Here is a 115,343-nt window from a genome sequence, read left to right on the forward strand (position 1 = left end):
CAGCGCTTCCCCGCTGCACATGACGCGAACAACTTGCTGACAGCGAGCGGAAGCCCCCTCATACGCCAGGAAGCTTTGTAGCATGGAAGGAACGAAGTGCAATGTCGTGACGTTGTCACGAGAAATAACACGGCTGAGATAATCCGGATCCTTATGACCTTCAGGGCGTGCCATCACCAGACGGGCACCGTACATCAGCGGCCAGAAAAACTCCCAGACGGAAACGTCAAAGCCAAACGGCGTTTTCTGTAAAACAGTATCTTCAGCCGTCAGGCCGTAGGTGTCCTGCATCCAGATCAACCGGTTCACGATAGCCCGGTGTTCGTTCATCGCGCCTTTGGGTTTTCCGGTCGAGCCTGAGGTATAAATCACATAAGCCAGATGACTGGCCTGCGACTGAGGCAATGGATTCTGGTGACTGAGATCTGAAGGAAGTGCCTCATCCAGTGCCAGGACAGGCACGCTGTGCCCTCCAAGCGCCTGACGACCTGCGGCATCAGCCAGCAGCAGCACCGGATCGGAATCTTCCAGAATGTATTGCAGGCGCTCTCCCGGATAAGCGGGATCTAACGGCACATAAGCACCTCCGGCTTTCAGCGTCCCGTACAAAGCGACAACCATCGCCAGGCTTCGCTCAGCACAGATGGCGACCCGGCTGTCCGGGCCGACACCCCGCGCCATCAGCAGATGAGCCAGTTGGTTCGCCGCCGCGTTCAACTGCGCATAAGTGAGCTGCTCATCGTCACACACCAGTGCAATCGCCTCGGGTGAACGGGCCACCTGCGCTTCAAACAGCTGCTGCACCGTCACATCAACCGGATACTGACGTTCTGTTTGATTCAGACCCGCCAGTAACCACATCCGCTCAGTATCTGGCATCAGGTTGAGGCGGGAAGCCGGCTGCGCGGCATCTGACACCATCGCCTGAAGCACTTCACGCAAATAACCGCCAAAACGCTCAACAGTAGAGGCATCAAACAATGCGGTTGCGTAATTGAGCATCCCTTTGATCTGATCACCCTGCTCAGCCAGATCCAGAGTCAGTTCATACCGGGCAATCTCATGGGTCAGATCCGCTTCATTCACCTGAAGGCCGGGGATTCGGATATCCCGTACAGAACCATCCTGCCAGGCCAGCATCACCTGGAACAACGGCGTTCTGTCCAGCTGTCTTGCTGGATTGATTGCTTCCACAACCTGCTCAAACGGCAGATCACTGTTTTCACGCGCGGCCAGGACCACCGCTTTCACCCGGGCCAGTAAATCAGCCACCGTCGGGTCATCACGCAAATCCAGACGCAGGGCCAGCGTGCTGACAAAGAAGCCCACCAGCGGTTCAACTTCTAACTGACCACGATTCGCTTCAGGGATCCCGATCACCACTTCCGGTTGTCCGGCAAGCCGTGACAGCACAATGCCCCATGCGGACAGAACCGTCATAAACAGTGAGATGTTGTGCTGTTTGCTGAACTGACGCAGCAATTCCGTCAGCTCCGTATCGATCATCACAGGGATCTGCGCACCGGCAAAGGATTGAACCTGCGGATGCGGTTTGTCAGTCGGCAACGTCAGGTGCGTCGGTGCGCCGTCGAGCGTGTCGCGCCAGAACAGCACCTGTTGCGCCAGTTTGTCCTGATTGGAATGCGTCTGTTGCCAGCTCGCGTAATCTACATACTGCAAATTCAGCGGCGGCAAAGACGGCATCAAAGGATTGTCCTGCTGCTGGCTGAATGCCCCATACAGCACACTCAGATCATGCAGCATATTCTTGGTTGACCAGCCATCAGACACAATATGGTGGCAAAGTAACAGGAACAGATGCCGATCGTCCGCTACTTGCCACAGATGCGCGCACACCACCGGGCCGGTAGCCAAATCAAACGGCTGAGCAATCACTTGACGGGCTTGTGCCATCGCCTCAGATTCACCCATTTCTTCGGCGCGCAGGTCATGCCATGTCAGTGGCATCGGTGAAACCGGCAGAATCTTCACCTCTGGCTGACCGTCTACCGCCACAAAAACACTGCGTAAGGCTTCGTGACGGTCATACAAAGCATCCAAACTTTGGCTAAATGCGACTTTGTCCAGATCACCAGTCAGTTCCAGCAGCAGCGGAATATGATAGGTTTCGCTGCTGCCTTCCAATTGATCCAGGAACCACAAGCGCTGCTGCGCATACGATAAGGGCAGCTTGCTTTCTCTGGCAACGGGCACAATCGGCTGTACACTTGCATCGGGAAGACTTTCAAGTTGCTCGGCCAGTGCATGCAGCACAGGCTTGGCGAACAATGCAGTCAACGGCAGTTTCCACCCGGCCTGTGCCATCCGGTTTGCCAGTTGTACGGCAAGGAGCGAATGGCCACCCAACGCGAAGAAATTATCCTGACGACCCACGGTATCAATTTGCAGAATGTCTTCCCACAAACGGGCCAACAACTGCTCTTTGTCCCCTTTCGGCGCTTCATAGGCCTGACGGATTCCAACCGCACTGTCCGGAGCCGGTAATGCACGCTTATCCAGCTTGCCGTTATTGGTCAGCGGTAAAGTGTCGAGCAAGACATAAGATGCCGGAATCATGTAATCCGGCAAGCGATCGCCCAGAGCGTCACGGATCTGTGCAGCGAGCTGATCTTGATCGGCATTCTGATCCGGGACAATCCAGGCAACCAGACGCTTCTCACCATCCGACGACTGCCATGCATCAACAGCCACGCTGGTCACCTGTTCATGCGCCAGAATCGCGGCCTCCACTTCACCACATTCAATCCGGAAACCCCGGATTTTCACTTGCTGATCGTTTCGTCCCAGATATTCCAGCTCACCATTGGGTAAATAACGCGCCAAATCTCCGGAACGGTACAAGCGGCCACCCGGATGAAACGGATCATCCAGAAAACGCTCTGCATTGAGTTCAGGCCGATTCAGATAACCGCGGGCAACCCCTTTTCCTCCCACATACATTTCACCCACAGCACCTAATGGCACAGGCTGTCCGTAAGGGTCAAGCAGATACAAGCGGAGGTCAGAAATTCGATGACCGATTGGACTGCCACTGCTTTCAATATCCGCCGGGGACATGGCACGATAAGTCACATGCACCGTTGTTTCAGTAATCCCATACATGTTCACCAGTTGCGTCAGTTCAGTCGGATTACGGGCATACCAGGGCGCCAGATCAGCCGGATTCAGCATCTCACCACCAAAAATGATGGTTCTCAGTTGGTGGGGTGTTTCATCCTGCGCCTGAATCAATGCCTTGAAAGCACTGGGGGTCTGATTCAGCACCGTCACGCCTGTCTGACAGATCAACTGATAAAAATCTGTCGCCGAACGAGCGGTTGCCTGCGGCACAATCACCAGTCGTCCGCCATGACGTAATGCACCCCAGATTTCCCAGACAGAAAAGTCGAACGCATAGGAATGGAACAGACACCAGACATCCTCAGGACGGAAGTTAAACTCAGCCTCTGTCGCAAGGAACAGCCGATCGACCTGGCGATGTTCCACCATCACCCCTTTCGGCTTACCGGTTGAACCGGAGGTATAAATCACATAAGCCAGATGAGCTGGCATTAAACCCGCGACCTGAGGATTTTGACGATTCGATTCGCTCTGATGATTACGCTCAATTGGCTGATCCAGATCGAACACAGGCACCGCCTGTTCACCAACAGCCGTTTGCCCGGCCCGATCGGCCAGGATCAGGACTGGCGCTGCATCCTGAAGAATGTAATTCAGACGTTCACCGGAATAAGCAGGGTCTAAAGGCACATAAGCACCGCCTGCTTTGAGGATCGCAAGGATGGCAACCACGGTGTTCAGACTTCGCTCAGTGCACAATGCCACCAGACTGTCCGGGCCAACACCACGTGCAATCAGCGCATGAGCAAGCTGGTTCGCCTCAGCATTCAGTTGTTCATACGTCATGGTGTGTTCTTGGTACACCAGCGCAGCGGCCTTTGGTGTACGCGCCGCCTGTGCTTCAAACCGCTGGTGCAGACAGACTGGATGCTCATCTGTCTGCGCCGTGGCATTCCAGTGATTCACCAACAAATCAAATTCGTCATCGGGCAAAACCGACAACTCATAAGCCGGAAGATCCGGCGTATCTGCCAGTGCATTGACCAGTACAGTCAGTGCCTGTTGCATATAACGACAAACGCGTGATGCCTCAATGGGCTCAATGACTTGCGCAGTCAGTGATAATGAATCCATGCCGTCATCAACACAGAGGACAAACGGATAGTTCGTCCGCTCATTGGCAGTGACCAGCGTCACCCCATCCGGCAACGGCAGATTTTCACCTTCGTTATGGCGATAATTGAGCAACGCACTGAATAGAGGTGCGCCCGCAGTCACACCACTGCAACTCTGTGCCAGCGCCAGAGACGCATGTTCATGGGCAAGCAAACCACTCAGACGCTGATGTGCCTGACGGACGGCTTCCTCAATACTCCGGCTGTCCAAATCCATACGTAAAGGCAATGTATTGATAAACAAGCCCATCGCACTTTCCGCACCTTCCCCGGCCTGCATTCGCCCGAGTAAGACCGTCCCGAATACAACGCTGTCCTGCCCGCTGGTTCTTGCCAGAACCTGAGCCCACGCCAGATGACACAGACTGGCCAGACTAACTCCCAGTCGTTTCGCCTGAGAGCGCAGCGCCTGATTCAGTTCCGAAGATAATGCCAGTCGGGCTTCATTCGTTATCTGACCGTCGCCGTGGACATTGTTCAGACCGAAAGGCAGCACAGGTTCTGAAATATCAGCCAGCATGTTCCGGAAAAAAGTCTTGTGCTCATCATTGCTTACACCCAGCCTTGCCTGCGCAACCGCATTTCTGAACGGCTGTGCCCGCCCAAGTCTTTCCCCCTGACCGACCATCAGTGCCCGGACTTCATCGACCATAAAGGCCAGTGTCGAATGGTCACCAATCAGGTGATGCCACTGTTGCAACACACACCAGCTGCCATCCACATCTTCAGCAATCACGAAATGCAGCAAAGGCGCCTGCGTCAAATCCAGCCGGGTATGGTGTGGATCATAACGTGATTCCAGCTGTGTACTGATTGGCCCGTCAGCAGGATCTAACGTCAGCTCTGCAACCCGGAATTCAGCCTGACGCCAGACCACCTGAACAGGCGATGCTGAACCGGAACCCACAAATGCAGTACGCAAAATGTCGTGACGGTTGACAACTTGCTGCATAGCGTTCAACCAGTCATCCAGACGCGCACGGCTGTCGAAACGCAGCGTGGCAGACAACAAGTAAGGATCACCTTTTTGTGCCAGCAAATGGTGGAAAAAGATCCCTTCCTGTAAGGGCGACAAGTCGTACATGTCCTGCACGTTGGCCACACCGCCCGGGACCGTCTGCACAATGGCATCAATCGCTGCCTGACTCAGTTCCACCAGCGGTAACATAGCCGGCGTAATCTGCGTACTGTCTGGTTGAATCAAGTTTTCAGGGACGATGACATCACGCTGTATGCACAACCTCTGTGCCAGTGCCGACAGGGTTGGTGCCGCAAACAGAGCCGGTAAATCCGTTGTCAGACCGGCACTTCTCAGCTTCGCCATCAGTTTGACAACCAGCAGGGAATGGCCACCTAATTCAAAGAAATTATCCTGCCGCCCAATCTGTTCAACCCCCAGCAATTCCTGCCAGATGTTTGCCAGCAGTTGCTCTGTTTCACCCTGCGGTGCCACATAGTCAGCCCGGCCATTTGCAGCCAGTTCCGGAGCCGGCAGCGCACGGCGATCCAGCTTGCCATTCGGGGATAAAGGCAGCGCTTCTAAATGCACAAAAGCCGTCGGGATCATATATCCGGGCAAACGCTCTGCCAGAAAGTGGCCGAGTTCTGCGGATAAAACCGACCAATCACTGTTCACTTGCGAGTTCTCAGACGAGTTCTCGGATGAGTTCTCTTGCCCGTCCGCTTTCGAAACCACCCAGGCGACCAGTCGTTTTCCTCCGCTCTGATCATCCAGAGCATCCACAACCACATCGCCAACTGCAGGATGAGCACTCAGTTGTGCTTCAATTTCTCCCAGCTCAATGCGGAAGCCCCGTATTTTGACCTGATGATCATTGCGCCCAAGGTATTCCAGACTGCCATCGTCAAGATACCGAACCAGATCCCCCGTCCGGTACATCCGGCCCCCCGGATGAAACGGGTCATCCAGGAATCGCTCGGTAGTCAGCTCAGGTTGATTCAGATAGCCCCGCGCCACCTGAACACCACCGACATACAGTTCACCAATACCCCCCAATGGCACCGGTTGTCTGTATTCATCCAGCAGGTAAATTCGTGTATTTGAAATTGGGCGGCCAATCGAAGGAACCGTCGCTCCCGTTTCCGGATTTCCGGATGTCGCGACGACTGTGGTTTCCGTTGGACCATAGTTATTGAGCAGTGTCAGCCCATCCGGCAGTGCCAGCGGCCAGCGGCGAATACTGTCTCCACCAATCAGCAGCATCTTTAAGGCGGGTGGTAATTTCTCTTCAGCCAATGCGATTTCAGCAAGCGGTGTCACCATGAAAGAAATCTGCGCCTGACTGTTCTGCCACCAACGAAGTAAAGCATCGCTGTCTCCCGAAACCTGAGGTGGCGGCATCAGGAGCGTTGCCCCCAAGGATAATGCAGGCCAGATTTCCCAGACACAGGCATCAAAACCCAATCCTGCCATACAGGTTGTGTAATCGCCGGCTTTCAGCCCGGTTGCTTCACCATGCCAGCCAATCAGATTGCGTAACTGACCCTGTTCAACCATCACGCCTTTGGGTTGACCGGTGGAGCCCGAGGTATAAACCACATAAACCAGTTGATCTGATTTCACCTGTGTCAGAAGATTTTCAGAAGACAGTGTCTCAGCAAGTGGCGCTTCCAGATCCAGCACTGGCATTTCCTGTTCACCCAAGGCTGACCGACCCGTTGAATCTGCCAGCAAAAGGATGGGATCACAGTCGCGCAGAATGTAAGCCAGCCGTTCGCCGGGATAAGCCGGATCAAGGGGGACATATGCCCCACCCGCTTTCAGAACTGCCAGCAATGCAATCACCAGATCAGGTCCTCTTGCGGCGCAAACAGCAACTCGGGTTTCAGCCCCAACACCACGCGCCAGAAGCTCATTGGCAAGACGGTTGGCCTGTTGATTCAATTCAGCAAAACTCAGAGCGGCATCTTCGCAGCGCACTGCAATTGCATCCGGCGTTTGCCGGACCTGTGCTTCAAACAGGGTGTGGACGCCATCGGCCACAGGAAAGTCAACCTGGGTGTGATTCATCTGCGCCAACAAAACATCACGTTCTTCTGCATCGAGCACACTGACGGCACCAACAGGCAAATCCGGCTGGCGACCTGCCTGCTCCAGAAAATGACGTAAATGTTTACTGAAGGCATCAATTTGCTGCGGACACTGGACCGACTGATCGTAAACCCATCGGAATGTCTCACCGTTTTTATCAATCTGAAGCAGTGTACTGACATGATGTGCGTTATCCGACGCTGCAGAAATATCAGAAACCAATTCAACGGCAAATGGCCATTGTGTGGTCTGCGTGATGAGGGCATGCAATTCAGGATGGAATGGCAGATGCGCCATCACGCGTTCACATTCAACTTTCAGCAGTTGCTGCGTGTCGGTAAAATTCTGAGTCATATCCAGAGATACTTGCACTGGCAGTACTGCATCAGACAACAAACTGTTGGGTTTCCGTTGCAGCCAACCTATCTGAAAGTCGGTTTGTGCCCCCATGCGAGCCAGATAAACCGCCACAGCACTTAAAAAAGTAGACAACACCGTCTGGCCTGTTTGCATCCAGGAGGTTGTTTGCCAATTTGCTGTTGACTGAGCCGGTCGGTGTGTCGGAAATGCGCAAGGCATGGGATGTTTCAAACGTGAATGCCAAAAAGACGCATACCCCGCACCTTGGGCAAAGCATTCAGCGAAACGGGCAGCCTGCGCTTCACTCAGCACAGGAAAACGGTGACCAACCTGCAACTGAAGCTGATGGGCCAGTTGAATCCCTGACTGAATTGCTCCTGATGCACTGAACCAACCGCCAACTCGGACAATGCCCTGGGACGTCGCAATATCCCAGCCTTTGTCGTCGATATGCAGGATTGTCCCAGGCAACGCGTCATGCGTTTCTTCACTCACTGTCAGGCTGCCAATGCCAATCATGCGATCCGGTAATGCAAGTTTCAGCGGACAACCGCGAGAAGGATGAGCAATCGCGTAAAACAAACGTTCTAAATCCTGCGCGGGTTGATCCCACCGTAAGATTCCGCCTGCATCTGGCTGACGACGGTAAACATAGAAATTATCACTCAGATCAGTCGGATCTTCTTCACTGACCACATTCACCAATTCTTCAAGAGTCAGCTCTGGCTGGCGACATAACGTCTGAAGAATAAATTGAAAACGCTGCTGGAGATTTTCAAGCTGGGCCTGTGAGTGAATATGGGGGGCATCGACAAACATCACATCCAGTGCCTGAGCCTGACGATCTTCAAAAAACAGAATCTGCAAATCACTAACCGCGATATTCCCGCCATAATGCCAACGAGTTTTGCATTGCCAGAAGCTTTCTCCGTTATCAAAGGTCACGATATTGATCGCAGGGCCGAACCAGGACTGATCCGCCGTGTCTCTCTGACGGCGAATATCTTCACCGCGATACAGTTGACGGCGAACCACTTTCCCCATTTTAGCCGTGACCTGCTTGGTGAAGCGAGCCAGCGTCTCCTCAGGATTGATCTGTAGAATCAGTGGCACCACATTGGCAGTCATGCCGATGCTGTTTCTTTCTAACGTCCCTGTGACTGGCAAACTAAAATTCAGTGCAGTTTCGCCGGTCAGGCTATAAAAACAAGCTGCAACCGCGGTTGTGAGAATTTGAGCACGATGCACGCCAAGGGAGGATGCACAATCATCAATTTGTGCCAATGCTTCCCGACCAAGCACAAACTTGCTGGCATTCATTGTAGAGTACTGAACTGGCTTCTCTTTACGAGTCAGTGCATGCGGTGCTGAGGCAATGTAATTTTTCCAAAACTGACGGTCTTTACTGAGTCTTGTGGAAGACTGATATTTTTTATCGTTCTCAGATAAGCAGGTAAACCCACAGTTGTGAAACTCGGGTGTTGGTTCGTTGGCAGCAAGTGCGTTGTAGTACAGGACAATCCGACGAGAAAATTCGCCGCCACTCAAACCATCAATCAACATATGGTGAGTACAACGATAAAAAATGAACTTATCCGGCGCTAATATCAGCACGGCAAAATGAAATAAATCAGGGTCCAATGCAGAAACAATTTGGTCGGCATCATTTCGCATCCACGCGATTGCACTGTCTAGTGGGGTTGGGCTGGTACTGAAATCATACACTTTGAGATGATCAGAAGTAGACTTCATTCTGTATTGATAAAGTTCACCCTCTTTTTCAACAAAACGAGCTTCTATCGCTGGCGAGTCATAAATCATGGCCTGGACGGCTTCTCGCAATAACATGACATTCAAAGGTCCTTCAATGATGCCATAACCCCAAATATTAAAAGGTTGCTTTTCAGATATACGCTCACTTAACCAAAGCTCGTGCTGAGCTGTCGTCATGTCATGCAGTTCATATTGTTCTTCAATCGTTAAATGATGAGACTGAATTTCATTACCATTTGATTGTTCCTGACTGTTCATAATATTCCCTATCATATTGTCAATACGCAATAGAACTCACCGTCCGGTCTGCATACAAACAACAATGCGCCAACTGACAGACTAGTGAAAAAGAAGTATGGGAGGAGCTTTATCCCATGAATGGCAATCGTGACATCCACTATTATTTTCTGAGATTTCTCACGTCATACATAGCGTACTGAATTGTAGAAAACAGAATTTAAATTGTCTAAATAACGATAAGTGATAATAGGCATTTTTGCGTACGATAAGAGGGTGTGATGTAAAAACCTGTAATTGAGAAAGTAGACAATTTAAAAATCAATGAAATCAAGACAAAAGCGAGCCTTGATAATTTTTCACCTCTCAATAAGTATTGATAAAAAATAAATGAAACTGTAACAGGCGTTTAATTTTTATTGTCATTATCTTGACCTGAAAAACAAAGAGTAATGACTCCAAAACGACGTCCATTTAGTTTTATATCAATCATTTGGTAAGATTCGATTCAAATGCATCGCTTGATTCTTTCAAAACCGTTTTGCAGTGTAGTCGCGAAAGAAGATTGAGGTTTTATTTATCTTAATTTACAAAAAAAATAAATCTGGTTAAAAAACAGCCAAAATAAAAGTGGCGAGTTTGTCACTCGCCATCTATTTATTGATATGAAAGCCGCAATAAAGTTTATATGAAGAATGTCATCAGCATTCAGAAATAGCATTCCGGACCCGCTTATCCGAAACAGGATAAGGCGTCCCTAATTGCTGAGCAAAATAACTCACTCGCAATTCCTCGATCATCCAGCGAATCTCTTTCACCTTCTCTGGAATGGGCTGACCTTTCGGGATCTTATTCAGTAGCTCTTTATAATCGTTCGCCACTGATTCAATCTTTAATATATGCATTCTGTCTTTATTCGGATCGATAGGCAGTTTCTCCATTCTGCGCTCAATCGCCTTCATGTATCGAAGGATATCCGGTAAACGACGCCAGCCACACTCTGTCGCAAATCCCTTAAAGATTAAGCCTTCGATCTGTGCTTTGATGTCAGACAAAGCAAATGCCATGGTGAAATCGATCTTCCCTTTCAATTTCTTTTGAATATTGAAAGCTGTGGTCAGTATCGCTTCAACCTGCTTGGCAATATCAACAACTGTATCTCCCAGTTCGGCCCGGATATGCTCTTTCAACGCTTCAAACGCTTCAACGTCCCAGACCAGCCCCCCTTTCTCTTCAATCAGCTTATCCACCCCACAAGCGATACAGTCATCAATTAAATCCATGACCCGCCCATAAGGGTTGAAGTAAAGACCCAGTTTCGACTTGTTTGGCAGATTTTCGTGCAGATACTTAATGGGTGACGGCACATTCAACAGTATCAGACGTCGCTGTCCCTGCTGCATCGCGGTCCGCTGCTCTTCTTCCGTTTCAAACAGCTTGATACCGACAGAGTCCTTGTTATCAATAATAGCCGGATAAGCTTTGACTTCAAATCCGCCGCGCTTTTGTTGATACCGTTCGGGTAAGGCACCGAAACTCCAGGTCGTCAAACCATTCTGTTCAATATCATCATCAGCGACCTGAGACAGCGTTTCCTGAACCTTTTCTTTCAGGCTATCTTTGAGCGCAAACAGATCCTTGCTTTCACGCAACTTCCGGTTGCGGTGGTCCACAGCCCGGAAAGTGATCTTCAGATGCTCTGGCACTTGCTCCAGATTCCAGTCTTCACGCAACACGGTAACGCCGGTGATCCGTTTCAGCTCTTTTTCCAGTGCATCTAACAACGGTACCGACATGGACTGAACACGAGCCAAAACAGCATCGGCATAGTTTGGTGCCGGCACAAAGTTACGCCGTAATGTTTTCGACAATGACTTAATCAACGCAACCACCAGCTCATGACGAAGCCCCGGAATCTGCCAGTCGAAACCATCTGGCTCAACCTGATTCAGAACCGGTAATGGTAAATGCACGGTCACCCCATCGTTATTCTCGCCCGGTTCAAACTGATAACTCAGTTTCAGCTTTAAGCTACCCTGATGCCAGAAGTTCGGATAATCCAGCTCCGTCACGTGACTTGCATCGCCCCTGAACAGCATGTCGCGTTCAAAGTTCAACAGTTCCTTGTCTTGACGTGATGCTTCTTTCCACCAGGTATCAAAATGGCGTCCTGAAACCACTGTATGTTCAACACGCTGGTCATAAAATTCATACAGTGCGTCGTCATCAATCAAGATGTCGCGGCGACGGGACTTATGCTCCAGTTCTTCAACTTCACGAAGCAGTTGACGGTTCTGATGGAAGAACTTGTGCTTGGTCTCCCAATCCCCTTCAACCAATGCAGAACGGATGAAAATCTCGCGGCTGATCACCGGATCAATCTTGCCGTAATTCACCTTACGCTTCGGGACGATTGGAATACCGTACAGACTGACTTTCTCAAAGGCCTGAACGGAAGCCTGCTTTTTCTCCCAGTGCGGTTCACTGTAGCTGCGTTTGATCAGGTGCTGCGCCAGCGGCTCAATCCACTCCGGTTGAATTTTGGCTGCAATACGGCCCCAAAGTTTCGAGGTTTCAACCAGCTCAGCCACCATGACCCACTTCGGTTGTTTCTTAAAAATGCCGGAACCCGGGAAGATATTAAACCGAGCATTCCGCGCACCCTGATACTCATTCTTTTCCTGATCTTTCTGACCGATATGCGACAGCATCCCCGCCAGCAAGGCCGTATGAACGGCCGGATAGCTGGCTGGCTCGTCGTTATGACGCAATTTCAGTTCGCGCACCACCTGGTGCACCTGAAAGTAAATATCCTGCCATTCACGAACACGCAAATAGTTCAGATAATCCTTTTTACACTGTTTCCGGAACTGGTTACCCGACATCGCTTTCTGCTGTTCTTTGATGTAATCCCACAAGTTCACAAAGGTCAGAAAATCAGAATCTTTATCATAGAAACGGCGATGTTTTTCATCGGAAGCCTGTTGCTTCTCCAGAGGACGCTCCCGGGGATCCTGAATCGACAGCGCAGACGCAATGATCATTACTTCCTGTAAAGCACCCTGCTTCGGCGCTTCCAGAACCATCCTTGCCAGACGCGGGTCAATCGGCAGTTTCGCGAGCTGACGACCCACTTCCGTGAGACGCTTACGCGGATCTTTGGCGTTCGGGTTAATGGCGCCCAATTCTTCCAGCAGGCGAACGCCATCCTGAATATTGCGGTTATCTGGCGGCTCAACAAACGGGAAGGCCTGAATATCTCCCAGCCCGATTGCAGTCATTTGCAGAATAACGGATGCCAGATTGGTACGAAGAATTTCCGGATCGGTAAACTCCGGACGAGACACAAAATCATCTTCTGAGTACAGACGAATACAAACACCCGCCGCGACCCGGCCACATCGGCCTTTTCGCTGGTTCGCACTGGCCTGCGAGACCGGCTCAATCGGCAGACGCTGCACTTTTGTCCGGTAACTATACCGGCTGATCCGGGCTGTCCCCGGGTCAATCACATACTTGATCCCAGGCACGGTCAGCGACGTTTCAGCCACGTTGGTCGACAGCACGATCCGACGACCGCTATGGGACTGGAACACCCGATTTTGCTCGCTGGCTGACAGTCGTGCGTACAGCGGAACAATTTCTGTATGTTTCAGGTTGCGCTTACTCAGTGCATCCGCGGTATCACGAATTTCCCGCTCCCCGTTCATGAAGATCAGGATATCGCCCATCCCCTCATCACACAGCTCATCCACGGCATCAAAAATCGCCTGAAGTTGATCCCGTTCGCTGTCGTCACTGTCATCCATCATGGGACGGTAACGGACTTCAACCGGGTAGGTCCGGCCGGAAACTTCAACAATTGGTGCATTGTTGAAGTGCTTGGAAAATCGTTCAGGATCAATCGTAGCCGAGGTAATGATCACTTTCAGATCCGGGCGTTTCGGCAACAGATTTTTCAGATAACCCAGAATAAAATCGATGTTCAGGCTGCGTTCGTGGGCTTCATCGATGATGATAGTATCGTACTGATTCAGGTACTTATCATTCTGAATTTCAGCCAGCAAGATACCGTCGGTCATCAGTTTAACCTGAGTTTTCTCAGAAACCTGATCGTTAAATCGAACCTTATAACCAACGGTTGAGCCCATTTCACAGCCCAGTTCCTCAGCAATACGGTTCGCCACAGAGCGGGCCGCCAGACGTCTTGGCTGCGTATGACCGATGGTGCCTGTGGTTCCCAAACCTAATTCCAGACAGATTTTTGGGAGCTGAGTGGTTTTACCCGAACCCGTCTCACCGGCCACAATCACAACCTGATTCTCACGAATGGCGTTCGCGATATCGTCTTTTTTCTGGCTGACCGGTAACTGTTCCGGATAAGTAATCGTTGGACAACTGTTGCGACGGATCTCGACAGCCTGCATTGAGCGCGCAATGTCCATCGCAATTTCATCAAATACGGCGTGACGCGCCTGTTCGTTCTTAATTTTTGCCGCACCCTGCACGCGTTTGAGCAAGCGGAATCGATCCCGGATCAGGCAATCTCGAATAGCGGCTTTTAATGTTTTTTCACTGTTGCGAACCTCTGTTCGCTCAGATTGAGGCGTTGTAGACTGAGTCAAGTGAATTCCTGCTTGTATCAGTAGATCGTTCAGGCAAAGAAAACAAAAAGTAACCTGAACATGCTCTTCATAAAACTGGCGCGATTCTAACACATACTTCGGCGTTCATCAGGCCAGCTTAATGATGAAAACCAACAATCTCTTGCATTTTTTCTCTGGCAGCTGCAATGATAAAAGCATGAGTTGTTGAAAAGGTAATCCCTATGTTCCATCAGTTACGCGTTCTCTTTCGTCAGATCATGAATGATGGCAGTGATGATGGTGCTGTTGATACGCCTGCACTTCATCTTGCAATCGCATCGTTACTCTGTGAAGTTGCCAATGCGGACCACAGCCGAGATCCCAACGAAGAAACCGCAAAAGTCCACCTACTGATGAAATTGCTCGAAACCGATGATCTTCAGGCCAGGGCACTGCTCCATGAAGCTCAGATCCAGAGTGAACAATCGGTCTCTGTTTACGAATTCACCAGTAAGCTCCGCTCCTTATCGGCGGAAGACCGGTATCGTCTGATTGAAGCCATGTGGCAGGTTGCGTTTGCAGACGGCATTTTAGATCCGCTTGAAGAAGCGGTGATCCGGCAGGTGGCTGAGCTCATCTATGTTGACCACGCGACATTTATCAAAGCCAAATTATCGGCACAGGCTGGTGCTTCTGAATAACCGCTTAGAACATGACAGAAGATTGGCTGCGGCGCTCAGTCATCACAGAACATGTTTCTGATAACTTTACCAATAGCGTTCAGTAATGATCATAATTACCGATTACGCGGTAATAAACACCATAATTATCACTAATATTAAACTTTTATCCTGCATCATGGACTTTTTTGAGCTACGCCATGATTTGTTCAACAAAAGTTGAAAATGTTGATCATTTTAACAATATTTTTGAATATTCTCTTTGAATCTAGTGGTTGTTAAGACTACGATGTGCCCCTCAATAAAAAGAAATACCAAAATTTCAGCCGAAAACAGAGTCTATTACATGAAAGACGATAAAAGACCCCTTTATATCCCCTACGCCGGTCCGGCCCTGCTAGAAACTCCTCTCCTGAACAAAGGAAGTGCGTTCTCCGTCGAAGAAAGAATGTTCTTCAACCTGGAAGGCCTGCTGCCTGAAGCCATTGAAACGATTGAAGAACAGGCAGAGCGTGCCTACCAGCAATACCTGAAATTTGATAATGATATGGACAAACATATCTATCTGCGAAACATTCAGGATACCAATGAGACCCTGTTTTACCGCTTGGTTGAAAATCACATCACGGAGATGATGCCAATCATCTACACCCCAACCGTTGGCGCCGCTTGTGAGAATTTCTCCAACATTTATCGCCGTGGCCGTGGTCTGTTTATCTCTTACCCGAATCGTGACCGCATTGAAGATATGCTCAACAATGCCTCCCGACACAATGTGAAAGTGATCGTGGTCACTGATGGTGAACGCATTCTTGGTTTGGGTGATCAGGGCATTGGTGGCATGGGCATCCCAATCGGTAAACTGTCGCTGTATACCGCCTGTGGTGGGATCAGCCCGGCCTATACCCTGCCTGTGGTTCTGGATGTAGGAACAAACAACCCGCAGCGTCTGTCTGACCCGATGTACATGGGCTGGCGTCATACCCGAATTACCGGTAAAGAATACGAAGACTTTGTGGATGAATTCATTCAGGCAGTCAAACGCCGCTGGCCAGATGCACTGATCCAGTTTGAAGATTTCGCGCAAAAGAATGCCATGCCGCTGCTGGAGCGCTACAAAAACAAAGTCTGCTGCTTCAATGATGACATTCAAGGCACGGCTGCCGTCACTGTCGGCTCTCTGCTGGCGGCATGTAAAGCGGCTGGCAGCAAACTCTCTGAGCAACGTGTCACCTTCCTGGGTGCAGGCTCTGCTGGCTGCGGGATTGCAGAAGCCATCATTGCACAAATGGTGTCTGAAGGTATTTCTGAGACACAAGCGCGCAGCCAGGTCTTTATGGTGGATCGCTGGGGCCTGTTGCTGGACGACATGCCAAATCTGGTTAATTTCCAGAAGAAGCTGGTTCAGACCCGTCAGAGTGTGAGCGAGTGGGAAACCGACGACAACAACATTTCCCTGCTGGATGTCATGCGTAATGGCAAACCAAACATTCTGATTGGTGTGTCTGGCGTACCGGGCCTGTTCAGTGAAGACGTGATTCGTGAAATGCACAAACACTGTGAACGTCCGATCATTTTCCCACTGTCAAACCCAACCAGCCGTGTTGAAGCCATGCCTGCAGATATCATCCGCTGGACAGATGGTCAGGCGCTGGTGGCCACCGGTTCTCCGTTTGAGCCTGTCGTATATCACGGTAAAACCTACCCGATTGCTCAGTGTAATAACAGTTACATCTTCCCGGGGATCGGATTGGGTGTATTGGCCGTCGGCGCACGCCGTGTCACTGATGAAATGCTGATGGAAAGTAGCCGCGCGCTGGCTGAGTGCTCTCCGCTGGCCATTAACGGCACAGGTGCACTGCTTCCGCCGTTGGAAGACATTCAGAATGTCTCTCGCCATATTGCATTTGCCGTGGCGAAGAAAGCCGTTGCGCAAGGCAAGGCACCAAAGAACACAGATGAACGTATCAAGGAAAAGATTGAAACGAACTTCTGGGAATCTGGCTACCGCCGTTACAAACGCACATCATTCTGATGAATACACTGTATGCTTGATGAAAACCCGCCGTTGGCGGGTTTTTTTTGTTCATTCGCTCAACAATACAGTCAAAACAACCTCATCTATGACCAGATTTTTACACAACATTATCAACGGATTAAGGTACACTTAATCAAATCAATTGAGGTGATTTATGCATTGTAGACAACGATGAAGCTGCGTTCATTTCTGCGATATGCAGCTATTTTTCTGATCATTCTGTTCGGACTGTTTCTGATACTCGACCGATGGGTCGCAGCATCAACGGCTGATCGTATCTATACAGAGACAACGCAAGTGCCTGCCCGAACGGTCGGTCTGGTGCTGGGAACCAGTAAATACATTGCCCACAACCTCAACCCTTATTACAACTTCAGAATGGATGCCGCCGTCCGGCTGTATCGCGAGAAGAAAATCCAAATTTTGTTGCTCAGCGGCGATAATGCACACCGTTCTTACAATGAGCCCTGGACCATGAAACGTGATCTGCTCAAAGCCAGCATTCCCGATGAAGCGATCGTCCTCGATTACGCTGGTTTTCGGACGCTTGATTCCATTATGCGCGCCAAAGATGTGTTTGAAGCCAACAGTATTACCGTCATCACGCAGCAATTCCATTGTGAGCGTGCCCTCTTTATTGCTGCCCACAAGAACATCGATGCAATCTGTCTTGCTGTACCACAACCGCACGGACTGGCCGGTTTCAAAATCAGGTTAAGGGAAGTCTTTGCAAGAGTGAAAGCCTGGCTGGATTTATACATTCTGGACGAACGCCCACGCTTCCCCGGCCCGAAAGAGCCTATTTTCAGTCGGCCACCTTTTGCAGAGCCTCAGCAAGAACCGGCATCACCCGCCCCTGTCCTGCCTCCCCTTCGGTAAGAATGAATGCAAGATTGAACCCCATTTAGCCGCCACTCGTCAGCGGCTAGAAATGACACCCGCACCAAAACTTAAGACCCCTTTTCACATCATCTGACTCATCACAAGGTTTGTTTTGCTGACGCACACAGACCGGCGCTCATACCGATAACTTTACCAATAGTGGGTGGATTCCCACACATTCGTAAAACACCACCTCACAAAAGTTTCCTCTGCTGACTTCAGATGCCACAAACGCGTTAACAAGCGATAAAAAAAATGCAACATTTCACACCGACAACACAAAGTGATCACAAATTCGCTTCGTGAAAAGCCAATATATGATAACAACAGTCAATCTGAAGGAACCTCTATGACAGCCTTAGCACTCACACTGAAACAGTGGCTGTTTGATCGGAACAGCCTGATTCTGCTCGCAGACATCGCCCTCTTTTTTGTTCTGCTCAATACGCTCCCCGTTGATAAAAATGTTGCAGTAGGATTAAGTATTCTCGCTTTCGTCGCTGTTTTATGGCTGACAGAAGCGATTCATGTCAGTATCACAGCGCTGCTTGTTCCCCTGCTTGCCGTAGGTTTTGGAGTCTTTAACACACAAGTGGCTCTGGGGAACTTCGCCAACCCGATTATTTTCCTTTTCCTGGGTGGTTTTGCGCTGGCCGCAGCACTTCGTACACAAGAGCTGGATAAAGCCATCGCCGATAAAGTACTGCTCTTGGCAAAAGGTAAAATGTCCATCGCGGTGTTCATGCTGTTCGGTGTGACGGCTGGCCTGTCGATGTGGATCAGTAACACCGCCACTGCTGCCATGATGTTGCCACTGGTGCTGGGTGTACTGGCGAAGGTCGACGCCAAAAACCAGCGCAATACCTATGTCTTCGTCTTACTGGGTGTTGCTTACTGTGCCAGTATTGGTGGCATTGCAACACTGGTCGGTAGCCCGCCAAACGCAATTGCCGCAGCAGAAGTGGGTCTGAGCTTTACAGACTGGATGATGTTTGGTCTGCCTGTGACGATTGTCATGCTACCACTCGCGGTTGCTGCTCTTTACTTCCTGCTGAAGCCGGATTTGAACCATACCTTCGAACTGGATCACAAACCGGTTGAATGGACCAATGGTAAAAAAATCACCCTGGCGATTTTCGCGCTCACGGTCTGCCTGTGGATTTTCAGTAAACCAATCAACGCCATGCTGGGCGGACTGAGTAAGTTTGATACCCTGGTTGCACTGTTTGCCATTGCATTGCTGGGTGCGTCGCGGGTTGTGGAATGGAAGCAAATTGAGAAAACCACAGACTGGGGTGTATTGCTGCTGTTTGGTGGTGGTATCTGCCTGAGCAACGTCTTGAAACAAACAGGCACCAGTGTCTTCATGGCCAATAGCCTGAGCGGCTTCCTTGACCAGACCGGCATGCTGTTCACAATTCTGGTCATTGCTGCTTTCGTGGTCTTCCTGACTGAATTCGCCAGTAACACAGCCAGTGCGGCACTGCTGGTCCCTGTTTTCGCATCGGTTGCAGAAGCACTTGGGGTGTCACCGGTTCTGCTGGCTGTCTTGATTGGTGTCTCTGCGTCTTGTGCCTTCATGCTGCCAGTCGCCACACCGCCAAACGCCATTGTCTTTGGTTCAGGACATATCAAGCAAAAAGAAATGATGCGCGCAGGTATTTATCTGAACCTCGTCTCCATTGCATTCCTGACCGCTGTGGCTTACCTGTTCTGGTAAATCGATTTCCAGATAATAACAATCTACCCGAGGATGTTATCACCGGCACATCCGTGCCGGATCGTCAAAATATCCTACTCTTCAGAATATCAGTGCCAATCTCTTTTATCTCCGGTGGCCGGATGGCCACCTTTTTTTACCCGACAGCTATTCATCCGCAGGATAACGAACCCCAATCATTTCCCTGGCTTTGGTCATCACAGTATGGACAATACGGCTACGTTCCAACCCTGAATGATCATATGTTTTTTCTTCGATGAAACGAGCAAAGGCTGCGGCTTCATACTGCATCGTATTCTTTGCCTGAAATCGTGACAACGTCACCTCAGGTTCATCTTTACGATAGATCACCACCTTGTTGCATTCTGCGATCGCATCAATCACCAGCGTGCCCTGCTCGCCCTGAAGCTCGCTTGGTAGCTGACTGTCACTGACTTTCGAGTGACTGATCACCGCATCAAAATCGCCGTAATGCAAAACAAGTGTGCCGTGTCCATCAACGCCAGAATCCAACAGGGTTCCTTGCGCGGTAAAACTCATCGGCTCTCCGAACAGCGCAATGGCGACACTCAATGGGTATACCCCAATATCCATCAGTGATCCGTTCGAAAATTCAGGATTAAATGTGTTTGGATTTTCACCATTGAGATATTTGTCATAACGGGATGAATACTGACAAAAATTAAAATAGGCTTTACGCAAGCGGCCAATTTTATTCAGACTATTTCGAATCACGACAAAATTGGGGTGATAGGTTGTTTTCAGCGCTTCAAACAAGACAACATTGTGCGCCTTCGCTAATGCGATCAGTTTTTCGACTTCCTCAAGATTTGAGGCCATCGGCTTCTCGACAATGACATGCTTCCCAGCCCGGATAAACAGCTCCGCCTGAGCCGCATGCAGCGCATTCGGACTGGCAATATAGACTGCATCAATCAGATCGCTGTTTGCCATGTCGTCAAGCTGATCAAAGCAATGTTTGATGCCGTGTTTTCTGGCAAATTGCTCTGCCTGCTCCATCGTTCTTGAATAAACCGCTGCCGGATTCAATTTTCCGGTTTGCAGCACAGCCTCAATAAAGCTGTCCGTGATCCAGTTTGTGCCAATGGTTCCCACGCGTATCATGACTTCAGAATTCCTACTGATAATTTCATTCATTTCATTATGCATGACAGACAAAGCACGTAAATGCTATCGCTTTGATTACGAGCACAAATCTCTGGCCTGATTGCTTGGAGTCACCCAGTGCTTGGAGTAAGATAACAAACTGAATGTGGACTATTTCAACGATGTTCCTGCATTTTCGTGCAGAAAAGATACCCAACTTCATAATCAGGCTTACCAATTGCCTGAAAATATAACCAAAACAGAGAATCGCTATGTACCACGCTGAAATTACCGGTTGGGGCAAGTGCCTCCCTCCCGCTGTACTGACCAATGATGAACTCAGCCAGTTTGTCGAGACCAATGATGAATGGATTCAAACGCGTACCGGTATCCAGGAACGTCGTATCAGTCATGTCGATACCTCGAAAATGGCAGAAGTTGCAGGCGCACACGCGCTTGCGGCGGCAGGTCTGAATGCCAGTGACCTTGATTTGATCATTATTGCCACCTGTTCTCCAGACACCCTGCTGCCGAACATTGCTTCTAAAGTTGCCCGTGAACTGGGCGCACAACAGGCTGCCGCATTTGATATCAATGCGGCATGTACCGGCTTTCTGTATAGTCTGGAAACTGCAACGCGCCTGCTCCAGCTGGGGAATTACCGTCATGCACTGGTGATTGGTGCTGAGCGATTGTCCTGGCTGATTGACTGGAGCAAACGAGATACAGCAGTGCTCTTCGGCGATGGGGCCGGCGCTGTCGTCCTGAGCCGAACGGAAGAAAAAACCGGCCTTCAGGAGTCACAACTGGGCTGCGATTCTGAAGGCCGCGATGTGCTGGCGATTCCTGATTTCGGGACATCCATGGATCGTTTTAACCCGGATCCGGGCCACTTTACGTTCAATTTTGTTGGTCGCGAAATTTTCCGTCGCGCCGTTCGCGGCATGGGCTCTGCCGCCAGCACTGTGCTGGAGCGGACAGGACTAAGTAAAGAGGATATTGATGTTGTGATTCCTCATCAGGCCAACAAACGTATTATTGAAGCGCTCTGCGATCACACAGGAATTCCGTTAGAAAAAGCTTTTGTGAACATTCATCGTTATGGCAACACCTCTGCGGCCACCGTGCCAATTGCACTGTGTGAAGCTGTCGAGCAAGGGTTCATCAAACCAGGAAATACCATTCTGTCTGCCGCATTCGGGGCGGGCCTGACCTGGGGTGCCAGCATTATTCGATGGGGGCAACGTGTCACACCAATCGCCCAGTCTGATGCGGCACTGCCGCCTTGCGAGCAAAGCGCCAGAGAAATCATGCAAAATGCGATTGATCATTGTACCGGTGTGAAATAACGCTGTATCTACATCCAATTAACCCGCCGAGTGGCGGGTTTCATCATTTATCCGGGGTTACAAACCGATTATGCTTTAAAGCAAGGTAAGCCCTGTGATTGCCGCCATTGTTGAACAATTTCCGTGATCCGTTCTGGTGTGCCGTCAGCAGAACTTTCAGGGTAATCAATCAAGTCTGAACCATCCGGATGCTGTGCGATTTTTTCAAAATGATCCACGAATTTATTCAACTCTGCTTCGGTGCTGGCATCCGCCCTGCAAATCCGAGCCAGTAATTCTATGAAGTCTGACCGGGTATATTCTGAGAGGGTGTCTTTATCAAAATGCTTCAATATCTGCATTCTCCAGGTTGAAACTTTTCAGTACATGCAACACATGCTCACTCACCACTAAGCGAAAGTCTGCGGCAAGGCCAAAGTCATCATTGCCAGCGATCCCTGTTATTTTTAGCCAGACAAAATCCGGAAGCTTCATGCCGGGTTGTAACGCTTTAAACTCGTCCGAACTGGATACTGTGACGTGCTCAATGGTGAATCCACTGAATTCGTTCATGACCAACGTATCTGCCAAAGCGCACGTGGCGATGAAACAAGGGAATGCTTCTAAGAAAGCATCACCCAGCCACGACTCAAACCGATATGCGAATCGACTGACGACTGGAGGATGAACACTGGCGTCCATTGACGTCGCTGCCCCCAACTCACCCGCAACTTCGGGTTCGAGATAGAAAAAACTCATTGAAAATCAACAGATCACTTATGCATCATGGATAGCATACTCTATCAGGCTTTGAACCGATAAGCGCGGTGCATCTTCCATGAGTTCCTGAACAAGAAAAACTTCTAAAAAATATGTAAACTCAGGAGGAGCTTGACCATCTTCTGGTTCTGAACAAACAGTCGCTTGAGCATCGGGTCCCCAATTTCCCTGAACGTAAATGGTATGTTCTGGATCCAATTTCTGGATGTTGCGTAAAACGTCTTCTAAAGTCATCTGTTTCCAAAACTTCCATATCAGCTTTTGTTGTCGATTAAAATCTGAGATTAACTTTCACCGTTCCTAAACGTGGATCATCCATCGGCTCATCTTCTTCAACTGCTAAGGCTCTGAAAAAATCATCAATGTTCTCAAAGAGTTTGAACACAGGATCTTCGATACCATTTGTATAAAGATAAACACCGGGATACGCATTAGAAATACAAATGTGGTGACTGCCATAACACAGGCCAATTGAATACAGGTCTGGATCTGCGTCTAAACAGTTTAACGTCTCATTGGCTTGTTCAATATTGTCATCACCCGCTTCGATTCCCCATAAAGACTCAAGTGGGAGTGTTTGAGAATCGCCTTCCAATCCAGTGGCATATTGCGGCTTAAACTGTATGGATAAGTCAAAGTCGATCGATTTCTGATACTGTTTGACCACATTGTAAGCATTTTGAGGCATCGTCGGTTCGCTAAAATCAGGCTTTGATGGCCGCTCGATTTCAACACCCATTTTTTGCAAGTGTGCCAGGATATCAATCATTGTTGTTCTCACGTTTTGAGTCATTGCTCTGAGCGCTGAGGGAAAAGTCATGTTTTCAATTCACTGGCCGCCTGCTGTAGATTGAGTCATCATCAACACTCACAACGCCCCAGAACAAAATGCTTCAATCAATGCAAAAAGCCACTCAAATCGAGTGGCTTTCTTCTTTCAGGTTTCAGGTTGCAGGTTGCAGGTTTCAGGTTTCAGCGTCACCGAAGCTCTGCTTAACGTCTTGTTGAGCGCTTGCCCCGGCCCTGATGGACTTTGAGCTGCTTCTTCATGCGGCGTTTATCCGCCGAGCGTCCTTTCGGTGCATGTTCGGGGGGTGCAATCGATGGATCCGGTTCATAGCCGGCCAGCCATTCCTGAGGCAAGCGGGTATCCAGCAAATTTTCAATGGCTTTGAGCGCCCACTCTTCATCTAGACTTATCAGCGACACTGCCAGCCCTTCACTGCCTGCGCGTCCCGTCCGCCCAATGCGGTGCACGTAATCCTCGGCCTGAAATGGCAGATCGAAGTTCACCACATAAGACAACTGTTCAATATCCAGGCCACGTGCTGCAACATCAGTCGCAATTAACGCGCGGATCTGGCCTGACTTGAAATCATCTAAAGCCCGCTGTCTGGCACCCTGACTTTTATCCCCATTGATCGATGCCGCCTTGATACCATCCAGTTTCAATTCTTTGACCAATGCATCAGAACCTTGTTTGGTTTTGGTAAACACCAGCACCTGATCCCAGTTCCGGGAACCAATCAGATAAGCGAGCAACTCAGCTTTACGATGTTTATCAACCGGATAAACAATTTGTTTGACGGTTTCTGCGGTGGTGTTCGCTGGTGTGACTTCAATGACTTCAGGTTCTTTCATCATTCTGTAAGCCAGATCTTTCACGGCTTTCGAGAACGTCGCAGAAAACAGCAGCGTCTGACGCGGTGCTTTCATGCGTTTCAGAATCCGCTGAATCTCTTCCTTGAAGCCCATGTCCAGCATTCGATCGGCTTCATCAAACACCAGATAGCACACCTGGCTGAGATCAAGGTTGCCCACATGCGCATGATCCAGCAACCGTCCCGGCGTGGCAACCACGATGTCTGGTCTTGCTTTCAGGGCTTTGGTCTGCACACTCATACTGGTGCCGCCATAGACAGCCACTGACGTCAGCGATAGCCCATCTGCGTAAGCAGCCAGATTATCCTGCACCTGTTGTGCCAGTTCCCGGGTCGGCGTCAGAATTAAGGCGCGGACAGGTGCGGCATGGCTTTCCCCCTGAGATATCTCAGGTTGTTCCAGCATTTTTTGCAGCAGAGGCAAACCATAAGCAGCTGTTTTCCCTGTCCCGGTCTGCGCTGCTGCCAGCACATCCTTGCCGGCAAGGACTGCCGGAATCGCCCGTTGCTGCACCGGCGTCGGCTCAGTGAACCCTTGCTGAGTAATTGCAGATAAAATTTCGGCCTGAAGCCCTAACCCGGAAAACGCCATTTCGCCGCCCTGAATACGAAAAAGCAGGGATTTTATCCCTGCTTTGTTCAACTTGCCAATAAAAAAGCACCTGCCCGGGTGCTTTCAAACGATTCAGACAGAATCAGGCTGTTTCAATATTCAGGAAGGCTGCGCCGCGAACACCACCCGCATCGCCATGTTTGGCTTTGATGATTTTCGGTACACGTGCCACAGACAACAGATGTTTTGGCAAACGCTTCGGCAAGGCTTCATACAAGTAATCGAAATTCGACAAACCACCGCCCAGCACAACCACGTGCGGGTCAAGACCAGTCAGCAAGCCACCCAGACAAATCGCCAGCAGCTCAACAAACCGCTCCACGTGTTCAACGGCTTTCGCTTCTCCTTGGTGGAAATGCTGAATGATCTCAATTGCCGGCACTTTTTCGCCATAGTAATGGCTGTATAACTGCTCAAAGCCACGGCCTGACAGGTAGTTATCAATACAACCTTTGTTATCGCAACCACAGGTGAACAGCGGTGCTTTTTCGCCCAGATGGAACCAGGCATCGATTGGCAGACGAGTATGACCCAGTTCACCGGCCACATGGTTTTTCCCGGAGAATACTTTGCCGTTGAACACCAGACCACCGCCGAATCCTGTACCCAGAATCAGACCCAGTACGGATGGCTCATCACGTAACGCTTCATCCCAGGCTTCAGACAAAGCAAAGCAGTTGGCGTCGTTATCAATACTGACACTTCGGCCAAGACGGCTTTCCAAATCCCGACGCAGATGACGACCTTTGGCAGCAGGAATATTTGACGTCAGTACCGTACCATCTTCCGCATCTTCCATGCCGGGAATACCAATACCAACGTGTCCTTCACAACCAAAGGTTTGATCGGCTTTTTTAATCAGTGCCACCAGCGTATCAATTAACGCTTCGTAATCATCGCCGGGTGTCGCAACGCGTTCCGTTGCAACACGTTCCAATTGTTCGTTAAAAGCACCAAATTCAATTTTGGTTCCTCCAACATCGAAGCCGTAATACATCGTTGTCTCCATTATTTTACGCTGTGAAAATTATCCATACATCCGGGTCTACAGACTGTGATACAAGCCGTATTTAGTAACCTATCAATCATTGTCAGAGCACATTTAATGAAAGTAAGTGATGCAAGCAGAGACAAAAATGGCTACACCGCCACTTCCAGCTGAAATTCCTGCTGTAACCGCTGGATTGCTGAATTCTCGGGTAATGGGCGATTCAGCTTACCTGCCAGATAACTTTCCCGAAATACATCAAACCAGAGGTCCAGAATTCTGGCATTCTCCTGCTCACCCAAAACGTCCACGATGCGGGCAGCGACCTCGGCAGTCCCCAACTGATTGTCTTTCACCGCTTCCCGAACCTGATAGCGGGACCGAGACGCCGGCGTAATGGACAGCATAGGAAAATGATTGAGATACGGACTTTTTCGGAACATCTTCTTGGCTTCCGCCCAGCTCCCATCTAACAGAATGAACAAAGGACGTTTTCCTGGTGCCAGCGTCACTTTCTCAGCCACACGCTCAGGTTCACCATACTCTGCCGGAAAAATGACGTAAGGCTGCCATTGCGGATCAGCAAGAACCTCAAGCATGGCCGGATCAGGCTCAGTACGGGACCAGATATAGGCAAAAGTATCGGGAAACAAATCGGCAATCAAACGGCCTGTGTTACTGGGCTTGAGCACTTCATCATCATACATAATCAACATGAAGGCAGCTGCTGATTCAAGCTGTGGTTTGAGCTCGCAAATACAAAGATGCTCTCGAAGCATACAGAACTTACAGCGTGCGACCTTACCACCCCGGGCCAGAAACGGACGGGTCGAACGCGCGAGACGGGCGTCGTAAAGGCGATGAACAGCGTGTATACGCATAGCAGGATTATCCGGAATTAAAAAACGCCAGCATTCTACTGGCGTTGCTTATCCGGTGACAAGGCACTCAGGAAGGTTTCTACGATTGATTTTCCAGAACCTGATAACGCTTGAGCATTTGTCGTTGCTCACGGGCGATTTCGGCGACTTTTCCTGCTTCTTCAACCAGTGTCGATAATTGCTGGTTGTTCAGATTTGCCTGAGCCGCAACAGCCTCGACACTGCGGCCGACCTCAACAGAGGCATTTTCCTGTTGCTGCGTTGCTGCAGAAATGGTGATGACTTTATCCGTGATTCGGGCAATCGCCCCCTGAATACTGTGAATCGCAGACTCGACTTCCCCACTCAATGTAATTGACGCAGTCATTTCACTGCGGCTTTCCTGCATGGCTGTGTTCGCATCCCGGGCTGCCCGATGCAACTCTTCAATCGTCTGACGAATCGATTCAGTCTGCTGGCTCGTCTGGCTGGCCAGTTTGCGCACTTCATCAGCCACCACAGCAAAACCACGCCCCTGATCACCGGCTCTGGCCGCTTCAATTGCAGCATTCAACGCTAAAAGATTGGTGTTGTTTGCAATCGCACTAATCAATTCAACCACCTCCGTGATTTTATTGACGTGTTCATCCAGCGAGGTCATACAGGCTTCATTACGCGCAAACTGCGCATCCAGCGCCTGCAAACGGTCGGTACTCCGGCCGATAATCACCACACCTTCTTGTGCCAGCGAATTTGCCGCTTCCGCCTCTGCTTCCGACTCTGTCGTACTGAGCGCGATTTCCTTAATAGACGCTTCAAGTTCAGTGATAGCCGCAGCAATCGCACTCAACTGATCACTCTGTTGCGTCAGGGCCTGACGTGACTGAGCCGATGCAGTTTGGCTGCGTTCCGCCGCTTGCATCAGGGTCTGGCTGTTATTGTTTAACTGGGACATCGCGTGGCTGTTCGTCCGGTTTGACTGATTCAGCAAACAGGCTAATTCCGCAAATTCACGCGGGGCATTCTCATCCGCGATGGCTGTCAGATCTCCTTGGCTGTTCGCTTTCACCACATCATCCAACCGTTGCAATGAGCGATGCACGGTTTTACTGACCCAAACACCACTGGTGATGGCAATCAGCAAACCCGCAGCACTCAGGATCACAAAGATGAACTTAGCATTCTCTCCGGCGGTCAGAACGCCTTGCTCGCTTTGCTGCATCATCTGCCAGGCCCCATCTTCCAGCCTTTCAAGCTGTTGCATGATTCGGCTGACCTGAGCTTTCGCCTGACTGGCTTTTTGCGACTGTTCCTCAATGAGCATGAGCGTTTTCAGTTTCAGCGCAACTAGACCTTGCTCAGTACCTTGGCCTTGTTCAGAGAAGAGCCCCTGCACCATCTCAAATGGCACCGTTAAACTGGCATATTCTGCCAGCTCAGGATTCACATTGTTAAGCTCTTTCCACGCAAACTGCATACCGGACAAATTGGTTCGCTTCAGATCTTTCGCGAGGTTTTCCGCTTTCGTCAGATCATTCTCAAAAAGCAAGGCAACCATATTGGTTCCCATTTCCTGCGAATGATTAATGAAATTCGTCACATGGCCCATCGCCACGGGATCACTGGCATACAACCCAATACTAATCCGGCTCATTTCAGAGCGGACTGAAGTGATCGCGTAGTTCATGATGGCTTTGTCAGACTCTAATTTCGTCTGGTTGGTAAGAATTTGCTGCTGGGTCTGATAGACAACATCGATCGATTGATGAAATGTCGCCAGATCCTGTCTGAAATCTGTGACATTTTCTGACAACCACCCGATGTTATTTTCTGTTGCCAGTCTTTCCAGCTTGGCCACTGCGTCTTCAACCCCCTGCTCATGGGCCGTTAACGATGTCAGCGCGGTGTCCAGGTTTTCGATAGAAGAACTGTTGATCAATTCCGAAAAGCTTTGTGCTGAATTGAGCGAGCCTTTCACCATTTCTGCATTCAGTGTAACAACAGGTAACGCCTGCTGGCTGAGCAAGCCAAATTGTGATGAAACGCGATGAAGCCCCTGATTACCAAAAAATGACAGTAATCCGCCAATCGTCACCAAAAGCAGAAAAACTGACTGTATTAAAAACACCACAGACAGCCTTGTCTGATGGGAGCGCTTTTTTGTCATGATGAACCTTTGTCAACGTCAGAATTGCTGACCTTTCAGCCCCTGTGAAACGCACTGCGCGGGTCAGGCAATTGTGATCATATTCTCATTTATTCCCGCCGTTAAAATACGCAGGGAATATGACAAAATCATGTCAATTGACAAAAAAGTACAATAAGAACTGAGCGTTAGATCGTTGTTCTAACAGAAAAAAGCAGCACTCGGCTGCTTTTTCTCGGGCTTTTACAGATAGAGGAAGGTGGGTCAGACCATCGAGGTCTGTTCACTGATCACACTGTCAAACAGGTTTTTTACCAAACTAATATAGTCTTCCAGGAACGCAATCTGCTCAATGCCCGGGTGTTTCAGCCATAAGCCACCCAGAATTTCTGACATGTCTTCCAGCACGGCATCCGCTTCCTGCATCATTTTGAACCGAAAATCTGGTTTCAGATCCGGGTTCTGGCCAAAAACTGCCATGAGGTTGGTCGCGATCAGATCCGTGACAACATTTTCTACGGTTTCTTCACACGTATCTGTACCTGACGCTTCAAACACACTCAGGTGCTCCGTGAAGTACTCGATTAACGCATGATAACCTTCAGACTCAACAACCATATGCTTTGCTTTGTTCATCCAACACTACCCCGGATCATAGTGTCTCTTCTCCATTTTTCAAGCCTGCTGATGTCAACTGTGCACAAGTTAACTATTTTATTTATCAGTAAGAAAAGCCTAATTTAGCTGTCACACAAAACTTCAACAGAACTTGTCATTTTCCACCTAAATCGCCAAATCTTTGACACCTGAAATTCCACTTTATTGGCCCATCAAGCTGGATGACGCAACCGGGTCCCTTGAGATACAATCCCCTCCTCAAAATCAGAACCACAGAGATGTACGACACAATGAAAATGATTCGTTGGATTCTGGGCCGGGTGATCCTTTTGCTCAATGCCCTCTTTTCCCCAAAAGCCATAAAAAGAGCCGAGGCAGAACAACAGACTGTCGATCAGGCAATGAAACAGCTTCACCTGTATCAGTTCGATGCCTGCCCGTTTTGCGTTAAGGTTCGCCGTCAAGCAAAACGCCTGGCCCTACCTCTGCAAACGCGCGATGCCAAACAACCTGAATTTGAGCAAGAACTGATCAATGGTGGGGGGCGACGTAAAGTGCCATGCCTGCGAATTGAGAAGGAAGATGGCCAAATTGAATGGATGTATGAATCGAACGATATTATCCGTTATCTGGAACAACGCTTCGCCTGAACCGATTCATCCCGGCTGCTGGCCTGTCTTTCCTACATAAATCCCTTGATAAATAATCGAGGGATTTTTATTTAAAATCAGCCAATTAATGTCATTCCCGCGCAGGCGGGAATCCACTGGGCGCAAGATGAAAGTAATCTGCCAGAATCATTTTTCACCTCATTTTCCGCGTCGTTCTTCCTCAAAAGTCACTGGATCCCCGCCTTCGCGGGGATGACAAAAGAAAATAGGATGACAGAAGAAAATGGGATGATAGAAAGAAGCGGGATGACAGAAGGGAGTGGTTACACTCTCGCCAAGTTTCTTGCTCTTTCAGGTGGTCAAGAAACAGGTCAATGGTGGGATAAACTGCCACAGTTTTGACATCAATCTGATACGCCCCCGCCTCAACTTCAGTATTATTTCTTATACATTCAACCATTAGCCGTTTGCTACACTCAATTTGCAACGATGACTAGTTAGGAGTCCCCATGCGATTACATCGTATCGCCTGCTTCTTCGCCCTTTTTCTGAGTTCTGTATTCACATCGCCAGCTTTCGCAGCACAGGATGAGAACGCAACTTCAGAAACTTCCTCTCAGGCTGTAAGCGATGACAACGTCAAAAAAGGCATCAACGTCGGTGATGTTCTGACCGTAAAACTGGACGAAATCCTGCCAACACAACCCGTGCTGGCCTATGACAGAATATTTGCCAGTCTGGGACGCTATGAAGCCCGTCCGGCGCAACTCTTCGATGACCTTTGTCTGACCAATGGCGGACAAGGGATTCAAAGCTGGAATGATGATTCCAAACCCACCGATCTGGAAAGCTATCACTGTAAAAAACCGCTGGGAAGTCAGGAAGAAGCCCTGCCGACTGTACTTGTTGCACCCGATGGTAAAACCCTGTACCTGCTGTCTGGTCATCATATCCTTTCAACCTTCTGGGATATGCCAAACGGGGGCACCAGTGTACCTGTCCTTGTGAAGGTGACTCATAATCTGGCCGGAGATGATATTGATGAAGTCTGGGATGCCATGAAGCAAGCCGGGCAAATCTGGCTGTTTAATACACGTGGCGAGCAAATCAAACCGTCGGATCTTCCACAGTACCTTGGCATGAAACAGTTAAAACATGATAAATATCTGTCGCTCGTGTTCTTCCTGCGAAATATTGCCTACAGTGACCCGGATAAGGACTATCCGACTGTGAACCCACTGATCCGGCCGATGTCGATCCCTTACCTTCAGTATTACTGGGCACAGTACTTACAGAAAAAAATGAAGATTTCTCAGTTTGACCTCAATAATCCTGAATCTTATACCGAAGCTTTAAAGAAAGCGGCTGATATTATTGTAAATACACCGGCCGATGAAGAAATCGCCTCCTCAGGTAAAACGGCCAAAGCCCTGGGTAAATTTGATGAAGTGAATGCCAAAGTTCTGGATTCTCTGCTTTCCCGACCGTCGTCCAGTTGGGGATATGCCATGGCCTATCGTTTACGCGTCAAAGAAGAATCCACCCCAAAACGCGTGCTCGAAGAACGCAAAGCCAAAGAAGCTGCTGAAAAGGCAAAAAAGGAAAAAACCTCTGAGACACAAAAGAGTGCCCCCGCGAATTAATCACATCTCATCAGGAATGGCGAAGCACCTGCTTCGCCTTTTTCATTTATTGGACGTGATAAACAGCACGGTCATTAAGATCATGCCAATCAGTACCGCAATGGATGCCAGTGCAAGTACAGGATCAATCACTTCCAGAGCAATAAAATTTCCGTATAAAAGAAAAAGACCCACCACAAGAACAAGAACACCCACCTGATGGATCAAGAACTGAATTTTGGCTAATCTGCCGGAGCCATTCGTCAGCCATAATCGATGACACAAGCCGTAAATAAATGACACCACGAAAGCTGCAAGCATGATATGCGCATGAGTCACCATTTGGCCGTGATTCTTTGACGCCGCCATATAAATGCCAAGGCACATCCCAAGAATGGCATAGATCAACCCTGAAATCACAAATTTCCTGTCCATCTGACCTCCGTTCATCCACAACAAGATTCACAACAAGATGTACTCAGAATTCAGATTCAGTTTAGATAAAAAAGCAGGCGTATGATGTTCTAACGTTCAAACTGATACAGATAAGGGACAGTTTCAGCGATAAAGTGAAAACCATACTTTTCTACAATTGGCCTGCTCATTGCTGACGCATCAATCGTTAAATAACGTTTACCACGATTTTTGGCATCCTGAATTCGCTTTTGAAGCAAGGCGGTATAATACCCTTTCCCTCGATAGGCTTTCAGAGTACTGCCCCCCCAAATGCCAGCGAAGGGGCTATCACCATTGAAAATGATCCAGGCAGAACTGACGGGAATGCCCTGCTCATAAATCACATAAATAGAAACAGAGTCCGGCTGCGTCTGCTTCAAAAAATGCAGATTCGCCAAATGACTGCTTTGGTCAGATGCCCAGACTTGTTCCTGAACAGCCATGGCATCTTGAATCCCCTCAAGATCATGGACTTCTGTGATGCTATCGTGCGCGACATCTGTCAGAACCACAGTCGCCAAATCCAGTACCATAAATGACTCTGAGGCTTCTGCCTGAAAGCCATGCGCCAGTAAGCGCTCCCCGATATTCACGGGCGAATCCGTGCTGTAAGTCTTCCACTCGAAGGATGATGAATGTTGAGAGAAATAAGCAATTTCCCGTGCGATCGCAGCATCCACTTCTGATTCTGCGAAATCATAAAATGAGATAAATCCCCCCTGATTGGTATCAGAACTGAATTTAGTCACCCCATTGGATGTCAATTTGGTAAATCCCGGTAGTTCAATCTCAATCCGTTCATACGCATTGTAAACGGACATCACTTCCTTTGAATCCATAAAAACTCCATCAAAAATCAACCTGAATCCATCGGTTCAGGCTGCAATAAAGCGAAACAACTGCGCCATGTCGAGATAATCGTTGACCATCTGATCATGTACCACTTTTTGCCCAACAATCACCAAATTCACGCCAAGCTCCTGACAGGCTTTCAAATCCCATACTGCATCACCAAAATACGTCAGGGGCAGTACTTCCCGATCTCCGGCTTTTTCTCTCGCTTTCAGCATGATCTGTGTGCGGGCATAGTGATCATTCGACGATGCCAAATGCAGGTTATCCGTCTGAAAACCGGCAGATTGCAGTTTCAACAATGCCGTTTCTCCCCAACCGCCCGTAGCAACCGACACCAAAAAACGATCGTCAGCCTGCAAGTGATGAAAAAATGCTTTCGCCCCACGCACTTCCTGCGCCGGATGGTCGTTCAAGTGATACTGAACGCTCTGAATAAATGCCGCCTTCACGCGCTTCTCCAGGCTAATTAACTCTTCCTCAGGTGCCTGATTTTCAATGAAGGTTCGCAAAATGCCTCGGTCGGTCGCATGCGGATAACGCTCCCACCCGCGATGCAAATCCAGCCCGGTGACGCTTTTCACCGCCTTAAGAAAGCATTGCTCATCAAATGCGCAAGACTGAATCAACGTGCCGTCTACATCAAACATCACATGATACATACAAATCACAATTATCCTGATTTCGCGCTTGATGGCGCGCTCGTTTATTCCGGAGCATACTCTAACCAGGTGACAGCTTCCTCCCGCTGATCCCGGCTGAATGCTTTTATCGTTAACCCGGGCATCAATGTACCTTCCAGCTCACTGATTTTTTTAACCCAATCCTGATCAGATAACACGGCTGCCCGATCGAATTTTCGGATGAAACCCATCATGGCTGGAATACGGGACAGCTCGACACCTATTGCGCCCAAAGACGGCAAATGGTATTCCACAACATCAAACAGCATTTTACCGTGTTCAATTTCGGCAGATTTTTCCAGGAGTTCATCCAGTGCCAGCCCCATCATCTGGGCATCGAGTTTGCCGCTCATCGCAATATCCAACCGATCATCCCCGACTTTTTCCACACTAAACATGGCACACCTCTCTTTCGCTACGAATTCACTAAGTATGATTCATCAACACATATCAGGCTATTGCTGGTGCTGCGGTTAGTGCGACTGCTACCACGACGCGCGAAACTCCCCCTCAGGCACATCGGCTCAGCTTTTCAACAAAATCACCGGGACTACCGCTGTGAATACCACTGCTTCGCCAGTAAACCAAATAAAGCGGAGTCTGAAACCCGTCCATCGACAATCCATCTCTCTGGTGAATACCCTTCTTTCTCAAAACCAAGTTTTTCTAGCAGCCTGGCCGAGCCGATGTTTTCTGGATCAATCTCTGCCTCCACCCGATTCAGCTGCATCGCTTCAAATCCGAACTGCAATAATGCCGAAACAGCCTCAAATACGACACCTTTTCCCCAGTAGGCTTTCGCAACACCAAATCCTACCTCAGCACGTTGTGATGCTGAATGAATATTAAATAACATGCATTTCCCAAGCAGATGCTGATCCGTTTTATCACAAATACCAAAAACCAGTTTTTCCGGTTCATCTAACGAGGCCTTCGATGCCATGATATAGTCATGCGCCTCTTCGATAGACTGCCAGGGGCTACCATCCCAGTATTTCATGACTTCCGGGTCTGAAAAAATATCAAACAAAGGACCCGCATCACTCATGGTCAGTGGACGCAGTACCAATCTTTCCGTCGTTAACTGAAGCATTCCCTATGTCCTTCGCTCTATTCATCTGTAAGGTGATTTCTTACGAACAAAAAAAATGAAACTGGTTGTATATCATAAAAGTATATTCAACCTCAATTCCCTCATTCAAAGAATAAAGCTTAGCGATAAATAAAAATGCTGATACTTCAGGGGTACAAAAAAACCGGAAGAGACGATATCTTTCGACATTTCTCTTCCGGTTCTTATACGGTTGAACGTGTTTTAGAAAATATACCCGATGTTCACACCGAAGCTACTCCCATCATAAGAAAAGTCGAAACCTTTCCCTTCATATTCAATCTTGGTGTAACGCAGGCCAAACACATAAGCGTTATTATTTCCAGCCGGCATCAAATGTTCATAATGAGCGATAAAGCCCAGGCTGTTTTTAAAATCATAAGAATCATTACACGGAAGGTTTGTGCCATGAACCTCACATTCAAACTCGACACCTGTATGATAGGTTGCACCCACACCAAACTGGTGCTGCCCATAGTGTTTTAAAATCAGCAGGTCAACAGGTATACGGCTGAATGATATCTCGCCATTCGTAGCGCTCGCGCTGGATGATTTATAACCAATCGTCCCACGAACTTTAAAATCGTTTTGTAAATAAAAATCTGCACCAGCAAAGGCCAGTAAACCTGAACCCGATTTTACTTTCGTTGAATCACCATTGGTATAATACGCAGTCGATATCGTATCCCCCCCAAAGTCATAACCGGCACCTAGCACGAAATCAAACTGAGCCAATGACTCAGGAGAAAGTGTTAACGCTGAAATACCCACAAAAGCACATAGAACATTCTTACTGAGCATAAAATTCCACATTGAAAATCAAAAAAAGATACAACTGAATCGCTATTTTTGATACGAACATATTCAGCCTAAGCACTGAGGTATATATCACGTCAAAACGAGCTGCGATATTCCATCAAGAGAATATAATTTTCAATAAGGGGAATATAAAAACTGTAATAAACATCACGTTAGCGTAGAAATCGCACAACAGTCAGGCCCAATGACAATGAGCCTGATGTCTCTCGTGTCAATTATTTCGCTTTTGAAAGGAAACTATCCAGCTTATTGGCAAACTGCTGCCGGTCTGCCTGACTGATCGGTGCTGGGCCACCTGTTTGAATCCCACTACTGCGCATGGTTTCCATAAAGTCCCGCATTTGCAAACGCTGCTTAATCGTGTCTTTTGAATACATTTCACCGCGCGGATTTAATGCATGTGCTCCCTTGGTGATAATCTCATCAGCGAGTGGTATATCTGCAGTAATTACCAAATCACCTGGCTCGGTGTGCTGAACAATATGATTATCAGCAACATCAAAACCAGACATCACCTGAATGGCTCGAATATGAGGCGATGGCGGAACACGAATCGCATGATTCGCCACCAGCGTCGTACTGACACCCACACGATTTGCCGCCCGAAAGATGATTTCTTTAATCACATTCGGGCAGGCATCTGCATCAACCCATATTTTCATGACAGTTCCTTCACTTCTTTCAGATTTCTTCATCCGCATAGAAAAAAGCCGCCAACACTGGCGGCTTTTGACAACAACTTTCGCTTAACCCTCGATGCCTTGCTTACGCAGGTACTCATCGTAAGTTCCGTGGAAGTCATTCACACCTTCTTTGGTAATTTCGATAATACGTGTCGCAATCGAAGAAACGAACTGACGGTCGTGTGATACAAACATCAGGGTTCCTTTATAGTTTTCCAGCGCCAGGTTCAGCGATTCGATAGATTCCATATCCATGTGGTTGGTTGGCTCATCCATCAGCAGAATGTTTGGCTTTTGCATAATCAGTTTACCAAACAGCATACGACCCTGCTCACCACCGGAAATCACACGAACGGACTTTTTAATATCGTTCTGGGAAAACAGCATACGACCCAGAATACCGCGAACCGTCTGCTCATCATCCCCTTCATTTTTCCACTGGCTCATCCAGTCCAGCAGGTTGATGTCCAGATCAAAGTCAGCAGAATGATCCTGCGCGTAGAAACCGATGTTGGCATTCTCAGACCATTTCACCAAGCCTGCCATTGGTGCCATCGCACCGGCCAGTGTGTTCAGGAAAGTCGATTTACCGATACCATTCTCACCGATGATCGCAATACGCTCACCAACTTCAACCATCAGGTTGACACCGTTGATCAGAATGTTCTCGCCGTAACCTTGTTTCAGACCTTCCACTTCCAGCGCATTCCGGAACAGTTCTTTGTCCTGTTCAAAACGAATGAATGGGTTCTGACGGCTTGAAGCTTTCACTTCTTCCAGCTGAATCTTATCAATCTGCTTCAGACGAGAAGTCGCCTGTTTTGCTTTCGAGGCGTTTGCAGAGAAACGGCTGACGAACGTATTCAGTTCAGCGATCTGTGCTTTCTTCTTCGCATTATCTGCCAGCAGGCGTTCACGTGCCTGAGTCGCCGCAACCATGTATTCATCGTAGTTGCCCGGGAACGTACGCAGTGCGCCGTAATCCAGATCCGCCATGTGAGTACACACGGTATTCAGGAAGTGACGGTCGTGCGAAATGATAATCATGGTGCAGTTACGCTGCATCAGAATTTGCTCTAACCAACGGATGGTGTTGATGTCCAGGTTGTTCGTCGGTTCGTCAAGCAGCATGATTTCAGGGTCTGCAAACAGAACCTGAGCCAATAAAACACGCACTTTCAGACCAGGTGCCACTTCACTCATCAGGCCAAAGTGCAGGTGCTCAGGAATACCCAAACCCAACAGCAGTTCACCGGCACGGGCTTCCGCGGAGTAACCGTCCATCTCTGCGAATTCAGTTTCCAGATCGGCGACGCGCATGCCGTCTTCTTCTGACATTTCTGGCAGTGAGTAAATGCGGTCACGCTCGGCTTTGATTTCCCACAGCTCTTTGTGACCCATAATCACGGTATCGACCACTGTGAACTCTTCAAATGCGAACTGATCCTGACCCAGCTTAGCCATGCGCTCGTTCTGATCTTTATTGACCACACCAGCCGAAGGCTCCAGCTCTCCACTCAGAATTTTCATAAACGTCGACTTACCGCAACCATTCGCGCCAATCAGACCGTAACGGTTACCTTCGCCGAATTTGACGGAGATGTTTTCAAACAGTGGCTTATCGCCAAACTGCATGGTGATGTTCGCTGTTGTGATCAAAATAGGTTCCTACAACAAAAAATCAGACATGAAAAAAGCTGCCTAATCACCGGCAGCTTTTTGTTGGAAATTGGCGCCATCTTAACAGATGACGTGAGTTTTATCACGCTTTGTCTTCTTCAAAGGGATCTTACCGGTCTGGGTGTAAAAGAAACAAAAAAGAAATCAACAGAAAGAAAAGAGATGGCAAGAACGCGCATTTCAGACTTCATGCTCAAAACACACCCAGACCACCCTACGTCAGTCTTATCTGAACCCGATGCAAACGATACCCTCAGTGCATTTTTCAGGAATTTGCCCGACTTTCGCTGGCTGTGGTGAAGAAAGACTCATTTTTTTGTAAAAAAACTAACTTTTGAAAAGGTTTTCCGTCAAACCACCATTTTTTCTTGTTTTATTACAATCATCCTAATAATCCACTAAAAATAAGTAATTCCTGACATCACACTTTTTTCAGCATATCCCCCTGCCTTAATGATAAAGATCACAAGTTACAAAAGATCGAGATCACAAATACAAGTGATTAATTTTACTAGGATAAAAACATAACGACCGTTACAATCCCTGCCCATAAAAACAATTACAGTTCACAGGATAAATGCCTGTTTTTCTTCCCTATACGTGAAAGGTCCTAAGTAAAGATGAGTCCGGAAAAATACCTCCTCGACTGGCAAACCAGCCAAACTAATGCTGAATCCATCTCACCAATTCTTGGCCAGCTCTATCGACAAAAAGGCGTCGAAGTCCTGTTGTTCGGTCGTCAAATCGTCAATGCTTCTGTCATTGAACTGATTAAAGCCCACCGCATCGGCAAACGATACACAGAAACAGAAATCTCACCTTCCCTGACTCTGCCAATCATTGAAAAACTCAACCATCTGGACCTGTCCCCCTGCCGTATTGATGTTGGCCAGCTGGCGAGCAATTACTGGAAAGCGCATCAGGATGAAAATGGTCTGGATGATTTTCTGCAAACAGCCTTGGCTGACTCGCTGAGCAGCACTGAATCTTTGCAGTCACGCGATGTTGTGCTGTATGGTTTTGGCCGTATCGGTCGTCTGCTGGCGCGTTTGCTGATTGAAAAAAGCGGTGCAGGTTATCCGCTGCGCCTGCGTGCCATTGTGGTTCGTGGCGGTAAAAACGGTGATCTGGAAAAACGTGCCAGCCTGCTGCGTCGTGATTCGGTTCACGGCCAGTTCAACGGCAGCATCACTGTGGACGAAGAACGCAAAGCGATCATTGTCAACGGTAACTACATTCAGGTCATCTATGCGAACAGCCCGGCAGAAGTGGATTACACCACTTACGGCATCAACAATGCGCTGATTGTTGATAACACCGGGATCTGGCGAGATGCCGATGGCCTGAGTCAGCATCTGAAGTGCCCGGGTGCTGCAAAAGTGTTGCTGACTGCACCGGGTAAAGGCGAAATTAAGAACATCGTCTTTGGTGTCAATGAAAATGACATCCTGAGCGAAGATACCATTATCTCCGCGGCAAGCTGTACCACCAACGCGATCACCCCTGTTCTGAAAGCAGTGAACGACAAATATGGCGTTCTGAATGGTCACATCGAAACTGTTCACTCTTACACCAATGACCAGAACCTGATCGATAATTTCCACTCCGGTGAGCGTCGTGGCCGTTCAGCATCGCTGAACATGGTTCTGACCTCAACAGGCGCAGCGAAAGCGGTTGCAAAAGCACTGCCGGCACTGGCAGGGAAACTGACAGGCAATGCGATTCGTGTACCGACCCCGAACGTGTCAATGGCCGTTGCCAACCTGAATCTGAACACAGATGTCTCTGCTGAAGAGCTTAACGTCTATCTGCGCAACGTCGCGCTGAACTCTGCTCTGTCTGGCCAGATTGATTACACGCAATCTACTGAGATTGTGTCCAGCGATATCGTCGGTTCTCGCCATGCCGGTGTTGTGGACGGCGCAGCCACCATCGCTCAGGATAAGCGTTGTGTCCTGTACATCTGGTATGACAATGAATTTGGCTACAGCTGCCAGGTGGTTCACTGTATGGAACAAATGATGGGTGTTCGCTATCAGACCTTCCCTGCGCTGAAATAACGTATTCTACCTATAATAAATATTTCTCTTGCTGAACATTTGCCGCCCGGGATGAACTCACCCAGGCGGCTTTTTTAATTCTGTGTCGCTATTTCTGAGCGCTTGCCAGATTATTGTGGCTCCCTCACAAAATGAATCGCAACAGAGTCAATGTCTGCGATCGAATTCAAGCCGTAAAAATCACCAATCGCATCATCGAGAAACGCATTACTGCCCTGATGGTAGACCGGGTTGCTAGGAGCGGCATCAGGAATGTAATCATTGCCAATGTCAGCGCGGCGACCCGAAGTTCCACCAAACGCTTAACTGACGTCAGTTCATTGAGATGAGATAAGGCCTGAACAAAGGTATTGAACCCGGTTTCTGCCCCCGCCATAACCACAGACAGCGCGATATCCCCGGCATCGACTACCCCGGACCCGTTGGCATCAAATTGAACCCCATATCCATAAACGGCCCCTTCAGGCACAACATCAGGTAACTGATTGGCAAGTTTGAAATCAACCCGCAGAATCACCGGGTTCTCATCATTGACCTGAAGCGCTGCCTGTTGATTCTCTTCTGTTGCAATCTGCGATGTGATGGCTTCATCACCACAGGCAGTTAACCCAGCCGCTGCCAGCAGCAAAGCCGGAACAAATGTTTTTTTCATGTTGACTCCCAATGAATCCAGTTGTCTTGTGCGGGAAGAAGACAGGTAATGTTCAGGCGCTGCATGCTACAGCAGGTATGGAATTCATTTAGGGGCGCTTTTATGCTTTTATGCTTTTATGCTTTTATGCTTTTATGGTGCCATCAAGCATCAAGCCTGACAGGCAGAGAAAATGGGTCACTCGGGGAGGAAAAATATTGCTCTTGGTTCAAAACGAAAAAAACCGCCCGGTATCAGCGGGCGGTTCATTTTCAGGGGCTGAAGGTCAGTTGACCTTAAAATTTCACCTGATAGTTCACCGTGAAAGTGCGGCCACGGCCACGATAGTCATACGCAGCTGGAGCGTAATGTTTCACGTATTGAATCTGCGCTCGCTGCCCCCAGAGCGTCGTGTAATCCTCATTGAAAAGGTTATTCACACCAAAGCCCAGACTACCAACAGGTAACTGATAAGTACCAATCAAATCAACTAAGGTATAACCTTCAATCTTGTTGTTTTTCGGCTGATCCTCATTTTTCGTTTCATCTTTATAATCAAAGAGTGTTTGAGAATGCAATTTCACAGCCAAATCATTACCATACCAACCAATCCACGCATCAGCCTTCGGAATACTGGCTTCAGCGGCAGTCGAATCTTTCCACTTAGTGTCATCTTTGTTTTCTGAAACAACATAATGACCAGAAGTTCCAATTTGAATACTGTCTGTTGCCCAATAAGAAAGCATGGCTTCAAGGCCATATACACGCTTCTTACTCTCTAAACTCTCGATAAGTTGTGTCACTTTATTATAGCCAACAGACTTATCTGACAAAGAATAATAGGCTGCAGTTTGGAAACTCAAATCATCTTGTTCAGCTCGTAAACCAACCTCAAAACTATCCGTTTTAATACCAGACATTTTAGAATCATTAACATTGATACTGGAGCTCAATGCATAATGACCATTGGCATCTACAGGCTCATAAGTACCCTGACCATAGTATTTAGCTGGATCAGGCAGATCAAAGCCTTGCGAAAAGTTTGCCCAAATCTGGGTTTGTGGTGAGAATTTATAGATAGTACCTAAATTAAACAAGCCAACATTATAACTGGTTGAACCGCCTGGTACAGCGTCGGCCGAAACGCCTTTGCCCGTCGCAATTTTCTTCTGGGTACTATAAGCTACGAAGTCATCAATTTCGTTGTCCATATACTGGTAGCGGTAGCCACCCTGAACAGACCAATTTTCAGTAATGTCATAGCCGGCCTGAATGAAGGCAGCAATGGAACGCACTTCTACCCCTGGATAACGGCCAATTTTCGCGTAAGTTTCATTAACCAGGTTACCTGAATTGTTTGCAACAGTTGGGTCAAAGAGCGCTTGATTATTCTCTAAACTATCAATGTAACCGTCTAGGCCATAGACAAGGTTCAAACTGCCAAACTGCTTAGATAAAGCTAGTTGCAGCGATAATACATCGGTTTTCTGCTGTGATGCTGACTGATAGTAAGGTGTATAAGTCTGCTCTTCAGTACGATAAGACAACTCTGCAAGCAGTTGGTGATTCAAAAAGTCACTGTTGCTATAAGCTGCATTCAAAAGAATACGCTCAGTTCCGTGCTGACGATCTGACTTAAATCCTTTACGTACATCAACAAACTGACTGTTAACAATGTATAAACCATAAGGAGAGTCTTGCTGGCTGTCATAATACTGTGCCAAAAAGTCTAATGACTGGGTGTCAGACAGCGCAATTGAAGAGTGAATCTGCGCATCAATGGTTTCATTATACTGTAATGAACCTTGTGATATATCAGGTGTTACAATATCGCCATCTGCATCATAAAAGCCCTGCGTCTCTGTATAAACAGCAGCTGCGCGAGTTTTTACTCGATCATTTCCGCCAGAAATAGACTGCGCCAGTTTGTAATCAAAGTCATCGCTTGAGTTTAGACCTGTTGTACTACTGACATAGCTTTCAAACTGGAGTTCTTCACTATCAGCTTTTTTCGTGATGATATTCACGACACCACCAGACGCACCCGCTCCATACACAGAAGATGCACCTGACAATACTTCAATACGTTCAATATTAAATGGATCAATTGAATCCAAATGGCGGCTGATAGAACGAGATGATTGCAGTGATACACCATCAATCATGACCAGCATCGCACGACCACGCAGGTTCTGCCCAAAGTTAGTTCGAGCGCCGCTACTCACATCAAGAGAAGGAATCGAATCTCCCAGAATCTCACCCAGGCTTTTACCGCCCCGGTATTCCTGTTCGATTTGTGCGCTGTCAACGTACCAGACAGTGCCCGGAATGTCGCTGATCGCTTTGGGTGCACGGCTGGACACCACCACCATTTTTTCTTCGGTCGTCTTGTATTCTTGAGCAAAGACTGAACTGGAAACAAACGTTGAAGCGGCCACCGCAGCGGCCACAGTCGTCAATTGAAACATCCCTTTTTTCACTGCCATTGTAATCACTTTATATTTTTCAGGTAACGTTGAAACAAACAAGTTTGATAATAATACTCATTTGCCACTTTATTTCCATATCTGACGTTAAAAAAGTTCAACTTATTTGTCTATTTTGAAGGCCTTATTTTTTATATGGTCATCAATAAGGCCTGAGCGCTTCTCAAGACGCTTTGGCATACTCTGTCACAAGGCTTTCCGTCACCCACTCAATCATGCCCTTATCGCTGTCGATATCGAACACCGGTTTCTGGCAAAGCTGGTTGATGATCCGCGCGCTACGCCATGCCATCAAACTCAGTTGTGGCTCTGCAATCCCATGACTGTGCATACCGGCATTCACAGCAAAAATCTTGTTTTTCGCGCTGCCTTCCCACTTCAGTTCAAAGTTTTCCGTCATGCCGTAGCGGCCATTTTCATCCAAATCCAGCATTGGCATGATAGATTTCAGACACTGTGGATAAGGCGCACTAAAGCCGGTCGCCAAAATGATAATGTCGGCTTCGTGCATTTCTGCCTGCTGGCTCAGCGCATTCAATGCCTGAACGGAGAAAGATCCAGCCTTGCTTTCCAGCGCACTCATGGAGCGATGCGGCAGCAGACGCACCCATTTATCTTCTTTCAAGACATCAAATCTATGGTAAAGCTCGCGATAAATCGACAGCAGCGCTGCCTGCGTGATGCCGTCTGACGTCAGTTTTTGCGCATCAATTTCTGACTGCTTCACAGAAGATTCCAGGCCCACGAAAGTTTCGACGTACTCAGGCGTGAAAAACTCATTGGTGAACGCTGCCTCATCCAGTGGCTGGAAGTTTGAACGGCGTGACAGCCAGTCCAGGCTTTTCACTTTGCCCCACTTCCCGTTCAGAACATTCAGGAAAATATCGGCACCGCTCTGGCCACCGCCGACGATCATCACACGTTTGCCGGTAAAATCGCGGTCACGTAAGCCCATTTCCGCAGCATGGAAGACTTTATCGCTGATGTGCGGCTTAGCGCACTCAGGAATCGAAGGAACTTTTCCGGTCCCAATACACAGGTTTTTCGCCAGATAAGATCCCTGAGTGGTCTGAATTTCGAACGCTTCACCCGTGTATTCAATGTGCTCTACGCGGCTGTCAAACTGAACATTCGACAGCTGATGTGACGCCCAGGCCAGATAATCTGAAAACTCATGACGACTGATGCAGTTCAGTTCAGCAGACAGAAAACGATAGAACTTCTTCTGATTCACCAGATAAGACAGGAAAGAATACGGGCTTTGCGGATTCACCGCCGTCACCAGATCTTTCAGGAACATGGTCTGCATGTTGGTGTTATCCAACAGCAGGCCCGGATGCCATGAGAATGATTCACGGCCTTCGAAAAAGCAGGTATTCAGTTGAGTATTCGTTTCCAGCAGTGCCGCCACGCTCAGGTTAAACGGCCCGACACCCACACCAGCCAGATCCAGACATTCTTTTTGATTATTCAGTTCCATGGTTCATTCCTTATTGTTCTTGGGCCAAAAATAGAGGGTTGTCCAGCATGTCATCCATGTCTGGCAACATACGGGAAGCACTGCTGTCGGTACTGTGTCTGAACTTCGCCAGATTCAAACCGATGCGCAGAATACGCGGCTTAAACAGATCCAGTCGTTCAAACCGTTCTGCAAGTTCCGGGTGTTGATTGATATGTAATTGAATCCGATCACCCAGCAGGCGATAGAACTGCTGCTCAGTGAAACCAAGTTTTTCCACCAGCGGGGAAATAAACCGCAGTACAGTCACAAAGTGCCCGGTCTGAAGATCGTGAATGATCAATTCTTCCGGCAGTCGAACGGTGGCGGCTTTCACTTGCGGATGCAGCGATGCCTGCTCCGGTAATTCCCTTTCCACCAAGCGCATATCTCCCTGAAAGTCTTTCAGCAAGATGCGTTTCGGGGCATGATTTTCCATCACAATCGTAATGTTCTGACCATGGGCAATCAGGGAAACGCCATATTTAGTCAGTAAGTGATAGAACGGAATCACCACAGCATCAAACAAACGGGTCAGCCAGACTTCCGCAGTAAGTCCGGACGCGGCAATGTATTCGCCAATCAACGGATTTCCCTGTGAATCCGATTCCATCAAAGCAGCCATCAGAATCGCAGACTCGTTGTCTTTGAGCTTGGACGCCAGCGATTCACGCCAGATCACACCCAGCAGTTCGTGATAACGATATGGCGCTTTTTCCAGTCGCTGATAGTCCGCCTGAGCTGCATAAGCCGATGCCGGTTCCTGCAATACTTCCGCGCCTTTACCCACCAGCAGCGGATCGGTTTTGAATACCTGATCAATCCAGTCTGACGCCAATGGTCCGGCCAGAATGTAGCGGCCCGGGATCCCGCGATAACAGGAGGTATTCATAATGGTCAACGGCAGTTTAATGTCGTACCCCTGCGGGCGGGACACATTACTCAGGGTGCGAATTGAAAGCTGCGGCAGGAAATAATCACCGAACTCACCCAAATAAAGCATTGTTTTATCTGCGATTTCACGGATAAACAGCAGCGACAGCTTCTGCGACCATTGCCACGGATGAACCGGGATCAGGGTATAGTCCTGCGGATTCACCTCAAAAGCACGAAAAGCCTGTGCCAGTTTTTCCTGCTCGACCTCTGTCATCGCTGAATCGATCAATTGCTCCCAGCGCGTGGTTTCATTGGTCGATTGCTGCAAGACAGATTGATGAACAGCAATCCAACCCAGCTGAAACGCCCGCTGTGATTCAGGCGCGTACAAATCCAGATCGTCAGTTCCCCAGCCCCTGCGGCCTTTATTAAAGGCAAACTTCGGATGACCATCAAAATAGGTTTGTTGTAATTCACAGCTCAGGTTCGCCAGATCTTTGGCTGTCATTGCCTGCTTTTTCACAGCCAGTTTGCAGTCACCCAGCAAGGTCGCATTCAGATCTTCAAAGTGCTCCGCCATGGCTTCATCCGGCATATTCAGCAAACGCTGAATATCCATCATGAATTGGGTTGCCAGCACCGATCCGGTTTCGGGTGAACGGGTCACAGATTCCGGTTCAATCACGATCTGTCCCCAGATATTGGCTTTCCCCCGGAAGTGGTAGCTGACGCCATCATCCAGATTCAGCACATAACCCTGTGCCGTCTCCTCAAAACGAAATGCCTGCTCATACGCAAATTCACTGATCATCTTCGCCACAATGGCACGGTTTGCCTGTGGCCAGTACTGTTGTAGTGCCTGCTGAATCATCACCACTGCTCTCCAAAAAATGCGCCGCGTTCCAGCATCAGAAATGCTGAACGTTTGTGCGGGAAATTAAACTCAAACAGTTTCCGGTAGCCCACGGCCTCAATGCGGTTAAACAAGCGCTGGTTATCTGCACGAGGTTCCAACACGATGCGGCTTGTACGGACATCATCAATGAAGAGGTAATGACTGATGGCACGCATCCAGCAATTGAAAAAACGCGGGCCACGGAACTGAGCTTCACCCACGAGCAAGTGGATACCCCGATCATAAGGCTGAACGTCGTAGTAAGGCGCCAACCGGTCTTCACTCACCCAGTAAGCCTCGATGTAACCAAACGCTTCCCCATTGAACTCACCAATCAGCGGAACGATGTGTGGATCATTCAGTCGGGATTGTGCAAATTCAGCCAGTTCTTCTTTGCTCCAGGCCTGTTCCCAGAAATCGGCGACACGGGGATCATTCATCCAGCGCACAAATACATCTAAGTCCCGTTCCATATCGAACACCCGGAAAGACACCGCCAGATCAGCCTGATGATCAAAACGCTTGTAAACCGTCCCGGTCGGCATGTCTGGACGCAGAGGATGATGACGATACTGAGTGTTCGACTGCACCGCCATCATTGGAAAGTAGCTCGAAGGCGTATGCAGATGCCATTGTCCCGGCATCTGATAAAACATCGATTTATACAACCGATTGCCTTCACACAATGGTAGTGTGGTTGCCAGTTGAACGAGCAATGCCTGAGGTGCCTCAAGCTGAAGAGACTCACACTCTGGCTGATGGCTGAACTCACCATCTAAATCTGCCATCAGCTGCGCAAGTGCCTGAGGATTCCGGAGATCTTGCGCCGACAGTGTCAATTGCACGTGTCGAGATCTCTCTTGTCCGGCTTCCTGGGTCTGGCCAGCACCGATAGCCTGAAAAGTCTTCGCCTCAAACATACATCGCTTCCTTCACATTGATCAGTGGGTTTGGCAGGTCAAAATAAATCACCGCCGGATCCGGAATCGAGTTTTCATTGAAGTTCTGCAGATAACAGAAGAAGTTGCCTTTACAGCACAGACCTTCATCGTTCAGCACATAATCAAGGCAGGCAGAATCACGAACGCCACGGGCTTTGAGTGCTTCCAGTTGCTCGCGCAGAATCGCAACCAGTGCCATTTCATCTACACCCGTACCGGCACCGATCGCACCAATCACATTGAAGGTTGAATTGATGATCAGGTAGTAAGCGAAGTAACGACGGACTTTATCCTGATTCCAGTAGTTTTCGATATCCTGTCTGGTTTTCTTGATCGAAGCATCGTTCAGGGAATCAGCAAATCGCTCAAACGCCAGATCGGTATAGCCGGTTCCCTGACAGTCGCGGTAATACATGCCAACCGGGAAACCGTCTTTCAGTTGCATCACAATATTCTGCTGATGCGCCAGAAAGACCACGCCGTAATTGGCCTGAAGGTCAAACAGAGAAACCACACTATGCTTGCAGTAAGCGCTGAACCAGTCTTTGGCCGCCTGCTCAACACTGATGCCCTGACCTGCTGCATAATCGGCCACACGTTTTGCAAGCAGGCTTTGCCCGCCGAACGGGTTTTGCTGGGCCAGCGTTGCCAGCACCACAGCTTCCTCATCAACCTTAGCGGCCAACGGGTTATCCCGGAATGCAACCAGAGATTCATCAATGGCTTTGCCGTTTTTGTCTACCAAGCCCAGATATGCCGGCTCTTGCATCAACTGGAAGCCCTGCCCCTGACCCAGCACCTGCTGAATATCTGTATCCGCAAACAGCTGATTCAGGCGAGTCCCGCGAATCACCTCTTTCACCGACAGGTTGCGAATGGAGTTGGTGAGCTTGACGCTCAGGGAGAACTTCAGCATATAAGGCAATGCTGGTGCGTACAGAGAACGCGTTGAAGACGTCGGATACCAGTCACTGCCCGCTTCACCCAGATCCTTGATCAAACCTTGCTCAAGATATTCAATCACGTCCGGATACTGGCTGAATACCTGCCATTGCCATGGGTGTGCGGGTAACAGCACCTGATTTTCGGCCAGCTGTGAAACAAGCGCTTGGTCGAAAGCAGCGTCTGCCTGCAACAACTCAGCCATTCGCTCGATCATGGTTTTATCGGCAGAACTGCCAGAAATCAGAATGGATTGATCAACCGCCAGCCAACGCAGCGGGAAATGACTGCCAAATTCCGGAGAAAACTTCTTCGCATCTTCTGCGCTGAACTGTTCACGGCTTTTGGGTGCCGGATGGAACGAGTGACCAATCAGCAAACCTTGCTCAGCCTGCTGGAAGTTCAGCGCCTGATTGAACAACGCCTCACCATAAGGACTCTGACTGGCAGCACTGTAGGTATTGTGATGACTTTCAAGCACACGGGTTGTGAAAATCTGTTTCTGGTCTTCCGTCACCAGTCCAACCAGAGATGGTTCTTCAAGGATACGTGCAACCAGTTCCGGGTAGCTGAATGTTGTTGAAGTATCACCGTCCAGATAGGCAGGAAACTGATATTCGTGCACACCCAGTGAAGAAAAGTAACGCAATGGGATGCGAATCCGTTGCTGATTTGCAAGCGGGATCAGATAGCTGCTTCCCTGCTCATCTTTTTCAAACTGAATCGCCGCACATTCCCGGGCAAGGGCATTCAAGAAACACGCCGCTGCAACATCATGTTGACCCGCTGGCGTAACAAAAGCGTAATTCTGCGTTTTCATAATTAACTCAGTGCATTTGATAATGGAGTCAAATGCTAATGATTCTCATAAACATAATCAATAGTCTTTTGTTAATTCTTTTTTAAATCGTGCACATTTGATGTAAGCCAGAGGTGTCATCTCGTTACCATTGGGTAAAAAAAAGCCAGCGACTTCAGCGCTGGCTTCATGATTTGTCTCTGACGATAGACCCTTGGTTACTTTCTCATCAGATATAAGAAATAGCCCCCGCCAATGACTGACGCTAACAACCCCGCCGGAAATTGCCACGGAAACCAGAGGTTTCGCCCGATCCAGTCGGCAATCACCATCAGACATCCCCCAAGTAGCGAGGCGACGATCAACTGCTTATGCGCTGAATACTGATTCAATGTGCGCGCCATATGCGGCGCAAGTAATCCGACAAAGCTCAACGGACCAATCACAATGGTGCAGAGCGTGGTCAGGGCAGCCACCAGCAACAACAGAACTTGTCGGACCCGTCTGCAATCCAAGCCAACACTGGCAGCACTGACTTCGCCCAGCCCGATCAGATCAATCCATCGACTGAGTGACAGGGTCACAATCAGCAAGATCCCAACGCCGACGGCTAGCAACACAACATCCTGTACTGACACCAGATAGGTTGAACCAGACAGCCAGGTCAGCAACGCTCTGACGTTGTCCTGTCCGGAAGACATTGCAATCCGCAAAAAGGCATCCAGACCAGCACTCAACGCGATCCCGGTCAACAGCGTCTGTGTGGGAGCAAACTTATGTTTTTTACCCATCAGCCAGATCACACCGGTCGCCACCATGGCCCCTGCCGTTCCCAGCAGCACCTGTTCATGACGTTCGACAGAAACACCCAGCAAAGCGCCAATCACTAAAGCCAGCGCTGCACCAGAGCTGATCCCCAATACTTCGGGGCTGGCCATCGGGTTTGTTGTCACGCGCTGAATGATCGTGCCAGCCAACGCCAGCCCAATCCCGGCAAGCAGTGCCACCAATACCCGGGGAATCCGGTATTCCCAGAGATGTTCAGATAGCGAGAAAGCCCAGCCCTGCTGACTCTGACCCACCGTCACGGCCAGGACCAGACAAATCAGCGCAATCACCGCTAAAGGCCAGACCGTTTTGCTGAAGTCGCGATGGTGATAATGCGGCACGCCTTCTTCCCGGGCACGCAGCTCAGATTGCAGCGTTTTTCGCCTCAGCAGCCACAGCAAAAACGGGGAACCGATCAAAGCCGTCATCGCCCCAGTCGGCAGCATTTCTCCACCGACACCGGAAAACGGCTGAATCAGTAAATCTGCCAGTAACAGCATCAAGGCCCCAACCAACCCGCTGTTGAGGAGATGCTGATACAGTTTGCGTGCACCAATCATACGGGCAATTGCCGGAGCAACAATGCCGACAAAACCGATCAATCCGACTTCGCTTACCACAGTTGCCGTCATGAAAATCGCCAATCCAAGGCAGAGCACCTTGACTTGTTTGACATTCACACCGAGTGATGAAGCAACGCCTTCACCAAGCTGCAAAGACGCAAGCGGCCGCTGTAACAGCAATAATGCGGCCAGTGGCAGCAGCGTCATTGGGAGTAATGTCTGAACCGTTGCCCAACCATTCTGGTTCAGCGTCCCCGCTCCCCAGATAAAAACGGAAGACAGCTTCTGCTCATGCAAAAGTAACAACATGGTATTGATGGAGCCAAAGAACAGACTGATCACCATGCCCGCCAGCACCATATGGACGGGGGCAAATCCCCGTTTTGCTGAGAGCAGAAACACCAGTGCCGTTGCCAGACTTCCCCCCAAAAACGCAGGAATAAAAGAAGGCACCGAGACAGAAACGGGCAACAACAAAATCCCTAGCACCATGCCCAGTTCCGCACCAGAGGCCACCCCGAGTGTGGTCGGCGAAGCAATTGGGTTGCGCAGAACAAACTGCATCACCGCCCCCGCGACCGCCAGAGAAAAGCCACAGAGAATCGCCACGGTCAGTCGCGGCAGATAGGTCAGATGCACAATCAAATGCTGATAATTCGCCGGGTCATAATGGACCAGCGTCTGCCAGAGGAGCGGCAATCCCTGTGCATAGGGAACCGTCCAGTTGAGCAGAAAACTCACCGTGACAATCAGGAATGTAAAAATGAAAAACGACCGAGCTATCTGGCCCGATCGTACAAAAGAATTCGTGGATGAAACTTGGGACTGCATTAGTTCTGTATCAATAGCTGGGTAATATGGTCGCTGAAACGCTGGGCAGAAACCAGACCACCGAAGGTCCAGATTGCCGGTAATTCATACACTGCATCCGAACGGGTGAAAGCCATGGCCTGCCAGAGCGGCGATGCCGTCAGTTTCTGTCGTTCATCCGCAGTTAACGGGCCAAAAATCATCACGTTACTGGACTGGTGTTCTGCCATTTTTTCAATGCCTGCCGTCGTGAACCCCCAAAGATTGGTTGGCTCCTGCCAGTCATTTTTCAACCCCATCACAGTCATCGTGTCCTGAGCCAGAGAGCCTTCGCTATGGATGCGCAACGTTTTATCATTGATGAAACGCACAAACATCAGCGGTTTCTGGCCCGAAGCAGAAGCAAGTACTTTGTCACCGTTTTGTTTCAGGCGCGCTGTGGTTGCTTCAATCACTGCTTTGGCCTGAGCTTCCTGATTCAGCACCCGACCTAACTGCTCGGTCACTGACACCGCATTCGCCATCGGTGTTTTGCTCTCGCTGTAAATCGAATACACCAGGGTTGGGGCAATCGCACTGAGCTGTTGATAAACCGGACTCATGTGTTTACTGATCAGAATCACGTCTGGCTTTATTTCTGCCAGTAATTCCAAATTTGGCTCCCGACGGGAACCGACATTCACCACAGATTCCGGAAGCTTGGGTTCTCCCACCCAAGTGCGATAACCGTCCTCGTCGGCGACCCCTTCCGGTGTCACACCCAGACTCAAGACGGTTTCCGTCAAGGCCCAATCCAAGGCCACCACTTTTTTCGGAGTTTCTGTCAGTTCCGTTTCGCCCAGTTCATGCTTCACCATCATTGCCTGAACCGGCAAAGCCAGTGCGGCCAAAAGGAACGCGATCAGTTTCTTCACAATCTTTCCCTGTGCTTGTTGTTATGGAATGTAGCTGATTGGCTGACCCGTTTGAGGATGCGCGAACAATGCCAGTTCCATACCATAGATATTTTTGAGGACTTCAGGTGTCATCATGAGCTCTGGTGTGCCTTGTGCAATCACCTTGCCTGAATGCAAAGCAATCAGATGATCACTGAATTTGGCGGCCATGTTGACGTCATGCAGCACCATAATCACCGTCAACCCTAAACTCTCATTCAGTTCCCGGATCAAATGCAATAATTCGTACTGATGCGCCACATCCAGCGCGGAAGTCGGTTCATCCAGTAAAATACACTGGCTCTGCTGAGCGAGCAGCATCGCAACCCAGGCTCTCTGTCTTTCACCGCCTGAAAGCGTCGCCACAAAGCGATTGGCAAATGGCGTCAGACCGACCCGTTCAATGGCCTCGTCCACCAGATCATAATCTTCCCGGTTATAGCGGCCAAAAGCGCCCTTCCAGGGATAACGACCGAAACACACCAGCTCCCGGACGGTGACGCCATCGGTGATCGGCGGATGCTGTGGCAGATAAGCCACATTAAGTGCAAAGGCTTTACTGTCGAGCTGCTGAACCGGCTGATGATTAAGCAAGACCTGACCGGACGCAGGCACATTTTGTCTGCTGAGCAGTTTCATCAGGGTAGACTTGCCACAGCCGTTATGGCCCAGCAAGGTCGTGATTTTTCCGGTTTCAAAGGCCAGTGAGGTAGGATGGAGAATCCGCTTCCCTTCCACATCAAAGGCAACATCAATGAGTTGGTACATGAATGCGGTAATGTGTTGCACAACAAAGTGCACGAACTCTACCACAGCCTACTGTGAATGATAATAGTTTTCACAAGCATTATTTCGATGTAGGATAGCCGTCACTCATTTTAGTGAGAACACGAATAGTTCTCTTTTGTTTCGGTAGTTCTCTGATTTTCCAGCCAGGAAGGGACCATGACCCAGGATGCCAGCCGTACTTCTCATCGACTTCATCTGACACTGATCGGACTCATCGCCGCCTTGATGGGCATCGGGCAAAACGGCCTGCTTGTTTCACTCCCCTTCCTCGTTGAACATTCGGCATTTGGATTACCCACCTGGTCGATAGTGATTGCGATCGGCAGTTTCCTGTTTCTGCCTGCTGCGCCGTTCTGGGGCAGTTTCAGTGACCGGAACGGACCGAAAACGGTTGTCTTACAGGCACTGGCTGGCATGGCTGTCAGTTTCTTACTCTTACTCACCTTCACCGCCCTCAGTAATGAATTCAGCGAACAGACTTATTTGTGGCTTGCCGGGCTTGTCTTTGCCCGCATCATTTACGGTTGTACCGTGGCTGGCATGGTGCCCGCCAGCCAGCACTGGGCGATTTTACTCTGCGGCAGCCAGAATCGCCTGCAGGCCATTACGTCAGTCAGTATTGGGTTGAGCACAGGCCGTTTGATTGGCCCGCTACTGGCGATGGGCGCTCTGAAACTTCATACCTACGCGCCCGTGATGCTGATGGTCGCATTTCCTGTCATTGCATTGCTTGGTGCCTGCTGGCTGCCGAAACCGGCTTTCACGCCGAACACAGCGCAGACAACAACACAACAGAAAACCGGTAAATTGCCTGACCTCACCCTGCTGCCGTTTCTCCTGACAGGATTGCTGCTCTGCGCCGTTGTGGCATTACTGCAATACAGCCTGTCACCCCTGATTGGTTCAATTACCGCCTGGACCACAGACGAGATCAGTCAGGCCATTGGTTTGCTGCTAACGTTGAGCGCCGCATTTACCTTGCTGACACAGGTGCTGGTGATCAAAAAGAAAAAACTGGACATCGAATCAATGTATCGGCTGGGCGGCATTGCCCTGCTGATCGGGTTTGTGCTTTTCCTCAACACATCATTCTGGATCTTTAACATCGCTATGGTTGCCTCAGCCATTGGCGCAGCCTTGCTGGTGCCCGCCTACACCTCCATGGCAACCCAGACCAACCCGGAACAATCGGGTAAAATCGCCGGTTTGATTTCGATGTCACATACGCTGGGCTACGGTCTGGCCTCTCTGCTCGCGAGTACTGTGGTGATTTCTCCACAACTCCCGGTTTGGGTCTGTCTCGGGTTTTCGGTTCTGGTGACCGGAATTGCGTTTACCCGGCGGAAGGATAAAGCCGTGGTGGATGTGGTTGAGGAGCGGTGAAATAAAATAATGGAATGAAGCACTTCAAATAAGTGTCATCCCCGCTCATGCGGGGATCTAGTTGAAATGCTCAAATTCCGAAGTGACCTTGGTGATTTCAGCCGATAATCTTTTGAAAAAGACAGTTTACACTTTGCCTTATTTGGATTCCCGTATTTGCGTGAATGGCATTTAACGCTGCATTGAAGAGATTTAATAAAACTAACTAAACAATTCATGTTCAATTGAAGGTAAATGTAACGCTATCAATATCAACATAATTGAAATCACCTTCATAATCATCTTTTGAATCATGAATAGATAAGATACTTCCTTGGGTCGGAACATTCCTCCCGATGTAATCCCCACTATTAACGCCATTCCCCCAATAAAAAGCACGAATTGAGATGGGTGTGTTTCCATTAATGGATTTAACTAACCGCTCATATTCACTTACAGTAGTATCCATTTTTTCTTTTCTTTCAGATGAATCAGACTCAACCAATTCCAATTCATTAAGTATCTTAAATGTGAATACTGACTTCCCATCTTTCTTTGATAAATTAGAATACCCTAAGGTTTTGACCGGGAAATTTAATTCTGAGCCAATTTCTGCTTCATCAGTTAACCTATATTTACCAATGCTAACAAAGTTTTCTTTCTCATTTTCATCAATAATTGTCGTAAAAAATAGGTCCCCTTCCTCATAAAGGTTTACATCACCTGAGTTATTCAAATCAAATAAAAACTCGATCCGAAATGCTCTCCGATTCTCAAAAGATGGGATCTCATTATAAAACTCAACCTGAACATTCAAACCTGCCGGTTTAGCAATTTCTTCAACCGCTTTTTTATCGTCGTCCGAACCACAACCAAACAGACCCAGTGATGCCAACATGACGACGGATAATTTCTTTTTAAACATTTTTCTCTCTCGAAATGCAATGATTGAATAAAATCAGCAGAATCCGCCAGCTGATGCACATAGGGTTTCACTGAGCAAATTGCATATCAATCTAGAGTTTTAACTCTATGCATAAGGATCACACGGCTTAAACAACAAGTGCGATATTGAGGGGAGGTTTTGAAGACAAACAATTGATCATAGAGATAAAGTGATGAATGATGACACAACTCTGATGCCTTGCTAGATGCAAGAAATCGATCACTGATAAAGTCCAGTTACGCGACCTCATGACTTCGATGACTTTTTAAAACACCCTCTGCATGATAAGCCTGTAAGCAAATAAGCCCGCAATTGCGGGCTTATATTTTTACGATTAATCGAAGCTAAATGAAACTCGCTCGATATCAGCGTAATTAGCTTCTTGTTGATAATCATCTTTCGGATCAAAAATGCTGTTAGAATTCAACTGAACCCCTGCGTCACCATCAATGAGATAATCTTCAGAACCTACTCGTGATGAATGATCTCTATACCTTACTCCTGCATTCATCGCTGGTGCTTGCTTTGCTGCAGCCATTCTTGCTAGGTAGCCGTTGAGGATCGGATCATCTTTCTCTGAACCAACCAGAACATCTGTTTCCTTATCCTTCTCTGTCGCTAAAACGGGCTGTGGTAAAATATTGATGTTCACAACAGATTTACCATCAATTGTTTCTAACTTTGCCGTTCCCAGTTGTTCTACAACGTTATAAGAACCATATTCTTCTTTTTTTTCTCTTATAGCTGATGACATTGCTTCAAAAAAAACACTGGATTTCCCGTTTTTAAAATTTGCTTCAATAATAAAGTCTCTGGATGCTACAATGTCGCCAGAATTGTCAATGTCAAAACCAAACTGAACCTTCAATTCTTGATCATCAGTCAACAATGCCGGAACTTCATTATAAAACTCAACCTGAATATTCAAACCTGCCGGTTTAGCAATTTCTTCAACCGCTTTTTTATCGTCGTCCGAACCACAACCAAACAGACCCAGTGATGCCAGCACCACCACAGATAATTTCTTTTTAAACATCTTTCTCTCTCGAAATGCAATGATTGAATAAAATCAGCAGAATCCGCCTGCCGATGCACATAGGGTTTCACTGAGCAGATTGCATATCAATCTAGAGTTTTAACTCTATGCATAAGGATCACTCTGCTTAGACAACGAGTGTGATATCGAGGGAAATATGAAATGATAAGTGATTGATAAATAACAGCAATACGATGAAAGATTGAACACTGTGAATACCTGTTTTCACAAGCCTCGAAACGCTGTATTTAGAGACGATGCATACCGAAACAATGCATACCGAAATAATGCACATAGAAACCATGCATTCAACGATGACTTGAGTGACAAAAAGCCCGCGACTGGCGCGGGCTTCGGCTTTCATTTTGTCTGAGCGACAGGCAATTATTTCTTCGCCAGATGCAGCCAGGTTTCGACCACGGTATCCGGGTTCAGGGAAACAGAGTCAATGCCCTGCTCCATCAGCCACTCAGCCAGATCGTCATGGTCAGACGGGCCCTGACCACAGATACCGACGTACTTACCAGCTTTGCGAGCCGCCTTAATCGCCATCGACAACATGGCTTTCACGGCTTCGTTGCGCTCATCAAACATATGGGCGATTTCACCGGAGTCACGGTCCAGACCCAGCGTCAACTGCGTCATGTCGTTTGAACCAATCGAGAAGCCGTCGAAGTACTTCAGAAACTCTTCGGCCAGAATTGCGTTCGATGGCAACTCACACATCATGATGACTTTCAGGCCATTCTCGCCGCGACGCAGGTCGAATTTCGCCAGCAGGTCAATCACAGAAGCCGCTTCGCTCACGGTGCGTACGAACGGGATCATGATTTCGACGTTGCGCAGGCCCATGGTATTGCGAACACGTTTAATCGCTTCACATTCCAGTGCAAAGCAGTCCTGGAACTGAGGCGACACGTAGCGGGATGCACCACGGAAACCAATCATCGGGTTTTCTTCAACCGGTTCGAAGTTCACACCGCCAACCAGATTGCGGTATTCGTTCGATTTGAAGTCTGACATTCGAACGATCACGCGTTTCGGCCAGAATGCTGCGGCCAGCGTTGAGATCCCTTCGGTCAGTTTCTGAATGTAGAACTCAACCGGATCAGCGTAGCCCGCAATGCGACGGTCGATTTCGGCTTTCAGCTCATCCGACTGCGCGTCGTAGTTGAGCAGCGCTTTCGGGTGAATGCCGATCATCTTGTTGATGATGAATTCCAGACGCGCCAGACCCACACCTTCATTTGGAATACAGGCAAAGTCGAATGCACGATCCGGGTTACCCACGTTCATCATGACTTTCAGCGGTAATTCAGGCAGGTTATCGACTTCTGAACGACGGATTTCAAAATCCAGCTCGCCTTCGTAGATATAACCGGTTTCACCCTGTGCACAGGATACGGTGACGGTTTGGCCATCCTGCAACAGTGACGTTGCATTACCACAACCAACCACTGCCGGAATGCCCAGCTCACGCGCGATGATCGCTGCGTGACAGGTACGGCCACCGCGGTTGGTCACAATCGCAGCCGCTTTCTTCATGACAGGTTCCCAATCCGGGTCGGTCATGTCTGCCACCAGCACATCACCGGCCTGAACCTGATCCATCTCATCCAGTTCGTTGACCACACGAACCACACCGGTGCCGATGCGCTGACCAATCGCACGGCCTTCCACCAGAGATTTACCCTGACCGTTCAGATGGAAGCGCTCCATCACGTTGGCATCATCGCGGGAACGCACGGTTTCCGGACGCGCCTGAACGATCAGCAGCTCACCGGTAATCCCATCTTTCGCCCACTCGATGTCCATTGGACGACCATAATGTTTTTCGATGATCATGGCCTGTTTCGCCAATGATTCGATTTCATCATCGGTCAGCGAGAAGCTGTTTTGCTCTTCAGGTGTTGTCTCCTGAATCACAACCTGAGTGCCCAGTTCCTTGCCTTCGCCATAGACCATTTTCTGCATCTTCGAGCCGAGTGTCCGGCGAACAACAGCAGGATTTCCAGCTACCAGCGTTGGTTTGTGCACATAAAACTCGTCGGGGTTGACTGCGCCCTGCACAACCATTTCACCCAGGCCCACAGATGAGGTGATGAAGACAACCTGATCGAAACCAGATTCAGTATCCAGGGTGAACATCACGCCAGAAGACGCTTTGTCAGAACGCACCATGCGCTGAATACCGGCAGACAGTGCGACACCTTTATGGTCGAAGCCCTGATGCACGCGGTAAGAAATAGCACGGTCGTTGAACAGAGAAGCAAAAACGTGTTTCACGGCTTCGATGACAGAATCGATGCCGCGCACGTTGAGGAAAGTTTCCTGCTGACCGGCGAAAGAGGCATCCGGCAGATCTTCTGCAGTTGCGGAGGAACGCACAGCGACAGACAGCATGTCGTCGCCTTCACCCAACGCCACATAGCATTTACGAATTTCCTGCTCCAGTTCAGTTGGTAGCGGTGCTTCGTAAACCCATTTACGAATCGTTTCACCCGCCTGTTTCAGCGCATTCACATCATCAACATCCAGCTTATCCAGCAGATCGTAAATGCGATCATTCAGGTGATTGGCTTCCAGAAACTGGTTGAATGCATAAGATGTTGTTGCGTAACCATTCGGTACTTTCACGCCAGCATTCGCGAGATTGGCGACCATTTCGCCCAGCGATGCGTTCTTACCACCAACTTTATCAACATCATTCATCGATAAAGCGTCATACCAAACAACATTCTGTTGCACGGGAAGTCTCCTTGTATTGGATCAGCTGTATTGTGTGGGCAAACTCTCAACGAAAACGATTGCTTTAGCATTCAAAAAAAACTTGCTTCAGAATAGATTCCGTTCGAGACAAACTGCTAGCAAAAGCTTGCTCAGCAGAACACTTACCCTGTAGGGTTATAGTTATAGATTGTTTGTCAGCCCCAATCGTTACAGGAACATTTAAAGGACTCAACTTATTATGCGCCGCAAATCTGATTTTCGTGATGTATTTTACGTTTCTGACGGCACAGCGATTACTTCTGAAACACTTGGTCATGCTGTACTGGGTCAATTCGATCTGGAGATTCGTCAAACAACCCTCCCTTTTGTTGAAACCATTGAACGCGCTCAGCAAGTGAAAGATAAAATTGATGCCGCCTACCGGGAATCCGGCATTGAGCCGCTGGTGTTTTTCTCCATTGTGCTGCCTGACGTCAAAGCGATCATCAATCAAAGCCAGGCGAAACTCTACGATGTGCTGGATGCACTGGTGCAGCCGCTTAGTCAGGATCTGAACATGATACCCAATGCCATGCTGGGGCGTTCACACAGTATCAGCCGTGATGCGGCAAGCTATCAGGATCGGATTGCAGCGATCGAATATACCCTCGCCCACGACGATGGAATCTCTCTGAATAACCTGGATAAAGCAGATATTATTCTGCTGGGTGTTTCACGCTGCGGGAAAACCCCAACCAGCCTGTATCTGGCGATGCAGTTCGGGATCCGCGCCGTCAATTACCCGTTCATTGCGGATGATATGAGCAGCCTGAAACTACCCAAAGAAATCGAACCGCACCGTTACAAAACCTACGGCCTGACCATTGATACCGAACGTCTGGTGACCATTCGGAATGAGCGTTATGCCAACAGTCAGTATGCAAGTGAAAATCAATGTGAGAGCGAGCTTGCCAAAGTCGAAGCTATGTTCCGCCGGGAAGCCATTCCTTATCTCAATACCACATCGCTTTCTGTTGAAGAAATCTCAACCCGGTTATTAGACATCAGCGGCCTCAAGCGTCGCATGTGTTAACAAAGTGATAGTGATAATGTTATAAAATTAACGAAGCCATCGGTCTCGTCCCATGGCTTCGTCATTCTTTCTCCCCTCAGCTTCGTGTTCTCCTCCCCCCGAGGCGTCCTCTTTTCCCCTTGGAACGAGGGCTTGTCTCAGCTTTGAGAGCCAAAAAACCTCACGAATTGAACTAATTAATGAAAACTTTTCTGACACCCTGGAAATCCTCAAAAAATCGCCATTGGTTGCAATATGCTTACTAACAAAAGAATAAATTAATCCCATTTGAGTTTGAGGTGGCAGATGATGAAGCCATGCTGGTGTTTCACATTAGGTCTGGGGATTGCGCTCACCGTGTCTGCCTGTGGCGGCTCTGGTGGTTCTGACAACAATGCAACTGGCAGCAATGGCCAACTGGATAAGCAGGCAAAACTGACGTTTGTGAATACAGCGCGCGATCAGGTTGATGCTTTTGTAAAAAATGGTGCCGATGCGACCAGTGAGGATTTGTTCACTCAGACTCATCTGAAAGCCGGACCGGTCAGTCACGAATCTCACCGTGAGTATACTCATCGCTGGGGGGGCAGCTCAGCATTGGATATCAGTATCGGTATCTGGGACAGCAAATATCAGCTTGAAGAGGAACCCGCACAAACCAATACTCAGCTCAATAGCGGTGAAAACTGGTGGGTAATTGCCTGGCTCAATGGGGAAACGACAAACAGTTTTCAAGTGACATCTCTTCGGAGAAGCCACAATGAGGTGCCTTCGGATCAGTATCAGTTCAGGGTCTTTTCGAATACGGATATCAGAATTGATTACGAGTCGGCAACCGCTTCCGGAGCAACAAATGTTTCTGCCGGTAAAGTGTCATCACCCATTCTCATGGCCGGCTGTAATGACCAATTTGAAGTTTCGGCCACCAAAGGAGAAGCGGGCACCGGGCTTGTGCCTCAGCAGTTGAATTTATGCGGTATCCCGGATTTGCAACCCGGCGACGCTTATCTGCTGATCACCAGTGATGATGAGATCCTTTACGCGGTTCAGGAATAAAGCAAATGGAACCTTTGCAGATATCGGATCGACAAGAACCATAACAACATCAATGCATCACCGATGACATTGAGTCTATAACAATAATTGGGAATCATTGCGCGTTCGCCTGACAGGCAATCATTGATCGCACGGAGAGCCTACATTAAAACAACGCGGTTGGTATTTGAGCTGTTCTGGATTGCGTTTTTGGGGAAAGCAGAGCGGCAAAACAAGGATACCGAGCCCACAGATTCAGTAGGCAGCGGTGGCAAGCCCCAGACATTCATGTCTGGGGCTCTTTTCTGTTTCAGGCTTGCAACGCAAAGTTGTTGACTGCGCTTGTTCACTGTCCTCTTTATGCAGTCGCCAGCTGTGCTTCTTCGGTGCGTTTCAGGAAAGCATAAGTCACACCGGTCAGCATCGTTCCCGCGGCGATCGCAACCAGATACATCAACACAGGTGTGATGGCATTCGGAATAAATAGGACGAACAAACCACCATGGGGTGCCATGAGCTTAGCGCCGAACAGCATGGATAACGCACCAGTCAGCGCACCACCGGCCATACAGCTTGGAATCACCCGCATCGGATCACGTGCCGCAAACGGAATGGCTCCTTCAGAGATAAAGCACAGGCCCAACACAAAGGAAGCCTTGCCCGCTTCCTGTTCCGGCAGACTGAATTTCCGCTTCGCCAGAAACGTTGCCAGCCCCATCCCCAGCGCAGGCACCATCCCAGCAGCCATCACCGCAGCCATGGGGCCATATGTATGCGATGCCAGTAAGCCAACACCAAAGGTGTATGCCGCTTTGTTGACCGGGCCGCCTAAATCAAAGCACATCATGCAGCCCAGCAAAATCCCCAGTAGCACCGCATTGGCAGAGCCCATGTTATTCAGGAATTCTGTCAAACCTGTCATTGCCGCAGACACTGGGCCACCGACAATATAAATCATGACCAGACCCGTGATCAGACTGGCGATCAGGGGAATAATCAGAATCGGCTTCAGCGCTTCCATAGATGCAGGCAAACGAACCTGTTCCGCCACCAGTTTGGCACTATAACCGGCCAGGAAACCGGCGACGATCCCACCCAGAAAACCTGCCCCGGTCGAACTGGCCAGCATCCCGCCAATCAGACCCGGCGCCAGACCCGGACGGTCGGCAATCGAATAAGCAATATAGCCCGCCAGAACCGGAATCATCAGGGCAAAGGCTGAACTCCCGCCGATTTGCATCAGTGCAGCAGCCAGTGTGCCTTCTTCTTTAAACGCTTCAATGCCAAAAACAAACGACAGCGCGATTGCCAGCCCTCCGGCAACGACGAGCGGCAACATGTGAGACACCCCGGTCATCAGGTGTTTATAGGGTCCGGCTTTCTCTTCTTTGGCAGTCTGTTCTGAAGACGAACCCGCGGCTTTACCCTGATACACCACAGCCGAAGCAAAAGCGTTGTCGATTTCCTGCCGGGTTTTCTTCAGCGCGGCACCGGTACTGGTTTTATACAGTTTTTTGCCCTGAAAACGGCTCAGGTCGACTTCGATATCCGCTGCAATGATCACCAGATCGGCTGCGGAAATATCCGCTTCAGTCAGCTGATTTTTTGCACCCACGGAACCGCGAGTTTCAACCTTGATGTCATATCCCTGACGTTTGGCTTCATCTTCCAGCGCTTCTGCGGCCATAAAGGTGTGCGCAACACCGGTCGGACAAGCCGTAATAGCGACAATCCGCTGTGCGGCGGACGCTGAAACCGGTGCACGCACGGAAGTGACTACAGGCGCCTCTTCCAGCGCAGTTGCACCGGCAACCGCGTTTTCAAGAAAGCCTTTGGGGTCGGCCAGACAGGCGGCCATCCCACCCTGAAAGAGTTTTTTATCCACAAAACGATTCAGATCCACCGGGCAATCGGCGATCACGACAACCGCATCGGCCTGCGCAATCATTGCCTCAGACAAGGTCTGTACCGGCAGGATACTGGACTGACATTCAATCTCAGCCTGCCAGTTCAGGTCTTTTGCGGCTTGCTCCATCAGCCCCGCCGCAATCACTGTATTTGCGATTCCGCTCGGACAAGCGGTCAGTATTGCTATCTTCATGTCGTCACCTTTGTCATTCAACGTTCACGTTTTGGCCAACAGGCATCTCATTTAAAATCTGAACACTTTCCAGCGTTTGTTGCAGCACCGCCGCATCCGGCACACCCACACCCACCTGGGTGACCGCCAGTGCGGACAAAGCTGTCGCAAACGTCAGTGTTTCTTGTTTATTCCAGTCATTCAGTGCTCCCCAGCACAAGCCTGCCACCAGGGTATCCCCGGCACCCACCGTGCTGACGACCGTCATTTTCGGCGGCTGAGATTGCAGCCATCCCGATTCATCCAGCCACATCACCCCCGCAGCACCCAGTGACACCACAACATTTCGGATGTCCTGCCGGTGCAGTCTCTCTGCGGCGGCCCGTAACTGAGGCTGAGTGTCCAGTGCTTTGCCGCAGAGTGCAGATAACTCTTCATCATTGGGTTTCACCAGCCAGGGAGAAGCCAGCACACCCGCTTTCAGCGCATCATTACTGCTGTCAAACAACACCTTTTTGCCCAGTGATTTCAGGTCTTTGATCCATTGCGCGCAAGTCTCCGGACGCAGACCGACCGGCAGGCTCCCGGCCATCACAAACACCTCATGTTGCTCAGCCAGTTCGAACAGTTTTTGTGCCATGGCAGCAACATCGTCCTCAGTCACCACAACACCCGGAAAATTGATATCACTGACACGGCCACTGGCTTCCACCAGTTTGACGTTGATCCGGCTTGAGCCCGGCACGCGAACAAAGGCATCTTCAATGCCAAACTGAGCAAACAGCTCACAGAAAGGATCCTGATTCTCCGTGCCCAGCAATCCCGTCACGGTCACCGCTGCGCCCAGTTCAGCCAGAACCCGGGCCACATTGACGCCCTTCCCGGCCGGATGCAGAGTGCTTGTTGAGATCAGATTGACTGTGCCCGGTTCCAGCAAAGGAAGGTTGCCGGTTAAATCCAGTGCCGGATTCAGATTCACCGCCACCACTTTTGGTTTCGCCATACCTGTTGTCTGGGTATTCATTGATTTGCCCTCTTCTATTTACCTTCACCCAGACCCGCCGCGATGGCATCACCAATCGCGTTCAGCGCCAGAGATGCATCTGCACCCTCTGCGGTGAATTCCAGCTCATGACCCTGTTTCACCCCCAGCGCAATCACTTTCATCAGGCTTTTCGCGTTCACCGCAGCACCGCCACCCTGCAAATTGCGAACCTGAATCGCCGCCTCAAATTTCTTAGCGACGCTCACCAGCATGGCACCCGGGCGGGCATGCAGACCATGCGCATTGCGAATTTGATAAACCGCAGTATTGGCATCCGCGCTGACCTGAGAACCGGATTCAGTGAACTCAGATTCAGTCAGGAGAGAAGGCAGCTTTGCCGCTTCAGTTTCAAACAATACATGCAGTTGTTGCTGATACAGCAACCGGGAAATCTGTTTGAGTGGCTTTTGATAAGTGCCATTGCCTGCGGCAATCATCAGCAGACCTTTGACCGGCTGGCTCTGATGCGTGACATTTTGTGACGGTGTCACGAATGATAATGCAGTACGGGATACATCCTGACGGCTTTTCGCCAGCCACAGCCCCTGCCCCAGATACGACGGGCCACTGGCAATCACATCGGCCACAAACCCATGACCTGCCGCCTGATGATTTTTAATCAAACCCGCAGCAACCGCGGTCAGTTGCAGTAAGTCGGTCGCCGGGAATTTCAGTGCAATCAGCTCGGCATCAAAATCAGCTTCAAGCTGGGTTTCACCATTCAGCAAGGCAATGAGCGCCGCTTCACTGCTGCACTGTTGAATCTGTTCAGCGACCCCGTCTGCCGACAGCACTTTGGTCAGTTGCTTCAGAATACCCAGATGCTCATCAGACTTGGCCGCAATCCCGATCGCCAGATAGACGGTGTTGCCATCTCCCCAGTCGACCCCCTGAGGGAAATGGTGAATTTTCACCCCAGTCTGGTTGACCAGATCCCGGGTATCGGTCGTACCATGCGGAATGGCAATACCGCTACCCAAAAACGTAGAATTCTGAGCTTCACGGGCCAGCATACCTTTGACATAGCCCTCAGCTACCAGTCCTTGCCGGGTCAGCTCGCCCGCCAGGGCAGAAATTGCAGCGGCTTTATCATTGGCTGACTGGTTCAGCGCAATATCTTGTCGTGTCAGTGACAACATCGGTTCACTCCCCCTCGTTTTCTGACCGGCTCTGATGGCCGGATCCACTGAGTGTTTGGCTTCATTTCAATGAAAGCTGAAACGATTCAGCCCACAAAGAAATAAAAAGTTTCAGCGATGTACCCGTGAGTATAGAATAAGCTGTAACACAGTGCTGAAACCTTTCAGCCATCATGCTGGATCGATTCAGCAAGAAATGCAAACAATGGACTTTCGATCCTTTTTCAATCTATGATCCAAACCACACTTTGCCTGATTTTTAGAGTCAATACACAACATGAAGCTAGATGAAATTGCCCAACTGGCGGGAGTCTCCCGGACGACGGCCAGCTATGTCATCAATGGCAAGGCCAGTCAGTACCGCATCAGCGAAAAAACCCAGCAGAAAGTGATGGCTGTGGTCGAAGAACACAACTTCAAACCGGATCACGCCGCCAGTGCCCTCCGGGCGGGCAGTTCACGCTCACTGGGCCTGATCATTCCGGATCTGGAAAACAGCAGTTATGCCAAACTGGCGAAGCTGCTGGAACGAGATGCCCGGAAAGCAGGCTATCAGCTCATCATCAGTTGCTCCGATGATGAGCCGGAGACAGAAATGAAAGTGGCCCAGACCTTAGTCGGCCGACGGATTGATGCCCTCATCGTTGCCAGCAGCTTGTCGGCCGACCATCCGTTTTATCGTGAAATCCAGACTGCCGGCGTCCCGGTCATTGCCATTGACCGAGGTCTCGATGATGAATTCTTTGCCTGTGTGATCAGTGAAGATCATGACGGCGCTTATGCGCTGACCAAACAATTGATTCAGCCGGACACCCGAACCATTGGTCTGATCGGCGCCGTACCGGAACTGGGTATTTCTCAGCAGCGTGAACTGGGATTCAAAGCCGCAGTTCGGGATCTGGGCAACGCGACACTCGCGTCGAAAACCCTGTATGGCGATCATTTCAGCCCGGAAGAAGGGCAGCGCCTGTTGCAGCAGTGGATTCAGGAAGATGCAGTGCCCGACAGTATTCTGATCACCTCGTATGCCCTGTTCGAAGGCATGCTGGACTGCTTCCTGTCGCATCCGGCACTGATGAAAACGACTCAGCTTGCGACCTTTGGTGATCACCGCCTGCTGGATTTTCTGCCGATGCGCATTCACTCCTTGCCCCAGCAGTTCGAAGACATTGCCGACAGTGCGCTGGAACTCGCGCTGAATGCCACGGCTGGCCGTTACCGTGCCGGTGTGGAAGTGGTTCCGCGTCAGTTAAAGATTCGGTAGCCTGTTTCATCAATAACCCGTCAGTTCCATAAATCCCTGCCCGGTATGGCTGCCTGTCACCGTCACCGGGCCTTCCCAGTAGGGAAAAAGAAACGGCAGCAACTGATCGTCCCGTCGGGCCTGAACATCTAACTCGATCTGCTGTTCAGGCACCACCAGATGCCAGCGCACCGGGAATTCACGTTCAGCCTGAATGTCGCTTGCCTGAATTGCGGTTCGTAATTTTGCCATTCGTATCGGTGTCAGACTGGCCTGTCCCTGAGTAATCGGGATGCTCTTGCCATCCGGCCAACTCAGGCTGCCAAAGGTATAAGCCGGATGTTGGTGACTGCGTAACTGATAGAGCATCAGTGCCCGGCCATCATCCAGATGGATAGAAAACCAGTCCCAGCCTTGCTGATGTTCAGACAGTGACTGACTGCTCCATTCCCGATCGAACCACCCTTCCCCTTTCACTTGATACAGGACGCCATCCAGACGAATCTCACCGTCCACCGACAGAAAAGGCATACTGTAGTAGTAGGATGCCAGCCTGGGATCAGCCGGATCCTTCTGGCTGTATCCGCCATCGCCTTGCAAAACCCGGTTGCCATAACTGCGCATCTTCAGCGTCACATCCATCTGTTGATCCCGAAACGTTAAAGTTCCAGGAAAAGGAGATCCCCCCTGCCCCTGCCACCGCCAGTTATCCAGCCACAATGTGAATGGTTCCGCCGTCACACCCGACTGTCCGATGCCACCGCGCGCAAAGCGCTCCGCCTGCCAGCGTTTCTCCGCTGTCGTGACCACAGCATGTGCCATAAACCGCTGCGGGCTTTGCCAGCCAGTTGCCAGTACATCGCTCTGATTCGGTCGGGCCGACGTTCGGAACAGCGTCCATTGCACCGCAAGCCACTGGCCGGATTCAGAGGTCAGATTCGCCGTCAGGTACCACCATTCCACCCGGAAACCGGGATGACTGAGATGATCCTGAGGGAAAATCAGCGGCTGCCCCGGTTTCACCTGCTCAAACCCGGCATCATTCTGCTGCGACAGCACGGCCAAAGTTCTGTTCTCCGGAGATTCCGGCTCACAGCCGAGCAACAACAGGCTTAACAGGATCAACAGCCCCCACGAGAACCACGTCTGCCAGATTTGCCGTCTTTGCATCAGAAAGCCTCCCGCAGCGACAACATGGCAGAACGCCGGACCAGCCGCCAGACGGGCCACGCACCAGCCAGCAAAAGTGCCGCCAGTGCAGTCCCTAACGAAAACAGATACTGCCAAGGGAAAAAACGAACCGGCATGGTCCAGCCGAAGGAGTATTTCAACACCACATCAATCAGCAACTGAGCCAGCAGCAACCCCAGTGGCAAAGCAATCAGCGCTGTCATGGCCCCAATCGCCAGCAACTGACCGCCCCCCAGCAATGCCAGTTCTTTGCCGGTCATGCCCATACAGCGCAACAGAGCAAACTGCCGTTGCCGGGAGATTTCACCCGCGATAGTCGCAATAAATAAACCGCCGACAGCAACGAACAGGGTCAGTTTTCCTAAGGTCGCTGTGACAATGAAAGTCCGGTCGAACACCGCCATGGCCTGATGCATGATCTGGCTGTGATCACGTACCTGATTGGCCTTCAGACCGAAGCGTTTCTGTATCTGATCCATCATCATCTGAATCGCTTTATTGTCATGACCGAGATGAATCGCCAGACTGACTTTCCCCTCTCGGTGAAACAGCTGCTGCCACACCGGCTCTGACACGAAAATCTGACCATAAGGATTGCCGTAATCGTAATAGATGCCTGCCAATCGCCAACCCTGCCCCAGCCTTGGCGGTAAATCGACCGTTTGGCCGGGCTGCCACTGGTTTCTGAGCGCAAGGGATTCACTGGCAAGAAAAACTTTGTCCGGCCCCTGCCGATGCAGTAAAGACCAGTAATCATCCAATGCCTCTTTCATTGGCAGCGACCGCTGCTCTCCTGCCGACTCTCCGATACTGAAGACCTGCAACGGCTGTTCGTGACGTGCATCGGCCACTTCATTACGCCATCGCCACCACACAGCCTTCACCTGCGGCTGCCTGACTGCCCACCGGTCAACCGATGTGGCCTGATGCGTGGACGGCTGAACATAGACATCGGCAGCCAACCGTTGTCCGAGCCAGTTTTGTGTGGCCTGCCGGAAACTGCCCACCATGGTATCCATCCCAATCGTGGCGGCCAGCGCCAGCATAAAGGCCATGGCAGCAACGCCCCGGTAGCTCAGGCTGGCGGCAGCATCACTGAAAAACCATCGGAGCCGTGGTGAACGCAGCCACTTTGCCAGCCCTTTGAACGCGGCCCATAACAGGAACGGCATCAGTAACCCGGCGGCCGCCAGTAAACAGCCAATCAGCACAAACCCGGCGAACTGATTGTGCTCCAGAAAATAAATAACAACGGCCATCAGAATGAACAAAGCCGCCACCAATGCCTGCCAGATAAATTCACGCCAGCTACCTCTGACCATCGTCATATGCGCCGTCAGCCGGGCCGGTTGGGTGCGGATCAGCCGAACCAGCGGCCAGCCACAGGCCATCACCGTGCCGCCAAGGGCAATCACAAGACTGAGCGCGCCCCACTGCCAGTGCCATCCGGTTGTCAGCGCAATATTGGCCTGATAAAGATCGCTCAGCGTTGTTGCGACCGACGGCAACAGCTTCTGCGCCAGAAATAACCCCAGCACATTACCGCCGACCACACCGATCACCAGCCAGAGCACCAGCTCAATCCCCAATGCTTTCGCTAGTTGCGAGCCGGATACACCGCTCTGACAGAGCAAGCCAACCAGAAACTGACGCTGCGTCAGTGACAACGACATGGCCTGATAAAAGATAAACAAACCGACGATAAAGGCGAGCATGCCCATGGCAAATAAATTCAGGTGAAATGCCCGGGTCAGAGGTTCCAGATGGGCATGGTCATTTTTGGTCAGGGTCAGCCCACCCGGCAGCAACTGACGGATGTCCTGCTGCTCATCCGGGCTGAGCTGCCCACAAAATACGGCGTTGAAGCCTGACCGCGGAAACAACTGCCGCACCAGCCCCATATCGGCCAGCAAGCGTGCACCGTGAATCCGATCATCATCAACAAGGGCTAACCGGCCAATCTCACGGCCCGTGTTCAGGGTCAGCCGCTGGCCGTCGGACAATTGCTTGATCTGTGCCAGTTGCCGGCTGATCCAAATCTGCCCCGGCGTTTGAATCAGAGTGACAGACTGAATCGATTCACTGGAAGACGAAGAAAAAGGCAGCATCACCAAGGGGTCAATCCCCACCAGTGTCAGTGTTCCGGCTTCGGCGGTCTCAATGCGGTGCATCTCATAAGGCACACACTGGGTATACCCCATACGACGCAATTGAATATACAGCCCCTGCGGCACCGTCATTCCGGCCTGTTCATGCCGGATGGCGTACCGGAACGGTGTCTTGAAAAGCATTTCTCCGGCGCGGTAACTGCTTCTGGCCTGCTGGTTGACCGCCAGCACGCCCACCAGCAACGCAATGCCCATGATCAGCCCGAGCAGGAGCAGCACCATCTGCAAAGGGTGACGGCGATAATGTCCCCAGAGTGCATTAAAGACCGGATTGTGCATTCAGCACGCCTCCCTTCAGCATCACCCGGCCATTCATGTAAGACGCTACCTGCTGACTGTGCGTCACCAGCAGCAGTGAACAATTGAGTTTTGAGGTCAGCCCCGTCAACAGCCGCATCACCGCCTGCGCATTCCGCTCATCCAGACTGCCCGTCGGTTCATCGGCCAGCAGAATATCCGGCTCCATATACAGCGCACGGGCAATCGCTGCCCGTTGTTGCTGTCCGCCAGACATCTCTTCCGGGTATCGCTTCAGCAAGGGTTTTAAATCCAGTGCAGACACAATATTGCGCCAGAGTTCCGGCTGATCCGGCAGCCCTTTAAGCTGGCGGCAAAACTGAATATTGTCCTGTGTGGTTAAGGTGGGCAGTAAATTGAACTGCTGAAAAATCAGCCCGATATGATGTCGCCGGAATGCTGTGCGCGCCCGCTCTGAGATCGCATGCAGCGGGGTGCCCGCCAGCCAGATTTCACCCTGATCGACCCGGTCCAGTCCGGCAATCAGGTTCAGCAGCGTACTCTTACCAGAGCCGCTCTCGCCCATCAGCGCCACCTGCTCGCCCCGGTCGAGTGTCAGCGCGGCCCCTTGCAGCACGGCATGAAACTCGTTGCCATCCTGATACCCTTTGCAGAGATCAACCAGCCGTAACATGGCCGCCTCCCTGGATGAAACAAGGATTGCTACTTTGAATGAAACCGCGGCTGTCCCGCCTGAAATTCATGTGTTTTCAGATGATTATTTAAGAAAAGAAGGTTCAGAAAATAAGTGTAGTCCATCGCCAGATGCACTGGCGGGCGATTCACACGACGCATCAGTACACAAGACATTGCTTTAAAGCGGGGCGATGATCTGGATGCCCCCTGAATTGATGGCTCTGATGAGGTCATGACTCCTGAGATCCGGTGCGCATCTCGCTCAGCAGCAACCGAAGCCGCTTCTCGATTTCGATGATCGCAAAAAACACGAGACCAACGACCACAATCATCACCCCGTCCCAAAACGGCACGGCAACGGTCGCAAACAATGTCTGGAGCGGCGGCAGATAAGTGATGGCGAATTGCGCGGCAGTCACGCAGATCACCGTCAGCCAGACGACCTTTGTGCCGGCGATCAGCGCCCATTTCAGCGACGTCCCGTAAATATTCCGGATAAAAAACAAATGAAAAATTTCCATCACGACTAAGGTGTTCAGGGCCATGGTTCGTGCCAGTTCAACCGAATAAGACTGCTCAACCGCATAGGCGTAAATACCGAACACGCCGCCCAGTAACAAGACGGAGACAAAAATGATCCGCCAGGCCAATTCGCCAGTCAGCAAAGGTTCATCCCGGCGTCGGGGCGGACGTTGCATGGTATTGTTTTCCGTCGGCTCAAAGGCCAGCGCAATCCCAAGCGTGATAGCCGTGATCAGATTGATCCAGAGAATCTGGATCGGGGTGATCGGCAACGTCATGCCAAAAAGCAACGCCACGACAATCGTCATCGCTTCCCCGGCATTGGTCGGCAAGGTCCAGCTGATCACTTTTTTGATATTGTCATAAACCGTTCGCCCCTCACGAACCGCCGCAGCAATAGACACAAAATTATCGTCGGCCAGCACAAGGTCAGCCGCTTCTTTGGCCGCCTCACTCCCTTTGAGTCCCATGGCGATGCCCGCATCCGCCCGCTTCAGTGCCGGCGCATCATTCACGCCATCGCCCGTCATCGCAATCGTCATCCCGTGAGATTGCAGCGCCATCACCAACCGCAGTTTATGCGCCGGACTGGTGCGGGCGAAGATATCGGTTTCAACCACAGCTGCAGCCAGCGTTTGATCGTCCATTTCATCCAGATCAGCCCCCGTGAGCACCTGATCCGAATTTCGCAGGCAGAGCTTCTTCGCGATCGCCGCAGCAGTATCCTTGTGATCGCCGGTGATCATTTTCACCCGAATGCCGGCAGCATGACATTCAGAAATGGCGTCAATCGCTTCAGGACGCGGCGGGTCGATCAACCCGACCATGCCAATCAGGATCAACTCCTGTGCCACATCGGTCAACTCCAGCACCGTATGCTCCGGCCGGACTGGCTTCACCGCAAAAGCAAGCACGCGCTGTCCTTGCCCGGCGATTTCCCCGGCCTTTTCATGCCAGTATGCCTTGTTCAGAGGGTCACTTCCTCCGGCAACCCGGCGCTGAAAAGCGCACATCGACAAGATTTCCTCCGGTGCGCCTTTCACCGCGATAAACGCATGATTTTCGTGGTCATGGTTCAGGGTCGCCATGAAACGATGCTTTGCATCAAACGGGATCACATCGGTTCGCACCCACCCGGCCAGTTCCTCCTGAAGATCCAGGCCGATCTTACTGCTCAGAACCAGTAATGCACCTTCCATCGGATCACCGACAATCCCCCATCCCCCTTCGTGATGATGCAAAGAAGCGTCATTGCACAAAGCAGCCACCCGCCCGATCTCGTCCAGAATGGCATGTTCGCAGGCACTGACAATCGCATCATTGAGCCGGATTTCCCCCTTGGGCTCATACCCGACACCCTCCAGTGAAAAAATATGGGCTTCCGTAACCACAGAAGCCACCATCATTTCGTTGCAGGTCAGCGTGCCGGTTTTATCCGTGCAGATCACAGACACAGCCCCCAGCGTTTCAATGGCGGGTAAACGCCGGACAATGGCATTGCGTCGTGCCATCGCCTGCACGCCTACCGCAAGCGTGATGGTCAGGACCGCCGGAAGCCCTTCCGGAATCGCTGCAACAGAGAGACCCACCACGGCCATAAATATCTCGGTGAATTCGAAACGGGCAACGAAATGTCCGAAGACCAGCAGCACCCCAGCAATCAATAAGATCAGCGCCGTTAACCAGCGGGCAAACACATCCATCTGCCTGAGCAACGGGGTCGTCAGCGTTTCTACCGTCGACAGCATGCCACTGATGCGACCAATCTCCGTCTTCGCTCCCGTCGCAACAACAATCCCCCAGCCAAGCCCGCTGGTCACAAGCGTCCCGCTGTAGGCCATACAACCCCTGTCACCAAGGGGCGTATGCACAGCAACGGGCTGCAAATCTTTCTTCACCGGCACAGACTCACCGGTCAGAATTGATTCCTGAACCTGAAGTCCATTCACCTGCAACAACCGAAGATCGGCCGGCACCTTGTCGCCGGCTTCGAGCAGGACAATATCACCGGGCACCAGCATCTCCCCGTCGATCAAGTGACGCATTCCGTCCCGACTCACCGACGCTTTCAACGCGAGCATATGCCGGATAGCATCCATGGCCGCTTCTGCTTTCCCCTCCTGAATGAAACCGATGATCGCATTCACAATGACAACAGCCAGAATCACCAGCGTATCTGACAGGTGCCCCAATACCGCCGTCATGGCAGCGGAACCGAGCAGTACATAAATGAGAATATTGTGAAAATGCCGCAGAAAGCGGATCACCCAATTTTCCTTTGTCGGTTCCGGCAAACGATTCAACCCGTATTCATCAAGCCGCGATGCTGCCTCTTCGGGAGAAAGGCCATTTGGGCTGACATGTAACGCCTGAAGGACATCATCTGATGTCATTTCATGCCATGTTTTGTTTGTTCGATTTTGCATGATTGGTTGGTATCACTCCATTCAGTTCAAACCTGTTGACTTCGAATCTGTTCCGTTCAGAAAAGACACGCATCGCTTTCTGGATAAACACCGCTTTCGAATAAAGGATAGACAGCGAAACTCATTCTTTTTGTTATTCTTTCTGGCTTGTGATGCCTGATCAATCAGACACCATTTTCTCAGGCTGCACCGCGACGAACTTCTAAAATGAAGTGAGTCCCGGCTTGAGTTCAGCCGGAACATCCGTGCCAGCCAAAGGAGAGCGGTATGACTTCTGATCCTCAGCGCCCTGCCAGTCCGATGATCTATTGGTATCCCCAGTTACGTACCACCGACATTCCCAGTGTGGGCGGTAAAAATGCCAGTCTGGGAGAAATGATCAGCCAATTGAAAGCAGCCGGTATCCGGGTGCCGACAGGGTTCGCCACCAGTGCGCAACTCTTTCGTGATTTTCTGCATCAGAACCAACTGGATGAGCCGATTGCCGAACGGCTGGCTGCATTGGATACCGGTTCGGCGACGCTGGCAGACACCGGCGCTGCGATCCGGCAGTTAATCGCACAGGGCAGCTTTACGGACACACAACAAAATGCCATGACCGATGCCTATCAGCAGTTGTGTGACCAACTGGGCCGCAGCAATATCAGCGTCGCAGTCAGAAGTTCTGCAACCGCCGAAGATCTGCCAGATGCCAGCTTCGCCGGACAACAGGAAAGCTACCTGAATATTCGTGGACAGGCACAGGTACTGCATGCCTGTAAACTGTGTTTCGCCTCACTCTATACCGATCGGGCCATTGTCTACCGTCAGGAGAAAGGCTTTGCTCACCAGCAGGTGGCATTGTCTGTCGGAGTGCAGCAGATGATCGAATCTCAGGCGGCGGGCGTGATGTTCAGTTTAGATACCGAGAACGGTTTTCCCGATGTGGTGATGATCAGCGGTGCCTGGGGACTCGGCGAAACTATTGTTCAGGGCAGCGTGACCCCGGACCGTTTTATGGTGTACAAGCCCCTGCTGGAGAAAGCCGGCATACGACCCATTATCGAAAAACAGCCCGGTAATAAGCAGCAGAAAATGGTGTATGCGACGGGCGATCTGCCTGACGCCTCTTCTGATCACACGCCTGAAAAGCTCCCCTTCACCGACAAACAGACCGTCACGCTGCCGACGACCGAACAGGAACGCTGCTCACTGGTCCTTTCTGATGATGAGATCCTGCAACTGGCCCGCTGGGCGGTGATGATTGAACGTCATTACGGCTGCCCGATGGACATGGAGTGGGCGAAGGATGCTCAGGGGCTGTATCTGGTTCAGGCCCGCCCGGAAACCGTGGAATCTCAGAAAAAACAGGCCGTGCTGGTCAATTACCGCCTGAAAGAGACATCCACCCTGCTGCTGGAAGGTGCCAGTGTCGGGAGTGCCATTGCCACTGGTCCCGTTTTTCAGATCAATGATCCGCACAATACAGAGGCGTTTCCGGATGGCGCCATTCTGGTGACCGAAAGAACGGACCCGGACTGGGTGCCCCTGATGCGCAAAGCCGCCGGGATCATCACAGACACTGGCGGCCCCACCAGCCACGCCGCTATCGTCAGTCGCGAACTGAAAGTCCCGGCGATTGTCGGCACCGAACATGCGACCCAAACTCTGACACAAGGTCAGGCGGTCACCTTAAGTTGTGCAGGCGGCGCCGTCGGGAAAGTCTATGAAGGCATTCTCAAGTATGAAACTCAGCAAGTGGATCTGGATGCGATCCCACACACCCGAACCGCCGTGATGATTAACGCGGCGATGCCCGACGGTGTCTTTCGCTGGTGGCAACTGCCGGTTGCCGGGATCGGACTGACCCGGATCGAATTTATCATTTCCAGTCAGATCCGCGTCCACCCGATGGCGCTGATCCACCCTGAAAAAGTAACAGATCCATCAGTTCGCCAATCTATCAGCGATCTCACGCGGAACTATGCCCATCAGCCGGACTACTTTGTCGACTTTCTGGCGCTGGGCGTGGGCAAAATTGCGGCCTCGCAATATCCGAAACCTGTCATCGTGCGCATGTCAGACTTTAAATCCAATGAGTACCGGGGGCTGCTAGGCGGTGAGTTTTTTGAACTCAACGAAGAGAACCCAATGCTGGGGCTGCGCGGCGCATCGCGTTATTATCACCCGCTCTACCGGGAAGCTTTCAAACTGGAATGCCAGGCCATCGTCAAAGCCCGGCAAACGATGGGATTTGACAACATCATTGTGATGATTCCCTTTTGCCGCACCACGGGTGAAGCCGACAAAGTGCTGGACGTCATGGCAGAAGCCGGCCTGAAACGCGGCGAAAATGGCCTGCAAGTCTATGTGATGTGTGAGATTCCCTCGAATGTCATTCTGGCCGACCGCTTTGCACAGCGCTTCGATGGCTTTTCAATCGGCAGTAACGATCTCACGCAGCTTGTGCTGGGGATCGACCGGGATTCTGCCGAGCTGAAACCCTTATTTGATGCCAGAGACGATGCGGTGAAAGAGATGATTGCGGAAGTGATCACCGTGGCACACCAGTATGGCTGTAAGGTTGGGATTTGCGGACAAGCCCCCTCCGATCATCCTGAGTTCGCTGAATTTCTGGTCAATTGCGGCATTGATTCGATTTCCCTGAATCCGGACTCGGTCGCCAAAGGCTGCGAGCAAGTCGCACTGGCAGAACTCAAGTTCCAGATCAACACGGCCGGTTACGAGTAACCGGCACCTGATATCTGTTGCCATGGGCTTTGTGCGTCATGGACTCTGAGGAATGTAGGCTTGCAGGACATCCCAGCGGAAAGTCGGACCATCAGAACAGATATACTTGTCTTTCAGATAACAATGCCCGCAGGTTCGAACCCCGCAGTGCATACGGCGCTCAATGGACAAATAAATTCCCTGTTCGGGAACCCCGCTGGTCACCAGATGTTTTGCCGCCGCAAACATCATGGCCTGCGGCCCGGCCAGCAGCACCACCTCCGGGCCCTGATGAAACTGACTGAGCACCATCGGCAGGAGATCGACCGGCGTGCCGCTGAATTCATGCTGACCCGGTTCAAGATCGCCGTCTTCAATGGCGTTCAACACCGGGATCGCCTGCTGCCACTGCCTGCGCTCCGGCGTCAGCATTCTTGCCTGACGGCTGCGGGCGCCATACACCACCATCATCTGGGTGTAATTTTTCTGCGCGACTAGCTGGTTGACCACGCCAACCAAAGGTGCCAGACCACAACCGCCACCGACCACCAGAATACTTTTGTTGATCACCTGATCCATTGGCCAGCCTTCACCATACGGCCCTCTGGCCCCCAGAATCTGCCCCGCTTTCAATTGGAACAGTGCTGACGTAACCTGCCCCATTTTCCGGACCAATGCACGAAAATACCCTTGCTGGTCAGGCAGCTCTGTGAATGTGAAAGGGGCTTCCCCGACCGCAGGCAAACAAAGCATGAAAAACTGCCCGGTTTTGGCCTGCATCCAATCGTTGCGTACCGCAGTGACTGAAGATGATACGCCGGGATCGGGATTCATCAATTGAAACCGGAAATGACGGGCATGTTCGCCATCATCGTAAAAATCAATCAGGCGGATGGCCGCTGGTGTCAGGTTATGCATCTTTGACAATCCTTTTCATGACCGAATGAACACCAATCACGCCCGGACAAGTCTGCTCGCAACGCCCGCACCCCACACAGCCATACCGGCCAAATTCCGGCAAAAAATCATTGCTGAATTTGTGGTACCAGAAACGCTTCACCCGCTCACCGGCCTGCGCCGAGGGATTATGAAAACTGGCTTCACGCTGAAAGCCTTCGTACAAACAGGAGTCCCAGAATCGAACCTGCCGAGCCTTGGGTGTGCTAGATGGATAAGAAGCAGCCTGACTGCAGGAAGCATCGTCTGTTCCAATCGCGGCTTGTTGCGTACTGTAGCAGGAACAGGTCGGACAGAGTGTGGTGCAGCCGGAACAGGCAATGCACTGAATCGCCACCTGCTGCCAGAATTCATCTGACGGCTGATCACGATTGAGCTTTTCAATGCCTTCCAGAATATAAGACTGATCTTCAAACTGTTGCTCGCAATGGCTCAGGTTATCCCAGCGTGAATGCTTGTCATGGTCCGCAGCCGGCGTCAGCGTCAGCCCTTGCAGCGATGCCTTGCCAGCGTCCGTCACCGCGATCAGCAGCCATTGTCCGTGTTCAAGCGGATGTAAAATCAGGTCCGCCGTGGTATCTCTGACACCCGGCCCGGCATTCACCAGATGGCAGAAGCCCTGCGCACACGGGTGAACGCAATCCACGCCCACCAGTATGGCCTGCTGCCGCCGCGCCTGATAATAAGGGTCCTGTTCGAAAAAAATGTCCTGATAATGAATCGCCATCAGGTCGCAGCTTTGCACGCCGAATAACACAAAAGGTTCGGGTGCCGGAATCGTTTCGCGGAAAAACTGACCATCGAACACATACAGACTTTCCTGCTCAGCAAAGAAGAATCCTTTCGCTGAACTGAGGGGCTGCTGCGACGTCAGCGCAGGAAACGGCCCCTGCGGGATAGGCTGCCAGAATACCTCACCTTCACTTTCCACCACTTGATAAAACTGCCGCGCCCGGGACAGGTGCACTTGCAGCACCTGTAATGATTCCAGCACATATTGCTGCATCTTAAGGTTCCTCCCGTATCTGGTCGATATCCCGGGGTTCCTGACCCGGTGGCAACGGCGAGACCGACACTGCACATGCCTTCAGCTCAGGCATTTTCGTGACGGGGTCCTGCGCGGTATTCGTCAGCTGATTCGACGGTGCTTCCTTGAAGTGATACGGCATCGCGACCAGCCCCGGCGGCACATCCTCGGTGATCATGGCCCGCGTTTCGACATACCCCCGTCGCGAACGAATACCCACCGGCGAATAACGCTGAATCTTCAGCGCCCGGGCGTCTTCCGGATTGATAAACAGGATCCCGGCCGGGATTTCCCGTTCCAGCAAAGGCGATTTCCGGGTCATCGAGCCACAGCCGTAATGGAAATGAAGCCGGTTAGTGGTCAGTAACAGCGGGTATTGTTCATCCGCCGCTTCATCAATTTCAATCTGATGCACCGGAATTAACCGTGCTTTGCCAATCGGAAAAGTGCTCTGATGCAGAATTGCAGTCCCTTCAGGCGCACCGGGATGACAAGGCCACTGTAAACCGTGCGCACGCATGATGCCCGGATAAGACATACTCTGATAAGAAGGCGTCAGCGCCGCCATTTCATCAAACACGGCTTCACTGTCTGACCAGTTCAGCGCATCGCTGCCCAGCTTCGCAGCCAGTGCTTTCAGCCACTGCCAGTCGCCAATGGCTGAACCCGGCGGTTGCAGTGCCTGTGACCCATGCTGGACCCGTCGCTCACAGTTAGTAAACGTCCCCTCTTTTTCCGCGAAAGAAGCCGCAGGCAAAATATAATCGGCCAGTTTGGCGGTTTCTGTCATCGTCAGTTCCGCAACCACCAGCAAATCCATCGCTTTCATTGCCGCACGGACATGATTCTGATCCGGATCGGTCACAACCGGATCTTCGCCGAAAATGATCAGGGCCCGAAAATCACCCGCCAGTGTCGCTTTGGTCATCCCCAGTGATGTAAGACCGGGTGTCGTTGCGACTTGTGTTCCCCAGGCCCGGGCAAATTTCTGTTGCACCGACGGATCATCGACCGCCTGATAACCGGGATAGACATTCGGCAGGCATCCCATATCGCAGGCGCCCTGCACATTATTCTGGCCTCGGAGCGGATTGATTCCGGTGCCGGGACGGCCGATCTGTCCGCAAACCAGTGCCAGATTCGACAACGCAATCACATTCTGGGTACCGCTGACAAACTGGGTAATTCCCATCCCGTATAGGATCATGGCCCTCTGGGCCTGTCCGTAAAGCATCGCGGTTTGACGGATCACATCAGCACTGACGCCGGTACAGGATTCAACCGACTCCGGGGTGATGGTTGCCACGTTTCGGGCCAGCGCATCAAACCCATCACACCGCTGACTGATAAAAGATTGATTGTGGAGATTCTGTTTGAGGATGACATGAAGCATCGCATTGATGAGCGCAATATTACTGCCCGGTTTGAGCTGAACATGAATATCCGCCACTTTCGCCAGCCGGGTGACGCGGGGATCAATCACCACCAGCTTCGCCCCGCGCTGCTTCGCTTCAAAAATCTGCCCGCCAAAGACACTGTGATTTTCAGTCGGATCCGCGCCGATCACCACGATCAGCTCGGTTTCAAAAATATCTTGGGTGCTGTTGGTCATCGCCCCGGAACCCAGCGTTTGCTTGAGTCCGGCCACTGTGGGGCTGTGACAAATCCGGGCGCAATGGTCGATGTTGTTGGTTTTCAGAACGGCACGGGCAAATTTCTGAGCGGCGTAGTTATCTTCGTTGGTGGCACGGGCGCTGCTGATCACACCCACCGACTCAGGGCCGGATTCTGCCAGAATGTCCTGTAAGGTTTCGCTGATGGTGTCCAGTGCCTCATCCCAGCTCACCGGATAAAAACGATCGTGAATGCGTTTTAAAGGTTCGGTAATTCGGTTATCTGGCCGGATAGCATAAGCTGTACTCCAGCCCTTTTCACACAACTTACCGCGACTGACAGGATGACTGCGTTGCGGTTCAACGCCGGTCAGATTTCCCTGCGCGTCAACTTTCAGATTGATCCCGCAGCCGACGCCGCAAAAAGGACAGACGGTTTTCACAATCGAAGAAGCCATGGTCATTCACAATCCAACAGCGGGTTCTGGCATTCAGTATAGCAACCCCGGCCTGTGTGAATTGAGGTAGCACGTTTTTCTTGCCGCCGGAGAAATGAAGGTTACTCTGAGCCTGAAGCCGGTTTTCTCAGGTAAATCACATAATAAACCAGACCAACCAGTACACTTCCCCCGACCAGATTGCCCAGAATGACCGGGATCAGATTCCCGATAAACCCCAGCCAGGTCACAGAGTCGGCCCCTGTAGCTAAATCCGAAAAAGTCTGAATCAGCATCGCCAGCGGAATGAAGAACATGTTCGCAATGCTGTGCTCAAACCCGGCCGCAACAAAGGCAGAGATCGGAAAAACAATTGCAATCGCTTTATCCACCACACTCCGCCCGGCCATGGCCATCCAGATCGCCATGCACACCAGAATATTGCACAGCACCCCGCGGAAAAAAGCGGTCCAGAACGGTAAGCTGCATTTTGCCGCCGCAATCTGAAGATACCGTTCCGCAATCTCCCCCTGATTCAGCGCGGTGTGTCCCGAGAGATACACCAGAACCGCCAGCCCCGCCGCACCCACAAAGTTCGAACCGCACACCACCAACCAGTTTCTCAGCAACTCCGACGACGTGATTTTTTGATCCGCCCAGGCCATCGCAAGCAAATTATTCCCGGTAAACAGCTCAGCCCCGGCCACCACCACCAGCAACAAGCCCAGAGAAAATGCCACGCCCCCCAGCATCTGACTGGTGCCAAACCCCAGATTCGCATCCGACTTGATCAGGACAAAATACAGCGCACCCAGGCCAATAAACGCCCCGGCCAGCACACCCAGCATCACCATCGACAACAACGGCAAACGCGCTTTCATCACCCCGACGCTATCCACCTTTTCAGCGATTTGCTTCGGTGAAAACGCATCAAACCCAAAAAAATCAGCCATGGTTCACTCCGGTCAAAGGCGTTCGGTCAAACAGGGTCAACGGAAATATAAAGATGACTTATCCGCCTGAAACTGAGGTGGTTTCAGGCGAAATGTCTGGGGTAAGTGTAGTACAGGGGGATAAAGAAGAAGTTGAGCGTAGAAGTGCTCAACGGGGGATGATGGTGACAAATTATGACTCGATGGAAACCCCTTATTTATTCAACATCGGCGACAGATTCAACATCACATCTATAGGGATGATGGTCACATCAGTTTGCACAAGCCGAAAGATCCCTTCAGGCTTTGTACAACGAAAGGCTTTTCAATCGATCCCATCAGAAGCTCACTCATTTGAAAATATCAACATTCTTAAAAAAATCACCATCATTCGCAAATGCATTATATAAAGAGCTCTCTGATGCACTTTGTCCTGTGCCAATTTGATACCACTTTATATAGTTTCCATCATACTCTTTATTATTACTGAGCTTAAATACAACTGTTGCAGCTGAACCAAACTTTACATAATTAGCTTTTAATCCAATCATCTCAAAATCATAATATTTACCAGTCTTATTTGGAATTATTTCTTCTTTATCAAACGTCTGACGATAAGTATCGATGAGGTACCTATCAGCCAATGTTTCCGCCCAAACATACTGCCCAGTTGGACTAATTGATCTTTTCCTGAACAATCGAGATTTAAGATGTCCTTTTTTATTAGGTATAACTGTATATAAAAGCTTGTTTTTTTCTTCATCATAAATTGCCACACCCAGGTCATCGACAACATACCGTTTCCCACCATATACTGTAGAATATTTACTAAAATGAATATCTATCATTTCTTTTTCTTTTGTCGATAAAGTATATTTCCATTTTTTCCATTCATCACTAAAATAAAGATAACTACTGTCTTCCGCCCATAAAAAATCAGTTGTTTCTCGATATTTCCCAAGCTCAGTGTACTCCCCAGTCTTCAAATCCTTGATGACTTTTATCACCCCCTCCTCTGCACCATACGATAGTGCCAAATATCGGTTATTGGGGGACATTTTCATCGACTGGACCATTCCGTTAAATTCATCAGCGACTAAGCGTAAGTCGGTCCCGTCAGTTTTAACACTCCACACTTTATCTCTACGCTCATAGATATCATCTTTAGGCGCGTCACCACTTTCTCCATTATTCCAACGAAAGACGACACGAGGTAAGTCATAAGAAGATTGATTGTTTAAATCTTCTTTCGGCCACTCTTTTGCCTTATAAATATAATATGTTGACTGACTACTCCCATCTTTATACCGAATATAGTTATGCTCAGTGATGTAAATTCTGCCATCATCCCAATGTTGGGCATTTTTTTGCTCAACAATACTCATCGGTTTTGCTGGATTTCTTTCTATCACCGCACTCTTTTCGGCTGAATCATCCCTGGAGTTCAAACGTGAAACAGACTCCTGTTCACATCCGGATAGCAAGATTCCAATAAAAACACTTAAAATTATCTTTCTTTTCATTTTTATCACTCTGATCCTGCCAGAAGACTGGCGATTACCGCTTTTTCATAGACTAATGGGACTGACACATTTCGAACCATTTTTATCAGTGGCCTCAATCATAAGCGACTTCAACCACCTCAATGATAAAGCTGAGTTGTGGAGAGAGATTCTTGAAAATAAGTCGACATGAAGCACACCATTTCTTGGCTGATGATATTCAAAAGCGCCCCCTTCAGAAGGCACTTTCCTACCATCACCTGATTTTCAGATATAATTTCAACAATTGATTATCTACTAATCGGATGATTCACTGGATTTACTTGAGGGGCAGGTCTCTCCAATATCATCGGTGCTTCAACAACTGTTGGCTGATTCTCGATCCAATCTTTCACAACGTCTTCTCTTTGGGTATTCGTTAAAGACCGCCATTGCTCTGCAGCAGTATTATCGACACCATCAGCTGATTCAGAAATAACAGGGATAAAAGATAATGGCCGAACATTTTTTAATCTAACACTTTCAGTATCATCTGATAATTTATGGAAATTTTCATATTTATATTCCAAGGTATATTTATTTTTCATGTCGGATATTTCTAATCCAGAGTCAGATTTACTTTTCTCAAAGAATGCTGAAAATATATAGTAATTCGATGGAAACTCTAAAATCTCACTCATTTGAAAACCTCAGCATTCTTAAAAAACCCACCATCATTCGCAAATGCATTATATAAAGAACCCTCGGATGCACTTTGTCCAGTACCGATTTGATACCATTTTACATAGCTTCCATCATATTCTTTTTTGCCATTCAGCTTAAATACAGCAGTTGATGCGGAACCAAGCTTCGTATAATTAGCACCTAAGCCAATCATCTCAAAGTCATAATATTTACCGAGCTTGTTTGGGATTATTTCTTCTACATTAAACGTCTGGCGATAAGTATCAATTAGATACCTTTTCGTCCATGTCTCAACCCAAACATATTTCCCGGTTGGACTAATTGTTCTTTTCCTAAATATTTGTGATTCTATATCCCCTTCCTGGTTTGGGATAACTGCATATAATAGTTTATTGTTTTTTTCATCATAAATACCAGCACCAAAATCATGGACGACATATCTTTTCCCACCATATACGATTGATGCATTACTAAATTTAACATCAAATTTTTCTATTTCCTTTGTGAGTACGGTATATTTCCATTTTTTCCATTTGTCACTAAAGTAAAGATAGCTACTGTCTTCTGCCCATAAAAAATTCGTTGTTTCTGGATATTTCCCAAGTTCAGCGTATTCTCCAGTTTTCAAGTCCTTAATCACCTTAAATACACCTTCATCCGTACTATAGGACAGTGCCAAATATCGGTTATTGGGGGACATTTTTATCGACTGGACGATTCCATCAAATTCATCAGCGACTAAGCGTAAGTCGGTGCCGTCAGTTTTAATACTCCACACTTTATCTCTACGCTCATAGAAATCATCTATAGGCGCGTCACCACTTTCCCCATTATCCCAACGAAAGACGACGCGAGGTAAGTCATAAGAAGATTGATTGTTTAAATCTTCTTTTGGCCACTCTTTCGCCTTATAAATATAAAATGTTGGCTGACTGCTTCCATTCATATACCGAATATAATTATTTTCAGTGATGTAAATTCTGCCATCATCCCAATGTTGAGCATTTTTTTGCTCAACAATACTCATTGGTTTTGCTGGCTTTCTTTCTATCACCGCACTCTTTTCGGCTGAATTATCCCTGGAGTTCAAACGTGAAACAGACTCCTGTTCACATCCGGATAGCAAGATTCCAATGAAAACACTTAAAATTATCTTTTTTTTCATTTTTATCACTCTGATCCTGCCAGAAGACTGGCGATTACCACTTTTTCATAGACTAATGGGACTGACACATTTCGAACCATTTTTATCAGTGGCCTCAATCATAAGCGACTTCAACCACCTCAATGATAAAGCTGAGTTGAGGAGAAAGATTCTTGAAGATAAGTCGACATGAAGCACACCATTTCTTGGCTGATGATATTCAAAAGCGCCCCCTTCAGAAGGCGCTTTCCTACCATCACCTGATTTTCAGATATAATTTCAACAATTGATTATCTACTAATCGGATGATTCACTGGGTTTACTTGAGGAGCAGGTCTCTCCAATATCATCGGTGCTTCAACAACTGTTGGCTGATTCTCGATCCAATCTTTCACAACGTCTTCTCTTTGGGTATTCGTTAAAGACCGCCATTGCTCTGCAGCAGTATTATCGACACCATCAGTTTGATAACTTTCCGGTTGTTTCACCCAAGGTTTAACCCAAGTCATATTTTTTATGCCAGGAAGAACAATGTTAATTTTATTAAATACTTTGAACACCTCAGAAGAAGAAAGGTCACTTTGTGATACATTCACAGATAGTTTCACTTCATCACTTTTCAGAACACAGCCAAATGGTCTTAACCCTTTCACTTTCAATCCGGTTGGCGAGGTATAAGAAATTGGCACTTCCATTGCGTATACTGCATAGGTTGATTTTTTATCTAGCTCTTCTTTATCACGCAATGCTAACCTGATGAATGACTCTAGTTCACTGCTATTCTTCCCTTTCACCTTATCTTTATTGGTGAACTCCCAATAAGCTCTGAAGGTTGGCTCCAAAGTGGGGTTAAAGGCGTAATCTCCCTGGTAATATGCACATGATCTATACATAGGACCCAGTGTTTTTTTGTCGTTTAGCACCTTTGCTGCATCCACAGTTGCAGCGCTAGGTGGCATTGCATTGACACCAATAGAGATCGCAAAACTATCATCAACTGTATCAACAAATGAATCCAATATACTATTATCTGCAATTTCAAGTTGCAGATTCATTGCAACTTTTTGCCAGTCCATTCGAGCTTTTTCGTATAAGTCACGGTTTGTTTTTTTGGCGAGAAACAAAATATAAAAAGACTGTGGATTTTCCTCAGATTGTTTATATTCTCTGCTAGTTTCATCCGACCAGATAGCTTTATAATACTTACCAGAACTTGAGAAAACCCTAATTCCTGATGCTGCTGTTCTGAATCCTAAGTAATACTTGTCGATACTATCTACAATAGGAACCACATTTTTTGATTTTGTATCGCTGGCTGATGTGAAAGATTCATTCAACAAGTCTTTTTCACGGAGAATCATCGCTTTTTCTCCAAAACTTGTCGGAATAGTCACAGTCGAACTGTTTTCCCCATGAACACCATATTTCAGTTCAGAGTCAAAATCATCAAGCTCATTCATACGATGATTCACCTCAGAATAAAATGGTGGCAGTTTGATTGAAACAGCACCTGTCTTCATCCATAAAGCGTATTCCATCTCTCGAAACCCACCGGTTCTCACATACCAATCGAAATTATCAACCGGCATTTTATATTGCTTATCAAGAACCAAGTCATAATAGATTTTCTTCAGAAAACCAATCGGATAATTCACGATTTCCTTTGCGATTCGACTTTTACTTGTCAATGGTTTCAAACCATGTATTTTGGCCTCACCAAATTGATAAAAGGGTACAAACTCAAAACCGAGTAAAGTTTCTTCATTTTTGTAATTATAATATTCTTTGATTCTTTCATGAGGATCAGATGAAAAGCTGTCAACTTTCATCGGTACAATCAGGGACTCGAATTTAGGTCCACTTACATCAAAAATACCATCAACTCTGTCATAACCTAGCTTCGCTGAAATCACTTCATTATAATTTAGTTTCAGAATCACTTGCGCTTTCATCTTATGAAAAGGACTAATTCTGTTCGTGCTATATGGGTTTCGCCAATAATCATACTCTTTCCAATCGTCACTATTGGGTTCGGCAACTAATATTCGACAAAAGCCAATGTCATTTTTTCCAATCGTTCTCTCTATGATCGAAAAGTTATTCGCAAATTCTTCAAACAGGCTTTCTTTTCCAGTTTCAAATAATTTTGTTTGGATTGGGAATACGCGATTAAATTTTGCTGATGCATTATTTTCGAAAACCTTACCTAAAATAGTCATGGGTAATGGCATCAAACGATTATATTTATCGTAGGGGTGATATAAATCATCCACTGTAAAGTCCCGGGCATTCAGCCAGTCCAGGCCTAAATTCGTTGTCCCTACTGTATTCAAAACCCAATCATCTTTCATCACATAGGTTTCTAAATAACCACTGACATCATATTGTTCCAGAAGGTGATTTGTAATTGTATGATGCTTCCCTTTAACCCATGCCAGAATGTACATCAGGCCATTCAGTGCAACGGAACGAAGATGATACCGCTTCAGAAGCTCCATCTTCGTACTTTCTTCATTCAGAAATTGAATCATGTCCTCGTAGTTTTTGTGAGTCCTATCTATCTGTACATTCACAGAATTAAATTCTTTGATTAAATCAATATTGATAAAGGACAAGAAATGCAGCTGATAAAGCTTCTGAAAGTTACTCCAATACTCATTTATTGCATGTTCAAACAGCAATGAATCGAGTACAGTTAATGCGGATTTCGCAACACCAGCGCTTTCTTTTGCAATTAAGATCCCACGCGCTGCTGGTGCAATAATCGGCATACGGGAAGCGATCTGAAGTAATCCGTCAAAGATCGCGAGGATCATATCAACTTCAGCATCATGTTCTTTCTTAATCGATGCAAGTGTTGCAAGCCTTCCTCTTTCAAGTGTCTGTGAACCGGAGCGACTTGGGTTGAAAACAACATCCAGTGATGAAATATAAATTCGAATTTCCACACGTCGGTTATCTTTTAACCTTGGATTATCCCGGTTAATTTCACTATCATCATTGGGTCTATATATTGGGACAGCGTCACCAAAAGCTTTTACAGTAATCGAGTTATGCAAAGATTCTGGAAACAAGTCCCTCGCATTGATTGCTCTTTTATGCGAAATGGTTAAGTTAATTTCTGGCATGCCCAGCTGACAAGCATGCCCTTCAATCTCAATTCTCAGTCTCGGCTCAGAAAATAAGGCGTCGGTTAGAACCTGAATCACCCCTTGGTTCTGGCTGAGATTTGTATCTCTGCTATTGAAGTTAAATAGGACTTTTATCCCCGAACCTCTTTCATCTGTTAACAAAGATGCATGACCACCACCGATATTTTGATTTAATATTTCGGTTGCCTTGAGAATAGCCTCATCAATTTTCGATGATTCTGTAGACAACGACTCTCGCCACACCGGAATATTTTTTAAATAATCAAATGCTATTTGATCAAGCTGCTCTTTCGTTCGTGCTGTTTCTTTTTGACTTTTAATCACTTTGCTTGATGTGTCATAAATTTTATAGACTGTCTGAGTCGTTTCAACTAAACCCACGCCACGACTTCCCCAGCCCGCTGTACCACTAGACCAGGTTTCTGATAAGCGACCAGACAGAGCAATCCAGTTTTTGCCTCTGATATCGTTTGAGAAATTGCCTAAATACTTTTTAAACTCTGCTACATCAAGAAACTTCTCGCTGAATAGAGATTTTAAACCGATTTTTCGCTTCATCGCATCGGTTTCATTGAAGTATAAATCGAACTGCGCTTTGGCATCTGCCACTGCAAACAGGCCGTAATATAATTCCCCCGTTGCTTTCATTGCTTCAGGTAATTCAGTATTTATATTCTGCCAGACCAGCTTACTGACTGTATTAAATGTTTTCAGTTCACCTTCTTTTTGAATCATCTGACTCCAGGTACCCGATGCATAACCACCTGCAATTTGAGTGGTCGTCGCAGCAACTGATTTCAGCGTCATCAAACTCTTGATGGCAGGACTCGAAACACCTTCGAGATCATACTTACCCGACAGATATTTTTTCATACGTCCCAGATATTGCGGGAACTGATAGATCAATGACTCTTCAAGTGAGATCATGTCACCACAGACAATTGCAAACTTACCGAGAGGGTTTTTATCTGATACTTTTATATACTCTCTTAGTTCATATTGATATCTATCATTAATCTGATCTCCAACAAAAGTGATATTCGCTCTGGATATAGATTCTGGTATTTTTTTATTAGCCATAAGCATTTTATCGAAAACAACAGTAATACTATAATATCCATCATTGAATGATTCTGGGTCTAAATGAAAAACCGCGCAAGGCTTAGTATTATCGTCAACATTCCCAGCCGTATCTGGAAGGATAACTTGCGATAATAAATTCCCCTTTAATAATTCACTTCCTTTTTTGTCATACTTTTGTAATGAAACTGTTGCATGCAAGTAATCCTTGTTTGAAAATACAACAACACAAGTAGCAACGCTGGGTACTAAAAACCCTTTAATATTTCTTTTTTCATTTACAATACGTTCTCGCCAGGCATTATATTTTTCTTTTTCATCTGTTAAGTTCCCTTGATCATCCTTTTTAAAAGCCGGAGCTAATTGTGATGGATGAATTTCAGTCACTGCAAACTCAATCGCTTCTGATGAAATCTTATCCGAGATTCCTTTAATTTCCTTACACAGATTTTCATAGGTCTTATTCCCTTGTGCTAATCTCATAAGCATATCAATGGGTGGGAATATAAGTTTATAACGACTTTGTGTTAAATGATGAACCGGACTGGTATGATTTAATATACTTTCTGACTCCGATTCACCTTTCTGACTTCCGACACTTAAAGAACACAGCCTATAATTAGCATCTGTTGCCCAGAGCTCTCTTTTACCACCAGTTGATTCAGAAACAACAGGAATAAAAGATAATGGCCGAACATTTTTTAATCTAACACTTTCAGTATTATCTGATAATTTATGAAATAATTCATATTTTTCGCCAATTTTAGATTTTGATTTATCAGCAGATAATTCATCCTCAGAATTAGATTCATTTTCATCCGCAGATGTTTTATCATCAGAACTAGATTCGACTTTATCAAAAAATGCAGAAAATATATGGTAATTCGATGACAGCTCTAAAACATTACTCACTTGAAAACCTCAACATTCTTAAAAAAGTCACCATCATTTGCAAACTCGTTATATAAAGAACCTTCTGATGCAGTATGTCCTGTACCAATTTGAGACCACTTCATATAATGCCCATCAAATTCTTTTTCATTATTCAGCTTAAATACAGCTGTTGTTCCTGAGCCAAACTTCACATAATTAGCACCTAAGCCAAGCATTTCAAAATAGCTATATCTTCCGACTTTATTCTTAATTATATTTTCTGCATTAAACGTCTGACGATAAGTATCGATCAGATACCTTTTCGTCCATGTCTCAACCCAAACATATTTCCCAGTTGGACTAATTGTTCTTTTCCTAAATATTCGTGATTCTATATCCCCTTCCGTATTTGGTATAACTGAAGATATTAGTTTGTTTCTTTTCTCATCATAAATGCCTACACCAAGAGAATCGACAACATACCTTTTTCCATCATATATTATTGACGCCTTACTGAAATTTACATCAACCTCTTCTATTTTTTTTGTGGATAAGGTATATTTCCATTTTTTCCATTTGTCACTAAAGTAAAGATAGCTACTGTCTTCTGCCCATAAAAAATTAGTTGTTTCACGATATCTTCCAAGCTCGGTGTATTCTCCAGTCTTCAAGTCCTTGATGACTTTGAGAACACCTTCCTCTGCACCATACGACAGTGCCAAATATCGGTTATTGGGGGACATTTTTATCGACTGGACTATTCCGTTAAATTCATCAGCGACTAAGCGTAAGTCGGTCCCGTCAGTTTTAATACTCCACACTTTATCTCTACGCTCATAGAAATCATCTTTAGGAGCATCACCACTTTCACCATTATCCCAACGAAAGACGACGCGAGGTAAGTCATAAGAAGATTGATTGTTTAAATCTTCTTTTGGCCACTCTTTCGCCTTATAAATATAAAATGTTGGCTGACTGCTTCCATCCACATAGCGAATATAATTATTTTCAGTGATGTAAATTCTGCCATCATCCCAATGTTGAGCATTTTTTTGATCAACAATACTCATTGGTTTTGCTGGCTTTCTCTCTATCACCGCACTCTTTGTGGCTGAATCATCTCTGGAATTCAAACGTGAAACAGACTCCTGTTCACATCCGGATAGTAAAATTCCAATGAAAACGCTTAAGATTATCTTTTTTTTCATTTTTCACCCCACTGACCCAGCCAGCAAACTGGCTATGGTCACTTCTTTATAAATCACAACTGGATCGAAGTTTTCATTTCGAACCGAACTTCGAATCAGGCTGACTTTTTCAACCTTGTCGTGCCAACCTGAAAAGCATATTTCTCTGTACTGACTTTTATCACCGATAAAATCACAGCTTCGCAGATATCTTCTTTGCGACCACTGCCCTTCTACATCGATTAACTCAAAATAATCGTCCGGTTGATCGATATGTGCATTCACATAATATTTAAACCGAATGTCTATGATAGGTGGATTCAGAATCACCTGTGCTACATTGCAACCGACCTGTTTTCTTAATGCGCTATATCTGAAATCTTTGTCAGTGATAGAGTCAGGCATGGTCAATTCTTTCACAGTCGTATCATTTGAAACAAAGCACTGATTTTTGCTGTAAGAATCTAACCCTGTAATTTCAACACATAATTGCTTGTAGTCTTTTTCCAGATTCTGCAATTGGCTGGCCGATTGTTGATGAATAAAATGTGCTGCATGAAGCGTTTCAACAACGCCATTCACTTTATAAGGTAACCAGATGTGAGGCATAACTCTGCCATCTGGCTCTCGCTTCGTTGCTTTCCCACCTTTACGTGGGCTTTCCTTTGTCGCAAAGGTGAATTTTCTGGCTGGTTCATAAGTTGGAAGAACTACCTCAACTTCTTCAGAAGTCAGGTTTATCACTCTTAAATTTCCCATGCCATCTAGGCTTTGCTGGGTTTTAAATTCTCCATTTTCATAGATTTCAACCAAGTCAAAGGAATATCTTGTGCCCGTCTCTTCATTCATCAAAGAGATATCAAGATGTCGAGTCGCGGTACTCTCCATACTCGCTAAATCGCCTTGAATCAATAAATTGACTTCGCTAAAGTATCCATTGGAATTCACTTTAATTTCGCGCCAAACCTTGCCACTGCGTAAGATATAAATATATCCTTCATCATACAATTTAGCTTTTTCAGGATCTTTTTCGCCTGATGCAGGATACATTGGAATCACTGGAACCAAAACCGTATCCCATTCAGGCATGTCATACCCTTTTGACACAGGCATAATGTTTTCAGCCAGCAACAAACTCACGGGTGTTTTTCCTGCCTCACCCGGAATAATCAGATACAGATGCTTCGCTTCATTCTCAAGGCCATTAAACTCTGCAATACTGCGATGTTCCGTCTTCAAATCCGCCTGAGGTTTCTTAATTTTTTCGCATTGCATCTTTGTTTTTGAGAGATACAAATACGCACTATTGTCTGGCCATTGCCCTGCCAGTTCGACGACGATTTTATGTTCAGGCTCAATCTCACAGGTTTGCGTGGCAATCTCTTCAAACTTTGGCTTCGTATAATCGAAAATCTCCGGGTAACTCGCTTTGGGATACTTCTCTTTTTCCATCTAAGTCTTCTCGTTTTTATCACACTAACGCAACAGAGCCGCTTTTTTACAGGAGCACACGAATACAAGGAGCGCTATGCACAAGGCATAGGGCTTACAGGCAGTTCGCATGAAAGAAAACAAACTCCTTGTCCGGTCCTGAAAGGACCAGACACCAAATTGTTTGGTGTGAGAAGAGATTTTGATAATCCAATTAATGTTCAGGATCTGTAAACGGTACATCATGATGACAGTTTTCGAGGCGTTTAACGTGTATTCATGCTGACTGTCACTTGCCGATGCCACACTCATGATTACACCTGCCAGAGGTTCACTATTTGATTGTCCGTTCAGAGAATGAACAATGCGTGCAGTCGTCCACACATACAGCGAAAAACCCTAACAGATTGAATAACCTAATCAACTGATTTAATAGGTTGCCTGTCTTCAAAACATCACTTTGTGGTATTGAGCCAAAAAATCCGTTTTCTCTTCTCACCGAATGGCTTCACTACTTCTCGGGCTACCACCGTTCACACGACTCGGAAAAGATATGATGCAAGTCATGATGACGAAAGCGGATGCATAAGCAGCATCCCATTCAGGCGACCTCAATCGCCCCAAAGATAAAATTCATGATGATGCATAATGAATCCACCAACCAAATGTTCAAATTCTCTTCATAACATTTTATCGAGATTCATCATCAGGCTGGAAAGCTGAGTGGAGGAAAGATTTTCTGAATACGTTCATTCGTGGTGAATGAGTGATTCTGTTGCTGATCTTCAAAAGCGCCTCCCCTTCAGAAGGCGCTTTCATGTCATCACCTGATTTTCAGGTGCTATTGCTTAGATGACGACTTCTGAGGCACTACTTGCCGGACAACTTATCTGCCAGATCCTGTGCCAGTGCGACCATGGTCAGGGTCGGGTTCCAGGAGCCGCCCTGTGGCCAGAGTGCGCCACCGGTGACGTACACATTGTTCGCACCTTTGAACCGGTAGTTCAAATCAATCGGGGCGTCTGGCTGAGTACCAATGTGAAGGGTCGAACTTTCATGGACAGGGGCATCGACACGAATGGCGGTTGAGCCAGGGCGAACTGAAGTCCAGTCCCCTTCATCCGGAGCGCCATGCCAGTATTGCACCGCTTCTTTGCCTTTCGGCGAGAGCACGGTTTCGAGAATGCCAAATGTGGCTTCATCCATCGCGGTCCAGGTCTCTTTATCTTTCCCGTTTTCTTCAATCTGAAGCAGCGAATTGGTGGTGATGTTGCGATCCTCCGGGTTGCCTTTGAACCAACTGCCCGGATTGGTGTAATCCAGTTCGCCAAGTACGGCACAAACAAACACCACATAGTCTTTCGAGGACAACAATTGCGCCATCGACGCCGTTGCCACCACATCCGGCATGTAACGCAGTGCTGTGGATGAGTTCACAATCGGGTTCTCATCCGACAGAGCCGACAACTGGATATGATATTGTTGCTCGAAACTGTTGTTTGCGACACCAGCCACGTAGCAAGCCCCCAGTTCCAGACTGCCCCAGTCACCGTTTGGATCCAGATCCGCCTTCGGCACGCGTGCAACTATCGAGCTGATGAAGTGCGCAGAGAAACGATCGCCCAGTCCGGGATAATCCGGGAAAGAATTTCGAAGCAAGGTCGTTGGGGGTAATGTGCCCATCGCAAGGATCAACTGGGCCGAGCCCAATGGTAAAACACCTCGGGAGGTTTGCAGCGCGGTGGCTTGTGGCGTGCCATCGACCGATTGCTGAATAATATGCTCAACAATGCAGTCTGTCACGATATCCAGTTTGGCCCCCGTTCTGGCCTTACTCCGCGCAGCCTGAACTTCAGCCAGTTCCAGAAGACTACCCGGTGTCGAAAACTTCTGGAAATCAATACCGTTTACCCTTTCCGATGCTGACGCCAGTGGTGCAGCTTCCGTACGATAAATGCCGTTCACTGAGGTGCCGGACTGTTCAAGCATATGCTGAATCGTCCGTTGCAGCTCACCGTATACCGGGCGATTGTCCGCAATGAAAGCCTGCTCAGCTTTACTGCGGCCTGCATCAATCTGATCGGCCTTTTGTACTCGGAGCAGCGTTTCAGCCGATTCGAAATTCCTTCTGGCCGCATCAATCGTTTCCTGTGGCCATCCGGCAAACTCATCATCATTGGGTCTCGGACACCAGGCACTCCACAAGGTAGATCGCCCGCCAAAGAAAGGAACCATACCATGTTGCCAGTGAATTGTGCCGGCCAGCCCCAGCTGATTTTTGGCCGACATCGTCCAGGGAAAGGTCTCCGACAATCCACCTAACGTATTTTTAAACGGCAGCGGTAGATTCTGAAAATGCTCCGGTAAAAAGAACGGGCCACGTTCGATGATTAAAATACGGGCGAACGGATCATTCTTCAGAGTGCGTTCGGCAAAGGCCAGCGCACAGAAACCTGTGCCGATTACGACAAAATCATAATCATTTTCTTCCCGTGCCTGTTTCCATTCTGCATTCGACAGGAAAAAGACATGATCCATCACTTTTTGTCCGGTCGGACTCTGCGGCCCTGGCGTCGGATATCCGTATTGCAGTTTATTACTTGCAGCAGCAGTTCCCATAGAGAAAATCCTTCTTTGAAATGTCAGTCGATCACCGATGACAAATGACAGGTAAACAGAAATGTCATGACGATAATTTCAGTCCGCAAAACATGCCTGCAGTGCATCATGAATAGACAAGAAATCTGAAGAAGGACAATTCCATGGTGCAAAGATCGCGGTGATTGCACCAAAGTAAAAGGTCGGTTCTATCTCAGGGAAATGTTTGAATAAAAAGTTACATCGAAACGTGAAGCCAGGAAGCGTTTAGACTTGATCCGTTGAAATCTTCTCAGCCCGTGCTCTCCTTCAGTTGAAGCAACGCCATCACAGCCGGGAGTAACTGCGGGGTGATATCAATCGCGTTCGTCGGGTGCGGAATCGTATTGGTTGTCACCAGTTGACTCAGCCCGGCGACGATCAGCGCTTTATCTGAGTCATCGGCAAAAATACCATGGACCGCGGCACACTGAATCTTGTTGATCCCACGGGACTGAAGTGCCTGAACACACTGCAAAATCGTCTGACCGCTGGAAATCACATCATCAATAATCACGGCAGTTCTGTCCCGGCAGGATTCAATATCCGGCAAAATCACCTCAACATGTCGATCACCGAAGCGGTGCTTTTCACCAATCACATAGGGATGCTGACTGAGCCCGGCGATCCTTGACACCCACTGTTCACTTTCACTGTCCGGCCCAACCAGCAACAGGTGATGCTTCGTCGTCAGCCACTCGGCAAGTGCGGGCGCGCCCTGTACCACCCGACAGGGCACCGTGTAAATTTCTTCTAAAGCATGATAACGGTGCAGATGCGGATCAACCGTGACCAGCCAGTCGATATGTCGTGACAAAGACGGCGCAAAAATCCGGGAAGTCACCGCCTCGCCTTCGGCAAACCGGCAATCCTGACGCATATAACTCAGATACGGTGCAATCAAACCAACCTGTGCAGCCCCCAGCTCACGCAGTGTTTCCAGCAAAAACATCAAGGGGAGATACTTTTCGTCGGGATGCGACAGGTCTGCAACTACGATGCAGGGTCTGTTTTCAACCGTGGAACATACGCGCAGATAAGACTCCCCATCAGGAAACTGCCGGGTTTCAAGATAGCCTTGCTGTGCATCCAATCCAGCGGTCAGGGGGTCAAGCAGTGGATGGGGTTTCAGCGAGAACACCAGTGGTGCTTCTTCTTTCAACGTTGTGCTGTGACTCATCGCGCGACCTCAATGGTAAAAATTTCGGACTGGCGATAATACGACATGGCGTATTGCTGCTCCCCGGCGGTATCTGAATACAGCGTAAACAGTGGCTCTCCGATCTGAATGTTGTCGCCGACACGCTTGTGAAGCCGCACCCCGGCCGCAGCGGTCGCCGGTGCTCCGGCCAGCTTAGCCAGTCGGGAGAGTTGCCGGTTATCAATCGCGACCAGTGTTCCCGTGATCTGCGACGTTTCTGTATGCTGATATTGCGCTTCAGACAGATTTTTCATCCCGCCCTGTGCCGCTAAAATTCGCTGAAACTGCTGCCAGGCTTTTCCTTCATCTAAAATTGCCGTGGCCCGCGCCAGCCCTTGCGCGTATGTCTCCTCAAAAGCAATGGCAAACAAGTGCGCCGCCAGAAACAGAGCACGGTCTCTCAGATCTTGCGGTGCAGTGTCGCTGCTCTGTAACACCGCCAGCACATCACGTGCTTCCTCAACCGGACCAATTCCGGCCCCGATCGGCTGGCTACCGTCTGTGATCAGGCAACGAATGTGGATACCGCAGGCCTCTCCAACCTGCGTAAACAACAATGCGAGACGGTCGGCATCTTCCTGCGAACGAACTTTCGCCGTGGGGCCAACAGGAATATCAATCACCACATGGGTCGAACCGGCCGCGATCTTTTTCGACAAAACCGAGGCGATCAGTTGTCCTTCTCCATCCAGATCCAGCACACGTTCGATACGAATGAGCAGATCGTCCGCCGGACTCAGGTTCACCGCCCCACCCCAGGCCAGACAGGCATGAGTTTTTGCAACCACACGCTGAATATCAGCCAAATCAAGATTTACGGGGGTCAGCGCTTCCATCGTATCCGCCGTGCCTGCTGGCGAAGTAATCGCGCGTGAGGATGTTTTCGGGATCGTCAGTCCCGCCGCACTGATGATCGAAACCACCAGCGGTGAAGTCCGGTTACCCGGCAAACCGCCAATGCAATGCTTATCAAAGACCCGGGGCTGACCCGGCCAGTACAGCCGCTTTCCGCAAGTCACCATGGCCTGTGTCAGACCGATAATTTCGTCAACATCCAGACGACTGCCTGCGCACACACTCAGAAAACTGGCAATTTCTATATCCGAATACCGGTGTGCGCTGATGTCTTCAACGACGTCCTGAATTTCCTGATGTGTCAGCCGGTGACCAAAAATCTTTTTCCGGACCGCCGCCAGAGACGTATTGACCGGCGCATGACTCACTTTGATCGCCACCCCATCAATGACATTCAGTTGATGCATGGCAATTTTAGACAGACCCGCGCTTTTTGGCGGCAGCACCTTATCATCCACCACATTCAGGGTGGCAATCATGCTGTTTTTCCCATGCGTCAGCAAAATCCGGCTACTGGCCGTGAAACCTTCCGCGCGACAGATATGGCAATCACTCCGCATATACGCCACCGGCTCCTGGTGCGTATCGATTCCCATATCGACCACGTAAAGCTCATGCACCTGACTCATGATTTTCCCCTGTCTCATGTCCATTTCGATTGATTTTCCATTGTCATCGAGCGGTTGATAGCCTCTCCGTTTCGGAAAGCCTCCGTTTCCTGAAACATGACGCTTCCCAGAGGCTTATAGGCTCAGTATAGGCTCCGGTTTCAAAAGCAAACCAACTCATTGTTATTCAAACAATGCTACCGTATGCCAGATCGCAAGAAATGGGACTTACCTATCGTTCTCAGACGATCAATCAAAGAAAAGACAACTGGATTCTATGTATCCCGCAGAAAACAATCACCACCACGAGCAGCGGTGGTTGCGGATGGCAACAAAACAGCCTGCATAATGCAGGCTGTTTTCGCTCGATTGATGAAGAAAATAGAATGTCAGGCGGGTGTGTTTGGGCTCTCGTTCGCAACCAGGTTATTCATCCAGGCTCTTGAACGAATCCGGATGGCTGAGCCGATAATTTTCACGAGTTCTTCCAGCATCAGCATGGCGTAGACCCACTCCAGCGGCAGTTTCAGAATCAATGCGCAAAATGCCGTGATTGGAATGCCAATCCCCCACTGCGACGCCAGATCCTGATAAAAACAGAAGCGCATATCCCCACCTGCACGCAGGACACCGACAATCATTGCCATCGGTAAACTTTTCACTATCATCACGACGCAGAAAATCAGGAAGAAGTTTTCAGTCAGTACTCGGGTTTCTGGGGTCATTGCCGCAAACAGATTCAGAATCGGATCGCGGATCAGCAACATCAGCCCCGCAATAACCACCGCGCAGGCCAGATTAATCACCGAAACAGCCCAAGCCTGACGATACGCCGCTTCCATCTGATTTCCGCCAAGCTGATTCCCAATCAGCACCGCTGACGCATTGGCAATACCAATCAGCATGGCCATTGCCAGCGATTCAATCGGCGTCATCACCGATAAAGCAACCAGCCCATCGACACCGGCCTGTCCGATAATCACGTGGTACATAAAAATACCCCCCGACCAGGCCAAAGCATTCAATGTCGTAGGCAGCGACAATTTCAGGAAACGCTGAATCAGAGCAACATTGATTACTTCCGGATAAATGGACCATTCAAACGCAACAAGATGCTTTTTCAAATGCAGATAACCAAACAACAGCGCCACTTCGACCAGTCCACTGATGGCTGTTGCCCATGCCGCGCCGGCAATGCCATATGCCGGCATTCCCAAGTGACCAAAAATCAGAACCCAATTCAGAAACAGGTTTAGAGCGATTCCCACCGCGCTAAAGAAAGTACTGATACTGGGCTGATGCATCGCTCTCAGCCCCACAGACACACTGCTGCCCCATGACACAGCAAACAGGCTGATGGCCGTAATTTGCAGATATTCAGCCCCTCGGCTGATGACTTCTGCATCATGTGTTGCCAGACCGATCACCAGCTCAGGCATCAATCCGAAAATCAGCGCGGCACACACAGCGACAATCGTCGTCATGAGCATGGTCAGCGCAACACTCTGTTTCATCCCATGCTGATTGCCGGCGCCCCAGTACTGAGCTGCCAGCATTGCGCCGCCGGTGGTCACACCAAACAACATAATCGTCACGACAAAAAGTGCCCTGCCTGCAATCCCAATCGCTGCTACATCCAGCTCATTGAGCTGACCCAGCATCAGAATGTCCACCAGACTCCGGCTGGAAAACAACATAATTTGCAAAGCGATCGGAAAAGCGATGGCCAGCAGACGACGTAAAAATATGCGGTCAATAAATGGCGGAACAGCAGAAGACATACTCATGATGAATAACCGATAGGAAAAATGCAGAAAACAGGAGCAATTTTAATTTCGAGTGATGAAATAACAAGCAAAAAGTCGCTGATTTATTTGATTTTTCTCAATGCCACAAACCACCTCACTCTTCCTTGAAACTGACCTGAAACATCAAGTTTGCACACAAAAAAATACAGCCTTTCGGCTGCATTTTTCTCAAGCTTCAATCTTTCGACATCGTGGGCAATTCCGGCAAATGGCTGCCTGCATTCATCGGGTGCAAAATATATTCACCATGGTATTTCACCAAAGATTTATAATCTGTCACCTTATAAAGAAGCAATCCGTTTTCATATGCCAGATCGATACATTGCTGGCTGTTGCCCCGGACATACACAGACAACGGCTTGATCAGCGCCCCTTCATCACTGAATGCCGCTTTCGCCTGTTTTGCACAAACCACCAGAGACGCTTGGCCGTCGGTATGATGTGTGACTTTTCGATTCACTTCATAGCCCGTTGTCACCATCCATCCGGCGGCTTCCAGCGCCTGATAAAATCTGTGCAATTCGTCAGAATGCACCGGGCGATTCAATCCGTTTTCATTCTGTACCCCAGACAGGGTCCAGCGAATATGCTCAAATTTCTGTTTCAGTTGCGCCTGTTTACCCAGACTGCGCGCCTGTTGCTGCCAGACAAGCAGGGTTTTTGCAACGCAGTGATCATAACGCTGCTGCTTAATCACTCTGGTAATCCAGGCACTTAAAAAATGCGTTTCACTCACCGGGTTATTCGGCGTTTTTCCGGCAGTAATCGAGCCATCCAATTCAGACAGCCCCTCACTCACCAATTGATGCAGCTCTTGATAAAACTCAGCCATATACTTCTTTTCTTGACGATTACTTACGACAATCAGGCATCTTTTGACAGCGCCCAGTAGAACAGTGACGAGAGCACCGCACAGGCGGCCGTTGTACCCGCCAGCGGCCATGCTGATGTGTCTGGCATCAATGCCACGATCCCACCCACAATCGTCCCTGTTCCGAAGCGCATTGTACCAGCCAGAGACGATGCCGTACCTGCCATATGTGGGTATTTGGCTAATAAACAGGCCATTGAGTTACTGGCAACCGTCGAAATCGCCCCAACAAAAAGCATCACTGGAACCACAACGCCCCACAGCCCCAGGTCAAAGACCTGACCGGCAATCAGCCCAACCCCGGCGATCAGTTGAACATTCAGGCCCAGACGTAGCATAAAATGCGACCCCATTTTGCGGACCAGTTTGCCATTGAGCGTGGTCATCACAATCAGACAAACCACATTCAGGCCAAACAACAGACCAAAGTTTTCGGTGCTGACATGGTACAGGTCGATGTAGACAAATGAGCCAACCGTCAGGAAAACAAACATCCCTGCAAACGAGAACCCGCTACTGACCACCAGCCCCAGTGCCGGACCAGATGTCAGCATACGTGCGTAATTTCTGAGGGTCGATCCCAGATGAAACGGCAGACGTTTTTCCGGTGCCAGTGTTTCAGGAATCATCTTCAACACCGCCAGAATCACAATGACAGAGAACAACGCCAGGGACCAGAAAATAGAACGCCAGCCCAGCCAGACCGACAGATAGCCACCGATCAATGGTGCAGCCAACGGGGCAACCGTCATCACCAGCGTCACAAACGACATGGTGCGGGCAAATTCTTCACGCTCAAACATGTCTCTGACCAGTGCCTGAATAATCACTGCGGCGGAAGCTCCCGCAAACCCCTGTGCAGCACGAATCCAGGTCAGTTCTGTGATGTCATTGCTGAGCGCACTGACAACGGCTGCAAGCGCAAAGAGAACCACACCAATAATGAGTACAGGACGACGGCCATAGCTGTCTGACAACGGGCCGTGGAGCAACTGACCAATCGCAAAGCCAGCCGTATAGGCAGTCAGTGTCACCTGAACGGCACTGGGAGTGACAGCCAAATCTTTTGCGATGGTTGGCATCGCCGGTAAATACATATCGATGGCAAGCGGCGTTAATGCAGCGATTGCACCGAGAATCAAAATTAAAGAAAAACTCAGACCAGGACTGTCAGATTTATTCATAAACCACTTATTAGAAGATAAAGGGGAAAGAGAATGATTGTACGACAATTTTCGCTGCGCGAATCTTTCCTGACAGGAAATGATAACTTTCTCTTTTAGCTTTACTAGCAAAAAAATGTGAGTTACATCAGCAGACCGTTCAAAACTGAGCCACCCGAAACCGTCGTTATTGCCTGAGAGTGAAGTTTTACAATTTGTAAATCAGCCTGTGTACTGACTCACTGGGTCCCCCGCCTGCGCCTGTCTTGCCGACAAAACTCCATTGGCAAAAAACAATAAATTCTTATTTATAATCAATAAAATAACATCATTTACCGTGAAGACGGGAATCCACTGAACACGAGATGAAAGTCATCGACCGGACTCATTTTCTTCCCTCATCTTTCGCGCAGTTTATCTTTGAAAGTCACAGGGTCCCCGCCTTCGCGAGGACGACACTTTCTAGTTATAGAGCAATATATTAGAGAAATTCAGACAACTCGTTTCGCCTCAGAAGCCGGCGATTTCTTCTTCAGTCAGAGGCCGGTATTCACCAGGCTCCAGCGTGTCGTCCAGTTCAACAGCGCCAATTTTCTCTCGATGTAAAGCTTCAACTTTGTTCCCAATGGCTGCAAACATCCGCTTCACCTGATGGTATTTTCCTTCTGAAATCGTAATCAGCGCTTCGCGCTCACCCAGAATTTCCAGTTTTGCCGGACGCGTCAGTTCTTTTTCACTGCGAAGCTGAACCCCTTCCGCAAACGCTGTAACCGCCGATTCCGGAATCGGATCAGCCGTTTCCACGTAATACACTTTTTCACAAACATGACGGGGAGACGTGATCCGGTGCGACCACTGCCCATCATCGGTCAGTAACACCAGCCCCGTGGTATCGGCATCCAATCGGCCTGCAACATGCAATTTTTCCGGACTGACTTCGTCAAGCAATACAAAAACAGTCGGATTAAAATCATCAACATGCGAACAAACATACCCCTGAGGCTTATTCAGCATGAAATACTTCGGACCCGTCATCTGCAGCGAACGGCCATCACACTCGACATCACAATCTGGTGTAATTTTCAGGGCGCCATTCTTTACGACGTCGCCATTCACTTCAATTCTTTTATCTTTTAATAACTTACCGGCTTCTTTACGCGTAATTCCCAAGGCCGTACTTAAAAACTTATCAAGCCGCATGGCTGGCTCCAAATGGTGCAAAACCGCCATTATATACTCAAGTCATCTCAAGATGCGCTATTGTGCAAGATTTGCATGACAGAAACCTGTCTGCGGCCTTTCTTGAAGGGGCATCACTCATTGCAACCCCTGTTCACAATTTTTTACATCGCATTCTCTGAACTGCCACTAAGCTCAAAAAGTAGAACATTTCTCCATTTTCACGGTCTTCACTTATAGACAGAAGACATGGGTTATCCGTATAAACACTTGAAGCGAATAACCACCATGTCATGACAACACCGAACAACGAAGGTTGACTTATGAACATCTCACTTGTAGCACCTGGCCTGTCTTCTGCAGACATGTTGCTTACACTTGTTGGGGAACTCTTTGAATATGAAGTCCTGCCGCAAAAGCGCGAGCAAACAACACAGGCAGTTCACCAGATACTCAATAACCCGGAACTGGGCCAGGTTTGGTTCATTGAAATAGACGACAACGGCAATAAGATGATTGCCGGACATATTATCCTGAGCTATAGCTTCAGCCTTGAATATGGCGGCCGAATTGCACTGATCGACCAGTTCTACCTGAGACCCGAATGGCGTCAGCAAGGAATTGGGACGGATCTGATGCCGCAAATTGAGGCACATTGTGCTGAAGCAGGCGTCCACGCCCTGACGCTCGAAGTCAATATCGGGAACAAAGGCGCCCGCAGTTTCTACGAGAAACACGATTTTATCCCGCGCCGCCAGTTCTGCATGATGACCAAAACCATCAAGCCAACAAAGTTACCGCTGAACATCGCTTCTTAAACGTATCTTGATGAACCGAATACAGGGCCCGCAAAACCGGGCCCTGATTGTTACAGCCGCCCTGACACTTGTTTCCCACCGTTCAAAGCCGTTAAACTCCTCCGGCGCTGTTCATCAACCGAATCAATTTCATGTATACACTTCGCCCTTATCAACAAGACTGTGTCAAAGCCACGGTTCACTATTTCCGTAAGCACAGCACACCAGCCGTCCTCGCCTTGCCCACCGGTGCCGGTAAAAGTCTGGTGATTGCTGAACTGGCCCGCATTGCCCGGGGTCGGGTGCTGGTGCTGACACACGTCAAAGAACTGGTTGAACAGAACCACGCGAAATACGAAAGCTACGAATTAAAAGCTTCCATTTTTTCAGCCGGTTTGGGCCGTAAAGAAACCGATCAGCAAGTGGTTTTTGCGTCGGTACAATCAATGGTGAACAGTCTTGACCAGTTTGACGCAGAATTCTCGCTGCTGGTCATCGATGAATGCCACCGGGTGCCGGACGATGAAAACAGTGCCTATCAGCGCGTGATCAAACACTTGCAGTCAATCAACGCCGGGATCAAGATTCTGGGGCTGACCGCAACGCCCTACCGTCTGGGCATGGGCTGGATTTACAAATACCACACCCGGGGTCAGGTTCGCACCGAGCAGGAGCGTTTCTTCCGGGACTGCATTTTTGAACTGCCAATCCGCTACCTGCTGGACGAAGGCTTTCTGACAGAGCCTAAAATCATGGATATGGCCGTGATCGGCTATGATTTCTCCAGCCTGAAACCGGCCAACAATGGCCACTACCGGGAATCCGATCTGGATGCTGTGATTGCAAAATCTTCCCGAGCGACTCCCATGATTATTGAACAGGTCATTGATTACGCTAAAGATCGGAAAGGCGTGATGATCTTCGCCTCGACCGTCAACCATGCCAAAGAAATCATGGGCTATCTGGCCGAAGAAAACGCGGCGCTGGTCGTCGGCGACACCCCGCTGGAGGAGCGGGATCGCATCATCAATGCATTTAAAAATCAGCAGATAAAATATCTGGTCAATGTGTCGGTCCTCACGACGGGGTTTGATGCACCGCATGTCGATTTGATTGCGATCCTCCGTCCGACGGAATCAATCAGTCTGTACCAGCAAATTGTGGGCCGCGGTCTGCGCCTTGCTGAAGGCAAAACTGATTGCCTGGTTCTGGAATATGCCGGGAACTGCTATGACCTGTATCAGCCGGAAGTTGGCGATCCCAAACCGGACAGCAGCAGCGAAGTCATCATGGTGCCCTGCCCGGCCTGCGGCTTCAAAAACAGCTTCTGGGGCAAACTCGACCCGGCTGGCTTTTTGATTGAACACTATGGCCGTCGCTGTCAGGGTTACTTTGAGGATGATGACGGCGAAAGGGAGGAATGCGGCTACCGCTTTCGTGCCAAGTTCTGTGAAGAATGCGGTGCAGACAACGACATTGCAGCGCGGCGTTGCCATCAGTGTGATGCCGTCATGGTCGATCCGGATAAAAAGCTCAGAGATGCACTGAAGCTAAAAGACGCCATGATCATGAAATGTACGGAGATGAGGCTGGAAGCCGGGAAAAACCAGTATGGCAAGCCTCAGTTGAAAGTGACCTATTTCAGTGAAGACGATGGTCATATCAGCGAAACCTGGCAACTGACGAACAAAACCCAGAAAACCGAATTCCTGAAGAAATTCATCAATCCGCATCTGGTTGATCGCCACCGTCCGTTTACAGAAACAGCCCCAACCAAGGTTGCCAGCAATGAACACCGATTGCGCCCGCCGGAAATCATTATTGCCCGTAAAAACGGCCGCTTCTGGGCGATTCGGGATAAGTTGTTCGATTTGGATCAGTACAAACAGTAATGTTGAGATTGAAACGAAAAAAGCCGCACTGAAGTGCGGCTCCTGTCAGGCAGTGCCTTCTATTCAGATTCAGAAGGCGTAATCCACATTCACACCCCAGTTACGGCCTGGCTGTGTATGGCGGTCTAAGCCTTGTTCAGTCGGCTTGTAACCTTCAACATCCTGATAGCGCCAGTATTTCTTATCGAATGCGTTAAACAGACCTGCACGCACCATCAGATTTTCAGTCGGCGAATAATAAGCAGTCAGATCAACCACAGTGTAGCTTGGCGCATCAACATTGGTGTCTTTCGACCAGTCTGAACCTGATTTCGATGCAACATAAACCGCATTGATCTCACTGCCCCAGTCACCACTTGGCGCGTCATAACCAAAGCCCACAACCGATGTAAACGGCGCGACAGAATCTAAGGCTTCACCCGTCTTCTTGTCTTCACCTTCCTGATAAGCCAGAGATACTTTTGCATAAGTACCGCTTGGTGCGTTCAGTGCTTCGTCCAGCCAGAGTTCAGACGCAAATTCAGCACCATAAATTTTGGCCGAATCTAAGTTTTCATTGCTGGTAATTTGAATGCCACTGACAACCTCAGTTTGAGAAGCAATAAAATCTTTATAGTCGGTGTAAAAAGTCGCGATGCTCATCGAGCCGATGCGTCCCTGTGCTCTTGCACCAATTTCGTAAGCAAGACTTTTTTCTGGTTTCAGGTTCGGGTTGGCAACAATCCTGTAGCCGTGCGCCCTATTATCTTTATCTTCATACATTTCACCAATCGTTGGTGAACGGAAACCCTGACTGATCTGAGCGTAAGTATTGAAACTCTCCGTCCAATGATAAACTGCACCCAGACGCCCCGTCACCGCATCACTCTCATGATCAGGCAGACCTGATGAATCAGCTGTTTCAGCCTGATAGTTGTCGTAACGGAGACCGCCTGTCACCACCAGTTGCTCCTGCATTAAATACAATTGATCCTGCAGGAAAATACCGTACTTCACAGATTTTGCATTTGGTACTTCTACCGGGCCAGGTTTCACGGTCCCTGAATCCAGGAAATAGTCTTTATAATCCAGATCAAACTTATTTTGTACAACACTCAAACCATAAGTCAGATCATGACGAGTATTAGAGAGTGCGATGTCTTTATTCAACTGCGCATCAAACTGAATGCTGGAGTCTTCACCGCCACGATAGCGATTCCGATTACCATATCTATCCGTATGATCATAGTTATCATGTTTACTTTCACTACGCTGCCAGTTCAACGCCCAGCTCACCGTATCCACAGCGGCCAAATTAGCCTGCCATTCGTGGTTCAAACCCAATCGGATACGATCATCTTCGTCATGACCACTGACATTGGTATACACGAAACCCGGCATGAAACCACCGCCAGCATCGTAATTTTCCTGGCTCAGAATTTGGGCATCTGTGTCACGTGTATAGTATTCTGCAACCAAGCCGACCCGGTTGGTATCGTTCACCTGAACATACACTTTGCCAAGCACATTATGCGAGGCAAAAGTCTGCGGGTTCGCCTGCCCACGGCTGCGGCCTTCAATATCTGCCCCATCACCATGCGCTTCTGTTTCATGGCCATCCCGATAGGTATAAATCAGCAAACTTTCAATAGCACCGGTACGATTCGCAGCTTCAATTGTGGCTTTGTATTGATCGCTGTCACTCGCATAACCTGTTTTGACAGCCAGATGGTTATTTTCTCCAGTCTGTAATACATCTTCCGGATTTTTCGTTCTCAGCAAGACTGTACCGCCAATGGCATCACTGCCATAGAGGCTTGAGCCCGGCCCTTTGCTCACTTCAACAGCAGTTAAAGTGTCCACCTCAAATCCGTTAGAATACTTACGCATTTGATCGGCCCCCGGATTGTAACCAGCCGGTTGCTCCACATTATCAACCATCACTTTCACCCGGTTTCCAGACACACCACGCACGGTAAAGTCAGAAATACCAAAGCGACCACTGCCATTCACCTGAACACCCGGCTCATACTTCAGCGCATCTTTCAGATCATTTGCGAGATTCTTTTCCATATCCTCCTTTGTGATCTTCGAAACGGAACCCGGGACATCCCTGATACTCTGTTCAGTCCGTGTTGCAGTAATGACCATTTCATCCGTATAAGCTTTCTTTTCCTGGGCTTGCAGTGAAGGAGAAAGGGCCAGTAATACTGAACTGGCAATCAGCGATAATTTTTTGTGGTTCATAATCCCTGCTATCAATTTTTTTATCATTAATATTTCGTATTGGCATGGATTATACAAAAAGAAATGAGAATTACTATCAATATCAGTTCCATTTAGATAGAGATTACACTATTTTTTTGGAACTTCGTCCGAATTATGAAACCAGTTTGAGCAATATCATTGCATGCGCAAAGAAACAATGATTACGATTCCTTTCGCTAAAGTGCTTATTTTTCACTAATTCAACGCGTTTTCAGGAATTGCACTTGTCTGGGGAAATGATGAGTGCTAGTATCCGCGCTCGATTTGACGGTATTCAGTAAGGTCGCATTACGGAATACTTTTTCATTCACTCAATGAAGAGTAAATATCATGAAATTTGAAGCACAAGTACGTTCAGACCTGGGTAAAGGTGCGAGCCGCCGCCTGCGTCACGCTAACAAGTTCCCTGCAATCATCTACGGTGGTGAAGAAGCGCCAGTTTCTATCGAACTGAACCACGATGACGTGATCAACCAAATGGATAAAGCTGCGTTCTACGAAGCAATCACTCTGGTTATCGACGGTAAAGAAGTGAACGTGAAGCCACAAGACATCCAGCGTCACCCATTCAAGCCAAAAGTTCAGCACATGGACTTCATCCGCATCTAATTGTGGTCTGGCTGAAAACGCTGAAGAAAAAGCGCCTTTTAAGGCGCTTTTTTTGTCTTGCTGAACCGGATTCATCCATCAAAACAAGCTTTGTTGTGGATTATCCGTTTCCTGAACAATCCCCGCCTCCTGTTCCCGCTTCCGTCTGAGTAATCGCTGATACCGCTGTCGGCACAGTTTAATGACATGGCGTTTCTGATCATTGTTCATGTCCTGCCAATGAAATCGTTCTTCCCGGCTACGCAGACACCCTTTGCAGTATCCCCGCTGATTGGCCTGGCAAACGCCAATACACGGACTGGGGATCGTAAAGAAATCTAACTGCTCCATTCTCACCCCCAATCTTTGATCCTGATCAATAAATATACACCGAGATAGTACCGAGTTCATGTCTTGAATACCAGTACACACCCCCATCGTTCTATTAATGCACTGTTATTTACACGCTTTTTATCATCAGTGAGCCACTTCACAGTCATTACAAATAATTAACAAAATTACGGACAAATCATCATCCGTAATCACCGCAGAACATGCACCATATAGAGACATATTTATCCTTTATAAACATAGCGTTATGACAATGATACAGACGCTGTACGTAGAAAGACTGAATGCCATGACCTGAAAAAACTTGCCGGGGCATCTCTATCCCTCCGTGTTATTGCGCCTGTTCACGCCTATCCTTTGTTTAATGCTTTGAATGCATAGGGTTTATCCCCGCTATCACAATAAAAATGAGGACGTGAAACATGAGTCTGGTAAAACGTACTGTACGCAATGCGCTGGTTGCTGCCGGCACCGTTGCAGTTTTACTTTCCAGTACCACTGCTTATGCTGCAGAAAAGGTTTATCGATTAAAACTGGCCGAAACCTGGGGCGCAAACTTCCCGATTTTTGGGGACACCACCAAGAACATGGCGGCAATGGCTGAAAAAATGTCCAATGGTCGCCTGCAAATCCGGATTGATTCCGCAAACAAGCACAAAGCGCCATTCGGTGTGTTTGATATGGTGAAAGCCGGCCAGTATGACATCGGCCACTCCGCATCTTATTACTGGAAAGGTAAAGTACCGAACACCCTTTATTTCACCACGATGCCATTTGGTATGGTTGCCGCTGAACAGTACGCCTGGTTCTATCACGGCGGCGGCATGGAACTGATGGAAAAAGTATATGGCCCGCATAATCTGCTGTCGTTCCCCGGCGGGAACACGGGCGTTCAGATGGGGGGATGGTTCCAGAAAGAAATCAAATCCGTTGATGACCTGAAAGGTCTGAAAATGCGTATTCCGGGGTTTGCCGGTGAAGTCCTGGCAAAACTGGGGGCCAGCCCGACCAATATCGCACCCGGTGAGCTTTATACCGCACTGGAACGCCGTACCATTGATGCGCTGGAATGGGTCGGCCCAGGTCTGGACCTGCGTATGGGTTTCCACAAAATCGCGCCTTACTACTACACAGGCTGGCATGAGCCTGCCACAGAGCTGCAATACTTAGTCAACAAGCGTTCCTGGGATCGTCTCCCTGAAGATCTTCAGGAAATTCTGCGGGTGGCGATGCGTCTGTCTGCCTACGACATGTATATTCTGAACACTCACGCCAGTGCAGAAAACTGGTCCACCATGAAGAAAGAATATCCAAACATCAAGGTGATGCACTTTCCGGATGACGTCATGGCAGCAATCCGCAAAGCCAATGACGAACTGTTGACTGAACAGGCAGCGAATGACCCGCTGGCAAAAGAAATTCTGGCATCACAAGCAGCTTATCTGAAGAAAGCCCGTGAATGGACCCTGATTGCCGATAAAGCTTACCTCGACAGTCAGGCACAACAGGAATAATTCGAGTTCAGGCGCCGGCCATTCCGGCGCATTTCTACTTTTTCAGATATGTTGCCTCGCAACGGAGTCCATATGCGAAGCCTGTTAGCTTTTGAGAAAATTATCAACCGGTTTTCCGATCTGCTCGGCTGGATTGCCAGCACCTTATTTATCCTCCTGATGTTCAATGTCTTTTATGACGTCATCATGCGCTATGTCTTCAACTCAGTCTCAATCGCCATGCAGGAAATGGAGTGGCATCTGTTCTCTGCGGTTTTCCTGCTGGGTGTTCCCTTTGCCCTGAAAGCTGGCGGGCACGTTCGGGTCGATGTGTTTTACGAGCGCTTCAGCCCGAAAGTCTGCGCCATCATCGATTTGCTGGGTTCCATTTTCTTTCTGCTGCCTTTTTGCTTGCTGGTGTTCTGGTACGGCATTGATTTTGCCAAAGAATCCTATGCACTCGGTGAATCCAGTGGCGATCCGGGTGGCCTGCCCTATCGCTGGCTGATTAAAAGCATGATTCCGATTGCTTTCCTGTTCATGGCGATCTCAGGAATTGGGATGATTCTGCACAACATCAACCGCCTGATGAATCCAAGCCTGTTCCACGAAAAATAAGGAGTGTTCCGTGGTTGGTATTATTATGTTCGTCGTCGCCCTGTTTGCGCTTCTGCTGGGCTTTCCTGTGGCATTTACCTTTGGTGGCATCGCCCTTTTATTCGGGATCTGGGCGGAAGGACCTGAAATCTTTGCTTTCATGCCCTTCCGGATCATGAGCATCATGCAAAACACGGTGTTAATGGCTGTCCCGCTTTTTGTCTTTATGGGTTTGGTTTTGCAAAAAACCCACCTTGCAGAGCAACTGCTTGAATCGATGGGGAAACTCTTTGGCAGCGTACGCGGAGGGCTGGCCATTTCCACGGTGCTGGTTGGTTCCTTACTCGCGGCTTCGACCGGTGTAGTCGGTGCCTCTGTCGTCGCAATGGGCCTGATTTCTCTGCCGGTCATGATGAAATATCAATACAGCAAAGGCCTGGCAACCGGCACCATCTGTGCTTCAGGAACGCTGGGACAAATCATTCCGCCATCCATAGTGCTGATCCTGCTGGGTGATGTGTTGGGCATTCCGGTCGGTGATCTGTTCCAGGCCGCAATCTGGCCCGGGATTGCGCTGGTACTGGCTTATATTGCTTATATCGTCATCTACAGCTGGTTAAACCCTAAGGCGACACGCCCGATGGAAAGAGACCCCAGTCAATCCCGACAGCAGGAAGTCTTCACCGCCCTGAAAGCCGTGCTGCCACCACTGGCGCTGATTATCGTCGTGCTGGGTTCCATCTTTGCCGGGATTGCGACCCCGACAGAATCGGCGGCACTGGGGGGAGTGGGCGCTGTGATTCTCTCCGTCCTTTATCGCCAGTTTTCCTGGCGTATGCTGTATGACAGTGCTTTCGAAACTGTCAAAGTTACCGCGATGGTTTTCGGTATCTTGCTGGGTGCGACCGCTTTCTCCATGGCCTTTACTTATACCGGCGGGGATTATCTGGTTGAAGAATGGATGATGGCTTTGCCGGGTGAACAATGGAGCTTCCTGATCCTCACCATGCTGATCATTCTGATTCTGGGCTTTTTCATCGACTTTGTTGAGATTTGTTTCATCGTCGTGCCAATTCTGGCCCCAATCGCAGATGCCATGGGCATTAATATGCTCTGGTTCGCGATTTTGATCGCCATGAACCTGCAAACCTCATTCCTGACCCCGCCCTTTGGTTTCAGCCTCTTCTATCTGAAAGGCGTCGCACCTGCTGGCGTGACCACCCGGGATATCTACAAAGGTGTCTTGCCCTTCATCTCAATTCAGATCCTGATCTTAGCCACAGTGCTGCTCTTTCCCGGCTTCTACGGTATGTAACCATTCATGAAAGCAGGCAAATATAGCGCTGGCTGGCACTTTTTCATCAAGTGCCAGCTTGCGTGACTGAAAGACAGAATGACTCAGCCCGATGTTGAACAGGCATTGGCCTTCGTCATAACCTGATTTAGAACAGTCCCAGCTGCGGTGCGATGATGTCATCAAAATGCCGGCCAATAAAAGGCAGAATCCCGTCGGCTATGGGTTTGAGCTGCTTCTCAATGTAATGGTCATAATCAATCGGACTTTGTCTGGCTTCGACCGGTTCCGGGCCGTGCGTTGTGATCACGTATTCAATCCAGCCACCGGTTTGATACTGAAGCGGTCGACCCAGTTGCTGATTCACTTCATCAGCCCGGCGTGCGGCACGAACATGCGGCGGGACATTTTTTTGATACTCAGATAAGTGACGACGTAACCTTTTACGATAAATTAACTTGTCATCGAACAGCCCCTGCCCGGCCTGCTCTACATATTGGCGGACATATTCTTCGACATCTTCCTGATGAAAAACCTTCCGATACAGCGTCTGCTGAAATTCCTGTGCCAGTGGTGTCCAGTCGGTACGAACAGTTTCCAGCCCCTTGAACACCATTTCTTCCACACCATTTCGGATCACAAGCCCTGCATAACGCTTTTTACTGCCGGTTTCCTGCCCCCGGATCGTGGGCATCAGAAATTTGTGATAGTGCGTTTCATATTCCAGTTCCAGCGCCGATTCCAGGCTGTAAGTTTCTTTCAGGTATGCCGTCCACCATTGATTGATCTCCGCCACCAGCCGATTGCCGATTGCATCCGCGTCTTCACTGCTGTGTGCTTTCTTCAGCGACACAAAGGTTGAGTCCGTATCCCCATAGATCACCTCAAAACCTTGTTCCTCAATCCGTTCACGGGTCATTTTCATGATTTCATGACCCCGCATGGTGATCGATGAAGCCAGACGATGATCAAAAAAACGGCAACCCGATGAACCCAGGACGCCATAAAAGGAGTTCATGATAATTTTGATGGCCTGAGAAAATGCTTTCTCTCCATCGCGTTTTGCCTGATCGCGAGCGGCCCAGAGCGCTTCAATCATCTCTGGCAGAAAATGTTTCTCCCGGTGAAAACGGCCGCCCCGAAACCCGGCAATCGCCTGATGGTCCGCTTTACCTTCTTCCAGCAACAGGCCCTCAACCAGCCCCATCGGATCAATCCGGAAAGTACGAATAATCGAGGGGTACAGCGATTTAAAGTCCAGCACCAGAACAGAATCATACAAGCCCGGTTTGGAATCCATCACATAACCGCCGGGGCTTGCAATCCAGTTTTCGCTTTCCAGATTCGGTGCCACATACCCGGCACGGTGCAACTGAGGCAGATATAAATTGGTAAATGCGGCGACAGAACCTCCGACTCTGTCCAGTTCCACCCCCGTCAGACGGCTGCGTTCAATCGCAAACGCCAGCAGATGGGTTTGCTCGAAAATCCGGGTGACCAGTTTGCAATCCTGCAAGTTGTACCGGGCCAGTGAGACTTTGTCTTCACGGAACATCTGGTTGATTTCAGCCATTCTGTCGTACACATTATGAATGGCTTTCCCTTCACCCAGCAGTTCCTGAGACACAGATTCCAGCGACCAGGAACGGAAGTTATATGTCGCTGTTTTCAGCGTATCAATACCGTCCATGACAACCCGGCCCGGAATAGAAATAAAGCCTGAATTCGGATTCTGACTGGACTGACGCCAATGCGGTGTCTGCTGACCGCGGCCGATACGAAACGGCATCTGATGCCACTCAGCCCTTTTCATCAGCAGACGGAAATCAAAATCAATCACGTTCCAGCCAATGATCACATCCGGATCATAGTGCGTAAACCAATCGTGAAGGGCGAGCAATAAAGCTTTCTCGTCACTGACCCATTGGATCCAACCCAGCGCTGATTCGTCCGGGTTCGCAGGCTGGCCGACCATGATCACTCTGCTATCCGCGTCGCTGTGCAGGCCGACAGAATACAAAATGCCTTTTTCGGAACACTCAATATCCAGCGACACCACAGAAAGCTCTGGCTGATAATCCGCCGCTTTGGCTTTTACCTGATGAAATTCTCGATACCCGTTTCTGGCCACCGCAGCCCCGGCAAAAGCAATGCCGCCGCGAATAAATCGTTCCATTAAGTAACGATCGGCCAGACGAATATCATCTTCGTAAACCTTAATCCCCTCTGCGGCCAGCAAAGTCCCCACCTGAAGACTCGTGGTAATCGTCGGGGTATAACAGGCCGACATGTTCTGATGCTGGAAATTCTGCATCTCCAGAGGACGCCAGGTGACCATCACCCCCTGTTGTGCCAGAATTTCCTGTGCCCGTGGCTGATCTGTGGCTGCAATAAAACAAACCGGCTTATCGCCTTCCACAATTAACTGGCAAGGGCCATGATCTGTCTTCACCCAGAGTGTCATTTGTGTTTTCCCGCGCACGTCTCTGCTTTGGCGGGTCAGAACAAAGCCTGTGTCTTGCTGGCTCTGGCGGGTAAAACTTGAATTCATCTGCTTTCTGTCTGTTGGATCAACCGATCTTACGTTCAATTCTCTGCCACTCATCGGCTAGCCATAGACCAAAATGCTGCATCAAAAAGAGCGTCGCTTTTTTCGGGACCTGTATGCGATTTGCCAGCATGGTTGCCCGCTCTGCATCCAGAGATTTTTCCGGATAAACCTTCAGAAAACAGGCCGTCGCATCTTTTAATGACAGCGCCAGTGTTTTCTCCCGATGCATGACCAGCGTAAACCCCGTCCACAACATTTTCTTTCCGATATATTCACAGTAGTCAAGATAATGCGCCATCACGCGGGTTCTCGTAATTTTCT

The 115,343-nt window shown here is 49.0% G+C and carries 82 protein-coding genes (2 of these 82 cut by a window edge); 22 read left to right on the forward strand and 60 right to left on the reverse strand.

Features of this window, described 5'->3' with window-relative positions; genetic code table 11:
- Positions 1-9,699: the beginning of a non-ribosomal peptide synthase/polyketide synthase gene (locus EA58_RS10150; protein WP_051642009.1), read on the reverse strand. 11,448 nt of this gene lie to the left of the window's left edge; only the first 9,699 of its 21,147 coding nucleotides appear in the window; it begins with the start codon at positions 9,697-9,699; its stop codon lies beyond the left edge, outside the window.
- 680 nt (positions 9,700-10,379) lie between these two features.
- Positions 10,380-14,303 carry an ATP-dependent RNA helicase HrpA gene (gene hrpA, locus EA58_RS10155; protein ID WP_081819628.1) on the reverse strand — a complete coding sequence of 1,308 codons (3,924 nt, stop codon included), beginning with the start codon at positions 14,301-14,303 and terminating at the stop codon, positions 10,380-10,382.
- Between the two features lie 203 nt (positions 14,304-14,506).
- On the opposite strand from hrpA, the gene EA58_RS10160 reads away from it, so the two are divergent.
- The 4 genes from EA58_RS10160 to EA58_RS10175 all read left to right on the forward strand — a co-directional run bounded on the left by EA58_RS10160 (position 14,507) and on the right by EA58_RS10175 (position 19,584).
- Positions 14,507-14,965 (forward strand): tellurite resistance TerB family protein, encoded by a 459-nt coding sequence (locus EA58_RS10160; RefSeq protein WP_036752077.1) that lies wholly within the window; start codon positions 14,507-14,509, stop codon positions 14,963-14,965.
- Between the two features lie 325 nt (positions 14,966-15,290).
- On the forward strand, positions 15,291-16,979 hold the full coding sequence (locus EA58_RS10165) for an NAD-dependent malic enzyme (RefSeq protein WP_036752080.1): 1,689 nt from the start codon (positions 15,291-15,293) through the stop codon (positions 16,977-16,979).
- A gap of 174 nt (positions 16,980-17,153) precedes the next feature.
- Positions 17,154-17,861 (forward strand): SanA/YdcF family protein, encoded by a 708-nt coding sequence (locus EA58_RS10170; RefSeq protein WP_081819619.1) that lies wholly within the window; start codon positions 17,154-17,156, stop codon positions 17,859-17,861.
- A gap of 352 nt (positions 17,862-18,213) precedes the next feature.
- Positions 18,214-19,584, forward strand: coding sequence for an SLC13 family permease (locus tag EA58_RS10175; RefSeq protein ID WP_036752082.1), 1,371 nt, complete (start codon positions 18,214-18,216; stop codon positions 19,582-19,584).
- A 147-nt stretch (positions 19,585-19,731) separates the two neighbouring features.
- Here the strand turns inward: EA58_RS10175 and EA58_RS10180 are convergent, their stop codons facing one another.
- A complete protein-coding gene (locus EA58_RS10180) occupies positions 19,732-20,709 on the reverse strand; it encodes a Gfo/Idh/MocA family protein (RefSeq protein WP_036752469.1) in 978 nt (325 codons plus the stop codon).
- Between the two features lie 248 nt (positions 20,710-20,957).
- Between EA58_RS10180 and EA58_RS10185 the strand changes: the two genes are divergently transcribed.
- Positions 20,958-22,040, forward strand: coding sequence for a ketoacyl-ACP synthase III (locus tag EA58_RS10185; protein ID WP_200872176.1), 1,083 nt, complete (start codon positions 20,958-20,960; stop codon positions 22,038-22,040).
- A gap of 68 nt (positions 22,041-22,108) precedes the next feature.
- Here EA58_RS10185 and EA58_RS10190 read toward each other — a convergent pair whose 3' ends face one another.
- The 9 genes from EA58_RS10190 to EA58_RS10230 form a co-directional block, all read right to left on the reverse strand.
- Positions 22,109-22,372: a bacteriocin immunity protein gene (locus EA58_RS10190; RefSeq protein ID WP_412177942.1), complete on the reverse strand. Its 264-nt coding sequence runs from the start codon at positions 22,370-22,372 to the stop codon at positions 22,109-22,111.
- Positions 22,359-22,778, reverse strand: a complete 420-nt coding sequence (locus EA58_RS10195) for a hypothetical protein (RefSeq protein WP_036752090.1) — start codon at positions 22,776-22,778, stop codon at positions 22,359-22,361. Before EA58_RS10195 ends, EA58_RS10190 begins: the two co-directional genes overlap by 14 nt.
- Positions 22,779-22,796: 18 nt before the next feature.
- Positions 22,797-23,033 (reverse strand): hypothetical protein, encoded by a 237-nt coding sequence (locus EA58_RS10200; RefSeq protein WP_036752092.1) that lies wholly within the window; start codon positions 23,031-23,033, stop codon positions 22,797-22,799.
- Between the two features lie 37 nt (positions 23,034-23,070).
- A complete protein-coding gene (locus EA58_RS10205; RefSeq protein WP_036752095.1) occupies positions 23,071-23,568 on the reverse strand; it encodes a hypothetical protein in 498 nt (165 codons plus the stop codon).
- A 224-nt stretch (positions 23,569-23,792) separates the two neighbouring features.
- A complete protein-coding gene (locus EA58_RS10210; protein ID WP_036752098.1) occupies positions 23,793-25,052 on the reverse strand; it encodes a DEAD/DEAH box helicase in 1,260 nt (419 codons plus the stop codon).
- Positions 25,053-25,155: 103 nt separating this feature from the next.
- Positions 25,156-26,070, reverse strand: coding sequence for an N-acetylglucosamine kinase (gene nagK, locus EA58_RS10215; protein WP_036752101.1), 915 nt, complete (start codon positions 26,068-26,070; stop codon positions 25,156-25,158).
- Between the two features lie 143 nt (positions 26,071-26,213).
- Positions 26,214-26,942: a tRNA-uridine aminocarboxypropyltransferase gene (locus tag EA58_RS10220; protein WP_036752104.1), complete on the reverse strand. Its 729-nt coding sequence runs from the start codon at positions 26,940-26,942 to the stop codon at positions 26,214-26,216.
- Between the two features lie 79 nt (positions 26,943-27,021).
- Positions 27,022-29,088 carry a methyl-accepting chemotaxis protein gene (locus tag EA58_RS10225; RefSeq protein ID WP_036752107.1) on the reverse strand — a complete coding sequence of 689 codons (2,067 nt, stop codon included), beginning with the start codon at positions 29,086-29,088 and terminating at the stop codon, positions 27,022-27,024.
- A 243-nt stretch (positions 29,089-29,331) separates the two neighbouring features.
- Positions 29,332-29,685 (reverse strand): DUF3802 family protein, encoded by a 354-nt coding sequence (locus tag EA58_RS10230; protein ID WP_036752471.1) that lies wholly within the window; start codon positions 29,683-29,685, stop codon positions 29,332-29,334.
- Between the two features lie 290 nt (positions 29,686-29,975).
- On the opposite strand from EA58_RS10230, the gene EA58_RS10235 reads away from it, so the two are divergent.
- The 3 genes from EA58_RS10235 to EA58_RS10240 all read left to right on the forward strand — a co-directional run bounded on the left by EA58_RS10235 (position 29,976) and on the right by EA58_RS10240 (position 31,939).
- Positions 29,976-30,335, forward strand: a complete 360-nt coding sequence (locus EA58_RS10235) for a glutaredoxin family protein (RefSeq protein WP_036752474.1) — start codon at positions 29,976-29,978, stop codon at positions 30,333-30,335.
- 231 nt (positions 30,336-30,566) lie between these two features.
- Positions 30,567-30,698 (forward strand): hypothetical protein, encoded by a 132-nt coding sequence (locus EA58_RS22130; RefSeq protein ID WP_268748944.1) that lies wholly within the window; start codon positions 30,567-30,569, stop codon positions 30,696-30,698.
- Between the two features lie 107 nt (positions 30,699-30,805).
- Positions 30,806-31,939, forward strand: a complete 1,134-nt coding sequence (locus tag EA58_RS10240) for a ParB/Srx family N-terminal domain-containing protein (RefSeq protein ID WP_051642010.1) — start codon at positions 30,806-30,808, stop codon at positions 31,937-31,939.
- 42 nt (positions 31,940-31,981) lie between these two features.
- On the opposite strand, the gene EA58_RS10245 is transcribed toward EA58_RS10240, so the two are convergent.
- From EA58_RS10245 to EA58_RS10280, 8 genes are all read right to left on the reverse strand, one after another.
- Positions 31,982-32,353, reverse strand: a complete 372-nt coding sequence (locus EA58_RS10245) for a hypothetical protein (protein WP_036752109.1) — start codon at positions 32,351-32,353, stop codon at positions 31,982-31,984.
- Positions 32,354-32,442: 89 nt separating this feature from the next.
- Entirely contained in the window at positions 32,443-33,213 is a 771-nt protein-coding gene (locus EA58_RS10250) for a GNAT family N-acetyltransferase (protein ID WP_036752112.1), read from the reverse strand.
- A 36-nt stretch (positions 33,214-33,249) separates the two neighbouring features.
- The gene (locus EA58_RS10255) at positions 33,250-33,888 is read right to left on the reverse strand and encodes an HAD family hydrolase (RefSeq protein WP_036752115.1); all 639 of its coding nucleotides are present in this window, start codon (positions 33,886-33,888) and stop codon (positions 33,250-33,252) included.
- 44 nt (positions 33,889-33,932) lie between these two features.
- Positions 33,933-34,307 (reverse strand): SpoIIAA family protein, encoded by a 375-nt coding sequence (locus EA58_RS10260; RefSeq protein ID WP_036752118.1) that lies wholly within the window; start codon positions 34,305-34,307, stop codon positions 33,933-33,935.
- Between the two features lie 152 nt (positions 34,308-34,459).
- Positions 34,460-35,002, reverse strand: coding sequence for a GNAT family N-acetyltransferase (locus EA58_RS10265; RefSeq protein WP_036752121.1), 543 nt, complete (start codon positions 35,000-35,002; stop codon positions 34,460-34,462).
- A 222-nt stretch (positions 35,003-35,224) separates the two neighbouring features.
- Positions 35,225-35,821 carry a hypothetical protein gene (locus tag EA58_RS10270; protein ID WP_051642011.1) on the reverse strand — a complete coding sequence of 199 codons (597 nt, stop codon included), beginning with the start codon at positions 35,819-35,821 and terminating at the stop codon, positions 35,225-35,227.
- 233 nt (positions 35,822-36,054) lie between these two features.
- Positions 36,055-36,501: a YaiI/YqxD family protein gene (locus EA58_RS10275; protein ID WP_036752123.1), complete on the reverse strand. Its 447-nt coding sequence runs from the start codon at positions 36,499-36,501 to the stop codon at positions 36,055-36,057.
- Positions 36,502-36,585: 84 nt separating this feature from the next.
- On the reverse strand, positions 36,586-38,181 hold the full coding sequence (locus EA58_RS10280) for an ABC-F family ATPase (RefSeq protein WP_036752126.1): 1,596 nt from the start codon (positions 38,179-38,181) through the stop codon (positions 36,586-36,588).
- A 63-nt stretch (positions 38,182-38,244) separates the two neighbouring features.
- On the opposite strand from EA58_RS10280, the gene EA58_RS21560 reads away from it, so the two are divergent.
- Both EA58_RS21560 and EA58_RS10285 read left to right on the forward strand, forming a co-directional pair.
- The gene (locus EA58_RS21560) at positions 38,245-38,502 is read left to right on the forward strand and encodes a hypothetical protein (RefSeq protein WP_152547985.1); all 258 of its coding nucleotides are present in this window, start codon (positions 38,245-38,247) and stop codon (positions 38,500-38,502) included.
- A gap of 320 nt (positions 38,503-38,822) precedes the next feature.
- Positions 38,823-40,262 (forward strand): glyceraldehyde-3-phosphate dehydrogenase, encoded by a 1,440-nt coding sequence (locus EA58_RS10285; RefSeq protein ID WP_036752129.1) that lies wholly within the window; start codon positions 38,823-38,825, stop codon positions 40,260-40,262.
- A gap of 166 nt (positions 40,263-40,428) precedes the next feature.
- On the opposite strand, the gene EA58_RS10290 is transcribed toward EA58_RS10285, so the two are convergent.
- The 9 genes from EA58_RS10290 to EA58_RS10330 form a co-directional block, all read right to left on the reverse strand.
- The gene (locus EA58_RS10290) at positions 40,429-40,914 is read right to left on the reverse strand and encodes a hypothetical protein (protein ID WP_036752132.1); all 486 of its coding nucleotides are present in this window, start codon (positions 40,912-40,914) and stop codon (positions 40,429-40,431) included.
- Positions 40,915-41,189: 275 nt separating this feature from the next.
- Positions 41,190-43,379 (reverse strand): TonB-dependent receptor, encoded by a 2,190-nt coding sequence (locus EA58_RS10295; protein WP_036752480.1) that lies wholly within the window; start codon positions 43,377-43,379, stop codon positions 41,190-41,192.
- Positions 43,380-43,542: 163 nt separating this feature from the next.
- Positions 43,543-44,859 carry a lysine N(6)-hydroxylase/L-ornithine N(5)-oxygenase family protein gene (locus EA58_RS10300; RefSeq protein ID WP_036752136.1) on the reverse strand — a complete coding sequence of 439 codons (1,317 nt, stop codon included), beginning with the start codon at positions 44,857-44,859 and terminating at the stop codon, positions 43,543-43,545.
- A 10-nt stretch (positions 44,860-44,869) separates the two neighbouring features.
- The gene (locus tag EA58_RS10305; RefSeq protein ID WP_036752138.1) at positions 44,870-46,624 is read right to left on the reverse strand and encodes an IucA/IucC family protein; all 1,755 of its coding nucleotides are present in this window, start codon (positions 46,622-46,624) and stop codon (positions 44,870-44,872) included.
- Positions 46,624-47,568 carry a GNAT family N-acetyltransferase gene (locus tag EA58_RS10310; protein WP_081819620.1) on the reverse strand — a complete coding sequence of 315 codons (945 nt, stop codon included), beginning with the start codon at positions 47,566-47,568 and terminating at the stop codon, positions 46,624-46,626. The genes EA58_RS10305 and EA58_RS10310 overlap by 1 nt, the downstream gene beginning before the upstream one ends.
- Positions 47,561-49,351 carry an IucA/IucC family protein gene (locus EA58_RS10315; protein WP_036752140.1) on the reverse strand — a complete coding sequence of 597 codons (1,791 nt, stop codon included), beginning with the start codon at positions 49,349-49,351 and terminating at the stop codon, positions 47,561-47,563. The genes EA58_RS10310 and EA58_RS10315 overlap by 8 nt, the downstream gene beginning before the upstream one ends.
- A 197-nt stretch (positions 49,352-49,548) precedes the next feature.
- Positions 49,549-51,552 (reverse strand): Fe(3+)-hydroxamate ABC transporter permease FhuB, encoded by a 2,004-nt coding sequence (gene fhuB, locus EA58_RS10320; RefSeq protein ID WP_036752142.1) that lies wholly within the window; start codon positions 51,550-51,552, stop codon positions 49,549-49,551.
- Positions 51,552-52,445: an iron-siderophore ABC transporter substrate-binding protein gene (locus EA58_RS10325; protein WP_036752144.1), complete on the reverse strand. Its 894-nt coding sequence runs from the start codon at positions 52,443-52,445 to the stop codon at positions 51,552-51,554. Before EA58_RS10325 ends, fhuB begins: the two co-directional genes overlap by 1 nt.
- A 21-nt stretch (positions 52,446-52,466) precedes the next feature.
- Positions 52,467-53,234, reverse strand: coding sequence for an ABC transporter ATP-binding protein (locus EA58_RS10330; protein WP_036752148.1), 768 nt, complete (start codon positions 53,232-53,234; stop codon positions 52,467-52,469).
- Between the two features lie 177 nt (positions 53,235-53,411).
- On the opposite strand from EA58_RS10330, the gene EA58_RS10335 reads away from it, so the two are divergent.
- On the forward strand, positions 53,412-54,638 hold the full coding sequence (locus EA58_RS10335; protein ID WP_036752151.1) for an MFS transporter: 1,227 nt from the start codon (positions 53,412-53,414) through the stop codon (positions 54,636-54,638).
- A gap of 220 nt (positions 54,639-54,858) precedes the next feature.
- Here EA58_RS10335 and EA58_RS10340 read toward each other — a convergent pair whose 3' ends face one another.
- The 3 genes from EA58_RS10340 to ppsA (EA58_RS10350) all read right to left on the reverse strand — a co-directional run bounded on the left by EA58_RS10340 (position 54,859) and on the right by ppsA (EA58_RS10350) (position 59,347).
- Positions 54,859-55,542, reverse strand: a complete 684-nt coding sequence (locus EA58_RS10340) for a hypothetical protein (RefSeq protein ID WP_036752153.1) — start codon at positions 55,540-55,542, stop codon at positions 54,859-54,861.
- A gap of 355 nt (positions 55,543-55,897) precedes the next feature.
- Positions 55,898-56,599 carry a hypothetical protein gene (locus EA58_RS10345; RefSeq protein ID WP_036752155.1) on the reverse strand — a complete coding sequence of 234 codons (702 nt, stop codon included), beginning with the start codon at positions 56,597-56,599 and terminating at the stop codon, positions 55,898-55,900.
- Positions 56,600-56,983: 384 nt separating this feature from the next.
- Entirely contained in the window at positions 56,984-59,347 is a 2,364-nt protein-coding gene (gene ppsA, locus EA58_RS10350) for a phosphoenolpyruvate synthase (RefSeq protein ID WP_036752158.1), read from the reverse strand.
- A gap of 220 nt (positions 59,348-59,567) precedes the next feature.
- Here ppsA (EA58_RS10350) and ppsR point away from each other — a divergent pair, with 220 nt between their 5' ends.
- Together ppsR and EA58_RS10365 are read left to right on the forward strand one after the other, a co-directional pair.
- Positions 59,568-60,401, forward strand: coding sequence for a posphoenolpyruvate synthetase regulatory kinase/phosphorylase PpsR (gene ppsR / locus EA58_RS10355; RefSeq protein ID WP_036752160.1), 834 nt, complete (start codon positions 59,568-59,570; stop codon positions 60,399-60,401).
- 285 nt (positions 60,402-60,686) lie between these two features.
- Positions 60,687-61,436, forward strand: coding sequence for a hypothetical protein (locus EA58_RS10365; protein ID WP_036752163.1), 750 nt, complete (start codon positions 60,687-60,689; stop codon positions 61,434-61,436).
- Positions 61,437-61,773: 337 nt separating this feature from the next.
- On the opposite strand, the gene fruA is transcribed toward EA58_RS10365, so the two are convergent.
- The 3 genes from fruA to fruB are packed head-to-tail and all read right to left on the reverse strand — an operon-like array spanning position 61,774 to position 65,679.
- The gene (fruA, locus tag EA58_RS10370; protein WP_036752485.1) at positions 61,774-63,516 is read right to left on the reverse strand and encodes a PTS fructose transporter subunit IIBC; all 1,743 of its coding nucleotides are present in this window, start codon (positions 63,514-63,516) and stop codon (positions 61,774-61,776) included.
- Positions 63,517-63,529: 13 nt separating this feature from the next.
- Positions 63,530-64,519 (reverse strand): 1-phosphofructokinase, encoded by a 990-nt coding sequence (gene pfkB, locus EA58_RS10375; RefSeq protein WP_036752165.1) that lies wholly within the window; start codon positions 64,517-64,519, stop codon positions 63,530-63,532.
- 14 nt (positions 64,520-64,533) lie between these two features.
- Positions 64,534-65,679 (reverse strand): fused PTS fructose transporter subunit IIA/HPr protein, encoded by a 1,146-nt coding sequence (fruB, locus tag EA58_RS10380; RefSeq protein ID WP_036752488.1) that lies wholly within the window; start codon positions 65,677-65,679, stop codon positions 64,534-64,536.
- A 277-nt stretch (positions 65,680-65,956) separates the two neighbouring features.
- Between fruB and cra the strand changes: the two genes are divergently transcribed.
- A complete protein-coding gene (gene cra / locus EA58_RS10385; RefSeq protein ID WP_036752168.1) occupies positions 65,957-66,943 on the forward strand; it encodes a catabolite repressor/activator in 987 nt (328 codons plus the stop codon).
- Positions 66,944-66,952: 9 nt separating this feature from the next.
- Here cra and EA58_RS10390 read toward each other — a convergent pair whose 3' ends face one another.
- The 4 genes from EA58_RS10390 to EA58_RS10410 form a co-directional block, all read right to left on the reverse strand.
- On the reverse strand, positions 66,953-68,092 hold the full coding sequence (locus tag EA58_RS10390) for a lipocalin-like domain-containing protein (protein WP_036752171.1): 1,140 nt from the start codon (positions 68,090-68,092) through the stop codon (positions 66,953-66,955).
- A complete protein-coding gene (locus EA58_RS10395) occupies positions 68,092-70,560 on the reverse strand; it encodes an FtsX-like permease family protein (protein ID WP_036752174.1) in 2,469 nt (822 codons plus the stop codon). The genes EA58_RS10390 and EA58_RS10395 overlap by 1 nt, the downstream gene beginning before the upstream one ends.
- The gene (locus EA58_RS10400) at positions 70,541-71,212 is read right to left on the reverse strand and encodes an ABC transporter ATP-binding protein (RefSeq protein WP_036752177.1); all 672 of its coding nucleotides are present in this window, start codon (positions 71,210-71,212) and stop codon (positions 70,541-70,543) included. Before EA58_RS10400 ends, EA58_RS10395 begins: the two co-directional genes overlap by 20 nt.
- A 232-nt stretch (positions 71,213-71,444) precedes the next feature.
- A complete protein-coding gene (locus EA58_RS10410) occupies positions 71,445-74,162 on the reverse strand; it encodes a cation-transporting P-type ATPase (protein WP_036752182.1) in 2,718 nt (905 codons plus the stop codon).
- Positions 74,163-74,429: 267 nt separating this feature from the next.
- On the opposite strand from EA58_RS10410, the gene ppsA (EA58_RS10415) reads away from it, so the two are divergent.
- Positions 74,430-76,892: a phosphoenolpyruvate synthase gene (gene ppsA / locus EA58_RS10415; RefSeq protein ID WP_081819621.1), complete on the forward strand. Its 2,463-nt coding sequence runs from the start codon at positions 74,430-74,432 to the stop codon at positions 76,890-76,892.
- 36 nt (positions 76,893-76,928) lie between these two features.
- On the opposite strand, the gene EA58_RS10420 is transcribed toward ppsA (EA58_RS10415), so the two are convergent.
- From EA58_RS10420 to EA58_RS10435, 4 genes are all read right to left on the reverse strand, one after another.
- Entirely contained in the window at positions 76,929-77,789 is an 861-nt protein-coding gene (locus EA58_RS10420) for an FAD/NAD(P)-binding protein (protein ID WP_036752184.1), read from the reverse strand.
- Positions 77,782-78,834, reverse strand: coding sequence for a 4Fe-4S dicluster domain-containing protein (locus EA58_RS10425; RefSeq protein WP_036752187.1), 1,053 nt, complete (start codon positions 78,832-78,834; stop codon positions 77,782-77,784). The genes EA58_RS10420 and EA58_RS10425 overlap by 8 nt, the downstream gene beginning before the upstream one ends.
- A 1-nt stretch (position 78,835) precedes the next feature.
- Complete coding sequence (gene fdhF / locus EA58_RS10430) at positions 78,836-80,926, reverse strand: formate dehydrogenase subunit alpha (RefSeq protein ID WP_036752491.1); 2,091 nt, start codon at positions 80,924-80,926, stop codon at positions 78,836-78,838.
- Between the two features lie 101 nt (positions 80,927-81,027).
- Entirely contained in the window at positions 81,028-81,858 is an 831-nt protein-coding gene (locus EA58_RS10435; protein WP_036752190.1) for a formate/nitrite transporter family protein, read from the reverse strand.
- 53 nt (positions 81,859-81,911) lie between these two features.
- On the opposite strand from EA58_RS10435, the gene EA58_RS21565 reads away from it, so the two are divergent.
- Entirely contained in the window at positions 81,912-82,247 is a 336-nt protein-coding gene (locus EA58_RS21565) for a hypothetical protein (RefSeq protein ID WP_152547986.1), read from the forward strand.
- Here EA58_RS21565 and EA58_RS10440 read toward each other — a convergent pair.
- The 13 genes from EA58_RS10440 to rsuA all read right to left on the reverse strand — a co-directional run bounded on the left by EA58_RS10440 (position 82,188) and on the right by rsuA (position 103,233).
- The gene (locus EA58_RS10440) at positions 82,188-83,360 is read right to left on the reverse strand and encodes a beta-propeller domain-containing protein (protein ID WP_036752193.1); all 1,173 of its coding nucleotides are present in this window, start codon (positions 83,358-83,360) and stop codon (positions 82,188-82,190) included. The two genes, EA58_RS21565 and EA58_RS10440, sit on opposite strands and share 60 nt — an antisense overlap.
- Positions 83,361-83,629: 269 nt before the next feature.
- Positions 83,630-84,019 carry a hypothetical protein gene (locus tag EA58_RS10445; RefSeq protein WP_036752196.1) on the reverse strand — a complete coding sequence of 130 codons (390 nt, stop codon included), beginning with the start codon at positions 84,017-84,019 and terminating at the stop codon, positions 83,630-83,632.
- A complete protein-coding gene (locus EA58_RS10450; RefSeq protein ID WP_036752199.1) occupies positions 84,016-85,188 on the reverse strand; it encodes a beta-propeller domain-containing protein in 1,173 nt (390 codons plus the stop codon). Before EA58_RS10450 ends, EA58_RS10445 begins: the two co-directional genes overlap by 4 nt.
- 269 nt (positions 85,189-85,457) lie before the next feature.
- Positions 85,458-90,311, reverse strand: coding sequence for an OmpA family protein (locus tag EA58_RS10455; RefSeq protein ID WP_036752202.1), 4,854 nt, complete (start codon positions 90,309-90,311; stop codon positions 85,458-85,460).
- Positions 90,308-91,480, reverse strand: a complete 1,173-nt coding sequence (locus EA58_RS10460) for a hypothetical protein (protein ID WP_036752205.1) — start codon at positions 91,478-91,480, stop codon at positions 90,308-90,310. The genes EA58_RS10455 and EA58_RS10460 overlap by 4 nt, the downstream gene beginning before the upstream one ends.
- Positions 91,481-91,483: 3 nt before the next feature.
- Positions 91,484-92,911: a hypothetical protein gene (locus EA58_RS10465; protein WP_036752208.1), complete on the reverse strand. Its 1,428-nt coding sequence runs from the start codon at positions 92,909-92,911 to the stop codon at positions 91,484-91,486.
- Positions 92,912-93,760: 849 nt separating this feature from the next.
- Positions 93,761-95,509, reverse strand: a complete 1,749-nt coding sequence (locus EA58_RS10470; protein WP_036752211.1) for a GMC oxidoreductase — start codon at positions 95,507-95,509, stop codon at positions 93,761-93,763.
- Positions 95,510-95,780: 271 nt separating this feature from the next.
- A complete protein-coding gene (locus EA58_RS10475) occupies positions 95,781-96,707 on the reverse strand; it encodes a ribose-phosphate diphosphokinase (protein ID WP_036752214.1) in 927 nt (308 codons plus the stop codon).
- On the reverse strand, positions 96,704-98,212 hold the full coding sequence (locus EA58_RS10480; protein ID WP_036752492.1) for a thymidine phosphorylase family protein: 1,509 nt from the start codon (positions 98,210-98,212) through the stop codon (positions 96,704-96,706). The genes EA58_RS10475 and EA58_RS10480 overlap by 4 nt, the downstream gene beginning before the upstream one ends.
- Before the next feature lie 368 nt (positions 98,213-98,580).
- Positions 98,581-99,972 (reverse strand): MATE family efflux transporter, encoded by a 1,392-nt coding sequence (locus EA58_RS10485; protein WP_036752216.1) that lies wholly within the window; start codon positions 99,970-99,972, stop codon positions 98,581-98,583.
- 202 nt (positions 99,973-100,174) lie between these two features.
- Entirely contained in the window at positions 100,175-100,831 is a 657-nt protein-coding gene (locus EA58_RS10490) for a DUF2913 family protein (protein WP_036752218.1), read from the reverse strand.
- 32 nt (positions 100,832-100,863) lie between these two features.
- Positions 100,864-102,054 (reverse strand): Bcr/CflA family multidrug efflux MFS transporter, encoded by a 1,191-nt coding sequence (locus EA58_RS10495; RefSeq protein WP_036752220.1) that lies wholly within the window; start codon positions 102,052-102,054, stop codon positions 100,864-100,866.
- 489 nt (positions 102,055-102,543) lie between these two features.
- The gene (gene rsuA / locus EA58_RS10500) at positions 102,544-103,233 is read right to left on the reverse strand and encodes a 16S rRNA pseudouridine(516) synthase RsuA (RefSeq protein WP_036752493.1); all 690 of its coding nucleotides are present in this window, start codon (positions 103,231-103,233) and stop codon (positions 102,544-102,546) included.
- Between the two features lie 302 nt (positions 103,234-103,535).
- Between rsuA and EA58_RS10505 the strand changes: the two genes are divergently transcribed.
- Positions 103,536-104,030, forward strand: coding sequence for a GNAT family N-acetyltransferase (locus tag EA58_RS10505; RefSeq protein ID WP_036752224.1), 495 nt, complete (start codon positions 103,536-103,538; stop codon positions 104,028-104,030).
- 131 nt (positions 104,031-104,161) lie between these two features.
- A complete protein-coding gene (locus tag EA58_RS10510; RefSeq protein WP_036752226.1) occupies positions 104,162-105,901 on the forward strand; it encodes a DEAD/DEAH box helicase in 1,740 nt (579 codons plus the stop codon).
- Between the two features lie 69 nt (positions 105,902-105,970).
- On the opposite strand, the gene EA58_RS10515 is transcribed toward EA58_RS10510, so the two are convergent.
- Positions 105,971-108,127, reverse strand: a complete 2,157-nt coding sequence (locus tag EA58_RS10515) for a TonB-dependent hemoglobin/transferrin/lactoferrin family receptor (protein WP_036752229.1) — start codon at positions 108,125-108,127, stop codon at positions 105,971-105,973.
- Positions 108,128-108,478: 351 nt separating this feature from the next.
- Here EA58_RS10515 and rplY point away from each other — a divergent pair, with 351 nt between their 5' ends.
- Positions 108,479-108,757 (forward strand): 50S ribosomal protein L25, encoded by a 279-nt coding sequence (gene rplY / locus EA58_RS10520; RefSeq protein ID WP_036752233.1) that lies wholly within the window; start codon positions 108,479-108,481, stop codon positions 108,755-108,757.
- A 78-nt stretch (positions 108,758-108,835) separates the two neighbouring features.
- Here the strand turns inward: rplY and EA58_RS10525 are convergent, their stop codons facing one another.
- On the reverse strand, positions 108,836-109,087 hold the full coding sequence (locus EA58_RS10525; protein ID WP_036752236.1) for a DUF1289 domain-containing protein: 252 nt from the start codon (positions 109,085-109,087) through the stop codon (positions 108,836-108,838).
- A gap of 422 nt (positions 109,088-109,509) precedes the next feature.
- Here EA58_RS10525 and EA58_RS10530 point away from each other — a divergent pair, with 422 nt between their 5' ends.
- From EA58_RS10530 to EA58_RS10540, 3 genes are all read left to right on the forward strand, one after another.
- Entirely contained in the window at positions 109,510-110,601 is a 1,092-nt protein-coding gene (locus tag EA58_RS10530) for a TRAP transporter substrate-binding protein (RefSeq protein ID WP_036752239.1), read from the forward strand.
- 72 nt (positions 110,602-110,673) lie between these two features.
- Positions 110,674-111,198, forward strand: a complete 525-nt coding sequence (locus EA58_RS10535; protein ID WP_036752242.1) for a TRAP transporter small permease subunit — start codon at positions 110,674-110,676, stop codon at positions 111,196-111,198.
- A gap of 10 nt (positions 111,199-111,208) precedes the next feature.
- A complete protein-coding gene (locus tag EA58_RS10540; RefSeq protein WP_036752245.1) occupies positions 111,209-112,492 on the forward strand; it encodes a TRAP transporter large permease in 1,284 nt (427 codons plus the stop codon).
- Between the two features lie 127 nt (positions 112,493-112,619).
- Here the strand turns inward: EA58_RS10540 and EA58_RS10545 are convergent, their stop codons facing one another.
- Both EA58_RS10545 and EA58_RS10550 read right to left on the reverse strand, forming a co-directional pair.
- The gene (locus EA58_RS10545; protein ID WP_051642012.1) at positions 112,620-115,022 is read right to left on the reverse strand and encodes a DNA polymerase II; all 2,403 of its coding nucleotides are present in this window, start codon (positions 115,020-115,022) and stop codon (positions 112,620-112,622) included.
- 19 nt (positions 115,023-115,041) lie between these two features.
- A protein-coding gene (locus EA58_RS10550) for a nucleotidyltransferase family protein (protein WP_036752248.1) crosses the window boundary here: on the reverse strand, positions 115,042-115,343 show its 3' portion. 472 nt of this gene lie beyond the right edge of the window; 302 of the gene's 774 nt are visible here — the last part of the coding sequence; its start codon lies beyond the right edge, outside the window — the gene reads right to left on this strand; it ends in the stop codon at positions 115,042-115,044.

Origin of the sequence: Photobacterium galatheae (assembly GCF_000695255.1) — a bacterium.
Taxonomy (GTDB): domain Bacteria; phylum Pseudomonadota; class Gammaproteobacteria; order Enterobacterales; family Vibrionaceae; genus Photobacterium; species Photobacterium galatheae.

Coding starts and splice junctions, on each gene's coding strand:
- fruA (WP_036752485.1), bottom strand. CDS start 63,516: ATGAAGATAGCAATACTGACCGCTTGTCCGAGCGGAATCGCAAATACA.
- EA58_RS10270 (WP_051642011.1), bottom strand. CDS start 35,821: ATGCTCAGTAAGAATGTTCTATGTGCTTTTGTGGGTATTTCAGCGTTA.
- EA58_RS10495 (WP_036752220.1), bottom strand. CDS start 102,054: ATGAATAAATCTGACAGTCCTGGTCTGAGTTTTTCTTTAATTTTGATT.
- EA58_RS10345 (WP_036752155.1), bottom strand. CDS start 56,599: ATGTTTAAAAAGAAATTATCTGTGGTGGTGCTGGCATCACTGGGTCTG.
- EA58_RS10225 (WP_036752107.1), bottom strand. CDS start 29,088: ATGACAAAAAAGCGCTCCCATCAGACAAGGCTGTCTGTGGTGTTTTTA.
- EA58_RS10285 (WP_036752129.1), top strand. CDS start 38,823: ATGAGTCCGGAAAAATACCTCCTCGACTGGCAAACCAGCCAAACTAAT.
- EA58_RS10195 (WP_036752090.1), bottom strand. CDS start 22,778: ATGAGTTTTTTCTATCTCGAACCCGAAGTTGCGGGTGAGTTGGGGGCA.
- fhuB (WP_036752142.1), bottom strand. CDS start 51,552: ATGCAGTCCCAAGTTTCATCCACGAATTCTTTTGTACGATCGGGCCAG.
- EA58_RS10220 (WP_036752104.1), bottom strand. CDS start 26,942: ATGCGTATACACGCTGTTCATCGCCTTTACGACGCCCGTCTCGCGCGT.
- EA58_RS10260 (WP_036752118.1), bottom strand. CDS start 34,307: ATGTTTAGTGTGGAAAAAGTCGGGGATGATCGGTTGGATATTGCGATG.
- EA58_RS10275 (WP_036752123.1), bottom strand. CDS start 36,501: ATGAAAATATGGGTTGATGCAGATGCCTGCCCGAATGTGATTAAAGAA.
- EA58_RS10250 (WP_036752112.1), bottom strand. CDS start 33,213: ATGGATTCAAAGGAAGTGATGTCCGTTTACAATGCGTATGAACGGATT.
- EA58_RS10490 (WP_036752218.1), bottom strand. CDS start 100,831: ATGGCTGAGTTTTATCAAGAGCTGCATCAATTGGTGAGTGAGGGGCTG.
- fruB (WP_036752488.1), bottom strand. CDS start 65,679: ATGTTGTCACTGACACGACAAGATATTGCGCTGAACCAGTCAGCCAAT.
- EA58_RS10245 (WP_036752109.1), bottom strand. CDS start 32,353: ATGGACAGGAAATTTGTGATTTCAGGGTTGATCTATGCCATTCTTGGG.
- EA58_RS10470 (WP_036752211.1), bottom strand. CDS start 95,509: ATGGGAACTGCTGCTGCAAGTAATAAACTGCAATACGGATATCCGACG.
- EA58_RS10170 (WP_081819619.1), top strand. CDS start 17,154: ATGAAGCTGCGTTCATTTCTGCGATATGCAGCTATTTTTCTGATCATT.
- EA58_RS10525 (WP_036752236.1), bottom strand. CDS start 109,087: ATGGAGCAGTTAGATTTCTTTACGATCCCCAGTCCGTGTATTGGCGTT.
- EA58_RS10180 (WP_036752469.1), bottom strand. CDS start 20,709: ATGATACGCGTGGGAACCATTGGCACAAACTGGATCACGGACAGCTTT.
- EA58_RS10440 (WP_036752193.1), bottom strand. CDS start 83,360: ATGAAAAGAAAGATAATTTTAAGTGTTTTTATTGGAATCTTGCTATCC.
- EA58_RS21565 (WP_152547986.1), top strand. CDS start 81,912: ATGACTTATCCGCCTGAAACTGAGGTGGTTTCAGGCGAAATGTCTGGG.
- EA58_RS10265 (WP_036752121.1), bottom strand. CDS start 35,002: ATGCTTCAGTTAACGACGGAAAGATTGGTACTGCGTCCACTGACCATG.
- EA58_RS10510 (WP_036752226.1), top strand. CDS start 104,162: ATGTATACACTTCGCCCTTATCAACAAGACTGTGTCAAAGCCACGGTT.
- EA58_RS10530 (WP_036752239.1), top strand. CDS start 109,510: ATGAGTCTGGTAAAACGTACTGTACGCAATGCGCTGGTTGCTGCCGGC.
- EA58_RS10450 (WP_036752199.1), bottom strand. CDS start 85,188: ATGAAAAAAAAGATAATTTTAAGTGTTTTCATTGGAATCTTGCTATCC.
- EA58_RS10515 (WP_036752229.1), bottom strand. CDS start 108,127: ATGAACCACAAAAAATTATCGCTGATTGCCAGTTCAGTATTACTGGCC.
- EA58_RS10335 (WP_036752151.1), top strand. CDS start 53,412: ATGACCCAGGATGCCAGCCGTACTTCTCATCGACTTCATCTGACACTG.
- EA58_RS10175 (WP_036752082.1), top strand. CDS start 18,214: ATGACAGCCTTAGCACTCACACTGAAACAGTGGCTGTTTGATCGGAAC.
- pfkB (WP_036752165.1), bottom strand. CDS start 64,519: ATGAATACCCAGACAACAGGTATGGCGAAACCAAAAGTGGTGGCGGTG.
- EA58_RS10480 (WP_036752492.1), bottom strand. CDS start 98,212: ATGAGTCAGGTGCATGAGCTTTACGTGGTCGATATGGGAATCGATACG.
- EA58_RS10255 (WP_036752115.1), bottom strand. CDS start 33,888: ATGTATCATGTGATGTTTGATGTAGACGGCACGTTGATTCAGTCTTGC.
- EA58_RS10290 (WP_036752132.1), bottom strand. CDS start 40,914: ATGAAAAAAACATTTGTTCCGGCTTTGCTGCTGGCAGCGGCTGGGTTA.
- EA58_RS10160 (WP_036752077.1), top strand. CDS start 14,507: ATGTTCCATCAGTTACGCGTTCTCTTTCGTCAGATCATGAATGATGGC.
- EA58_RS22130 (WP_268748944.1), top strand. CDS start 30,567: ATGACAGAAGAAAATGGGATGATAGAAAGAAGCGGGATGACAGAAGGG.
- EA58_RS10340 (WP_036752153.1), bottom strand. CDS start 55,542: ATGTTTAAAAAGAAATTATCCGTCGTCATGTTGGCATCACTGGGTCTG.
- EA58_RS10300 (WP_036752136.1), bottom strand. CDS start 44,859: ATGGAACTGAATAATCAAAAAGAATGTCTGGATCTGGCTGGTGTGGGT.
- EA58_RS10315 (WP_036752140.1), bottom strand. CDS start 49,351: ATGAAAACGCAGAATTACGCTTTTGTTACGCCAGCGGGTCAACATGAT.
- EA58_RS10460 (WP_036752205.1), bottom strand. CDS start 91,480: ATGAAAAAAAAGATAATCTTAAGCGTTTTCATTGGAATTTTACTATCC.
- ppsR (WP_036752160.1), top strand. CDS start 59,568: ATGCGCCGCAAATCTGATTTTCGTGATGTATTTTACGTTTCTGACGGC.
- EA58_RS10435 (WP_036752190.1), bottom strand. CDS start 81,858: ATGGCTGATTTTTTTGGGTTTGATGCGTTTTCACCGAAGCAAATCGCT.
- ppsA (WP_081819621.1), top strand. CDS start 74,430: ATGACTTCTGATCCTCAGCGCCCTGCCAGTCCGATGATCTATTGGTAT.
- nagK (WP_036752101.1), bottom strand. CDS start 26,070: ATGTATTACGGCTTCGATGTTGGAGGAACCAAAATTGAATTTGGTGCT.
- EA58_RS10485 (WP_036752216.1), bottom strand. CDS start 99,972: ATGTCTTCTGCTGTTCCGCCATTTATTGACCGCATATTTTTACGTCGT.
- rsuA (WP_036752493.1), bottom strand. CDS start 103,233: ATGCGGCTTGATAAGTTTTTAAGTACGGCCTTGGGAATTACGCGTAAA.
- EA58_RS10200 (WP_036752092.1), bottom strand. CDS start 23,033: ATGACTTTAGAAGACGTTTTACGCAACATCCAGAAATTGGATCCAGAA.
- EA58_RS10445 (WP_036752196.1), bottom strand. CDS start 84,019: ATGAGTGAGATTTTAGAGTTTCCATCGAATTACTATATATTTTCAGCA.
- EA58_RS10240 (WP_051642010.1), top strand. CDS start 30,806: ATGCGATTACATCGTATCGCCTGCTTCTTCGCCCTTTTTCTGAGTTCT.
- rplY (WP_036752233.1), top strand. CDS start 108,479: ATGAAATTTGAAGCACAAGTACGTTCAGACCTGGGTAAAGGTGCGAGC.
- EA58_RS10420 (WP_036752184.1), bottom strand. CDS start 77,789: ATGCATAACCTGACACCAGCGGCCATCCGCCTGATTGATTTTTACGAT.
- EA58_RS10330 (WP_036752148.1), bottom strand. CDS start 53,234: ATGTACCAACTCATTGATGTTGCCTTTGATGTGGAAGGGAAGCGGATT.
- EA58_RS10235 (WP_036752474.1), top strand. CDS start 29,976: ATGAAAATGATTCGTTGGATTCTGGGCCGGGTGATCCTTTTGCTCAAT.
- cra (WP_036752168.1), top strand. CDS start 65,957: ATGAAGCTAGATGAAATTGCCCAACTGGCGGGAGTCTCCCGGACGACG.
- EA58_RS10310 (WP_081819620.1), bottom strand. CDS start 47,568: ATGTTTGAGGCGAAGACTTTTCAGGCTATCGGTGCTGGCCAGACCCAG.
- EA58_RS10165 (WP_036752080.1), top strand. CDS start 15,291: ATGAAAGACGATAAAAGACCCCTTTATATCCCCTACGCCGGTCCGGCC.
- EA58_RS10390 (WP_036752171.1), bottom strand. CDS start 68,092: ATGCAAAGACGGCAAATCTGGCAGACGTGGTTCTCGTGGGGGCTGTTG.
- EA58_RS10410 (WP_036752182.1), bottom strand. CDS start 74,162: ATGCAAAATCGAACAAACAAAACATGGCATGAAATGACATCAGATGAT.
- EA58_RS10425 (WP_036752187.1), bottom strand. CDS start 78,834: ATGCAGCAATATGTGCTGGAATCATTACAGGTGCTGCAAGTGCACCTG.
- EA58_RS10230 (WP_036752471.1), bottom strand. CDS start 29,685: ATGGTTGTTGAGTCTGAAGGTTATCATGCGTTAATCGAGTACTTCACG.
- EA58_RS10545 (WP_051642012.1), bottom strand. CDS start 115,022: ATGAATTCAAGTTTTACCCGCCAGAGCCAGCAAGACACAGGCTTTGTT.
- EA58_RS10465 (WP_036752208.1), bottom strand. CDS start 92,911: ATGGAAAAAGAGAAGTATCCCAAAGCGAGTTACCCGGAGATTTTCGAT.
- EA58_RS10365 (WP_036752163.1), top strand. CDS start 60,687: ATGATGAAGCCATGCTGGTGTTTCACATTAGGTCTGGGGATTGCGCTC.
- EA58_RS10395 (WP_036752174.1), bottom strand. CDS start 70,560: ATGCACAATCCGGTCTTTAATGCACTCTGGGGACATTATCGCCGTCAC.
- EA58_RS10400 (WP_036752177.1), bottom strand. CDS start 71,212: ATGTTACGGCTGGTTGATCTCTGCAAAGGGTATCAGGATGGCAACGAG.
- EA58_RS10535 (WP_036752242.1), top strand. CDS start 110,674: ATGCGAAGCCTGTTAGCTTTTGAGAAAATTATCAACCGGTTTTCCGAT.
- EA58_RS10305 (WP_036752138.1), bottom strand. CDS start 46,624: ATGATTCAGCAGGCACTACAACAGTACTGGCCACAGGCAAACCGTGCC.
- EA58_RS10295 (WP_036752480.1), bottom strand. CDS start 43,379: ATGGCAGTGAAAAAAGGGATGTTTCAATTGACGACTGTGGCCGCTGCG.
- EA58_RS10210 (WP_036752098.1), bottom strand. CDS start 25,052: ATGGCGTTTTCCGGGTTAGGGCTTCAGGCCGAAATTTTATCTGCAATT.
- fdhF (WP_036752491.1), bottom strand. CDS start 80,926: ATGGCTTCTTCGATTGTGAAAACCGTCTGTCCTTTTTGCGGCGTCGGC.
- EA58_RS10205 (WP_036752095.1), bottom strand. CDS start 23,568: ATGATTGATATCCTGGCACACTTGCAAAAAATGGGTGTTGAAATCGAG.
- EA58_RS10505 (WP_036752224.1), top strand. CDS start 103,536: ATGAACATCTCACTTGTAGCACCTGGCCTGTCTTCTGCAGACATGTTG.
- EA58_RS10475 (WP_036752214.1), bottom strand. CDS start 96,707: ATGAGTCACAGCACAACGTTGAAAGAAGAAGCACCACTGGTGTTCTCG.